The 112841-nt window shown below is 64.6% G+C and carries 104 protein-coding genes, 2 tRNA genes and 2 pseudogenes (2 of these 108 running past the window's edge); 47 read left to right on the forward strand and 61 right to left on the reverse strand.

Annotation, left to right across the window (positions count from 1 at the left end; genetic code table 11):
* A protein-coding gene (locus tag ACZ2HM_RS03475; protein WP_470426264.1) for a PIN domain-containing protein crosses the window boundary here: on the reverse strand, positions 1–615 show its 5' portion. 3333 nt of this gene lie to the left of the window's left edge; 615 of the gene's 3948 nt are visible here — the first part of the coding sequence; it begins with the start codon at positions 613–615; its stop codon lies off the left edge, out of view.
* Positions 616–1179: 564 nt separating this feature from the next.
* On the opposite strand from ACZ2HM_RS03475, the gene ACZ2HM_RS03480 reads away from it, so the two are divergent.
* From ACZ2HM_RS03480 to ACZ2HM_RS03535, 12 genes and pseudogenes are all read left to right on the forward strand, one after another.
* The gene (locus ACZ2HM_RS03480) at positions 1180–1650 is read left to right on the forward strand and encodes a DUF736 domain-containing protein (protein ID WP_169574576.1); all 471 of its coding nucleotides are present in this window, start codon (positions 1180–1182) and stop codon (positions 1648–1650) included.
* A 66-nt stretch (positions 1651–1716) separates the two neighbouring features.
* Positions 1717–2712, forward strand: a complete 996-nt coding sequence (locus ACZ2HM_RS03485; protein WP_470426265.1) for an SLOG family protein — start codon at positions 1717–1719, stop codon at positions 2710–2712.
* Positions 2713–2722: 10 nt separating this feature from the next.
* Positions 2723–2938: a DUF6117 family protein gene (locus tag ACZ2HM_RS03490; protein ID WP_096063471.1), complete on the forward strand. Its 216-nt coding sequence runs from the start codon at positions 2723–2725 to the stop codon at positions 2936–2938.
* Positions 2922–3266, forward strand: coding sequence for a DUF5983 family protein (locus tag ACZ2HM_RS03495; protein WP_470426788.1), 345 nt, complete (start codon positions 2922–2924; stop codon positions 3264–3266). The genes ACZ2HM_RS03490 and ACZ2HM_RS03495 overlap by 17 nt, the downstream gene beginning before the upstream one ends.
* Before the next feature lie 339 nt (positions 3267–3605).
* On the forward strand, positions 3606–4583 hold the full coding sequence (locus ACZ2HM_RS03500; RefSeq protein WP_169574572.1) for a DUF2493 domain-containing protein: 978 nt from the start codon (positions 3606–3608) through the stop codon (positions 4581–4583).
* Positions 4584–4749: 166 nt separating this feature from the next.
* On the forward strand, positions 4750–5304 hold the full coding sequence (locus ACZ2HM_RS03505; protein ID WP_470426266.1) for a hypothetical protein: 555 nt from the start codon (positions 4750–4752) through the stop codon (positions 5302–5304).
* Between the two features lie 198 nt (positions 5305–5502).
* Positions 5503–5805: a hypothetical protein gene (locus tag ACZ2HM_RS03510; RefSeq protein ID WP_313924019.1), complete on the forward strand. Its 303-nt coding sequence runs from the start codon at positions 5503–5505 to the stop codon at positions 5803–5805.
* The gene (locus ACZ2HM_RS03515; protein ID WP_313924020.1) at positions 5802–7796 is read left to right on the forward strand and encodes a type IV secretion system DNA-binding domain-containing protein; all 1995 of its coding nucleotides are present in this window, start codon (positions 5802–5804) and stop codon (positions 7794–7796) included. Before ACZ2HM_RS03510 ends, ACZ2HM_RS03515 begins: the two co-directional genes overlap by 4 nt.
* A complete protein-coding gene (gene mobF, locus ACZ2HM_RS03520) occupies positions 7793–10726 on the forward strand; it encodes a MobF family relaxase (RefSeq protein ID WP_470426267.1) in 2934 nt (977 codons plus the stop codon). Before ACZ2HM_RS03515 ends, mobF begins: the two co-directional genes overlap by 4 nt.
* Positions 10710–11249: a lytic transglycosylase domain-containing protein gene (locus tag ACZ2HM_RS03525; protein WP_470426268.1), complete on the forward strand. Its 540-nt coding sequence runs from the start codon at positions 10710–10712 to the stop codon at positions 11247–11249. The genes mobF and ACZ2HM_RS03525 overlap by 17 nt, the downstream gene beginning before the upstream one ends.
* 115 nt (positions 11250–11364) lie before the next feature.
* Positions 11365–11517 (forward strand): annotated as a pseudogene (locus ACZ2HM_RS03530) (helix-turn-helix domain-containing protein); the annotation flags it as partial.
* A gap of 110 nt (positions 11518–11627) precedes the next feature.
* Positions 11628–12719, forward strand: a complete 1092-nt coding sequence (locus ACZ2HM_RS03535; protein WP_470426269.1) for a tyrosine-type recombinase/integrase — start codon at positions 11628–11630, stop codon at positions 12717–12719.
* A gap of 17 nt (positions 12720–12736) precedes the next feature.
* Here the strand turns inward: ACZ2HM_RS03535 and ACZ2HM_RS03540 are convergent.
* The 6 genes from ACZ2HM_RS03540 to ACZ2HM_RS03565 all read right to left on the reverse strand — a co-directional run bounded on the left by ACZ2HM_RS03540 (position 12737) and on the right by ACZ2HM_RS03565 (position 18611).
* Positions 12737–12812, reverse strand: a tRNA-Lys gene (locus ACZ2HM_RS03540).
* A gap of 134 nt (positions 12813–12946) precedes the next feature.
* Positions 12947–14059 (reverse strand): rod shape-determining protein RodA, encoded by a 1113-nt coding sequence (gene rodA, locus ACZ2HM_RS03545; protein WP_470426270.1) that lies wholly within the window; start codon positions 14057–14059, stop codon positions 12947–12949.
* Positions 14056–16095: a penicillin-binding protein 2 gene (mrdA, locus tag ACZ2HM_RS03550; RefSeq protein WP_470426271.1), complete on the reverse strand. Its 2040-nt coding sequence runs from the start codon at positions 16093–16095 to the stop codon at positions 14056–14058. The genes rodA and mrdA overlap by 4 nt, the downstream gene beginning before the upstream one ends.
* On the reverse strand, positions 16092–16619 hold the full coding sequence (mreD, locus tag ACZ2HM_RS03555; protein ID WP_069064815.1) for a rod shape-determining protein MreD: 528 nt from the start codon (positions 16617–16619) through the stop codon (positions 16092–16094). The genes mrdA and mreD overlap by 4 nt, the downstream gene beginning before the upstream one ends.
* On the reverse strand, positions 16616–17533 hold the full coding sequence (gene mreC, locus ACZ2HM_RS03560; protein WP_069064814.1) for a rod shape-determining protein MreC: 918 nt from the start codon (positions 17531–17533) through the stop codon (positions 16616–16618). Before mreC ends, mreD begins: the two co-directional genes overlap by 4 nt.
* A 31-nt stretch (positions 17534–17564) precedes the next feature.
* A complete protein-coding gene (locus ACZ2HM_RS03565; protein WP_037472083.1) occupies positions 17565–18611 on the reverse strand; it encodes a rod shape-determining protein in 1047 nt (348 codons plus the stop codon).
* 173 nt (positions 18612–18784) lie between these two features.
* On the opposite strand from ACZ2HM_RS03565, the gene mutL reads away from it, so the two are divergent.
* A complete protein-coding gene (gene mutL / locus ACZ2HM_RS03570; protein WP_470426272.1) occupies positions 18785–20569 on the forward strand; it encodes a DNA mismatch repair endonuclease MutL in 1785 nt (594 codons plus the stop codon).
* A 32-nt stretch (positions 20570–20601) separates the two neighbouring features.
* Here the strand turns inward: mutL and ACZ2HM_RS03575 are convergent, their stop codons facing one another.
* The 4 genes from ACZ2HM_RS03575 to ychF all read right to left on the reverse strand — a co-directional run bounded on the left by ACZ2HM_RS03575 (position 20602) and on the right by ychF (position 24392).
* Positions 20602–21066: a MaoC family dehydratase gene (locus tag ACZ2HM_RS03575; protein WP_470426273.1), complete on the reverse strand. Its 465-nt coding sequence runs from the start codon at positions 21064–21066 to the stop codon at positions 20602–20604.
* 60 nt (positions 21067–21126) lie between these two features.
* Positions 21127–22677: an alkaline phosphatase D family protein gene (locus ACZ2HM_RS03580; protein ID WP_470426274.1), complete on the reverse strand. Its 1551-nt coding sequence runs from the start codon at positions 22675–22677 to the stop codon at positions 21127–21129.
* An 89-nt stretch (positions 22678–22766) separates the two neighbouring features.
* A complete protein-coding gene (locus ACZ2HM_RS03585) occupies positions 22767–23288 on the reverse strand; it encodes a DNA-deoxyinosine glycosylase (protein ID WP_470426275.1) in 522 nt (173 codons plus the stop codon).
* A gap of 3 nt (positions 23289–23291) precedes the next feature.
* Complete coding sequence (ychF, locus tag ACZ2HM_RS03590) at positions 23292–24392, reverse strand: redox-regulated ATPase YchF (protein ID WP_470426276.1); 1101 nt, start codon at positions 24390–24392, stop codon at positions 23292–23294.
* A gap of 132 nt (positions 24393–24524) precedes the next feature.
* Here ychF and ACZ2HM_RS03595 point away from each other — a divergent pair, with 132 nt between their 5' ends.
* Positions 24525–24974 carry a DUF983 domain-containing protein gene (locus ACZ2HM_RS03595; RefSeq protein WP_470426277.1) on the forward strand — a complete coding sequence of 150 codons (450 nt, stop codon included), beginning with the start codon at positions 24525–24527 and terminating at the stop codon, positions 24972–24974.
* Between the two features lie 9 nt (positions 24975–24983).
* On the opposite strand, the gene ACZ2HM_RS03600 is transcribed toward ACZ2HM_RS03595, so the two are convergent.
* Positions 24984–26399, reverse strand: coding sequence for a helix-turn-helix domain-containing protein (locus ACZ2HM_RS03600; RefSeq protein WP_470426278.1), 1416 nt, complete (start codon positions 26397–26399; stop codon positions 24984–24986).
* Positions 26400–26628: 229 nt separating this feature from the next.
* On the opposite strand from ACZ2HM_RS03600, the gene ACZ2HM_RS03605 reads away from it, so the two are divergent.
* The 6 genes from ACZ2HM_RS03605 to ACZ2HM_RS03630 all read left to right on the forward strand — a co-directional run bounded on the left by ACZ2HM_RS03605 (position 26629) and on the right by ACZ2HM_RS03630 (position 34761).
* On the forward strand, positions 26629–28161 hold the full coding sequence (locus ACZ2HM_RS03605) for an acyl-CoA carboxylase subunit beta (protein WP_333970346.1): 1533 nt from the start codon (positions 26629–26631) through the stop codon (positions 28159–28161).
* A gap of 114 nt (positions 28162–28275) precedes the next feature.
* Positions 28276–28713 carry a methylmalonyl-CoA epimerase gene (gene mce / locus ACZ2HM_RS03610; protein ID WP_470426279.1) on the forward strand — a complete coding sequence of 146 codons (438 nt, stop codon included), beginning with the start codon at positions 28276–28278 and terminating at the stop codon, positions 28711–28713.
* A gap of 182 nt (positions 28714–28895) precedes the next feature.
* On the forward strand, positions 28896–31049 hold the full coding sequence (scpA, locus tag ACZ2HM_RS03615) for a methylmalonyl-CoA mutase (RefSeq protein WP_470426280.1): 2154 nt from the start codon (positions 28896–28898) through the stop codon (positions 31047–31049).
* Between the two features lie 121 nt (positions 31050–31170).
* Positions 31171–32175 carry a biotin synthase BioB gene (gene bioB, locus ACZ2HM_RS03620; protein ID WP_037476793.1) on the forward strand — a complete coding sequence of 335 codons (1005 nt, stop codon included), beginning with the start codon at positions 31171–31173 and terminating at the stop codon, positions 32173–32175.
* Positions 32176–32254: 79 nt separating this feature from the next.
* Positions 32255–32638: a hypothetical protein gene (locus tag ACZ2HM_RS03625; RefSeq protein ID WP_037476795.1), complete on the forward strand. Its 384-nt coding sequence runs from the start codon at positions 32255–32257 to the stop codon at positions 32636–32638.
* Between the two features lie 122 nt (positions 32639–32760).
* Positions 32761–34761 carry an acetyl-CoA carboxylase biotin carboxylase subunit gene (locus ACZ2HM_RS03630; protein WP_037476797.1) on the forward strand — a complete coding sequence of 667 codons (2001 nt, stop codon included), beginning with the start codon at positions 32761–32763 and terminating at the stop codon, positions 34759–34761.
* A 108-nt stretch (positions 34762–34869) separates the two neighbouring features.
* Here ACZ2HM_RS03630 and ACZ2HM_RS03635 read toward each other — a convergent pair whose 3' ends face one another.
* Entirely contained in the window at positions 34870–36042 is a 1173-nt protein-coding gene (locus tag ACZ2HM_RS03635) for an acetyl-CoA C-acetyltransferase (protein ID WP_470426281.1), read from the reverse strand.
* A gap of 49 nt (positions 36043–36091) precedes the next feature.
* A complete protein-coding gene (locus tag ACZ2HM_RS03640; RefSeq protein ID WP_470426282.1) occupies positions 36092–37180 on the reverse strand; it encodes an alpha/beta hydrolase in 1089 nt (362 codons plus the stop codon).
* Here ACZ2HM_RS03640 and phaR point away from each other — a divergent pair.
* The 3 genes from phaR (at position 37179) to proS (ending at position 39740) form a co-directional block, all read left to right on the forward strand.
* Positions 37179–37760, forward strand: coding sequence for a polyhydroxyalkanoate synthesis repressor PhaR (gene phaR, locus ACZ2HM_RS03645; protein ID WP_037476801.1), 582 nt, complete (start codon positions 37179–37181; stop codon positions 37758–37760). The two genes, ACZ2HM_RS03640 and phaR, sit on opposite strands and share 2 nt — an antisense overlap.
* A gap of 21 nt (positions 37761–37781) precedes the next feature.
* Complete coding sequence (locus ACZ2HM_RS03650; RefSeq protein ID WP_037476803.1) at positions 37782–38123, forward strand: hypothetical protein; 342 nt, start codon at positions 37782–37784, stop codon at positions 38121–38123.
* Positions 38124–38213: 90 nt separating this feature from the next.
* Complete coding sequence (proS, locus tag ACZ2HM_RS03655; protein WP_037476804.1) at positions 38214–39740, forward strand: proline--tRNA ligase; 1527 nt, start codon at positions 38214–38216, stop codon at positions 39738–39740.
* A 9-nt stretch (positions 39741–39749) separates the two neighbouring features.
* Here the strand turns inward: proS and ACZ2HM_RS03660 are convergent, their stop codons facing one another.
* The 3 genes from ACZ2HM_RS03660 to ACZ2HM_RS03670 are packed head-to-tail and all read right to left on the reverse strand — an operon-like array spanning position 39750 to position 43105.
* Positions 39750–40139 (reverse strand): DUF4440 domain-containing protein, encoded by a 390-nt coding sequence (locus ACZ2HM_RS03660; protein ID WP_470426283.1) that lies wholly within the window; start codon positions 40137–40139, stop codon positions 39750–39752.
* 51 nt (positions 40140–40190) lie between these two features.
* Entirely contained in the window at positions 40191–42476 is a 2286-nt protein-coding gene (locus tag ACZ2HM_RS03665) for a bifunctional diguanylate cyclase/phosphodiesterase (RefSeq protein WP_470426284.1), read from the reverse strand.
* A gap of 14 nt (positions 42477–42490) precedes the next feature.
* Complete coding sequence (locus ACZ2HM_RS03670; protein ID WP_470426285.1) at positions 42491–43105, reverse strand: cupredoxin domain-containing protein; 615 nt, start codon at positions 43103–43105, stop codon at positions 42491–42493.
* Positions 43106–43229: 124 nt separating this feature from the next.
* Between ACZ2HM_RS03670 and ACZ2HM_RS03675 the strand changes: the two genes are divergently transcribed.
* The 6 genes from ACZ2HM_RS03675 to ACZ2HM_RS03700 all read left to right on the forward strand — a co-directional run bounded on the left by ACZ2HM_RS03675 (position 43230) and on the right by ACZ2HM_RS03700 (position 48250).
* Positions 43230–44102: a DUF3034 family protein gene (locus ACZ2HM_RS03675; RefSeq protein ID WP_470426286.1), complete on the forward strand. Its 873-nt coding sequence runs from the start codon at positions 43230–43232 to the stop codon at positions 44100–44102.
* Between the two features lie 10 nt (positions 44103–44112).
* Positions 44113–44586, forward strand: a complete 474-nt coding sequence (locus ACZ2HM_RS03680; RefSeq protein ID WP_470426287.1) for a group I truncated hemoglobin — start codon at positions 44113–44115, stop codon at positions 44584–44586.
* Positions 44587–44853: 267 nt separating this feature from the next.
* Positions 44854–46194, forward strand: coding sequence for a site-specific integrase (locus tag ACZ2HM_RS03685; RefSeq protein ID WP_231726378.1), 1341 nt, complete (start codon positions 44854–44856; stop codon positions 46192–46194).
* A 180-nt stretch (positions 46195–46374) separates the two neighbouring features.
* Complete coding sequence (locus tag ACZ2HM_RS03690) at positions 46375–47400, forward strand: cation diffusion facilitator family transporter (RefSeq protein WP_017502060.1); 1026 nt, start codon at positions 46375–46377, stop codon at positions 47398–47400.
* A 62-nt stretch (positions 47401–47462) separates the two neighbouring features.
* Entirely contained in the window at positions 47463–47825 is a 363-nt protein-coding gene (locus ACZ2HM_RS03695) for a hypothetical protein (protein WP_228220262.1), read from the forward strand.
* Between the two features lie 74 nt (positions 47826–47899).
* A complete protein-coding gene (locus tag ACZ2HM_RS03700) occupies positions 47900–48250 on the forward strand; it encodes an ArsR/SmtB family transcription factor (protein WP_017502062.1) in 351 nt (116 codons plus the stop codon).
* 83 nt (positions 48251–48333) lie between these two features.
* On the opposite strand, the gene ACZ2HM_RS03705 is transcribed toward ACZ2HM_RS03700, so the two are convergent.
* From ACZ2HM_RS03705 to ACZ2HM_RS03715, 3 genes are all read right to left on the reverse strand, one after another.
* A complete protein-coding gene (locus ACZ2HM_RS03705) occupies positions 48334–49359 on the reverse strand; it encodes a copper resistance protein B (RefSeq protein WP_151885000.1) in 1026 nt (341 codons plus the stop codon).
* On the reverse strand, positions 49356–51185 hold the full coding sequence (locus ACZ2HM_RS03710) for a copper resistance system multicopper oxidase (RefSeq protein WP_026109362.1): 1830 nt from the start codon (positions 51183–51185) through the stop codon (positions 49356–49358). Before ACZ2HM_RS03710 ends, ACZ2HM_RS03705 begins: the two co-directional genes overlap by 4 nt.
* 114 nt (positions 51186–51299) lie before the next feature.
* Positions 51300–51503: a heavy-metal-associated domain-containing protein gene (locus ACZ2HM_RS03715; RefSeq protein WP_017502065.1), complete on the reverse strand. Its 204-nt coding sequence runs from the start codon at positions 51501–51503 to the stop codon at positions 51300–51302.
* Between the two features lie 238 nt (positions 51504–51741).
* Between ACZ2HM_RS03715 and ACZ2HM_RS03720 the strand changes: the two genes are divergently transcribed.
* Both ACZ2HM_RS03720 and cueR read left to right on the forward strand, forming a co-directional pair.
* On the forward strand, positions 51742–54261 hold the full coding sequence (locus ACZ2HM_RS03720) for a heavy metal translocating P-type ATPase (RefSeq protein ID WP_017502066.1): 2520 nt from the start codon (positions 51742–51744) through the stop codon (positions 54259–54261).
* Complete coding sequence (gene cueR / locus ACZ2HM_RS03725) at positions 54258–54701, forward strand: Cu(I)-responsive transcriptional regulator (protein ID WP_017502067.1); 444 nt, start codon at positions 54258–54260, stop codon at positions 54699–54701. Before ACZ2HM_RS03720 ends, cueR begins: the two co-directional genes overlap by 4 nt.
* 194 nt (positions 54702–54895) lie before the next feature.
* Here the strand turns inward: cueR and ACZ2HM_RS03730 are convergent, their stop codons facing one another.
* From ACZ2HM_RS03730 to ACZ2HM_RS03740, 3 genes are read right to left on the reverse strand one after another with little or no spacing between them, the layout of a single operon-like run.
* A complete protein-coding gene (locus ACZ2HM_RS03730; RefSeq protein WP_017502068.1) occupies positions 54896–56299 on the reverse strand; it encodes an efflux transporter outer membrane subunit in 1404 nt (467 codons plus the stop codon).
* Complete coding sequence (locus tag ACZ2HM_RS03735) at positions 56286–57449, reverse strand: efflux RND transporter periplasmic adaptor subunit (RefSeq protein ID WP_151884999.1); 1164 nt, start codon at positions 57447–57449, stop codon at positions 56286–56288. Before ACZ2HM_RS03735 ends, ACZ2HM_RS03730 begins: the two co-directional genes overlap by 14 nt.
* Positions 57442–60624 carry an efflux RND transporter permease subunit gene (locus ACZ2HM_RS03740; RefSeq protein WP_151884998.1) on the reverse strand — a complete coding sequence of 1061 codons (3183 nt, stop codon included), beginning with the start codon at positions 60622–60624 and terminating at the stop codon, positions 57442–57444. The genes ACZ2HM_RS03735 and ACZ2HM_RS03740 overlap by 8 nt, the downstream gene beginning before the upstream one ends.
* Positions 60625–61026: 402 nt before the next feature.
* Here ACZ2HM_RS03740 and ACZ2HM_RS03745 point away from each other — a divergent pair.
* The 4 genes and pseudogenes from ACZ2HM_RS03745 to ACZ2HM_RS03760 all read left to right on the forward strand — a co-directional run.
* Positions 61027–61221 (forward strand): annotated as a pseudogene (locus ACZ2HM_RS03745) (P-type conjugative transfer ATPase TrbB); the annotation flags it as partial.
* A 185-nt stretch (positions 61222–61406) separates the two neighbouring features.
* Positions 61407–62573: an efflux RND transporter periplasmic adaptor subunit gene (locus ACZ2HM_RS03750; protein WP_079390201.1), complete on the forward strand. Its 1167-nt coding sequence runs from the start codon at positions 61407–61409 to the stop codon at positions 62571–62573.
* Positions 62570–63511 (forward strand): LysR family transcriptional regulator, encoded by a 942-nt coding sequence (locus tag ACZ2HM_RS03755; protein WP_017502073.1) that lies wholly within the window; start codon positions 62570–62572, stop codon positions 63509–63511. Before ACZ2HM_RS03750 ends, ACZ2HM_RS03755 begins: the two co-directional genes overlap by 4 nt.
* 2 nt (positions 63512–63513) lie before the next feature.
* On the forward strand, positions 63514–63822 hold the full coding sequence (locus tag ACZ2HM_RS03760; RefSeq protein WP_017502074.1) for a hypothetical protein: 309 nt from the start codon (positions 63514–63516) through the stop codon (positions 63820–63822).
* A 17-nt stretch (positions 63823–63839) separates the two neighbouring features.
* On the opposite strand, the gene ACZ2HM_RS03765 is transcribed toward ACZ2HM_RS03760, so the two are convergent.
* The 13 genes from ACZ2HM_RS03765 to ACZ2HM_RS03825 all read right to left on the reverse strand — a co-directional run bounded on the left by ACZ2HM_RS03765 (position 63840) and on the right by ACZ2HM_RS03825 (position 76053).
* A complete protein-coding gene (locus ACZ2HM_RS03765) occupies positions 63840–64061 on the reverse strand; it encodes a DUF2274 domain-containing protein (RefSeq protein WP_017502075.1) in 222 nt (73 codons plus the stop codon).
* On the reverse strand, positions 64058–65278 hold the full coding sequence (locus tag ACZ2HM_RS03770; protein WP_017502076.1) for a TraB/TrbI/VirB10 family type IV secretion system protein: 1221 nt from the start codon (positions 65276–65278) through the stop codon (positions 64058–64060). The genes ACZ2HM_RS03765 and ACZ2HM_RS03770 overlap by 4 nt, the downstream gene beginning before the upstream one ends.
* Positions 65275–66291: a P-type conjugative transfer protein TrbG gene (gene trbG, locus ACZ2HM_RS03775; RefSeq protein ID WP_151884997.1), complete on the reverse strand. Its 1017-nt coding sequence runs from the start codon at positions 66289–66291 to the stop codon at positions 65275–65277. Before trbG ends, ACZ2HM_RS03770 begins: the two co-directional genes overlap by 4 nt.
* Entirely contained in the window at positions 66288–66971 is a 684-nt protein-coding gene (gene trbF, locus ACZ2HM_RS03780; protein WP_012049883.1) for a conjugal transfer protein TrbF, read from the reverse strand. Before trbF ends, trbG begins: the two co-directional genes overlap by 4 nt.
* 6 nt (positions 66972–66977) lie before the next feature.
* Positions 66978–68363, reverse strand: coding sequence for a P-type conjugative transfer protein TrbL (gene trbL / locus ACZ2HM_RS03785; RefSeq protein ID WP_048938181.1), 1386 nt, complete (start codon positions 68361–68363; stop codon positions 66978–66980).
* Complete coding sequence (trbK-alt, locus tag ACZ2HM_RS03790; protein WP_017503599.1) at positions 68360–68662, reverse strand: putative entry exclusion protein TrbK-alt; 303 nt, start codon at positions 68660–68662, stop codon at positions 68360–68362. Before trbK-alt ends, trbL begins: the two co-directional genes overlap by 4 nt.
* Positions 68663–68670: 8 nt before the next feature.
* Positions 68671–69387, reverse strand: coding sequence for a P-type conjugative transfer protein TrbJ (gene trbJ / locus ACZ2HM_RS03795; RefSeq protein WP_017503598.1), 717 nt, complete (start codon positions 69385–69387; stop codon positions 68671–68673).
* Positions 69384–71873: a conjugal transfer protein TrbE gene (trbE, locus tag ACZ2HM_RS03800; protein ID WP_470426288.1), complete on the reverse strand. Its 2490-nt coding sequence runs from the start codon at positions 71871–71873 to the stop codon at positions 69384–69386. The genes trbJ and trbE overlap by 4 nt, the downstream gene beginning before the upstream one ends.
* Positions 71870–72151 carry a VirB3 family type IV secretion system protein gene (locus tag ACZ2HM_RS03805; protein WP_017503596.1) on the reverse strand — a complete coding sequence of 94 codons (282 nt, stop codon included), beginning with the start codon at positions 72149–72151 and terminating at the stop codon, positions 71870–71872. The genes trbE and ACZ2HM_RS03805 overlap by 4 nt, the downstream gene beginning before the upstream one ends.
* Positions 72148–72483, reverse strand: coding sequence for a TrbC/VirB2 family type IV secretion system protein (locus ACZ2HM_RS03810; protein WP_007406001.1), 336 nt, complete (start codon positions 72481–72483; stop codon positions 72148–72150). The genes ACZ2HM_RS03805 and ACZ2HM_RS03810 overlap by 4 nt, the downstream gene beginning before the upstream one ends.
* Positions 72480–73466, reverse strand: coding sequence for a P-type conjugative transfer ATPase TrbB (gene trbB / locus ACZ2HM_RS03815; protein ID WP_048938180.1), 987 nt, complete (start codon positions 73464–73466; stop codon positions 72480–72482). Before trbB ends, ACZ2HM_RS03810 begins: the two co-directional genes overlap by 4 nt.
* Positions 73467–73606: 140 nt before the next feature.
* Positions 73607–74026, reverse strand: coding sequence for a CopG family ribbon-helix-helix protein (locus ACZ2HM_RS03820; protein ID WP_017502704.1), 420 nt, complete (start codon positions 74024–74026; stop codon positions 73607–73609).
* Positions 74023–76053 carry a conjugal transfer protein TraG gene (locus ACZ2HM_RS03825; RefSeq protein ID WP_017502705.1) on the reverse strand — a complete coding sequence of 677 codons (2031 nt, stop codon included), beginning with the start codon at positions 76051–76053 and terminating at the stop codon, positions 74023–74025. Before ACZ2HM_RS03825 ends, ACZ2HM_RS03820 begins: the two co-directional genes overlap by 4 nt.
* A 241-nt stretch (positions 76054–76294) precedes the next feature.
* On the opposite strand from ACZ2HM_RS03825, the gene ACZ2HM_RS03830 reads away from it, so the two are divergent.
* From ACZ2HM_RS03830 to ACZ2HM_RS03840, 3 genes are read left to right on the forward strand one after another with little or no spacing between them, the layout of a single operon-like run.
* The gene (locus ACZ2HM_RS03830; RefSeq protein ID WP_017502706.1) at positions 76295–76819 is read left to right on the forward strand and encodes a MerR family transcriptional regulator; all 525 of its coding nucleotides are present in this window, start codon (positions 76295–76297) and stop codon (positions 76817–76819) included.
* Positions 76816–79323 carry an HsdM family class I SAM-dependent methyltransferase gene (locus ACZ2HM_RS03835; RefSeq protein WP_017502707.1) on the forward strand — a complete coding sequence of 836 codons (2508 nt, stop codon included), beginning with the start codon at positions 76816–76818 and terminating at the stop codon, positions 79321–79323. The genes ACZ2HM_RS03830 and ACZ2HM_RS03835 overlap by 4 nt, the downstream gene beginning before the upstream one ends.
* Positions 79324–79326: 3 nt before the next feature.
* Positions 79327–79824 (forward strand): PIN domain-containing protein, encoded by a 498-nt coding sequence (locus ACZ2HM_RS03840; protein ID WP_017502708.1) that lies wholly within the window; start codon positions 79327–79329, stop codon positions 79822–79824.
* A gap of 48 nt (positions 79825–79872) precedes the next feature.
* Here ACZ2HM_RS03840 and ACZ2HM_RS03845 read toward each other — a convergent pair whose 3' ends face one another.
* The 16 genes from ACZ2HM_RS03845 to ACZ2HM_RS03920 form a co-directional block, all read right to left on the reverse strand.
* Positions 79873–81603 (reverse strand): relaxase/mobilization nuclease domain-containing protein, encoded by a 1731-nt coding sequence (locus ACZ2HM_RS03845; RefSeq protein WP_026109512.1) that lies wholly within the window; start codon positions 81601–81603, stop codon positions 79873–79875.
* Positions 81604–81862: 259 nt separating this feature from the next.
* Complete coding sequence (locus tag ACZ2HM_RS03850) at positions 81863–82765, reverse strand: lytic transglycosylase domain-containing protein (RefSeq protein ID WP_026109513.1); 903 nt, start codon at positions 82763–82765, stop codon at positions 81863–81865.
* Positions 82766–82768: 3 nt separating this feature from the next.
* Entirely contained in the window at positions 82769–83101 is a 333-nt protein-coding gene (locus ACZ2HM_RS03855; RefSeq protein WP_017502711.1) for a DUF736 domain-containing protein, read from the reverse strand.
* Complete coding sequence (locus ACZ2HM_RS03860) at positions 83082–83660, reverse strand: S26 family signal peptidase (RefSeq protein WP_017502712.1); 579 nt, start codon at positions 83658–83660, stop codon at positions 83082–83084. The genes ACZ2HM_RS03855 and ACZ2HM_RS03860 overlap by 20 nt, the downstream gene beginning before the upstream one ends.
* Positions 83657–84178 carry a DUF2840 domain-containing protein gene (locus ACZ2HM_RS03865; RefSeq protein WP_017502713.1) on the reverse strand — a complete coding sequence of 174 codons (522 nt, stop codon included), beginning with the start codon at positions 84176–84178 and terminating at the stop codon, positions 83657–83659. The genes ACZ2HM_RS03860 and ACZ2HM_RS03865 overlap by 4 nt, the downstream gene beginning before the upstream one ends.
* Positions 84179–84449: 271 nt before the next feature.
* On the reverse strand, positions 84450–85343 hold the full coding sequence (locus tag ACZ2HM_RS03870; RefSeq protein WP_017502714.1) for a replication initiator protein A: 894 nt from the start codon (positions 85341–85343) through the stop codon (positions 84450–84452).
* 6 nt (positions 85344–85349) lie between these two features.
* On the reverse strand, positions 85350–85616 hold the full coding sequence (locus ACZ2HM_RS03875) for a helix-turn-helix transcriptional regulator (RefSeq protein ID WP_017502715.1): 267 nt from the start codon (positions 85614–85616) through the stop codon (positions 85350–85352).
* A 120-nt stretch (positions 85617–85736) separates the two neighbouring features.
* Positions 85737–86513: a DUF2285 domain-containing protein gene (locus tag ACZ2HM_RS03880; protein ID WP_017502716.1), complete on the reverse strand. Its 777-nt coding sequence runs from the start codon at positions 86511–86513 to the stop codon at positions 85737–85739.
* A 158-nt stretch (positions 86514–86671) separates the two neighbouring features.
* Positions 86672–86935 (reverse strand): hypothetical protein, encoded by a 264-nt coding sequence (locus tag ACZ2HM_RS03885; RefSeq protein WP_017502717.1) that lies wholly within the window; start codon positions 86933–86935, stop codon positions 86672–86674.
* A gap of 139 nt (positions 86936–87074) precedes the next feature.
* Complete coding sequence (locus tag ACZ2HM_RS03890; RefSeq protein WP_017502718.1) at positions 87075–87326, reverse strand: helix-turn-helix domain-containing protein; 252 nt, start codon at positions 87324–87326, stop codon at positions 87075–87077.
* 245 nt (positions 87327–87571) lie between these two features.
* Entirely contained in the window at positions 87572–88417 is an 846-nt protein-coding gene (locus ACZ2HM_RS03895; RefSeq protein WP_017502719.1) for a DUF932 domain-containing protein, read from the reverse strand.
* 461 nt (positions 88418–88878) lie between these two features.
* Complete coding sequence (locus ACZ2HM_RS03900) at positions 88879–89985, reverse strand: IS110 family RNA-guided transposase (protein WP_151884995.1); 1107 nt, start codon at positions 89983–89985, stop codon at positions 88879–88881.
* A 315-nt stretch (positions 89986–90300) separates the two neighbouring features.
* Positions 90301–90600 (reverse strand): DUF736 domain-containing protein, encoded by a 300-nt coding sequence (locus tag ACZ2HM_RS03905; protein ID WP_017502721.1) that lies wholly within the window; start codon positions 90598–90600, stop codon positions 90301–90303.
* Between the two features lie 321 nt (positions 90601–90921).
* Entirely contained in the window at positions 90922–91065 is a 144-nt protein-coding gene (locus tag ACZ2HM_RS03910; RefSeq protein WP_156440760.1) for a magnesium transporter, read from the reverse strand.
* Between the two features lie 26 nt (positions 91066–91091).
* Entirely contained in the window at positions 91092–91571 is a 480-nt protein-coding gene (locus ACZ2HM_RS03915) for an SRPBCC family protein (protein WP_017502723.1), read from the reverse strand.
* Positions 91572–91750: 179 nt separating this feature from the next.
* Positions 91751–93880, reverse strand: coding sequence for a ParB/RepB/Spo0J family partition protein (locus tag ACZ2HM_RS03920; RefSeq protein WP_470426289.1), 2130 nt, complete (start codon positions 93878–93880; stop codon positions 91751–91753).
* Positions 93881–94631: 751 nt separating this feature from the next.
* Between ACZ2HM_RS03920 and ACZ2HM_RS03925 the strand changes: the two genes are divergently transcribed.
* Positions 94632–95387: a nucleotidyltransferase domain-containing protein gene (locus tag ACZ2HM_RS03925; RefSeq protein WP_026109030.1), complete on the forward strand. Its 756-nt coding sequence runs from the start codon at positions 94632–94634 to the stop codon at positions 95385–95387.
* Positions 95384–96103: a DUF6602 domain-containing protein gene (locus tag ACZ2HM_RS03930; RefSeq protein ID WP_017500488.1), complete on the forward strand. Its 720-nt coding sequence runs from the start codon at positions 95384–95386 to the stop codon at positions 96101–96103. The genes ACZ2HM_RS03925 and ACZ2HM_RS03930 overlap by 4 nt, the downstream gene beginning before the upstream one ends.
* 3 nt (positions 96104–96106) lie before the next feature.
* Here the strand turns inward: ACZ2HM_RS03930 and ACZ2HM_RS03935 are convergent, their stop codons facing one another.
* From ACZ2HM_RS03935 to ACZ2HM_RS03975, 9 genes are all read right to left on the reverse strand, one after another.
* Positions 96107–98569 (reverse strand): S8 family peptidase, encoded by a 2463-nt coding sequence (locus ACZ2HM_RS03935; protein WP_026109029.1) that lies wholly within the window; start codon positions 98567–98569, stop codon positions 96107–96109.
* 13 nt (positions 98570–98582) lie between these two features.
* Positions 98583–99566, reverse strand: coding sequence for an AAA family ATPase (locus tag ACZ2HM_RS03940; protein WP_017500486.1), 984 nt, complete (start codon positions 99564–99566; stop codon positions 98583–98585).
* 398 nt (positions 99567–99964) lie between these two features.
* A tRNA-Arg gene (locus ACZ2HM_RS03945) sits at positions 99965–100041 on the reverse strand.
* Between the two features lie 282 nt (positions 100042–100323).
* On the reverse strand, positions 100324–100710 hold the full coding sequence (locus ACZ2HM_RS03950; RefSeq protein ID WP_037473884.1) for a hypothetical protein: 387 nt from the start codon (positions 100708–100710) through the stop codon (positions 100324–100326).
* A 57-nt stretch (positions 100711–100767) separates the two neighbouring features.
* A complete protein-coding gene (nth, locus tag ACZ2HM_RS03955; protein WP_470426290.1) occupies positions 100768–101457 on the reverse strand; it encodes an endonuclease III in 690 nt (229 codons plus the stop codon).
* Positions 101458–101462: 5 nt separating this feature from the next.
* Positions 101463–102227 carry a 4-hydroxy-tetrahydrodipicolinate reductase gene (dapB, locus tag ACZ2HM_RS03960; protein ID WP_470426291.1) on the reverse strand — a complete coding sequence of 255 codons (765 nt, stop codon included), beginning with the start codon at positions 102225–102227 and terminating at the stop codon, positions 101463–101465.
* 85 nt (positions 102228–102312) lie between these two features.
* A complete protein-coding gene (gene moaB / locus ACZ2HM_RS03965) occupies positions 102313–102840 on the reverse strand; it encodes a molybdenum cofactor biosynthesis protein B (protein WP_037476968.1) in 528 nt (175 codons plus the stop codon).
* Complete coding sequence (locus ACZ2HM_RS03970; protein ID WP_037476969.1) at positions 102840–104627, reverse strand: lytic transglycosylase domain-containing protein; 1788 nt, start codon at positions 104625–104627, stop codon at positions 102840–102842. The genes moaB and ACZ2HM_RS03970 overlap by 1 nt, the downstream gene beginning before the upstream one ends.
* Entirely contained in the window at positions 104620–105354 is a 735-nt protein-coding gene (locus ACZ2HM_RS03975) for a uracil-DNA glycosylase family protein (protein ID WP_237748919.1), read from the reverse strand. The genes ACZ2HM_RS03970 and ACZ2HM_RS03975 overlap by 8 nt, the downstream gene beginning before the upstream one ends.
* Before the next feature lie 128 nt (positions 105355–105482).
* On the opposite strand from ACZ2HM_RS03975, the gene ACZ2HM_RS03980 reads away from it, so the two are divergent.
* The 7 genes in view from ACZ2HM_RS03980 to ACZ2HM_RS04010 are tightly spaced (at most 25 nt apart) and all read left to right on the forward strand, a layout consistent with a single transcriptional unit that may run on beyond the window.
* A complete protein-coding gene (locus tag ACZ2HM_RS03980) occupies positions 105483–107135 on the forward strand; it encodes an electron transfer flavoprotein-ubiquinone oxidoreductase (RefSeq protein WP_470426292.1) in 1653 nt (550 codons plus the stop codon).
* A 25-nt stretch (positions 107136–107160) separates the two neighbouring features.
* Positions 107161–108765 (forward strand): tetratricopeptide repeat protein, encoded by a 1605-nt coding sequence (locus ACZ2HM_RS03985; RefSeq protein ID WP_037476975.1) that lies wholly within the window; start codon positions 107161–107163, stop codon positions 108763–108765.
* A complete protein-coding gene (locus ACZ2HM_RS03990) occupies positions 108752–109633 on the forward strand; it encodes a 4-(cytidine 5'-diphospho)-2-C-methyl-D-erythritol kinase (protein ID WP_037476978.1) in 882 nt (293 codons plus the stop codon). The genes ACZ2HM_RS03985 and ACZ2HM_RS03990 overlap by 14 nt, the downstream gene beginning before the upstream one ends.
* Complete coding sequence (locus ACZ2HM_RS03995; protein WP_470426293.1) at positions 109630–110343, forward strand: N-formylglutamate amidohydrolase; 714 nt, start codon at positions 109630–109632, stop codon at positions 110341–110343. Before ACZ2HM_RS03990 ends, ACZ2HM_RS03995 begins: the two co-directional genes overlap by 4 nt.
* Positions 110340–110702: a hypothetical protein gene (locus ACZ2HM_RS04000; RefSeq protein WP_037476984.1), complete on the forward strand. Its 363-nt coding sequence runs from the start codon at positions 110340–110342 to the stop codon at positions 110700–110702. Before ACZ2HM_RS03995 ends, ACZ2HM_RS04000 begins: the two co-directional genes overlap by 4 nt.
* Entirely contained in the window at positions 110699–112081 is a 1383-nt protein-coding gene (locus ACZ2HM_RS04005; RefSeq protein ID WP_470426294.1) for an NAD(P)H-hydrate dehydratase, read from the forward strand. Before ACZ2HM_RS04000 ends, ACZ2HM_RS04005 begins: the two co-directional genes overlap by 4 nt.
* A protein-coding gene (locus ACZ2HM_RS04010) for a class I SAM-dependent RNA methyltransferase (protein ID WP_470426295.1) crosses the window boundary here: on the forward strand, positions 112078–112841 show its 5' portion. It continues 442 nt past the right edge of the window; only the first 764 of its 1206 coding nucleotides appear in the window; it begins with the start codon at positions 112078–112080; the stop codon falls past the right edge of the window. The genes ACZ2HM_RS04005 and ACZ2HM_RS04010 overlap by 4 nt, the downstream gene beginning before the upstream one ends.

Below are 112841 nucleotides of genomic sequence, written 5' to 3' on the forward strand. Positions count from 1 at the left end.
GACATGCGCGGCGAGGGGATCGTCAGGGCTGGTCGCTTCCCGGGATTGCGTGAGCATCCGCGTAGCGCTGCGTATCAGCATGTCCATCTGTGCGAAGCCCGCGGCATTCTGCTCGGCGCCTGCGGCGATCTGGCCAATCACGTCGACGGGCGCGAGATCCCGATAATATTTGAGCAGCACTTCTTGATCGTCGGCGACAAAGCTGCGCAGCGTCGTCCAGCCCGTGACCCTGACCTCGAACAGGCCAAGTCTGGCATGAGCTTGGCTAATCTCACGCGCGATTCTCTGGATCGCCTGGTCATTGGGCGCGGTGGTCGCCAGGATGAAGACGTCGAGCGGCGGCTGGAACGTCCGCGCCTTTGCAACCTCGTCCCGCAGCTCGGTTGCCGTGACCGCCGCGCGCAGGTCGCCATCCTTCCCCTTGCACTGGACACCGGTATATTTCTGCTCAACCCTGTCGGTGCCATAGACATCGACGCCCGCCTGCGGCTGCCCCTGGCGCCCATGCAACTCGGCATCGTTGGTCTTCCACAATCTTCGATAGACGTCGAAGGCCAGATTCTCAAAATCCTGCCAGCTTTTAGGCGCTGGCAATTCTCGCGATATGACGGACATCGGCCGAGCCTATATGTTCGCGCTTTGATCTGGAAGCGCGGATTGCCGTCGCATGCCTCAGCAATGCGGAAAGGGCGTGGCGAACAGGCCATGTGCTGGCGTGGGAGAAGGGCAATGGGTGGCGGCTGCCCGCTGCCCGCTGCGCGGGCACCGCGGCTCTTATCTCCGCTGCGCTCCGACCGAGCGCCGGCTTCGCCGGATCTCGGCCCTGCCGGGTTGCGATCCGCTGCCGGAAAGGCAGGGCGCGGGCGAGAAAGGAGAGATGAGTCAGCGCGGGCGTGCGAACGGCTTTGGGTGCGTCGGCGCTTGCATCGAGGTCGGCCTCCCGTGCGCTGCGCGCCGGCGCTGGCGCGCGTGGGCGGCGATCGTCCTGACTGTATCGCGTTCATGGCCGCTCGAACTGCCTGCAAAATAGCTTGTGACCGGCGGTATTTACTGGAGGCCAAGACCGTCCTGTCGATGCGGCAGCGTGTCTGGAACAGGCTGAGCGCAGGAGAGTGGAGGGGGCCTTTGGCGGGTGTCGTTTCGGATTGGCCGAGCGACATAGTGTCGAAGGAAAGTCTCATGAACATCGGTGAATTCAAGATCGTCAACGGCCGCATCATCGGCTGGATCGCCACGCGGACGATCGACCTCCCCAAGCTTGGTCTCCGCAAGGTCGACAGCGCCCACGCCATGGCGCCCGTCTTCGAGATACTCGCGCTCAATGTCGGCAACCGCTGGGTACAGATCGGCGCGCTCTGGGAGGCGGTCGCCAAGAACACGACCGGCGAACTGTTCCTCCAGGGATCGATCGACGATCCGAGCCTGGGCGAGCCGCTCCCGATCGCGCTCTTTGGCAATGAGGAGGAAGGCTATCGCGTCGCCTGGCGGCGCAAGCAGCCGCGCGATGCCTTCGGTCCGAGCCGGAGCGCGGACAGCGGCCGTGACTATGCGCCGCGGGGCGAGGGCGGCTTTGGCGGCAGCACCGCGGGCGATGACGGCGGCCTGATGGAGGCGGGCACCTCCCTCGATCAGGAAATCCCGTTCGCCTGATGGCGTGTCCCCGGGGAGGCCCAGGCCTCCCCGGGGCCTTTCTTCTCATGCCCATGGAGCATCGTCATGACCAGTATCGCAGCGCAGAGCGTGCACCGCTTCGCTGACTTGAGCCAGCTATATTCAGAGATGACCGCCAGCCCGGAGTTCCAGGCCGTGTTCGGTGAGCCGCTTGGCCTCACTGTCTCCCGGCCGGGCGAAGCGCCCGCCGAACTCGACATGCCCGAACCGCTCGCGGTCCAGGCCGATTGCGGGGGCGTCATTGCCTGTCTATTTGATCTTCTTGGCGACACCCGGCTCGAAGCGCTCGCGCCCGAGATCGCCTGGGGGTTCGTCAACTCCTTCCACTTTGTTGCCAGCAAGCTCGAGCGGCGCGAAGACGGCCTTGCGCGGGAACTGGGCGACCTTGCCCGTTCCTATGATCCAAGCGAGGTCTATGCGCGCGAGCTCGAGGAAAAGCAGCTGCTGTGCCAGACCGTGGCCGAGCAGCGCGCCGCAGTCGAGACGATGCGCGATTTCGCTGCGGAAACCTATCGCGCGCTCTCGGGCTGGCCCTGGTCACCGTCCCGTGGCAGCAAGCCCACGGCGCGCGGCGCAAGCCAGATCGACGCGCTCGATTTCCTGCGCGCCCGGCAGCTTGCGGCCCGTGAACGGCACATGCCCCAGGGCCCCATCGTGGTCTTTTCAGGACCCGCGCTCTGGCATGATTTCCAGCAGATCTGGGACAGGCTCGATGCAATCCACGCGCGCGTGCCGAACATGACGCTCGTCACGACAGGGCAGCGCAAAGGAGCTGACGCGATCGCCGCGGCCTGGGCAGCGCGGCCCGAAAAGCGGGTTCCGCTAGTGACCTACGGGCTCTACGGCACTGGTTCCAAGGTCGCCTTTGCGCGCAACCGCAAGCTGGTCGATCTCGCGCCCGTCGAGGCGCTCCTGTGCGAGGGATCGGGGCTTCAGGCCAATCTCTACCAGCTCCTGCGCGAGGCGGGCGTCCCGATCCACGCCTTCAGGCGCGAGGGCCAGGCACCCGACATAAAGCTGCGCCGGCGCAACGCGGCATAAGGAGGCGGATATGGCTATTCCCGAAGGATATAGGCGCAATTTCGAGACCCTGCTCCGCGCGGCGGAGCAGGGCGATCTGGCGCTGCTCGAATGCAGGGACGCTGCAACAGGCGTCCCGCGCTATGTGATCTGTGCGGTCGGACGAGAGGAAAGGGATTATGTGATGACGCCCTTCGGGCATCTTCACGACGGCAATCCCTACGATGCCTATGTACCGCCCGCCTGAGCCGCCCTCAAGCAGGCCTCAGGACCCGGGCAAAGCGCCGCTTGAATTTGGAAGGCATCTTGTCCTTAGCACCGCTCATGTGAGCCTTGCAACCTCACAGCTTCTGGCGAACTGGGCCAGTCTGCCGGTCGAATTCCAACCCCTCACGGTCGCCGCCACCTGGTATGGATGGTTCGTCTCGACCTTTGTGGTCGAGGGCGATGATGCTGCGCGCATACCGTCAGAGCTTGCCGAGGTTCAGCGGTTCGCCCGGTCGCTGGACTGTGCCTACATCCTGTTCGACTGCGATGCTGATGAGGTGGACGGGTTGCAGAGGTTCAACTGGTAAGCTCGGCCATTCTCTGGGACGACAGGAGAAGGCCAGAGGCGCCCGGGGCGAGCGCGGTGCCCTCCACATTACCCTGCGGGGGGCATCGAGCCCCCCGCAGGGTAGCTCTTCCTCTCTCTCAAGACGTCCGATTGTGGCACGGGACCGCGTCGGCCTCAAGGACGGCGGGGCCCCACCATTTTCCCTGGCGGAGCGGACGTCGGCGTTTCCTTCCTTGCTCCGCGGCCGCCAGAGAAAATCGTTGCCCCCACCGCCGCGGAGCGGCCGCTTCGCGGTCCTTGACCCCGCCGCTCGGAGCCCGTGCAGGGGGACAAACCTCTTCAGAAAAAGGAGGTTTTCATGACGACCGATACCACCACCGCCGCCCGCTTTGCCGATATCGCCGGGTTCTTCGCCGAAGAGACGAGGCAAGCATCAGACCGCTTCGCCGCCGCCTTTGCCCAAACCGCCGACGCGGTGCGGCTGGGGAGCAGCGACGAGGCTATCACAGCCGACATGCCTGACCCGCTGGCGATGCAACTTGGGGTCGAGTTGATGGTGACGACGCTGTTCGATCTGCTGCGGGACACGCGGCTCGAAGCCCTGTCCGAACGGCTCGCCTGGGGTTTGGTGCACAGCTTCCACAGGCTCGCCGATCAGCTGGATGGCGAGGCCGACAGGGCCGCGCGACAGGTGGGCCAGCTCATCCGCGAAAGCGACGGCGGCGAGATTGCCACGGCCAATCTGGAGGAGGCGCAGGCGCTCTGCCACGGACTCGACGAGGCGCGCGAGGCTATCGCCTGCATGCGCGACCATGGCGCCGATCTCTTCCGGGTCGAGACCGGACGGCCCTGGTCGGCACCACGCGGCACGCTGGTCTCGAGCAAACGCACCGCTTCGGTGATCGCCGCCACCGACTTCCTGGCCGCACGCCGCAACAGGCGCAACGAAGCGCTGGCGCCGCAAGGTCCGGTTGTCATATTCTCCGGGGGACAGCAATGGGAGGATCACGCCCAGCTCTGGGAGCGGCTCGACCAGATCAAGGCACGGGTCCCCTCGATGCTTCTTGCGACGACGGCCCAGGCCAAGGGCTGCGACGCGATCGCCGCTGCGTGGGCCGCGAGCCGGAAGGTGAAGCTCATCGCCTTCACGCTCAATCACCGGCTGGGACAGCGGGCCGGGTTCGCGCGCAACGAGGCGCTGCTACGGTTGAAGCCGGTCGAAGCGATCGTCTGCGAGGGATCGGGAATACAGTCGAACCTCGCGCGGATGGTGCGGGAGGCTGGGGTGCCGGCGCATTTCTTCACGTTGGCAGGCCAGCAACGCCGGGCAGGTTGACGAACGGGGCAGTGGCGCTGGTGGAAGGGTTCGGCCCTCCGCCAGCGCCCTTTTTTTGTGCCTGGGGAGAGTATCGCCGGGCTCAGGGAGCCGGCCTGCTGCCGGCCCCGTCGCCCGGCGATCCGGCGCTTGGAGGAAGCGCTGGCCTCCTGCGCGCGGCTCCGCCGTGCTCGTCGCTGGGACGCCGTTCCGGCGACGTCTGGGTTATGGCGGCGGTGATGGGCAACGCCTTGAGGGCCGTGATAGCGGCCGCGCCGCCGACCCGGATTGCATGTGTGAGCAGGTCCTTGAACTCGCGCTCGCTCAACTGTTCGACGGCAATCTGGGATATGTGCGCGGCATATTGGGCGCGAAGGGATTGCCGCACGGTGTCGGCTTCCTCGTCGAGTTTGCGGCGACCGGCTTCGATCTTCGCGAGCCGCTCGCGATCGGTCATTTTGGGCATGATGTTTATCCTTCAGCTGAAGGTCTGCCCGCCACGCTCCACTATTCACATCGGGAGGATATCTGCAATGCAATTTTGGGGCCGGCTGGTGCCGGCGAAGAAAAAGAGCCCCCTGCCGGGGGCAGCCCGCCCTTGCCTGGACGCGGCTGCGCAGCGCGCAAGGCGCTGCGAAGAAAAGACGCACGGCTCGTGGCCGTTTGTAATGCACCGTACGCACGGGTGCTGCGGGTGCGAATCGCCAGCCTTTCTGCTGTTTTTCATAAATTTCCGGTATGACGAGCGGTGGCACAACTGGGTGCCACCGGCACGCTCTGGCTGACCACAAAGGTCGGCGTCCAGCCAAGCGCCTGATCTTCTTTGGCAACCTTTGGCTGCCGTAGACATGACGCATATTGTCTTGAGATCAGGGCGAAATAGCTTTATTTACGGACCCGCTTCATCACCCCGATCAGGCGTCGAACAGGAGTTCGGCGTGTGGCAAGGGTTACCATCAGATTCAAAGATGCGCTCTATGAGCGTCTCGTTCTCGGCGCACGTGCCACCGATACCAGCGTTGCCGACTATGTTCGCGGCATTCTCGATCGCTATGAAGGCATGGACGCGGGCGGCTATCATGGCCGTTTCGATGAACTGCATGCGACAAACATCCAGGTGTTCGCGATCCTTGCTGCCTATGTGAGCGCCCGTCATCCCGACCTCCTGGCCCGCGGTACGGCCGACGCCCGCAAACTCCTCCTCGAGCGGGGCCTTATCGATCCCGTGGAGATAAGCTCATGAGCATCTTCCGCAACGACACGCTCGGGTCCTGGACAAGGGGCGGACAGGCCATCGTCCATAATGTGCGCATGACGACCCAGGTGTTTATTCAGACCGTGGCGGCAGGGCTCGTCCTGTGGGTCGGCGGCACGCTCTGGTATGTTCTGGAGAAAGCGAACGACTATCAGCGCTATGTCGCGTTCAAGATCGTTGAAGCGACCCTTAAAAGTGACGTGCCTGGTGGAGCGCCGCTCCTGTTCAGGGGACCGGAGGGGCCGGAATATTGGACCAACTCCGATACGCTGCTGGAGTCTGGCGTCGCCAAGCAGGCGCTTCGGGCGATGGAGCATCATCTCCTTGTCGGGGCGGCGCTGGTCGGCTGCTTCTCGCTTCTCATGCTATTTTGGGCATGGTTTTATTTTACGAGGACTGGGCGTGGGCTTGGATCCAACCAGTTCCTACGCGGTGCCCGTTTCGGGACCCCTCGACAGCTACGGCGCCTGCTTTGGCGAAGCCGAAAGGGTAGCTTTGAGATCGGCGGCGTGCCGGTTCCTGACGCGTTCGAGCCCGAACATATTCTGATTTGCGGCGCGCCCGGGACGGGCAAGACTAACATCATCGTCAAGATGCTGGCCGGCATCCGCAAGCAGGGCCGCAGGGCGATCGTCTATGACGCCGCCGGAACGTTCGTCGAGAAATTCTACAGGCCCGGGCACGACATTCTGCTGAACCCGCTTGATGCCAGGGCCGACAGCTGGTCGCCCTGGGTCGATGTGCCGCGCGACTATCATTATGACCAAATCGCCGAGTCGACCATTCCCGACAAGTCCGGCGATCCCTTCTGGGCGAAGGCCGCCAGAGGCACGCTCGTAGCTGTCTTCCGGAAACTCGCGCGCGACAATAGTATGCTCGTTTCGGTGTTGCTCGATACGATCTTGCGTTCCCCCTTGAAGGACCTCGCGACTTTTGCGGAGGGGACCGATGCTGCCGCTTTCATCTCGACGGAGGGCGATCGGACGTCGGCCGGCATCCGCGCCGAGCTGGCGTCGGTCATGCGCAGTTTCTCCTATCTCGATGACACGCTCGACGGCTTCTCGATCCGCGACTGGGTCGCCAATGAGGAGGATGACAGCTGGCTTTTCATCACTGTGAAAGCCGATCAGTTGCCCTCGCTTCGACCACTGATCACGGTCTGGCTCGACATCGCCATCAGCGCGATCATGAGCCTCGCGCCCGATCGCGCCCGGCGTCTCTATTGCGTGATCGACGAACTGCCGACCCTTCAGAAGCTGCCTTCGCTTTCAGACTTTCTTGCTCGTGCCCGCAAATATGGTGGGTGCGGCATATTGGGGTTTCAGAGCTACCCGCAGCTCGAGGCGACCTACGGCATTCAGGATGCAGCCGCGATCACCGGATATTGCTCGACATGGGTCGCACTGCGGGCGAACGACACGCCGACAGCCAAGCATGTCTCGGAAAATCTGGGACAGGTCGAACAGGTCGAGGCCAATGAAGGCATGTCCTACGGCGTGAACGATATGCGCGACGGGGTGAACCTTTCGCGCATGCAGGTGACTCGCCCGCTCGTCATGCACACGGAGGTGACCAATCTTCCCAACCTGACCGGCTTCCTGCGCTTTGGTCGCGACCTTCCGGTTGCCCGCTTCAAGGACAGTTACAACCGATCTCCTACCTGCTTTCCAGCGTTCGAGGAGCGGACCGCCCCCGCCGTGCGATTGTCGCCAGTCTTGGCGGCTCAAGCGCGGGACGCCCCCAAAGACGCGAAGAAGAAGCTGCGACCTCCCAGCAAGGCCGTCGCGTCGCCCGAACTTCCTCTCGATGCCGAGATACCGCTGCGCGCAGAGGTTCCGCCTGCATCTGCACCAGGGGCCGCATCGCAGGAACATCTGCCATCCACATCGGGACCGGAGCTTTTGGGGCGTTCCTCCGGCTTTGGCCTCTCCCAGCATGGCCGCAGGGGCGGCATGCGTAGCGCGTCGAGGCCGGCATGATGCATCCCAGGCGTTTGACCGGAACGGCCGGCAACATAGCGCGCTATTATGCGATCGGCGATTATTACACCAAGGGCGGGACGGAAGGCTCCCAATGGGGCGGCGTCCTCGCAGAGGAGCTTGGGCTTTCCGGCGAGGTCGATCCGAATACCTTCGAGAGTCTCCTTCGCGGTGCGGTTGCGGGCCAGCAACTGGGCCGACACCGCGAGGGCGGGATCGAGCATCACCCGGGTTGGGACTTCGCTCTGAGCGCGCCAAAATCGGTATCGGTGATGGCCCTTGCGGTAGGGGATTCGCGGATCGCCGATGCCCACGAACAGGCGGTCAGCGTCGCGCTCTCCTGGCTTGAGGAGCAGGCGCAACTTCGTCGGCGAGAGGATGGCCGCGTGCTGCACGAAACGACCGGTCGGCTCCTGTGGGCGCGCTTTACCGAACATGCGAGCCGGGAGCTCGATCCGCATCTCCATACCCATGTGGTGGTCCTCAACATGACCAACCGGCAGCGCGACGCCCCCATGGCGAGCCTGGAAACGCGGGCCATGTATAGCGAGCAGATGAGCGCAGGGCAGATCTACCGTAACGAGCTCGCCCAGGGCCTGCGAACGCTCGGCTACGAAATCGCCGCCGACCCCCGCCGGGGCCTGTTCGAGATCCGGGGTGTACGCCCAGAGTTGATCGTGGACATGTCGCAGCGTGCCGAACAGATCGATGCCCATGCCCGTGAGCACGGTCTGGAAGGACAGGCTGCGCGGCGAAAGTCCTTCTATGCGACACGCGGGCCAAAGGAGAAGATCGGCCTTGAGACGCTGCATCTCCAGTGGCGAACGCGGCTGGGCGAACATGCGCCCGCGCTCGACAGCCTGCGGGCGGAAGCGGAAAAGGGTGGCGAACGCATCCTCCTTCTCGCACCTGCAGAAGCGGCACGCGCGGCCCTGTTCGGTGTCCGACAGACCGAAGGTCGAGAGGCGGTCAATCCGCTTGGCCGGTTGATCACAAAGGCTCTTGCGCCTCATGTCGGCGAGGTCCGCTTTGGCGACGTTCGCCCGCTCCTCGAAGGGCATGAGGCGCGCCGCAAATTGCTCGCGACCCGGGAGCAGACCGGCGATCAGATCCTGAATCGCGGACGGACGACGCGCCGCTCAGTCCGCTTCGAGCAGGCCCTGGCGCAGCATCTCGCTCTCTCGATCGAAGATGGCCGACCAATCGCATCTTCCGATCGCCTGCTGGGCGTGCTGGAAACGGCCGGACTGTCGCCCCTTCAGGAGCGAGCGCTCGTGGACCTGGCGTTGAGCCGCGACCGGGTCACAGGCCTTCACGGCGTAGCGGGTGCGGGTAAATCGATGCTGATTGCCACACTGCATCGGGCTGCCGAACCGGGGGCAACGCTCCATGCCCTGGCGCCCACCTCATCAGCTGCGGCGAACCTTGGCGACACGGCCGGCATCAAATCCCGGACCGTTGCGAGCCTTCTAGCCGAGGGCGGCTATGGCCTGTCTGGGCGCGACGTCCTGGTGCTGGACGAAGCGGGGCAGCTCGGTAACCGACAGGCGCTGCGGGTTCTGGAGATCAGCCGCAGAACTGGCGCCCGGCTCATCCTCCTGGGTGACAACAAACAGACCGGCGCCATCGAGCAGGGCAAAGCTTTCTGGTTGATGCAGCAGCTCGGCATGCCAACGGCGCAGCTCACCGAATCGCGGCGTCAGGAAACGGCGCGGATGAAAGATGCCGTCACAAGAGCACGGGCGGGCGACTATGCTGGCTCGCTCGAACAGCTCGACAAAATAGTGTCTGGCGGAGACGCGGAATCGCTCGCTAAAGGCTTGGTGGCCGAGTGGACGCGCCTGCGGCCAGAGACCCGAGCCAGCACCAACATCCTCGTTCTGGACAATGCGACCAGGCTGATCGTCAATACGCAGGTACGGGAGACGTTGCAGCGTGAGGGGGTGGTGGCTGCGCAGGATGCCCGGCTCAATATCCTTTCGCCTGCCGGCCTCACCGAGCAGGAGAAGCATCTCGCCCGCTTCTACACATCCGGTCAGGTTGTCACATTCGGTCGCGATCAGGCCGAGGCCGGGCTCGCCCGCGACACCGAATATCGGGTGCTGGGCATCGTGCGCGATGAGCGCGGCCGACCGCAGGTCCGTCTCGTCGATGAACAGGGTCGCATCGTTCGCTGGGATCCGCGGCTCACCAAGGGCGGACAGGCCAACATCTTCGTCTCCGAAACGCGAAGCCTTGCCGAAGGCGATCGCATTCAATGGCGGCTTGTCTCCCATGAATTGGGCATCAAGAACGCCCAACGCGGTACGGTCGAAGCACTGGATGGAAGTTTTGCCACCATTCAATGGGACAAAGGTGATCGCGCCCAAACGATCGATCTCTCGCGGCACAAGAGTTGGGATCATGGTTACGCCGAAACAATCTATGCGGCGCAGTCCAGAACCTATGCGCGGGTCTATGTTCTGGCCCCGCTCGGATCACCACTGGTTACCGGCCAGAACTATTATACGGCAATCACCCGTGCGCGGCTGGGCGTCAAATTGTGGACCCAGGACAAGGACAGGCTCGTTGAAAAACTCGAGCGGTCCTCTGGCGAGAAGACCTCTGCGCTGGAAGGACTGGGCCGGATTGATCGCGACAGGGCGGACCGGTTCACTGAACGGGAACCGGCGCGGATCGAGGAGATGCGACAGGCGCAACAGCAAGAGCGACAGCAGAATAGCGATCGCTTGCTGAGCGCGAGGCTGCACAGGCGAGCGAGCGGCAGGAGCGGGCTTGGGGTTCGGCTCGCCACAAACGCCAGAAGCCTGGCGGAGGCGCTGGACCGGCACCTTAACAGCTTGCTGGATCGCACGGGGCCTGCCGAACGGCAAGCGGATCGCAGCGAGGCCAAGCTGCCTCAGGGAGGTCGTCATGGGATCGATCGCTAGAAACTGGCTCAACTCTGCGGGCCTGCTGTTTACGATTTTAGCTACCGTCGCGCCCGCCCATTCACGATCCCACTTTCCCGACGAAGCCGTCCGGATTGGCGCTTGCATCAAATCAGCATCGCGAGGCGCTCAGTGGCTTGAACGCACTTTGTGGGCCCTGCGCGATCAGGAAGGCGGCTGGATCGGAGCCGCGGTCGCAAATACCAATGGAACCCATGATCTGGGACCACTACAGATCAATAGCTGGTGGGTGCCCAGGATTGCCAAAGCGATCGGCCGCCATGATGCGCAGGTTCGTATCTGGTTGCAATTCGATGCCTGTTTCAATGTCGAGGCGGCGCGCTGGATATTCTTGTCCGGGCTGACCGTCACCGGCAATTACTGGAAGGCCGTCGGCATCTATCATAGCCCGATCGACTGGCGGCAGCGCCGTTATGCGCTTAGTGTGTCAGAGCATCTGCGTCGACGTTTTGGCGAAAATTGTTTTGCACGGCAGGCGTCAAAGATCCAGCAAGTGCCGTGACGCAAAAGGGGCATCAACGGGGCGCCGAGTGGAGGGAGCTCTTTTCTCCGACGCAAATTAGGGTATCTTGAGAGAGCTTCATCACGCGCCGAGTTCGATTCGGGAACATCGGTGCATGCAATATCCTCACGACAGCCCTGGCGCGGCCAGCGGTGCCCCAGATGCCGCTCCGGCTCGCATCCTGAGCCTTCAGGAAGCCGCCGCTTTCCTGGGAATTCACGCAAATACGCTGCGCAGTTACGCGAAAGCCGGGGTCGTTCCTGGCGCGAAATTCGGTCGTGACTGGCGCTTTTTGGAAGCGGACCTTGTCGCCTCCCTGCGCGCTCGATATTCTGGGCGCGCACGGATGCAGTCGAGTGCCGACGAAAGGCAGGCAACATGGCACTCTACAAGCGTGCAAGCACCTATTATGTCAAATGCACAGCACCTGACGGAACGACAGTTAGACGCTCTACTGGAACCTCCGACAGGAAAAAGGCGCAAGAATATCACGACAAGTTGAAGGCCCAGCTGTGGGATCTTGCCAGGTTGAAGCAGAAGCCGAAGCGCACATGGGACGAGGCGGCTTTGCGGTGGCTGAAGGAAATGACGCACAAGAAGTCCTATAGGGACGATGTGAGCCGGATCCGATGGTTTACCAAGCACCTGCGTGGCAAGACAATGGAACAGGTGAGCAGGGACATGATCGACGCGATCATCACCCGACACCATGTCCGATCGAGCAATCGCACGAAGGATCTCTATGTGGCGCTTATCCGCGCCATCTTCCGGAAGGCGCAGCGCGAGTGGGAATGGATCGACCAGATACCGGCGTTCAAGACCTATGAGAAGAGCGGCAAGGTCAGGGTGCGATGCCTCACACACGATCAGGCCAGGGCGCTCATGGATAAGCTACCTGCTCATCAGCGCGAGGTTGTCCTGTTCGCTTTGTCGACGGGCCTTCGCCAGGGAAACATACTCAACCTGACCTGGGACCGGGTCGATATGAACCGGGCCATAGCGACGATTGAGCATGGCGATACGAAGAATGGTGCAGCGCTCGGTGTACCGCTCAACGCGATCGCTCTTGGCGTTTTGGGACGGCAGCAAGGCAAGCATGATACCCATGTGTTTACCTATCGCGGCAATCCGCTGCGGTGCGCGAACAACAGGGCCTGGCGCGCCGCCTTGAAGGCCTGCGGGATCGAGAATTTCCGCTGGCACGATCTGCGGCACACCTGGGCCAGCTGGCTCCGGCAGAATGACGTGCCCACCTGGGTGCTCCAGGAACTCGGGGGCTGGAAGTCGGAATCGATGGTGCGGCGCTACGCCCACATGTCGGTGAAGCATCTGGCACCCTATGCTGACCAGCTGATTTTTCCGGACACATCCGGGAAGATCGAAAAGCCTAGGGAAAGCGTGACCGACACTGGACACAAAAATGGACACAGTCAGAACCGACCACGGCTCTATCTTGTCTCAAATGAGTGATAAGTTGTTGAAAAATATGGTGGACGCACTTGGGCTCGAACCAAGGACCCGCTGATTAAGAGTCAGCTGCTCTACCAACTGAGCTATGCGTCCACACCGGCATCGGACTGTCTGGAAGAGCCAGTGTCCGTTGGCGTGGGCGGGCAATTAGCAGCGTCGGCCGGATTCGCAAACCCTAAATTGCGTTGCGGCGCAAAAAGTTTCAGCGCCATGACATCGCACCGGCCTCACGCCCAGTTTCTATGCCCGCTGCTGCGGCGGTTGCTGCGGTCGATGGCCATGATGATGCCCACGCACAGCATGACCGTCAGCATCGACGACCCGCCATAGGACATGAAGGGCAGGGGGATACCGACGACCGGTGCCAGGCCCATCACCATCATCAGGTTGATCGCGACATAGAAGAAAATGGTGGTGGTCAGCCCCGCCGCGACCAGGCGCGCGAACTTGTCGGGGGTCCGCATCGCCACGCGCAGGCCCCAGCGGAACAGCAGCATGAAGGCACCGATCATGACGATGCCGCCAACCAGGCCCCATTCTTCCGCCATGGTGGCGAAAACGAAATCGGTATGGCCTTCGGGCAGATAGTCGAGATGGCTTTGTGAGCCCTGCAGGAAGCCCTTGCCCCAGATGCCGCCGGAACCGATCGCGATCTTCGACTGGCTGATATGATAGCCGGCACCCAAAGGATCGCTTTCAGGGTCCAGGAAGATCAGGACGCGCTTTTGCTGATAGTCGTGCAGGAAGCTGAAGGCGATCGGGACGATGGCGGCCACTACCAGCCCAGAGCCGACGAACAGGCGTAGCGGCAGTCCGGCGAGGAACATGACCGTCACGCCGCCTGCCAGGATCATCGTGGCGGTGCCGAGATCCGGCTGGATCAGTACCAGCGACCATGGCAGGCCGATCAACAGCAGGGCGGGCCAGATGGCGTTCCAGCGGCGAATCTCTCCCACAGGCAGCCTGGCGTAGAATTGTGCGACGGCCAGCACGATGATCGGCTTCATGAACTCCGACGGCTGGAGCAGCATGAAGCCAAGGTTGATCCAGCGCTGGCTGCCGCCCCTGACCCCGCCGATCAACTCGACCAGGATCAAGGCGACGAGCACGCTGCCATAGGCGGGAAAGGCGAAGCGCGAGAATAGCTCGATCGGAATGCGGCTTAGAACTAGCGCCATGGCCGAGAAGATGCAGAAGCGCACAGACTGGTTGACGGCCCAGGGGAAGATATTGCCGTCTGCAGCGCTGTAGAGCACCAGGGTGCCGAAGGTCGCGATCGCGAGCAGCAAAGCCATGACGCGCCAGGGAAATTGGGTCAGCGGCTGCGGCACGAGGCTCATGGTGCATCGCTCTCATTGCTGACGGGTGAGGGTGCGGCGACGGCACCATTATCCGCATCGGCAGCATTGCTGCCATTGTCGGCGACCGGCGGGGGCACTTCGCCGCGTTCGATCGCGCGCGCCAAGCGAAAAGCCGCCATCTGCCGCGCCTGCCGTTCGGTCGGCGTCCCGCCCCAGCCTTTTTCCAGCGTTTCCAGCTTCTCCGTCGCCTTCTTGGGGTCGAACAAATAAGAGAGGGTGTCGCTGGCGATCATCGGCGCATCCTCGTTGCGGATCATATGGCCGCCATGTTCGATGATGCAGGCCACGGCATAGCGCGGATTATCGAACGGCGCGAAGCCCTGGAACAGGGCATGGTCGCGCAGTTTGAAGGCGAGCGACGCGTCGCGCCGCACACCGCCCGCGCGCTCGGCCATGGTGATGCGGCGGACCTGCGCGGTGCCGGTCTTGCCCGCGATCAGTACGTCGGGAATCGCCATCCGCGCCGCGCCGCCTGTACCGCCGCCATTGACCACCGCGCTCATCGCGTCGCGGATCACGGCCAGATGCTCTTCGGATGCGCCCACGGAGGCGGGCGCGGGGCGCTTCGCGCCATGCAGGAAGTTGGGCATCAACTGCTTGCCCGTCGCCAGTCGTGCTGCCATCACCGCCATCTGGAGCGGGTTGATAAGCATATAACCCTGGCCGATGGTGGCATTTACCGTGTCATAGACCTGCCATTTCTGGTCATATTTCTTTTCCTTCCACGCCGGGTCCGGCACGGTGCCATAGCTCTGGCTGGGGAAGGGCAGGTCGAAGCGCTGGCCCATGCCGCACCGCCGCGCCATTTCGGCAATGCGGTTCATGCCGATACGCTGGGCCATCTGGTAAAAATAGATGTCGCAGCTTTGGGCGATCGCCGTGCGCATGTTGACGGCGCCATGACCGCGCCGCTTGTGGCAGTGGAACAGCGTGTTGCCGACCCGGATGGCACCGGAACAGCCCACAGTCTCCTGCGGGCCCACGCCGGCCTCCAGCAGCGCCAGCGCCACCATAGGCTTGACGGTCGATCCTGGGGGATAGAGACCCTGCAACGTCTTGTTGCGCAGCGGCACATGGTCGTCCTGCGACAGCATCGCCCATTCCAACTGGCTGATGCCGTCGGAAAAGCTGTTGGGATCGAAACTGGGCATCGATGCCATCGCCAGCACGTCGCCATTGGCGCAGTCGATCACGACCACCGACCCGCTTTGGGTCGCGAGACGACGGCCCGCATATTCCTGCAAGCCTGCATCGATCGTCAGTTTGATCGGATTGCCCGGCATGTCGGGGCGGGTGGTCAGTTCTCGCACGATCTTGCCACGCGCGGTCACTTCCACCCGCTTGGCACCGGGCTTACCGGTCAGATGCTGGTCGAACGCCTTTTCCAGCCCGTCTTTGCCGACCTTGAATCCCGGTGTGATCAGCAGCGGATCGCGCCGTTCCTTATAATCCTCCGCCGTCGCGGGACCGACATAGCCCAGCAGATGACCGACAGTGGAGCCGGCCGGATAATAGCGCGAAAAACCCTGGCTGGGCGCGACGCCGGGCAAGTCGGGCAGGCGGACGCTGACCGCGGCATATTGCTCGTAGGTCAACTTGTCGGATACCTGGACGGGGCGGAAACGCGCCGACTTGTCCAGTTCCTCGCGAATACGCTCGACCTCGTCCGATTCCAGGCTGAGCAATTGGGCCAGGTGGCGGATCGTGCCTTCGGCATCGACCACCCGTTGCGGGATGAGATCGACACGAAAATCGGTGCGGTTGTTGGCAAGCGGGCGACCGTTGCGGTCTATGATCCAGCCCCGACGCGGCGGAATGAGCGTCAGATTGACGCGATTGCTTTCCGACAGCATCGCATATTTTTCATTTTCCGCGACGCTGATCCAGGCCATGCGCGCCGCCAGCATCGCGCCGATGCCACCCTGGATCGCCCCCAGCACCATCGTCCGTCGCGAAAAGGTGAAGGTCTGGCTGGCTTCGGTGACGCTCTTGGGCTTGAGCAGGGGAAATTTCATGCCATCACGCGCCAGCGGTCGATCCGGGCGCATTGCCGGACGACGAAGGGAAATAACAATATCGTCCAGAGCATCTGCGGCGCGACCAACAGCAACCTCACTTCGCCGCCACCTGTAATCCGCGCGAAAAACAGACCGGTGGCGATGCAGAAGATAATGGCGATGGCCGCAATTAACCAGTCCTGCCGATAACTGCGCCACACCATGCGATGTTCGACCGCATCGATCATCAGCAGCGTCACCGTCCACAGGAACATAGCCGACCCGATCGGCTGGCCGCTGACCATGTCGTCGAACAAGCCAAGCGGCAGGCCGATCCAGGCGCGCCACAGTTCAGGGCGCAGCAAGCGCCAGGACAGGAGCAGCAACAGGCCAAAGGGCGGCATGACCGGCGACTGCGCGATCAGCGGCAGCGCGGCCGCCAGCGACCCGATCATCACCGTTATCACCGGCGTCCCGGCCAAGCGGAAACGCGAGGGATGTTTGCCCAGGCGCGACACATGGCGAAGATGGCGGTCGATCATGGCGCGGCCGTGCTGCTGGGTGCGGCGTCCTCCGGCGGCAATGCTTCGGCGGCAGGATCGGGCCGGGTCACAACATCCTCGAACGGGCGTTCGACCACCACCGCATCGACGCGCGAGGGGTTGGCGAGCGGGAAGCCCCAAGCGATCTCACCCTGGACCCGCACGACCACGGCGACCGGGATATTGGGCTGATAGATGCCACCGATGCCGGATGTGACCAGCAGGTCGCCCGGCTTGAACGGATTGCGTCCCGCGGACAGTGCGCGGATCTCCACCGATCCGTCACCCGCACCAGTGGAAATGGCGGGCACGCTGTCATTTGCGCGGCGGACTGGTACGATATTGCCGGTGTCGGTCAGCAACAAGACTTCGGCGGTGTTGGGCGTGGTGCTGTGGACACGGCCGATCAACCCTTCGGCGGCGCGCACCGGCATGCCAGGCCGCACGCTTTGCCAACGCCCGGCGTTGAGCCGCGCGAAACGACGCGCGCTGCTGGACGAGGAACTGATGAGCCGTGCGGTCAATAGGCTGCTCTGGTCGGCATCGACCAGACGCAGCAACTTCTTGAGCCGGGCATTTTCCTGGGCGATCGCCTTTGCTTCGATGATGCGATTGCGATCGGCTTCCACCTGCCGCCGCAGCGCGACATTCTGCGATCCCGCCCGCCAATAGGAGGCCAGCACCTCGTCCACCGAGCTGACGCCGCTGACCATATTGCGCAGGCCCGATGAGAGCGGTCGGGTCAGTTCCGCCGTCGCGGTGCGCAGGCCAGCAAAGCCGGTGGGATCGAATATGGCGACCACGACCAGCAGCAGGGCGGCCGCAGCGCCGCCGACCGCCACGACATAGCCGAAGAACAGGCTATATTGCGCCCTTCGGTTGATGCCGGGGCGTAGGCTGGGTGGCCGCGCCATCTACGCGTCCCTTTCGAAAAAGCCCGTCGGATCAGGCGGTTTGCAAGACGCCTCGGAACATCGGATCTTCCATAGCGCGGCCAGTGCCGATCGCGACGCAGGTCAGCGGATCTTCGGCAATCGTCACCGGCAGGCCGGTTTCGTCGCGCAATTCATCGTCCAGCCCCTTGAGCAGCGCGCCGCCGCCAGTCAGGACGATACCCTGATCGACAATATCAGCCGCCAGTTCGGGCGCGGTGTTTTCCAGCGCGATCCGCACGCCTTCAACGATCGTGCTGATCGGCTCGGCCAGCGCGTCGGCGATCTGACCCTGGTTGATCGAGATTTCCTTGGGCACGCCATTCACCAGGTCGCGACCCTTGATATGGATCGTCTCACCAACGCCATCGGCGGGCGACTGGGCGATGCCATATTGCTTCTTGATGCGCTCGGCGGTGGCTTCGCCGATCAGCAAATTATGATGACGACGCACGAAGGAGACGATCGCTTCGTCCATCTTGTCACCACCCACGCGGACGCTGGTGGTGTAAGCGAGGCCACGCAGAGATAGCACCGCGACTTCGGTCGTACCACCACCAATATCGACGACCATCGAACCGATCGGCTCGGTCACCGGCATGTCGGCGCCGATTGCGGCGGCCATCGGCTCCTCGATCAGGAACACCTGGCGCGCGCCGGCATTGCTGGCCGCGTCACGGATGGCGCGGCGCTCGACGCTGGTCGAACCCGAAGGCACGCAGATCACGATCTCCGGCGCGCGCCAAGGGCTATGCTTGCCGCCATGGACCTTGGTGATGAAATGCTTGATCATCTGTTCGGCGACGTCGATGTCGGCGATCACGCCATCGCGTAAGGGGCGGATGGCCTCGATCGAATCCGGGGTCTTGCCCATCATCAGCTTGGCGTCTACGCCCACGGCTTTCACCCGCTTGACGCCGTTCAGCGTCTCGACCGCCACCACCGACGGTTCGTTCAGCACGATGCCGCGACCGCGAACATAGACCACCGTATTGGCGGTGCCGAGGTCGATGGCCATATCCTGCGAGGTGAATTTGAAGAGACGCGAGAAGATCGACATGCCTTATCCTGTATCGCCCGCCGTCCCCGCGACGCGACAGGGGACCGGTCGGAAAGCTGTTCCGCTCGTCCGCTGCGCCGCATGGCTTTTGCCCTGTTCAGTCATCCTGTGCAGTGCAAAATATTTGGCGTCGCGGGTCGCGGAAAGCGACCGATTGGGCTAGTCCCTAATCAATGTCAATACGCCGCCTGCCCGAACATCTGGTCAATCGTATCGCTGCCGGTGAAGTGGTCGAAAGACCCGCCAGCGCGCTCAAGGAAATCGTCGAAAACGCTTTGGACGCGGGCGCGACTCGGCTCTCCATCCGCCTGTCGGGCGGGGGGCTGGACCGGATCGAGGTGAGCGACGATGGCTGCGGCATGGATTCGGCGGACATGGCGCTGGCGCTGGAACGCCATGCCACGTCGAAGATGCCCGACGACGATGCCATTGAAAATGTGGCGACTCTCGGTTTCCGGGGGGAGGCGCTGCCTTCCATTGCGAGCGTCGCGCGGCTGACCATCGACAGCCGGGTTGCGGGTGCGGACGGGTGGAGCCGCACCGTCGATAATGGCCAGCTAGTCGCCGAAGGGCCGGCGGCGCTGCCCCCCGGCACTCGCGTCACCGTCGAGCAACTCTTCGCCAAAGTGCCCGCCCGGCGCAAATTCCTGCGCTCGGCCAAGGCGGAATATGCCGCCTGTCTCGACATCGTCCGCCGTCTCGCAATGGCACATCCCGCGGTTGCGTTCGCACTCGAACATGATGGTCGCCGCACGCTGGGCGTGCAGGCGGGTGAGGCGCGGGAGGAACGGGTGGCCGCGCTGACCGATCGAGCCTTGGCCGACAATCATGTGATCGTCAGCCTGGAACGCGAAGGCGTGCGCCTGTCCGGCGTTGCCTCAATCCCCACCTACAATCGGGGGGTGGGTGATCATCAATATCTGTTCGTCAATGGACGCCCGGTAAAGGATCGGCTGTTGATCGGCGCGCTGCGCGGGGCCTATGCCGACATGCTGGCGCGGGACCGGCATCCCGTGGTCGCGCTATTCCTCGACGTGCCGCCGCTCGACGTGGACGTCAATGTTCATCCCGCCAAGACCGAGGTGCGCTTCCGCGATCCGACGATGATCCGGGGCATGATCGTATCCGGCCTGCGCCGCGCGCTCGATGCGGAGGGTTTTCGCGCGGTCCAGAATGCCGATCCGGCCGCCCTGTCCGCCTGGCGCGCCGAGCCGGTCTCGCCAACGCCGATCGGCGCGATGCCGATTTTCGACGCCGTATCGGTCAGCTATAATCCTTTGGCCTCGTCGTCTTTCGGCGATCGCCGGTCGAGTTTCCTGACGCCGCCACCCCAGGCTCGCGCCGAACCCGCCGCTGCTCCGGCACCGGAGGGCCAGAGCTTCCCGCTCGGCGTCGCGCGCGGGCAGGTCGCCCGCACCTATATCGTTGCGGAGGCGGAGGACGGCCTCGTCATCGTCGATCAGCATGCCGCGCATGAACGGCTGACGCTGGAACGGATGCGCCGGGAGATGGAAGGGCAGGGGGTTGCCAGCCAAGCGCTGTTGTTGCCCGAAGTCGTCGAACTGGAAGAGCCCGCCTGCGACCGTCTGGAGGCTCGCGCGGCGGAACTGCGCGACTTCGGGCTGGAATTGGAACGCTTTGGGTCATCGGCCATGCTGGTGCGTGCGGTTCCTGCGATGCTCGGCCAGTCAGACGTGCAGGGATTGGTCACGGACCTTGCCGATGATCTCGCTGCCTATGACAGCGCCTTGTCATTGAAAGAACGGCTCGACCTCGTCGCCGCGACCATGGCCTGTCACGGATCGGTCCGCGCAGGCCGCGTGCTGAGCGTCGCGGAAATGAACGCACTACTCAGAGAGATGGAAGTGACGCCGCGATCGGGCCAGTGCAACCATGGGCGACCGACTTGGGTGAAACTGGGCCATGGGGATATCGAGAAGCTTTTTGGTAGGAAGTGATCCGAACCCGACTGTCCCTTATCGAGCCGTAATCACACCGGGCGCGTGCGCCACATCGCGATCGGTATCATGGTTAGAACTGGCTGATCGTCCTGGTTGAGGATCGTCACCTTGCTGCGCACGATCCCCATTTCCGGGCGGCTTTTCGAGGCTTTCTTGTCGATCACTTCGCTGGTGCCGCGCACGGTGTCGCCGGGACGCAGCGGGCGGAGCCAGCGCAGTTCATCGACGCCGATCGCGCCCAGGCTCGCGGCCTGACGCGCAGGATTTTTTTGCATCTCGGTCACGAACATCTTCATGAACAGGGCGGTGGTGTGCCACCCGCTGGCCGACAAGGTGCCGAAATGGGTGGTCGCCGCTGCCTCGTCGGACAGGTGGAAGGGCTGGGCGTCGAACTCGGTAGCGAAGGCAATCGTTTCCTCGCGCGTGACCGTCAGTGGTCCGAAGGCGAAGCTGTCGCCGACCTCTATGTCCTCGAAATAGAGAATGTCATCCATCGCCATGCCTATCCTTTTGCAATAGATGCCGTTCTATCACCGCTTACGTTTACGTCAATGTCAGCTGATTTGCAGCGAAGGCTGGCCGCGCGGGACGGTCATGGTCGCGCGCGTGCTGATCGCGCCGCCCGGCGTCGACACCTGATCCATCACGCGCGCCTGCGTCGTCCAGGCGTCGGGTGTGACTTCGCAGACCAGATAGCCGCGCTGATCGTTGATGAATTTCAGCTCCGCATTATTCTTCAACATGACATCGCTGCCGGTGCGCAGGTTCGACCCATCGCCGCCCGACGAGATGGAGGTGGACACGAACTCAACCGCCACGGTCTTGTCGCCATTGTCGAGCAGCCCCGCGAAATTCTGATGCTCGTCGCCGGTCAGCACCACGACATTATCGAGGCCACGCATCTTGGCCAGCAACCGGCTGCGCTGCGCCGTATAGGCGGCCCAAGTGTCAATATTATAGATTTTCTGGGTCTCATCCGCATAGCGGCGGCGGTCGAGCGACATCATCATCACCTGCTGCGCCACGCAGTTCCATTGGGTCTGGCCGCGCTTCAAATTCTGGACCAGCCAGCTTTCCTCTTCTGGGGAAATGACCTGAGCCTTGCTGTCGTCGATGCCGGGGCAATAGGGTTTGAAGCCGTCGTCGCAGGGCTGTTTCGACCGGAAAGAGCGGGTGTCGAGAAAATCGATTGAGAGCAGATCGCCATAGCGAGCCTCGCGATACATGTTGGTGATGATCCCGTTGCGCGGCAGCATGGCAGCACGCACGGGCATATATTCATACCAGGCGTGTAGACCGGCCTGACGGCGCAGGCGGAAAATCTCCGGCGGCACCGCTTTCCAGTTTTCATCCTGCACCCAATTATTCTCCACCTCATGATCGTCGAAGGTGGGGAACCATGTATGCTTGGCGCGTGCAGCCTGCAGGTCATAATCGCTCAGATATTGGGCGTAGCGCAGCCGATAGTCCGCGACGTCGAGACAATCCTGGCCGATATGGTTGCGCACATGGGGTACGGGCAGTCCATCCTTGTCATAATCCGGTCCGCGCTGCTTATACTCATAGATGAAGTCGCCATAATGATAGACGAAGGCGAGGTCATCCTCGCGTGCGAGATGGCGGAAAGCGGTGAAGAACCCATCTTCATAATTCTGGCACCCGGCCACACCGAATTTCAGCGCCTTGGGGCTGGCCGAGGCCAGCGGCAACGTCCGTGCCCGGCCGCGCGGCGACTGGTCGCCTGCCAGCGCGAAGCGATACCAATAAGGACGATCAGCCTGCAACCCCGCGACCTCGACATGGACGCTGTGCGCCAGTTCAGGCCGCGCGGTCGCTTCGCCTGACGCCACGATCGTCTTGAAACGTTCGTCGCTGGCCACTTCCCATTTCACCGGCAGTGGGACCGTCGGCATGCCGCCATGCGGCTCGAACGGCTTGGGCGCCAGCTTGGTCCAGATGACAAAGCCGTCCGCCGCCGGATCGCCCGACGTCACCCCCAGCGAAAAGGGATAGCCCGCATACCAGCTTTGAGCCTTTACTATAGCAGGCGCGCCGATCAAGGGCGCGGCGGTGGCAACGGTCAGCAATTGACGGCGGGTGAACATGGCGGCGACCTTTATGGATGCGATGATTTTATGGCTGTCTCTTAGCGCTTCGCCCTAGCCGCGCAATATGACACACAGATGCAATACGGTCAGACCACCCACGACCGCAGGGCGGCCCAGCGCTCCGCCTTTTGCGCGCGCGACAGGCTGGCATAGGCGCCGCTGGAGGAGGGGAGGTCGATCAGCGTCAGGCCCGGCCGGTCACCTAACTGCCGCCGCCCGTGCATCGCGGAGGTCTTGCCATTGAAGCCGATCGCCACCAATTTCGGCAGCCGGGCGACGAACGCCCCCAGATCGCGCAGTTCGGCCGCGCGAATGGCCCCGTCGAGGCTCCCCTCACGCTGCGCGCTTTCGATCACATCCCATAGGCCGACGCCCCGTGCTCGTAACCGCTTGAGCCGCATGGCATAGGGGTGGCCGCGTAAATCCTCGCCCAGCACATCGCCCATCAGCATCCAGAAGGCATTGCCGCGATGGGCATAATATTCCCCCTGCCGGATCGACGCATCGCCGGGCAGGCTGCCCAGGATCAGCAGCCTTGTGTCCGCATCGATGCTGGGCGGGAAGGCGGCCTTGCGCTGCGCAGGCGATGGGCCGGGACGCAGCGCCAAGGGTTAGACGTTGAAGCGGAACAGCATGATGTCGCCGTCCTGCGTCACATATTCCTTGCCTTCCGACCGCCACTTGCCCGCTTCCTTGGCTCCGGCTTCGCCGTTGAACTGGACATAATCGCCAAAGGCCATGGTTTCGGCGCGGATGAAGCCTTTTTCGAAATCGGTATGGATCGCGCCAGCCGCCTGCGGCGCCTTTGATCCGCGCGCCACGGTCCAGGCGCGTGCTTCCTTGGGGCCGACGGTGAAGAAGGTGATGAGGCCGAGCAGTTCATAGCCTGCCTGGATGATCCGAGCGAGACCGGCTTCGGCAAGACACAGCGCGTCGAGATATTCCGCCCGTTCCTCGACCGGCATGGTGACGAGTTCGGCCTCGATCGCGGCGGAGACGATAACGGCCTTAGCATTTTCCGCCGCTGCCTTCTCGAACACGCGTGCCGAATGGGCGTTGCCGCTGGACGCGCTGTCCTCCTCGACATTGCAGACATAGAGGACGGGCTTGGCGGTCAGCAATTGCGCCTGCGCGAACAGCCTTGCTTCTTCCTCGTCGCGCGGCACCGTCAATCGTGCGGGCTTGCCGTCGCGCAGCAGGTCTAGCGCCTGGCCCAGAACGGCGGCGGCCGCCTTGGCTTCCTTGTCGCCCTGCGCGCCTTTTTTCAACAGGTTGGGAACGCGCTTTTCCAGGCTTTCGAGGTCGGCCAGCATCAATTCCGTCTCGACCGTTTCGGCGTCGGCGATCGGATCGACTTTATTTTCGACATGGGTGATGTCGTCATCTTCGAAACAGCGCAGCACATGGACAATCGCGTCGGTCTCGCGGATATTGGCCAGGAACTGGTTGCCCAGCCCTTCACCCTTGGACGCGCCACGCACCAGACCCGCAATGTCCACGAAGGCCAATTGCGTTTCGATGATCTTGGCCGACCCGCCGATCTTCGCGATCGTCTCCAGCCGGGGATCGGGCACGGCCACGCGCCCCTCGTTCGGTTCGATCGTGCAGAAGGGATAGTTCGCCGCCTGCGCCGCCTGCGTCTCGGTCAACGCGTTGAACAGGGTGGACTTGCCCACATTGGGAAGACCGACGATACCACAACGAAAACCCATTTGACTGCCTTTGAAGATCGGAAGGATTGGCGCGCGCGATAGCGCCTTGTGCGCCCCTTGGCCAGTGGCGCGCAAAGGGGTAGGACAAAAGGGCCAATTGCAATGCGCTTCGCACGCGCCACATGGAGTGTCATGACAGACACGCAAAGCCAGGCCCATTGGGTTGACGAGATCGGCCGCCAATGGCCCAAGCGCCCGGCGCATGAGACGGGTGTACTCGGTCGCTGTCCCCGCTGCGGCGAAGGGCATATTTTCAACGGCTTCCTGACCATGCGCGATCGTTGCGAAGTCTGTGGCCTTGATTACAGCTTTGCCGACCCTGCCGATGGCCCCGCCGTGTTCGTGCAATTATTCGCCTGCGTGCCCGGCGTCATTTTCATCATCATGCTCGAAATCATGGCGCGGCCGGGCGTTTGGGTCCATCTGGCCGTTGGCGTGCCGGTGCTGATCCTGACCACCATTTTGCCCATGCGCCCGATCAAGGGCTGGCTGGTCGCCGCGCAGTTCACGATGAAGGCGCAGGAAGCGGGCACGGCGGGCTTGTGGGCGAAACTACATGACGGCCAAGGGACCAAGCCCTAACCCTATCGCTTACCCAATCCAGTAAGGGACGATCTGCCGATTGTCCGGGTCGACATGGATCGGCCGATCGGCCGGCGGAAAGGCGCGCTGGTCGCAGCTTTGGCGCGAACAGAGGCGACAGGTGATGCCGATCGGCGTCGCTGCGCCTTCGACGTCCAGTTGCAGCCCGTCGGCATAGACGAAGTTCGCCGCATGCGCCGTCTCGCACCCCAGTACCACGGCAAAGCGGCGCGGCGTCCGGCTGTAGCTGCCCGATGGCTTTACCAGCCCCTTGGCCATGGAGACGTAGCGCACGCCGTCGGGCGTTTCGCCCAGTTGCACGTTGATCCGGTCGGGAATCGCGACTGCCTCATGCACGTTCCATAAAGGGCAAGCGCCGCCAAACCGCGCGAACTGCAAGCGGGTGGCGCTGTGCCGCTTGGTGATATTGCCCGCCATGTCGACGCGGCAGAAGAAGAAGGGGATGCCGCGCAGCCCCGGTCGCTGAAGCGTCGAAAGCCGGTGGCAGGCCTGCTCGAAACTCACGCCGAAGGTGCGGGCGAGCCGGTCGATGTCGTGGCGCATCGTGCGGGCGGCTTCGCGGAAGGCGGCATAGGGCATCAGCAGCGCGCCTGCCGCATAATTGCCAAGGCCGATTGCCAAAAGCCGATCCGCGCCGGCGACGGGCAGCCCCGCCTTGCTCACCACATCGGCGATAACGGCCTGCCCCTCCAGCATCATGAGCTGGTGCGCCAGCATGAATTTGCGGCTCTCGGTCGGCAGCGCCGCGTTGACGAACAGCCGCTTGGTGCTGCTGGTATAGGATCGCAGCGCGCTGTCGGGCGTGTCGGCGATCAGCGTTTCGATGCCATGCCGCCGCGCCAGCGCTTCGACCAGCATGCCTTCGTCCAGTGTCTGTCCGGCGGTAAAGCTCGCGGCCATATCTTCGGCCAGGCAATCGATGCTGTGGACATAATTGCCCGCCTCATGAAACCAGTCGCGCGCCGCCTCCCATGGCAGCCGCGCCTGCACCGTGCTGTCGTTGGCGATCGCTTCCTCGATCATGTTGATGCGCTCGTTCGCCCGCAGATGCGCGTTATAAAGGTCGAGATAGCGCGCTGCGAATTCAGGGAATTGCAGATGCAATTTCTCGATCCGCTCCGGCTCCAGCGCGACACCGGGCAATTCGGGATGGCTAAGCGCGAAGGTGAAGGCGCCGAGCATCTGCTCATCCTCGCGCGCATCGAAGCTGGCCCAATCGGTCGGAAAGGCATTGGCGAGTGCGGCCTTGACCTTGGCGGTCAGGGGACGGTCGTCATTCTCCATCTGGGAGAGGTAGGACACGGAAATGCCCAACGCCTGCGCCATCGTCGCCTGGTCCATGCGATGGTCGAGGCGCAACTGGCGCAGCCTTGGTCCTGCAAAGATACGGTTGCCGCGTGCCATGTCTGCGTTCCCTCCTCAGTAGCTCCCAACCGCCGTTCGTTTCGAGCGAAGTCGAGAAACCTGTACGCCCGTTTCTCGACTTCGCTCGAAACGAACGGATGGTGGGGTGTTCGACACTAATTTGCGAAGTCGTGATTTGCAAATTAGCAAATTTACATTTGCGAAAAGTCGCAAAGCTTGGGACAGAGCCGCTATAAGACGTCCGCGCAATGACCGGAGAGATATGCCTATGTCGAAGCTCGCCATTATCGAACAGCTTGAAGCCAAGCGCGAAGGTGCGCGCATGGGCGGCGGCCAACGCCGCATTGATGCCCAGCATGGTAAGGGCAAGCTGACCGCGCGCGAGCGGATCGAGGTGTTGCTGGACGAGGACAGCTTTGAAGAGCTGGACATGTATGTCGAGCATAATTGCGTCGATTTCGGCATGGACGAAGCGCATATCCCCGGCGACGGCGTGGTCACCGGATCGGGTACGATCAACGGGCGGCTGGTGTTCGTCTTTAGCCAGGACTTCACCGTCTATGGCGGCGCGGTGTCCGAACGGCACGCGATGAAAATCTGCAAGATCATGGACATGGCGCTGAAGGTCGGCGCGCCGGTGATCGGGCTGAACGACAGCGGCGGGGCGCGGATTCAGGAGGGCGTTGCATCGCTCGCGGGCTATGCCGAGATTTTCCAGCGCAATGTGCTGGCGTCGGGCGTGGTGCCGCAGATCAGCGTCATCATGGGGCCATGCGCGGGCGGCGCGGTTTATTCGCCGGCCATGACCGACTTCATCTTCATGGTGAAGGATAGCAGTTTCATGTTCGTGACTGGGCCGGACGTGGTCAAGACGGTGACGAACGAGGTGGTGACGCAGGAGGAACTGGGCGGCGCGGTGACGCACACGACCAAGTCGGGCGTCGCGGACGTGGCGTTTGAGAATGATATCGAAGCGCTGCTGGCGGTGCGCGATTTCGTCGATTTCCTGCCCGCGTCGAACAAGGAGCCGGTGCCGGAGCGTCCGAGCGCGGACCCGTGGGACCGGATCGAGCCGAGCCTCGACACGCTGATCCCCGCCAACGCGAACCAGCCCTATGACATGCACGAACTGATCAAGAAGATCGTGGATGAAGGCGATTTCTTCGAGGTGCAGCCCGCTCATGCGGGCAACATCATCTGCGGCTTTGGCCGGGTGGAGGGCCGCACGGTCGGCATTGTAGCCAACCAGCCCTTCGTGCTGGCAGGGGTGCTCGATATCAACTCATCCAAAAAGGCCGGGCGTTTCGTGCGCTTCTGCGATGCGTTCGAAATTCCGATCGTGACGTTGGTGGACGTGCCGGGCTTCCTGCCGGGAACCGCGCAAGAGCATAACGGCATCATCAAACATGGCGCGAAACTGCTATTCGCTTATGCCGAAGCGACGGTGCCCAAGATCACCATCATCACGCGCAAGGCCTATGGCGGCGCCTATGACGTGATGGCGTCCAAGCATCTGCGTGGCGATCTGAACTACGCCTGGCCGACGGCCGAAATCGCGGTGATGGGGGCCAAGGGCGCGGTGGAGATCATCTTCCGGGGTAAGACGGCAGACGAGATTGCCGAGCGGACGGCGGAATATGAAGCGCGCTTCGCCAACCCGTTCGTGGCCGCGTCAAAGGGCTTCATCGACGAGGTGATCCAGCCGCATTCGACGCGCAAGCGGATCGCGCTGGGCCTGCGGAAACTGCGCAACAAGGCGCTGGAGAATCCGTGGAAGAAGCATGACAATATTCCGCTTTAACTAAGACCCGTCATCCCCGCGAAGGCGGGGAGCCATCTCCGGGCCTCGCGCCTTGGGATGGGGTGGGAGATGGGTTCCCGCCTGCGCGGCAATGACGAAGTTTAGGAACGCATGATGAAACTCGGCCGTCTCAACCATATCGGTGTCGCTACGCCCAGCTTGGAAAAGAGCATCGCATATTATCGCGATGTTATGGGCGCGACGAAGATCCACGACCCGTTCGACCTGCCTGCGCAGGGAGTGAAGGTGTGTTTTATCGATACGCCGGAGGAGAATGGCACGGCCGGGACGCAGATCGAGTTGATCGAGCCGTTCGATGAAAGCTCGCCGATCACGGCGTTCATCGCCAAGAACCCGGCCGGGGGGCAGCATCATATGTGCTACGAAGTACCCGACATTCTCGAAGCCAAGGCTTGGTTCGAGGCGAAGGGCGCGCGGGTGCTGGGTGAGCCGCGCATCGGGGCGCATGGGACGCCGATCTTCTTCGTGCATCCCAAGGATATGAACGGGGTGCTGACCGAGATCATGGAGACGCCGAAGGAGGCGCATTGATATTAAGTCCTCTCCCGCAAGCGGGAGAGGATACGGAGCCTTGGCGGCTTGTCCGCCTAGGCGAAGTTGGTGAGGGCATGCGACGCGCGATACCCTCACCACTGCGACTAAGGCCCGCTACGCGGACCTAAGTCTCGTTGCCTCTCCCGCTTGCGGGAGAGGGGTAGAAGGTAAGGTGAAAAATGACCGACAAGCCGACGCTGGATCAATGGGCCGCCGCTGCCGCCAAGGAAGTGAAGGGCAAGGATTTGACCTGGGCGACCCCGGAAGGGATCGCGGTCAAGCCGCTCTACACGGCTGAGGACGTGACCGTCGATCCGGGCCTGCCGGGCTTTGCGCCGTTCACGCGGGGGGTACGCGCGTCCATGTATGCCGGGCGACCCTGGACCATCCGCCAATATGCGGGCTTCTCCACCGCCGAGGAATCCAACGCCTTCTACCGCCGCAACCTCGCCGCTGGGCAGAAAGGATTGTCGGTCGCCTTCGATCTCGCCACCCATCGCGGTTATGACAGCGACCATCCGCGCGTCACCGGCGACGTCGGCAAGGCGGGCGTGGCGATCGATACGATCGAGGACATGAAGATCCTGTTCGACGGCATCCCGCTCGACCAGATGTCGGTTTCCATGACCATGAACGGCGCGGTGATCCCGATCTTGGCCTTCTTCATCGTCGCGGGCGAGGAGCAGGGCGTCGATCGCAAATTGCTCGACGGGACCATCCAGAACGACATCCTCAAGGAGTTCATGGTCCGCAACACGTACATCTACCCGCCCGAACCCTCGATGCGGATCATCAGCGACATTTTCGGCTATACGTCGCGTGAGATGCCCAAATTCAACAGCATCTCCATTTCCGGCTATCATATGCAGGAAGCCGGCGCGACGCAGGTGCAGGAACTGGCCTTCACCATCGCCGACGGCATGGAATATGTGAAATATGGCGTCGCGTCGGGCCTCGATATCGACAAGTTCGCGGGACGGCTGAGCTTCTTTTTCGCCATCGGCATGAACTTCTTCATGGAGATCGCCAAGCTGCGGGCCGCGCGGGTGTTGTGGCACCGGGCGATGACGGAACTGGGCGCGAAGGACGAGCGGTCCAAGATGCTGCGGACGCATTGCCAGACCAGCGGCGTGTCGCTGACCGAACAAGACCCTTATAACAACGTCATGCGCACCACGATCGAGGCGATGGCCGCGATGCTGGGCGGCACCCAGTCGCTTCACACCAATGCGCTGGACGAGGCCATTGCGCTCCCCACTGACTTTTCCGCCCGGATCGCGCGCAATACGCAGATCGTGATCCAGGAAGAGACGGGGATGACCAAGGTGGTCGATCCGCTGGGCGGCTCCTATTATGTCGAAGCGCTGACGCAGCAACTGGTCGATGAAGCCTGGGCCATCATCGAGAAGGTGCAGGCCGATGGCGGCATGGCCAAGGCCGTGGCGGCAGGCTGGCCCAAGGCGATGATCGAGACGGCCGCCGCCGCGCGGCAGGCGCGGGTCGATCGCGGCGACGACGTGATTGTGGGCGTGAACAAATATCGGCTGGCGAGCGAGGATTTCCTCGAAACGCTCGACATCGACAATGCCAAGGTGCGCGAAGGCCAGATCGCACGCATCAACCGGGTGAAAGCGGAGCGTGATGGCGCCGCATGTGAAGCCGCTTTGCAGGCGCTGCGCGACGGTGCTGCGAAGCCCTCCAGTCTCGACAATAATCTTCTCGCCCTTGCCGTCGAGGCGGCCCGCGCCCGCGCGACGCTGGGCGAAATCTCCTCCGCCATGGAGGAAAGCTTTGATCGCTACGGCACGCAGCCGACGCCGGTAAAGGGCGTCTACAGCGCGCCTTATGCGGGTGACAGCCGCTGGCAACAGGTTCTTGACGGCGTGCAGGCCGTCGAGCGGCGCCTCGGTCGCAAACCCAAACTCCTCGTCGCCAAAATGGGGCAGGATGGGCATGATCGAGGCGCCAACGTGATCGCGTCGGCATTCGGCGACATGGGCTTCGACGTGGTGTCGGGACCGTTGTTCCAGACGCCCGAAGAAACCGTCGTGCTGGCGCTGGAAAGCGACGTGGATGTGGTGGGTGCGTCGTCGCTGGCGGCGGGTCACAAGACGCTGATCCCCGATCTCATCGCCAAGTTGCGTGAAGCAGGCCGCAACGACATCAAGGTGATCGCGGGTGGTGTCATCCCGCCGCAGGATTATGACTTCCTCCGTGACGCGGGCGTTCAGGGCATTTATGGACCGGGTTCCAATGTCGTGGAATGCGCCGCCGACGTGCTGCGCCTCCTCGGCCACAACATGCCCCCCGCTGGGCTGGAGGACGCCGCTTGACTACCCTCTTCATCCTGACCCGCACCCAACAGCCGTTCGTTTCGAGCGTAGTCGAGAAACGTTGGCACCGTCCTTGCCGCTTCTCGACTTCGCTCGAAGCGAACGGAGGTGGTAAGTGACCATGACCGATACCACCGCCCGCACCGACTGGACCCGTGCCGAAATCGCCGCGCTGTTCGACCTGCCGTTCGCCGACCTGATGTTCGAGGCGCAGACCATCCACCGCGCCAATTTTCCGCGCAACGAAGTGCAACTCTCCACCCTGCTGTCGATCAAGACCGGCGGTTGTCCGGAGGATTGCGGCTATTGCAACCAGTCGGCCTCGGCGGAAAGCGGTCTCAAGGCCGAAAAGCTGATGAGCGTGCAGGCCGTGATGCAGGCGGCGGCGCAGGCGAAGGACGCGGGGTCATCGCGCTTCTGCATGGGCGCGGCGTGGCGCAATCCTAAGGAGCGCGACATGCCCGCCATCGTCCAGATGGTGCAGGGCGTGCGCCAGATGGGCATGGAAACCTGCATGACGCTGGGGATGCTCAACGAAAGCCAGGCCAAGGTTCTGGCCGATGCGGGCCTCGACTATTACAACCATAATATCGATACCTCGCCTGAACATTATGAGAAGGTGATCACCACCCGTACTTTTGATGACCGGCTGGAAACGCTGGAGAATGTCCGCAATTCGGGGATCAATGTCTGCTCCGGCGGGATCGTCGGCATGGGTGAGACGCGCGAAGATCGCGTCGGCTTCCTGCACGCGCTGGCCGTGCTGCCACAGCATCCGCAGAGCGTGCCGATCAATGCGCTCGTGCCAGTCAAGGGCACCGTGCTGGGCAATATGCTGGCCGACACGCCGCTCGCGAAGATCGACGAGATCGAGTTTGTGCGGACGGTGGCGGTGGCGCGGATCGTGATGCCGGAGAGCATGGTGCGGCTGAGTGCGGGGCGCGAAAGCATGTCGGATGCGTGCCAGGCTTTGTGTTTCATGGCGGGCGCGAACAGCATCTTCACCGGCGACAAGTTGCTGACCACGGCCAATGCGGGCGACAATGCCGATGCAGCGCTGTTCGCCAAGCTGGGCGTGGTGCCGATGCAGGCCGAGGTGAAGGTTGCGATGGAGGCGGCGGAGTGAGTTTCGCACTCACCTCCGTCACCCCGGACTTGATCCGGGGTCTCGCTTTTTCTCCGGCGATACGCGTGAAGAAAGCGGGATGCCGGATCAAGTCCGGCATGACGGATTATTGCGTGGAGGCAATGGGTTGATCCAAGATTGGGAAACTTGGCTGGTCGAGGATGCCGGTCATTCGATCATCGAGAAGAAGGCGTCTGTTGGTTTGGATTCGTTGTCGCCTGCTGAGCGGCTCACATACTGCCTCTGGGTAACGGATTACAGCATGAGAAATGCTGGTGATCTGCAAACGGCATCTGACCTTTATCCAGCGTTTCAGGTTGAGGCTGCCAACCTTGCCAGAAATCTTCACCTGCAGATGACATCTGAGATTTTTCAGATGGAAACGGCAGAATTGGAAAGTTCGTATTTTAATCGCTTTGATGCCGTCTGTGCTGAAGTTTCGAGAGCACTCACAGCAACTTAACACCACTACTTCCGTTCGCCCTGAGCTTGTCGAAGGGCTGCTTTTCTCCTTGAGAGGAAGAACGGGGCTTCGACAGGCTCAGCCCGAACGGCTGATAGGATAGGACTGGGACAGGGAATAATATGGCAATCACCAAGATCCTGATCGCGAACCGTGGCGAAATTGCGTGTCGTGTCATGCGCACGGCCAAGAAGATGGGCATCAAGACCGTCGCGGTCTATTCCGATGCCGATGCGCGCGCGCCGCATGTCCTCATGGCGGATGAAGCCGTGCACATCGGCCCGTCGCCCGCCGCCCAATCCTATCTGATTGCCGACAAGATCATCGAAGCGTGCAAACAGACCGGTGCCGACGCCGTCCACCCCGGCTACGGCTTCCTCTCCGAACGCGAGAGCTTCCGTACGGCGCTGGACGCGGAAGGCATCATCTTCGTCGGCCCGCCCGCCAATGCCATCGCGGCGATGGGTGACAAGATCGAGTCCAAGAAGCTCGCGCTGGAAGCGGGCGTCAATGTCGTACCGGGCTTCGTCGGCGTCATTGACGACACCGAACATGCCGTAAAAATCTCCAACGAGATCGGCTATCCGGTCATGATGAAGGCATCTGCCGGTGGCGGTGGCAAGGGGATGCGCCTCGCTTATAATGAGCAGGATGTCCGCGAAGGCTTTGAAGCGACCAAGCGCGAAGGCCTGGCCAGCTTCGGCGACGATCGCGTCTTCATCGAGAAGTTCATCGAAAGCCCGCGCCATATCGAAATCCAGATATTGGGCGATCAGCATGGCAATATCGTCTATTTGAACGAGCGCGAATGTTCGATCCAGCGCCGGCACCAGAAGGTGGTCGAGGAAGCGCCGTCGCCCTTCGTCACGCCCAAGATGCGCAAGGCGATGGGCGAGCAATGTGTCGCGCTCGCCCGCGCGGTCGGCTATTTCAGCGCCGGGACCGTCGAACTGATCGTCAGCGGCGCGGACACGACCGGGGAGGGTTTCTATTTCCTCGAAATGAACACCCGGTTGCAGGTCGAACATCCTGTGACCGAAGAAATCACCGGCGTCGATCTGGTCGAGCAGATGATCCGCGTCGCCAATGGCGAGGCGCTGGCGTTCACGCAGGATGACGTCAAAATCAACGGCTGGGCGATCGAGAACCGCGTCTATGCCGAAGACCCTTATCGTGGTTTCCTGCCGTCGACCGGTCGGCTCGTCCGCTACAATCCGCCCGAAACCGGCACCGACGAAAGCGGCGCGCTCATCCGCGTCGATGACGGCGTGGTCGAAGGCGGTGAAGTCTCCATGTTCTACGACCCGATGATTGCCAAGCTGATCACCTGGGCCCCCACGCGGCTGGAAGCGATCGACAAGCAGATCGAGGCACTCGACAAGTTCGAGATCGAGGGACCGGGCCATAATATCGATTTCGTGTCTGCCCTGATGCAGCATGAGCGCTTCCGCTCCGGCAACATTACGACCGGCTTCATCGCGGAGGAATATCCCGATGGTTTCCAGGGCGCGCCTGCTTCGCCCGAATTGCTGCAGCGGCTCGCCGCGATCGGTGCCTTTGCCGCCATGGCCCAGGCCGACCGCGCCCGCCGCATCGACGGCCAGTTGGGCAAACGCTTGCCGCCGCCCACTGGCTGGCAGGTCAAGATCGGCGACAGCGTCCATGATGTGGAAATCGACGGCGACGATGTCACCGTCGATGGCGTGGGCGTAGACATGGCGCTCGAATATACGCCCGGCGATCGGCTGATCGAAGCGGAGTTCGGCGACGAGGAATTGGCGGTGAAGATCGCCCCGACCCGCGCCGGCTTCGTCCTGACCGCCCATGGTGCCAGCCACAAGCTGCGTATCCTGCCCGCCCATGCTGCCCCCTATGCTGCGCACATGATCGAAAAAATCCCCCCAGACCTGTCGCGCTACCTGATCTGCCCGATGCCGGGCTTGCTGGTCGCGTTGCATGTGGCTGCGGGCGACAACGTCGAGGCCGGGCAGCCGCTCGCGGTGATCGAGGCGATGAAGATGGAAAATATCCTGCGCGCGCAAAAGGCGGGCGTAGTGAAAAGCGTCTCCGCGGCGCAAGGCGACAGCCTGGCCGTCGACGCGGTCATATTGGAGATGGAGTGACGCGCTTGATAGCGCTGTCGCTTACGAGGCCGACCTGAACCAGATATAATAAAAAAGGGCCGCCGCTCCGGTTTGGAGCGGCTGCCCTTTTTTACACCTACACCGACATCAGCGCTCGATACACATCGCCACGCCCATGCCGCCGCCGATGCACAGGGTCGCCAGACCCTTTTTCGCATCGCGCTTGGCCATCTCGTACAGCAACGTCGTCAGGACGCGCGCGCCCGAAGCACCGATCGGATGGCCGATGGCGATCGCGCCGCCATTGACGTTGACCTTCTCCGCATCCCAGCCCAGTTCCTGGCCGACCGACAGCGCCTGCGCCGCGAAGGCTTCATTGGCTTCGATCAGGTCGAGATCGGCAACGGACCAGCCCGCTTTCTCCAGCGCCTTGCGGCTTGCTGGGGCCGGGCCGATGCCCATGATCGAGGGATCGACGCCGCAGGTCGCGAAACCGGCGATCCGCCCCAGGATCGTCGCACCGCGCTTGGCGGCGGCATCGGCGGTCATCAGGACGAGCGCGGCGGCACCATCGTTCAGGCCGCTCGCATTGCCGGCGGTCACGCTGCCATCCTTCTTGAAGGCCGGACGCAGCGCCTGCATGCCTTCAATCGTGGCACCCGCGCGGATATATTCGTCGGCATCGACGATGGTGTCGCCCTTGCGGCCCTTGATCGTGATCGGCACGATTTCGTCGGCAAAGCGACCCGAAGCGCGCGCCGCTTCCGCCTTGTTCTGGCTGGCGACGGCGAAAGCGTCCTGCGCTTCCCGGCTGATCTGATATTTTTCCGCCAGATTTTCGGCGGTGATGCCCATATGGTAATTGTTGAAAGCGTCGGTCAGGCCGTCGTGAATCATCGTGTCGATCAGGCTGACATTGCCCATCTTGCTACCGCCACGCAGATATTGCGCATGGGGGGCGAGCGACATGCTTTCCTGCCCACCCGCGACCATGATGTTGGCGTCACCCGCACGGATCGCCTGAGCCGCCAAGGCGACAGCGCGCAGGCCTGAACCGCACAACTGATTGATGCCGATCGCGGTGCGCTCAACCGGAATGCCCGCATTGACGGCCGCCTGGCGCGCCGGGTTCTGGCCCTGGCCTGCGCTCAGCACCTGGCCCAGGATCACTTCGTCCACTTCGTCCGGCGCGACGCCAGCTTGCGCCAATGCAGCGAGGATCGCCTGACGACCCAGTTCATGCGCAGGGGTCGATCCGAACGCGCCCATGAAGCTGCCGACGGCGGTGCGCTTGGCGGCGGTAATCACGATGTCTGACAAAGGCCTGATCCTCTAATGACAGGGGTTGTTTTCGCCCGCGCCCATAGCATCATCCGCCATGGCTGGAAACCCAATCGGACAGCGGATCCCATAGTAGCGTGCGTGCCCGGCCGCCCACGACCATGCCGACATGGCCAAGCGCCAGGCTGCGTTGCTCGGCAAGATCAGGAGCAGCCGCGGCGGGCACGATGCGGTCGGTTGTCGATCGGATCGAAAGACTGGGGCAGTGCAGGGCTTTGGGATCGATCAACTGGCCGCCTACCGACCACCGCCCTTCGCCGGTTGCATCGCCCGCATAGAGATCATCGAACAAGTCGCGGGCCGCAGCGTAGGTCAGCGGTGCGCCTTCATTCGCCCAATCCTCGACCGCCAGGAACGCGCGGGCAGCATCCGATCCTTTTTCCATATCGGCGAAGGCGGCATATTTCTGGATCGTGCGCTTGGGGTCCATCGCCCAGAAGCCTGATTGCAGCACTTCCATCGGCACATAACCCAGCCGTTCGCAGATCGCCTTGGCGTCGCGCCACAGCACGCTGATTTCCTGTCGATCGGCATCGGCGAAACCGTCGAAGGTCCAGGGCGACGCGATCGCGACGACGGCCGTTACCTCGCGCAGCATGGCCGCAGCAATCGCGAACGTGCCGCCAAGGCAATAGCCCGCCAGAATGGGCGGGCGCGGTAGATCGGCGAGCAATGGCAGTAATCGCTCCGTTATATGCGCATCCAGGCCCATCGCTGCATCGCGGTGCGTCGGGGCGCCCCAATCGACCAGATAAGCGTCATGCCCCGCTGCGCACATGTGGCGCAGCATCGATCGGCTCTCCGACAGGTCCAATACTTGCGGCGGATTGATCAGCGAGGGGATGAACACCACCGGCGCCCGCCCATTTTCAACGCCATAGCGCAGCAGTCGAGCGCTGCCCGCCACGGCCACGCAATCGGGGGCAGGGGGAGCAGGCGGGCGCTGCGCCTCCTGATAGCGGCGCAGGCCTGTGAACGCGCGGCGGCGCAGTTCAGGATCGCCCTGCGTCTCGCGCCATAAAATATTGAGAAAAAGGGGTAATGGGCGCGGTCCATGTTGCGGTGCGACATGGCCTTGTGCTAGTGCAGAATGAGGTTCTGAGGGAGAGGCTTTCATGTCCAAATCTAAAGTGGTCAACGAATCCGATCCGGTCGTTATCAAGAAGTACGCCAACCGGCGTCTCTATAATACCGAAACTTCCAGCTACATCACGCTCGACCTGTTGTCGCAGATGACCCGCGAAGGACGCGAGTTCACCGTGGTCGATGCCAAGTCCGGCGAGGACATCACGCACAACGTCCTGACCCAGATCATCATGGAGGAAGAACAGCGCGGCACTAACATGCTGCCCGTCAACTTCCTGCGTCAGCTGATTTCCATGTATGGCGATTCGATGCAATCGATGGTGCCGCAATATCTGGAATCGTCGATGGACGCGTTCCGCAAGAACCAGCAGCAATTTCAGGAAGCCATGAAGGGCGCTTTTGGCGGCGGCCCGCTGGCCGAGATCGCCAAGCGCAACCTGCAGATGTTCGAAGCGGCGGCCAGCGCCTTTGGCAATGGCGTGCCGGGGATGCCAGGCGTTCCGGGTGCAGCACCTGCACCCGCTGCAACGGACGGCAGCAAGGATGACGAGATCGCGGCGCTCAAGGCGCAACTGGCGGCGTTGAACGCAAAGATCGACAAGCTGAGCTGAATAACAGGATCGGACGGGACCATGGCGAAGGCGGATCGGTTAGAGCGGCTCGACGTTCACCGCGAGGAACTGGAACTCGCCTATCGCGAGGCGCTGATCGCGGCGCTCCAGACGACCGCCAGTGGCAAATGGGGCCTGTTCGATCATCAGAAGGACAAGGCGGCGCGGGCCAAGGCTGCGCCGATCGTCGCCGACCTGTGCGACACAGCCAACGAGATTGACGATCTGCGCGCCACTTTGGGCCTGGAGCCGTTCGCCCTGCATCAGGATTTCATGGCCGCGCGCGGGCCGGTATCGTCCGACGCTGTCGGCGAACCCAAACAGGCGCGCGCCTGGCTCGATCGGCTGGGCGTTCCGGCCTGACTTCATTGCCATGCTCAGGGGTCGACAGGCGTAGCGCGCTTGCCCTATGGCGCGCCATTCCTTTCCGTTTCTAGCCTAAGGCCCGACCCCGTGAAGCACGCCCTTTCCGTCACCCGCGAACAGGATTTTTCCGCCTGGTATCAGGCCGTCATTACCGAGGCCGACCTGGCCGAGGAAAGCGGCGTGCGCGGCTGCATGGTCATCCGGCCATGGGGCTATGGCATCTGGGAACGTATCCAGAAACTGCTGGACGAACGGATCAAGGCGACCGGCCATGAAAATTGCTATTTTCCGCTGTTCATCCCGCTGTCCTATTTCGAGAAGGAAGCCGAGCATGTCGACGGTTTCGCCAAGGAAATGGCGGTCGTCACCCATCACCGGCTGATCCAGAAGGATGGCAAGCTGGTGCCCGATCCTGACGCGAAGCTGGAAGAGCCGCTGGTCGTGCGTCCCACATCGGAAACGGTGATTGGCGCGGCGTTCAGCCGTTGGGTCCAGTCGTGGCGCGACCTGCCTGTCCTCATCAACCAGTGGGCCAATGTCGTGCGCTGGGAAATGCGCACCCGCATGTTCCTGCGCACCACCGAATTTCTCTGGCAGGAAGGGCATACGGCCCATGCCAGCGTGGACGAGGCGCTGGAAGAAACGATGAAGATGCTCGAAGTCTATCGCAGCTTCGCCGAAGAATGCGTCGCCATGCCGGTGATCGCGGGCGAAAAGCCCGAAAATGAGCGTTTCCCCGGTGCCGTTGCCACCTATTCGATCGAAGCGATGATGCAGGATGGCAAGGCGCTGCAGGCCGGCACCTCGCATTTTCTGGGCACGACCTTTTCTGCGGCGCAGAATATCAAGTTCCAAAATGCCGAAGGGCAGCAGGAACTGGCCCAGACCACCAGCTGGGGCATGTCGACGCGGATGATCGGTGGCCTTATCATGGTCCATGGCGACGATGACGGCCTGCGCGTGCCGCCGCGTGTCGCGCCCTATCAGATCGTGGTCGTGCCCATGTTGCGCGACAATGACGAAGATGCCGCGATCGTCGATTATTGCACCGATCTGGTCAGCCAGTTGAATGCGCTCGACCTGTTCCGCGAGCCAGTTCGCGCGCTGCTCGACAAGCGCCCGGCCAAGGCCGCTACCAAGCGCTGGGGCTGGGTAAAGAAGGGCGCGCCGATCGTGATCGAGGTTGGTGGCCGCGATGTGGCGGGCGGTAATGTCTCGGTCATCCGCCGCGACCGGCTCTATCGCGAGGATGGCAAGCTCGACAGCCAGATCGTGGCGAAGGGGGACTTCGTCGCGGGGGCCACGTCGATCCTGACCGATATTCAGCAAGCGCTGTTCGCCGATGCCAAGGGACGGCTCGACAGCAATATCGAAAGCTCGATCAGTTCGTTGGATGCGCTCAAGGCCTATTTCGATGCCAGCGCCAAGCCGGGCTGGGCGCTGGTGCAGTGGAGCAAGCCAACCGGCGATGCGCTCGACAAGGTCGTGCAATGGCTCAAGGGCGAGAAGCTGACACTCCGCAACATACCGAGCGACGCGGCGGCGGCGGATGGCGCGTGTATCTTCACGGGCGACACCGCTGTGGAACGGGTGCTGGTCGGCCGCTCCTACTGAGCGGCCGCTTCAGGCGAGGGTGAGGTAAATCTCCGCCTCGATCAGCCAGTTTTCGCCGCTTTGCCGCCATTTGGCGGTATAGATGCCTGATGCCTGCGGCTCGCCTGTCGAGGCAAGGACGCCCTGCCATTGGCCATGCTCCATCGCGATCGGCTCGACGGCCGACGCGATAATCGTGCCCGGCGTCCGGGTGTAGATCAGCCGCTCAGCTGCGGCGAACTCGCGCCGCCACGCCAACATCTGCGCCTTGCGCCCGGCCAGCACCGCACTGTCCGTCCCCGCGACGAGAATGGCGTCTCGCGCCAGCAGCGTTTCGATCATGCGCAGGTCGGCTTGCGCCAGCGCCCGGTTGAAGCTGGCGCGGCGCAGGCGGATGGCAAGGTCGGGGGTGGTGGTCATGGAAAGCGGTCGTAGGTCGTGCCACCCGCCGATGCAATTGGCAGACCGACGTCAGGCGGCCAGGCGGTCGCCCGACAGCTTCTCCAGCAACGCCGCCACCCGACCCGCCGGGATCGGACGACTGAAGAAATAGCCCTGGATCTGGTTGCACCCTTCGGCGCGCAATATTTCCAGTTGCTCGCTACTTTCCACACCTTCGGCGGTGGTTTCGATGCCGAGCGCGTCAGCCAGCGTGGTGATGGCGCGGATGATGGCGGTCGCGCCATCATGTTCCAGCAGATCGATGATGAAACTGCGATCGATCTTCAATTTGTCGAAGGGGAAGCTGCGCAAATAGCTGAGCGACGAATAGCCCGTGCCGAAATCATCGAGCGCGATCCGCACGCCCAAGGCGCGCAGCGAATGGAGCGAGCCGAGCGTCGCTTCGACATTGTCGATGAACAGGCTTTCAGTGATTTCCAGTTCCAGCCGGTTCGGTGCCAGGCCCGACCGCGCGAGCGCCTGCAACACGATGCTGTTGAGCGTCGAACTGCGGAACTGCACCGGCGAGATGTTGACCGCGATGCGGATGTCGTCGGTCCATGTCGCGGCAATGCGGCAGGCTTCGTGCAGCGCCCATTCGCCGATCGGGACGATCAGGCCAGTTTCCTCCGCCAGCGGGATGAACTGCACGGGCGACACCATGCCATGTTCCGGGTGGTTCCAGCGCAGCAGCGCCTCGAACGCGGTCACACGGTTCTGCGACAGGCCAAACAGGGGTTGGAAATAGAGTTCCAACTCGCCTTTGCGCAGCGCATCATGCAGATCGATCTCCATCGCGCGCCGGGCCTGTGCTTCAGCATCCATCGCGCTTTCGAAAAAGCGATGGCTGCCCTTGCCGTCATCCTTGGCGCGGTGCAGCGCGAGGTCGGCATTTTTGAGCAGTTCCGTCGCGTCCCGGCCATCCTGTGGCGCGAAGACGATACCGATGCTGGTACCGGTCACAATCCGATGGCCATTGACGTCGAACGGTTGCGCCAGCGCCTTGACGAGCGCGCGACCAGTCTGGTCGGCGCTGCCGCTGCCATCGGGCAGGATCACCGCAAATTCATCGCCGCCCAGCCGCGCCACAAAGCCCTGCGGACAGGTTTCGCCCAGCCGCGTTGCCACTTCGCATAGCAGGGCGTCGCCGGTCGGGTGGCCCAGCGTATCGTTCACAGACTTGAAATTGTCGAGGTCGAGGCAGAAAATCGCGAAGTTGGCACCGCCATGACGGCTGAGCGCGAGCGCAATCTGTTCGCGCAACAGGGTACGGTTGGGCAAGCCCGTCAGCGAATCGTGAAAGGCCATATGGGCGATCTGCCGCTCGCGTTCCTCGACAGCATTGACCATGCGATTGAAGCTACGTGCCAGTTGGCCGATTTCGTCGCGTGTTTCCACCGCCACCTCGGCATGCTGGCCTGCACTGACCTTGCGCGCGGCGGCCTCCAGCGCCACGATCGGGCGGGCCAATCGGCGCGATGCGACGAAGGTACCGGCGATCGCCAACACCGCGCCCAACGCGCCAAATCCGAGCAGCGCCCACAGGATCGGCGCATAGTCCCGCAACGCGCGCGTGAGGCTATATTCCAGGACGAGTATCTGCGGCGCCGATTCGACCAGGGTCGGCACGCTGCGGGCTTGCATCAGGATGCGTTCGCCATTGCGTGCGACTTCCTTGACGGTGCCTGCGCCGATGTCCGATCCGGTCTGCGGCAGGATGCGGGGATGCAGGTCGATGGAGGACAGGCGCGCAATCTGCCTGAGGTCGGCCGGACCCATCGTCCGCGCAAAGATCACCCATCCCGTGAGGATCGGGGCACGCACCGGAGAGGCGGCGACCATGTAATTTTCCCCGCCCCAATGGGCGACGCCGCGCTCCCGGCCCATGTCCAGTGCGTCGAACAACTGATTCTTCTCACCGACCGACATGCCCGGCACATGGCCGACGACAGTGCCATCGACGCCCACGAACAAGGCGTGCTGCAGGTCGAAGCGACCTTGGAGACTTTCGAGCGCAGATATGATGGTCGGCGCATCGCTCGTGCCGACGGCCTCGCGGAACCCGAAGTCGCTTGCCAGCACATTGCCGGCCTGCGCCATCTGGCTGACCTGCATTGCGGCAATGCGATCGAACAGCGCGCTGCCGACGGCCATTTCGCGCCGGATCGACTTTTCGGCATAGGTTTCGATCGCCATGCGTGTGCCATAGAGCGCCAGCATCGACACACCCACGAACAGCGTCCCGTAGAAGAGGGTCATCCGCAGAGTCAGCGTCGATTGCAGCCGCCAGACCCACCGCTGCCATAGCCCCGTCAAGGCAGTTGCGCCCTTCACCGCGCGGCGCGCAGCGTCAGCGGCACCGTCTTGCTGGCGGCACCGCTACCGGGAATGGGGATGTTCATCACCAGTTCGTTATCCTTGGCGCGCAGCAGCGGATGCCAGATCGTCACCTGTGCCGTGCCGGTCGCCATGCCGGTGATCCGCGCCGTGCCTGCCGCGTCGCTCTTGGCGGCAAAGGGCGTCTCGACGACTTTGATGAAGCCCGTCATCTGATCGTGGATATTGCATCCCACCGCGACGGCACCCGGCGTCTTGAAAGTATAGCTGCGGGTTTCATCCTGGCCGAATAACTTGATCTCGAACTTGGCCGGACGCGAAAAGGAATAGACGTGGTGGCGCACCTTATCCTTGTTGGGAAAGCGCACTGTAGCCCCTACCGGCACGATCAGGACATGCGGCACGAAGGCGACATTCTGCTGGATCATGGTGGTGGGCCAGGGAAAGCGGATGGGGCCTTCGGGGATGCCGCCAGCGGGCCGGACGGAAACGACGGCATCGCTCACCGGGCGCCCCGCCGCATCGACCAGTTTGAGATTGAGATCCCCGGCCACGACTGGGCTGGCCGTGCAGGACAACAGAATGAGCGCAAGGCGTAAGTTAGGCATGCCGCTGTGTTTAGCGGTAAATATTGAACAATTGCTTATGATCCGCGTGGATCGCCAGAACCCGCTCTCTTCCCCGGCATCACGCTGAATATTTTTTTAACCAGGTCCGTCTATGTCGCTGAACATGACTCGACTTCTCCTCGCCGCCATTATGGCGCTCTTCGCTACCCTATCCCTGTCTCCCACGGCGAGCGCCCGACCGCTTCGCCATGGTGGCAAGCTCCTGCTTACCAATGGCATTGCTTCGCTTGAGGGCGCGAGTGGCGGCGGCCTTACGCCCTGGGCGGTGATTGCGGGCAACGAAACGGACGAAGGTATCGGCCTGTCCGGCCATGGCACGATGGTCGAGGTGAAGGATTATGATTATTGGAGCGCGGGCGTAGCCGTCGGCTTTCGCGATCGCCTCGAACTCAGCTACGCCCATCAGAATTTCAACACCAACAACATCGGCACCGTGCTGGGCCTGGGCAAGGACTATGCTTTTTCGCAGGACATCATAGGGGCGAAGCTGCGGGTCGCGGGCGATCTCGTCTATGACCGGCTGCCCGCTATCGCGATCGGCGCGCAATATAAGAAGAACGGGCAGGGCGCTGTCGTCCGCGCAATTGGCGCGCAGGATGACGAGGGCGTGGACTATTACGCCTCGGTCAGCAAATTATTCCTGTCGCGCTCGATCCTGCTGTCCGGCACCGCCCGGCTGACCAAGGCGAACCAGATGGGCCTGCTCGGTTTCGGCGGCGATAAAAAGGATAGCTATGGCCTGCAGTTCGAAGGGTCGGCCGCGTGGCAATTGTCGCGCCGCGTCGCGATCGGCGGCGAATTTCGCAGCAAGCCCGACAATCTGGGGATCGCGCGAGAGGATGACTGGTTCGACCTCTTCGCGGCGGTCGCGGTGCATCGCAACCTGACTGCCACGGTCGCCTATGCCGACCTCGGCTCCATCGCCACCGTCAAGGGCCAGCGCGGCCTGCTCCTGTCACTCCAGGCCGCTTTCTAAGGACGTCATCATGTCTCTGCTCCTCTCGCTGCTCCTGCTGCAAGCCGCACCCCATACCATGCCCGGCGAAGACGCGGTCGATCCCTATGTGCCCAATGCGGCCCATGCCGGCGGCGAACCCTTCACAGGGGATGCCATGGCACGGGCATTTCACGGCCAGGACGGCATCAGGCGTGTGGTCGATGGCATGGTTGTCCGCGCTTATGCCGATCCCGTCATTGGCGAGATTTTCGTGGGACATGACAAGGTGCGCCTGACCCGGACGCTGTTCGAGCAATTTTGCTACCTGCTAAACGCTGGCTGTTCCTACAGCGGTCGCGACATGGCGAGCGCGCATAAGGATCTGGGGGTGCAGCGCAAGGACATGAACCGCTTGGTCGAGCTGCTTCAGGAAGCGATGCGCGCGGAAAAGATCGATTTCCAGACGCAAAACCGCTTCCTGTCGAAACTCGCGCCGATGCATCATGATGTGGTGAAGCAATAAGCCAGCCGCCGTCGGCGGTAGTGGTGCACCCAACTGGATTCGAACCAGTGGCCTTTGCCTTCGGAGCTAGAACCACAACGCTACGACAGGCTTACCAATCCAACGCTAGAGTACGATAACACGCTGTTTATACAGCATTTTATTGATCGTAAGGGTTCTCTGTGCTACGCCAACGACACCCACAGTTTTCGATACGGTGGTGAGATTTTGGTGAGTTTTTGAGCCCGCACTAGCGAGGTACTTATGTCGAAACTTACGAAAACCGTCGTGGACAAGTCCGAACCACGCGACCGTCAATACACCGTTTGGTGCGGCGAGCTGAAGGGCTTTGGCGTCTTCGTCCTGCCCTCCGGCACCCGGACCTACTTCGTCGATTATCGAAACGCCAACAATGTGCGGCGGCGGATGAAGCTGGGCCGGCACGGACAGATCACCGCCGAGCAAGCGCGCACGCTGGCCATTCAAGCCCTGGCCGAAGTCTCCAAGGGGAACGATCCCCTCGAAAACCGGAACAGCGCGCGCAAGGCGATCTCGGTAAAGGAGCTTTGCGAGCTGTATATCGCGGAACTCGAAGCCGGCCGCATCCTCGGCAAGGGCGGGCGGCCGAAGAAGGCCAGCACCAAGATCACCGACCTCGGCCGGATCAACCGCCACATCATCCCACTCCTGGGCAAGAAGCGCGTCACCCACGTCACCAAGGCCGACGTGACGACCATGATGAAGGACATCATGGCGGGCAAGACGCGCGGGATCGAGAAGACGGAGAAACTGCGCGGTAAGTCGATCGTACGGGGCGGCATCGGCGTCGCTAGCCGCACCGTCGGTCTCCTGGGTGGCATCTTCACCTATGCACGGGATGACCTGGGCATCATCGAGGTCAATCCGGCGCATGGCATCCGCAAGCCCAAGGACGCCGTGCGCCAGCGCCGTCTGAACGAGGACGAGTATCGCGCCCTCGGGCGCATCCTTGCCAATGCCGCCGAGGATGAACGCTACACGCGCACCGTGGAGATGATCCGTCAGATCGCCATGTCGGGTTGCCGGCGCAGTGAGGTCATCAAGCTGCGCAAAACGGAACTCGACACCGTGGGGAGTTGCTTCCGGTTCGAGGATACGAAGGAAGGTCAGTCCGTGCGGCCGATGGGCTTGCCGGTGCTGGAGTATTTCGACGAGCGGGACATGAGCGGCGACAGCCCCTATGTGTTTCCCGGCGAGCGGAACCTGGCCAAGCCGTTCGGCAGCTTCCCTCGGCATTGGGAAAAGATCTTCGCCGGGACGGAGCTGGCGGACATCACCGCTCATGTACTGCGCCACAGCTTCGCCAGCCTGGCGAACGACCTTGGTTTCACCGAGATCACCATCGCGGCGCTTCTCGGCCATGCCACCGGCTCTATCACCAGCCGTTATGTGCATACGCTCGATGCAGCCCTCGTCATGGCGGCCGATACGGTGTCCGGCTACATCCATGCGCTGCTCAATGGTGCTGAGCTGACACATACACATTATGCGCTTGATCGGGGCTCGCGTAAGGCTGCGTTGGTTCGGTTTCTGACGCCCCATCAAGACTCAACAGCACAAGCTGAAACGTCACAACGGCTGGCCGCCTGACAATTGCACACGATGGTATGGGATGCAGGCCGCTCCTAGACCGATGCGGCTTTCATCCCCAAAACTGTCTAAAGAACAAGAGGTCGGCCGGGTCATTATCCATCGGCACATAGGCATATTGACATACATTATATGAACACATATTGATGTGTTTAATGTATATGTCATGAAAGCTCGATAATGGCCCACTCGCACGCCGACCATGGTCATGGCCACGATCACGACCACGATCATTCGCACACGCCGACCATCACCAGCGACAATGAGCGCAAGGTGCTGCTGTCGTTCGGCCTGATCTTCACCTTCATGGCGGTCGAGGTCGTGGGCGGTCTGCTTTCAGGGTCGCTGGCGCTGCTGGCGGACGCCGGCCATATGATGACCGACGCGGCGGCGCTGGCGCTCGCCTATGCCGCCTTCCGTTTCGGCCAGCGCGCGGCTGATTCCAAACGCACCTTCGGCTATCTGCGTTTCGAGGTGATCGCCGGCTTCGTCAACGCCGTCACCCTGTTCGCGATCGTCGGCTGGATCGTCTATGAAGCCTGGCAGCGCTTTCAGGAGCCGCAGCCGATCCTTGCCGGCCCGATGTTCGGGGTCGCGATCGCGGGGCTGCTGGTCAATATCCTCGTCTTCTGGATTCTGACGCGCGGCGACAGCGAGCATGTCAACATCAAGGGCGCGGCGCTCCACGTCATGGGCGACCTGCTCGGCTCGGTCGGCGCCGTGGGCGCGGCGATCGTGATCTACCTGACGGGCTGGACGCCGATCGACCCCATCCTGTCGGTGGTCGTCTCCCTGCTGGTACTGCGTAGCGCATGGAAACTGGCGGGCAAGTCGCTGCACATCCTGCTCGAAGGCGCGCCCGACGGCGCGGCGCCGGAGAAGATCGAGCGCCATATTCTGGAGCATGTGCCGGGCGTGGCTGCGGTCGGCCATATCCATGTCTGGTCGATCACGTCGGGCCGCACGCTGGCGACGATGCACGTCCGACCGGCGAACGACACCGAGGCCCGCGTAGTGGTGCGTGCAGTGGAACGCGAGTTGGAGAGCCATTTCGAGATCGAGCACGCCACTGTAGCGGTGGATTGGAACGAGGAAGGCGAGACGTGCAGCCTCGCTCCCGGCAGCAAGCGGGATGAGGGACGCGGACCTGGGCACGACCATCCCAGCCACAGCCACGGCGGCGTGAAACACGCTTGCTCCCACTGATAGGCGGACGTTGGTGCAGCCTATCTGAAATGCTCTGTCAGACTGCCTCCCGGTGCCTGAAGGTGGCTCTTGGCAATGAACGGGAACCAAACGCCCGCAGGAACATCGCTGTTCTCACTGCCGCGCAAGCCTTGGGCGGCGCCAGCCCGCCGATCGTGATGTCGCTCGGCGGGCTGGTCGGTCAGCAACTCTCGCCCGATCCCGCCTGGGTTACCTTCCCCGTCAGCCTGTTCGGACTCGGCCTTCGCGACCACAGCGGCTGTTTCCTTTCTTGCCGGCACGATCTTGCACAGCTCGGGTTGGATGGCGATCAATTGGCTGATTTTCCCGGTAATCGCGACGAGCCTCATTCCGCTGCTGCTCCGGCAAGCCGGTTCCACAAGTGCAAGGGGATGATCGAGGAAAACCGGCAATTGGTTGGCTAGCGGGTGGTCAAGGCTGGCCCTAGAAGGATCATAAATCTACACATCGTCATATATTCACGTATAAGAGGCTCCTGATGTCCGACACCACCAACTCTGACGATCATGGCAATCCTAAGCATTCTCAGGGACTGTCGAGCCACGACGTAACGATCCTGGCCGAAACTTTCCGCTTGCTGGGCGATCCCTCCCGCCTGCGTATTCTGCTCTATTGCCTGCAAACGCCGCGATCGGTGGGCGACATCGCCGAAAGCCTCGATCTGTCGCAAACGCTGGTCAGCCACCATCTGCGCCTCCTGCGCGGCGCGCGCCTCGTCCGTAGCGAGCGACACGGCAAGCAGATATTCTATGAAGTGGCGGATGCCCATGTGAGCACCATGCTCATCGACATGGCCAGCCATATGGATGAGGATCACGACGACGAATGATCGCGCCCAGTAATATTTGTTCACAGAAAGACAGGAGGACCGGCGCACCTCGATCAGGCCCGCCGGTCCGATAACCATATCCCTCAGAACCAGGACCGGATTCCGATCAGGAAATTCCACCCACCTCTGCTTTCAGCGCGGGCGCGGCGAAAATCCGCCGTGTCGCCAAAGGCGCGTTCATATTTCACGCCGATATAGGGCGCGAACTCCGGCACGAACTGGTAGCGCAGACGCAACCCCAACTCGGCGGTGGACAGCCCGGAACCGATGCCCAGCTCGGGAACGTCCTGCGCGGAGAAGTTCAGTTCGGCGGTTGGCTGGAGGATCAGCTTCTGGGTCAGGCGCTGGTCATATTCCGCTTCGATTCGCGCGGTGACGTCACCCTTGTCGGACAGGAACAGCGCACTGTCGATCTCGAACCAGTAAGGGGCAAGGCCCTGAACGCCGATGACAGCGTAGGTGCGGTCCGGTCCGGACCGAAAATCGTGGCGTATGCCGGCCTGGAGGTTCCACCACGGATCGAGCGCGTGGCTCCAGAGCGCCTGCGCCTCGACACTTTCCGGGCTGTCGTCGAAGTGGCTTTCGCCTTCGGTCTTGAGCCAGAGCTTGTCGATATCGCCGCCATACCAGCCCTGCACGTCCCAGGCATAGCCGTCCTTGCCCTTGCCGATCACGGCTTCGAGCTGATCGATCAGGATATTGTGGCTTTTGATATCGCCATGTTCGCGGCGCACGATTTCGCGCGCCGGAGCCATGGCCGCCGCGCCGAATATGGCATCGGCGGCGTGATCGGGGCCGCCCATGGCCGCCGCCGATGGCCCGCGCACCGGCGGGTCGGGAATGCCCGGTTCATGGCCTGCATGGGCCTGGTGCGCTTCCATCGGCGCGGCTGAAGGCATGGCGTGGCCGGCATGAGGATCGGGCGCTGCGGAGGGTTCCGGCGGCATGTCGTGCCCCGCATGGGGATTGCCTTCGGCACCGTCCATACGATGCCCCGCATGGGAATCGGCCGGGTCCTGCTGTGAGGCGCCAGCATGACTCCGGTGATCGTGTTGCGCCCAAGCGGGAGTCGCGACGGCGAGGAGAGCGATGCCCACGAGCCGCATCATGCCGCGTCTCCGTCGAGCGGACGGACGGTGACGACGCGAAACATCCCGGCGTGCATGTGGAGCAGCAGATGGCAGTGAAACGCCCAGTCGCCGGGCGCATCGGCGGTCAGGTCGAAGCTGACCTTGCCGCCCGGCAGCACATTGACGGTGTGCTTGCGCGGATAGCTGCCGGTATGACCGTTCACCAGTTCGAAGAAATGGCCGTGCAGGTGGATGGGATGGGTCATCATCGTGTCGTTGATGAGGGTAACGCGGGCGCGTTCATTGCGCTCGAAGCGGATCGGTTCCACGCCCTCGCTGAACTTCTCGCCATCGAACGACCACATGAACCGTTCCATGTTGCCGGTGAGGTGGACCTCGACCGTGCGCTGCGGCGGGCGCGTGTCGGGATTGGGCGTCAAGGACATCAGATCGCGATAGGTCAGCACCTTATGGCCGACATCTTCGAGGCCCAGCCCCGGATCGCCGGTGCGATCGACCGGCGCCATGGCGATGGCGTCCACGCCCACACCGACCTTGACGCTGTCGGGAACCAAAGACTTGTCACGCATGTTCATGCCGCCCATCGAATGGGAACCGCCATGATCCATGCCGCTGTGATCCATCCCGCCATGGTCTGCTGTCACCGCGTCTGCCCCGGCCGCCATCGCGCCATGGCCCATGGCACTATGGTCCATTCCCGCCATTGATCCGTGGTCCATGCCGCCCATGCCCATGTCCTTCATGGTGAGCGTGGGACGCGGGCGCAGCGGCGGAATCGGCGCCGTCATCCCCATACGGGATGCGAGCGTGGCGCTCGCCATGCCGGAACGATCGATCGATTCCGCCACCAGCGTGAACGCCTTGTCCTCGGCGGGTTCGATGATGGCGTCATAAGTTTCGGCATTGCCGATCTGGAACTCGTCGACCGTTACGGGTCGGACATTCTGGCCATCGGCGCTGACCACCGTCATCGGCAGGCCGGGGATACGGATATTGAAGATCGTCATGGTGGCGGCATTGATGAAGCGCAGCCGCACCCGCTCGCCGGGACGGAACAGGCCGGTCCAGTTCTCCTGCGGGCCATGACCGTTGATGAGATAGGTGTAGGTGACGGCCGTCACGTCGGAAATGTCGGTGGGGTCCATCCGCATCTGCGCCCACATGGCGCGGTCCGATGCCGACATTTCCTCCTCGGGGCCGCCCTTCATCATGCCGAACAATGTCTGTTTCTGGCGATTGAAGTAGCCGCCTTCCGCCTTGAGCTTGGTGATGAGAGCGTGCGGATGCAGGAACGTCCAGTCGCTCAGCACGATCACATGCTCGCGATCATAAGCGATCGGATCGGGCTCGGCGGGATCGATCACGATCGGACCATAATGGCCCTGTTGTTCCTGAAGGCCGCTATGGCTGTGATACCAATAGGTGCCGCTTTGCAGCAACGGAAAGTCATAGACGAAGGTCGAACGCGGCTTGATCCCCGGAAAGCTGAGGCCGGGCACGCCGTCCATCTGGAATGGCACGAGCAGCCCGTGCCAGTGGATCGAGCTGTCCTCGTCGAGCGTGTTCTCGACGTGCAACCGCACATTCTGCCCCTCGCGCAGCCGGATCAGCGGCGCGGGCAATACACCATTCATAGTCACGGCGTGACCGGTCCGCCCGCCTACGGTGAAAGGCGTATTGGCAATCCTGAGGTGAATATCCTCGCCCGAGAGTGTGGGCAGGGTCGGTACAAGCCCGGTCGAGCCGGTTCTGGCCCAGGCGGGAACAAGCCCCGTGATGCCGAGTCCGGCTATGCCGATGGCTCCCGCTCGTAAAAACGACCTGCGCTCAATGAATGGTGTCATGTCTCTATGTCCTGCAGGTGCCCGATTTTCGGAAACGGGAACAAGGGCCGGAAATGCCGGACGGACGACAGCCGTCATCCGCCCGGTCGGACCTGGTGGTATGGCTACGCCTCCCTATGCCACTTCAATAGCGCGCGCGGGATAGCCGTCCTCGGCGAGCGCGACTTCGATAGCTTGCGCGCTAGCCACGGTATCGACCGTGACCTTCTTGTCCGCGATACTCACCTCGACCTTCGCATTGGCGTCGATCGCGGTGATCGCTTGCGCGATGTGCTTGATGCATGAACCGCAGCTCATGTTTTCGACGTGGAATTGCATGGGAAATCTCCATTGTTCCTGACAACGGATCACAAGCTAATCTTTCCCATCGTTGGAGGGTCAAGGCCGTTTTTCGCGGTCGCTATCGGAAAGGAGATCACGGCCCTACCGTTGAGCCATGTGCTTGCGAGGGCGGCTTGCTCTCATCAGGTCAGGATATATTTTGCCCTTGACCTTCCCATCATTGGAACCTGCATCTTGCGACAAATTCCAATCGTGAAGTGTGGAGTATCGAGCCATGATAGCCGCAGAAACCCTGAGAGATTCGGACGAATCCATCGATTCGGCGATCAGCTTGCCGATTGAGGGCATGACCTGCGCGTCCTGTGTGGCCCGCATCGAACGGTCGCTGAGCAAGGTCGAGGGCGTACAGTCCGTCAGCGTCAATCTGGCGACCGAACGCGCCGACATTCGAGCAAACGCCGACATTCGAGCAAACGCCGCCGTCGACCGAAAGGCGCTGGTGCGGGCCGTCGAGGCCGCCGGCTACAGCGTGCCATCTGTCGCCGGCATCGAACTGGCGGTGGAGGGAATGACCTGCGCATCCTGCGTCGGTCGCGTGGAGCGGGCGCTCAAAGCTGTCCCCGGCGTCACCGAGGCGATAGTCAACCTAGCGACCGAACGCGCGAGCGTGCGCGGCGCGGCCGATGTTGAGGCGCTCATCGCAGCGATCGCGGGCGCGGGCTATACAGCGCGCCCAATTGAGGCCAGCGTTTCTGGCGACGAGGAAGCGGCCGAGCGGAAGGACGCCGAGCGCCGGGCGCTGAAGCGCGATCTCACCCTTGCGACCGTACTGGCGCTGCCGGTGTTCCTGCTCGAAATGGGCAGCCACGTCATTCCCGGCGTCCATGGCTTGATCGACCGCACGATCGGCATGCAGGCAAGCTGGTATCTCCAGTTCGTCCTGACGACGCTGGTGCTCGCCTTCCCCGGCATCCGTTTCTACAAGGCGGGCCTGCCCGCGCTGGCGCGGCTGGCGCCGGACATGAACTCGCTGGTTGCCGTCGGCACGCTGGCCGCCTACGGCTATTCGCTGGTCGCGACTTTCGCGCCCGGTCTGCTGCCCGCCGGGACGGTCAACGTCTATTATGAAGCGGCGGCGGTCATCGTTGCGCTGATCCTGTTGGGCCGTTACCTCGAAGCCCGTGCCAAGGGCCGCACCTCCGAAGCGATCAAGCGGCTGGTGGGATTGCAGGCCAAGACCGCCCGCGTGCGCCGCGACAGCGCGGTGTTCGAGGTTTCCATTAGCGAGGTCATCACCGGCGACATTATCGAAGTGCGTCCCGGCGAGCGCATCCCCGTCGATGGCGAAGTGACCGAGGGCGAGAGCTATGTCGACGAGTCGATGATCACCGGCGAACCCATCCCGGTCGCCAAGGCTGAGGGCGCCACGCTGGTCGGCGGCACCGTCAATCAGCAGGGCGCGCTGGCGTTCCGCGCCACCGCCGTTGGCGGCGCGACGATGCTGGCGCAGATCATCCGCATGGTCGAGCAGGCGCAGGGATCGAAGCTGCCGATTCAGGCGCTGGTCGACAAGGTGACGATGTGGTTCGTCCCCGCCGTGTTCGGTGTGGCGGCGCTGACTTTCGCAGCCTGGCTGTGGTTCGGCCCGTCGCCCGCACTGACCTTTGCACTGGTGAATGCGGTCGCCGTGCTCATCATCGCCTGCCCCTGCGCTATGGGGCTGGCGACGCCGACCGCCATCATGGTCGGCACCGGGCGCGGAGCGGAACTGGGTATCTTGTTCCGCAAGGGCGAGGCGCTGCAACTGCTGAAGGACGCCAGGGTTGTCGCGGTCGACAAGACCGGCACGCTGACCGAAGGTCGTCCCGCGCTCACCGACCTGCAAGTGACGGACGGCTTCGACCGGGCGGCGGTGCTGGGTCTGGTCGCCGCTGTCGAGGACAAGTCGGAGCATCCGATCGCCCGCGCAATCGTCGACGCGGCCAAGGCGGAAGGTATTGCGCTGCCCGCGATTACCGACTTCGACTCTATCACCGGCTTCGGTGTCAAGGCGGTGGCGGGTGGCGAGCTGGTCCAGATCGGTGCCGATCGCTACATGCGCGAGCTTGGGCTGGACGTGGCCGCCTTTGCGGAGACAGCACAGCGGTTGGGGCAGGAAGGCAAGTCGCCGCTCTATGCCGCCATTGGCGGGCGGCTTGCCGCGATCATCGCGGTGGCCGATCCGATCAAGGCGACCACGCCGGCAGCCATCGCGGCGCTGCACGCGCTCGGCCTCAAGGTTGCGATGCTGACCGGCGACAACCGCATGACGGCCGAGGCTATCGCCCGCCAGCTCGGTATCGACGAAGTGGTCGCCGAAGTCCTGCCCGAAGGGAAGGTGGAGGCGATAGCCCGGCTCAAGGCCGAGCATGGCCGCGTCGCCTTCGTCGGGGATGGCATCAACGATGCGCCCGCGCTGGCGGCTGCCGATATCGGCCTAGCGGTCGGCACCGGCACGGATATCGCGATCGAGGCGGCCGATGTCGTGCTGATGTCGGGCCATCTGAACGGTGTGGCGACGGCCATCGCCCTGTCGCGCGCGACGATTGGCAATATCCGCCAGAACCTGTTCTGGGCGTTCGCCTACAACACGGCGCTGATCCCGGTCGCGGCAGGCGTGCTCTATCCGAGCCTGGGCATCCTGTTCTCGCCGGTGTTCGCGGCGGGTGCTATGGCGATGTCGAGCATCTTCGTCTTGGGTAATTCGTTGCGCCTGCGCGGTTTTCAGCCACGCGAGACAGGAGGAACGGCATGAACATCGGACAAGCCTCCAAGGCGTCGGGCGTCTCCGCCAAGATGATCCGCTATTACGAGCAGACCGGCCTCATTCCGAAAGCCGATCGCAAGGACTCCGGCTATCGCGATTACTCGCCATCGGATGTTCATATGCTGCGGTTCATCCGGCGGGCGCGTGATCTCGGTTTCTCGGTCGCGGAGATCAACGATCTTCTGAGCCTCTGGCGGGACAAGGCCCGCCAGAGCGCCGATGTGAAGCGGATCGCGCAGGCCCATATCGCCCAGCTTCAGGAGCGGATCGAAAATCTGAACCAGATGGCCGCGACGCTCGGAACGCTGGTGGATTGCTGCGCGGGCGATGATCGGCCTGACTGCCCGATCCTTGCCGATCTGGAGGAACCCGGCGCCGCGCCAGCATCCGTGCCGGCGGCAACGGGCCGCCTTCGGCACCGACCGTAAACGAATCAGATATTCGACACCGCTCCACGATGCGGCGCCGCTCCCGCTAAGCCGTGGTCAACAAGTCCGACAACAAGCGGACGCGTTGATCCCGAGTGGTGCGGTCGCCTTCAGAAAAACGCTGACGCCATAACCTATGGCGACCACCCCGCCGATTTGCAGTAGGTCTCGTCGTGAAGGGCGGCGCTTCTCCGTCATGTGTCGTCCGGGGTCGCGCCTCCCAGCGCCCGGATCAAGGCGATTGCCGTTCGGGCGCGATCATATTCGACCGTGATGCTGGCGCGTTGCGCGGCGAGCGCGGCGGTTTGGGCCGTCGTCACCTCCAGATAGTCGGCCGCGCCGTCGCGATAGCGATCAAGCGCCAGGCTCTCAGCCCGCGCCGCCGCTTGGGCGGCTATGCGCTGCTCGCGATCCTGACCCGTCAAGGCATCCATGCGAGACAGGGCATCCTCCACCTCCCGGAACGCATCCAGCACGGTCTGGCGGTAGCCCGCGGCGAGTTCTTCATAGTCCGTCCGGCTGATGGCCAGCCGCGCTCGCCGTCCGCCACCGTCGAACAGATTGAAGATCGTGGTGATCGGCCCGAGCGCCCAGAAACCAGTATCCGCGCTGACGATCGGCGCCTCGACCGCCTGATACCCCGCGCCGAGCCCGAGGCTGATGCGCGGATAGAAGGCGGCCCGCGCGACGCCGATCCGCGCATTGGCGGCGACCAGGCGGCGCTGCGCCTCGGCGATGTCGGGACGGCGCTGAAGAAGTTCGGAGGGCAGGGACGGCGGCAGGTCAGGCAGCGCAAGGCTTCGTTGCGCGGGATCGATGGCGAAAACAGAGGCGCTCTCGCCAACCAGCGCCGCGATCCGGTTCTCGATCCCCGCGCGCTGCGCCCGTAGCGCCTCCAGACGGGCGCGGGCATCGGCGAGCTGGGCCGTCGATCGGCTACGGTCCACGCCAGAGGCAATGCCGCCTTCGTGGCGGGTGCGGATCAAATCATCGGCGCGCGCATAGGCGGCCACGGTCCTGGTCAGCAGGACCTGCTCGGCATCGACGGCGCGAAGTTGGACATAGAGATCGGCGACCGAAGCCTGAAGGCTGAGCCGCGCCGAGCGCAAGGCGGCCTCCTGCGCTTCGGCATCCGCCGTAGCGGCGCGCACGCTGTTGCGGACCCGGCCCCAAAGGTCCAACTCATAATCGAGACCAACACCGAAGAGGATCTGGTTCGCGATTACGGGCTCGCCAGCTCCGATCGATCGTCCGGCTGAAAGCCGCTCGCGCGAAGCCCCGCCGGTCAGATCGACATTCGGCAACTGGTTGGAGCGGTCGAGCCGTGCCGCCGCCAACGCCCGGTCGTAACGGGCAAGCGCGGCCGCGAGCGTCGGGGTCCGCTCGTCCAGCCGCGCCATCAGCTCGTCGAGCACCGGGTCCGCGAATCCGCGCCACCACTCGCCACGGTCTAGATGATCGCCGGGCGCGGCCGTCGTCCATCCTTCCACATGGCGGAAGCTTGCCGGGGTCTCGATTGCCGGCGTTTGCATCGGCGGCAGGGTGGCGCAGCCGCCGAGGCCGATCGCGGCGACGAATGCTATCCTAGCGCTGCGCATTCGGAGCCGCCGGTTGCCGTGCGGGAACTACCCGGACCTTGTCGCCGGTGGCCAGCGCGTCGGGAGGGGTCTGAACGATGCGGTCGGTTGGACGTAGCCCCGAGATAATCTCGATGGTCGCGCCCTGGTCGCGACCCACCGCAACCTCCCGAAGCGCGACCTGACCCTGGCCATCGACCACGGCGACCCGCGCGCCGTCGGAACCGAGGATCAGGGCGCTCGCCGGCACCTGGACCGTTTCGGCGCCGCCAGGCACGGACACCCGCACCTCCGCGTAGCTGCCGGGTCTCAGGCGTCGAGCGCCGTTATCGACCAGAAATTCCACCAGCATTGCGCCGGATTGGCGGTCCACCGCCTCGGAGAGACGGGACAGTGTGGCCTCGAACACCTCGCCCGGTCTGTCAGGCACGGTGAACATCGCTTGCGTGCCGCGCACCAGCCTTCCCGAAAAAGCTTGCGGTACGCGCACATAGAGGCGCAGGCGGCTGACGTCGGCAACGGTGAACAAGGGTTCCACCCCCGGCGCGCCCGTCTGGACCAAGGCGCCGAGCTGGGCCGAGCGGCTGGTGACGACGCCATCGAACGGCGCCGTCAGCCGCGTAAATCCGGTCAGCGCCCTCAGCCGGCCGACGTCCGCCTGAGCGGCCCGTGCGCGCGCATCGGCAGCGGCAAACTGCCCCTGCCGCTCATCGGCTTCCTGCCGGGACACGGCGTCCTTTTCGAGCAGATTGTTCCAGCGCGCCGCCGTGGTTTCGGCCAGCCCGCGATCAGCGGCCGCGGTCTGATAGGCCGCCTGGGCCTGCGCGAGCTGCTGGTCGATCTCGGGCGCATCGAGGATGGCGAGCGTTTGCCCGCGCCGCACCCGGTCCCCGATGTCCGCGCGCCATTCGCGCACATAGCCGCTCACCCGCGCGTTGATCGCGGCGCGATTATAGGGATCGAGACTGCCCGGCAGCACGATCTCGCCTCCCTCGGACACGCGGGGCTGAACCAGGCTGACGGTGGGCAGCGCGTTCTCGGCCGCGATGGCTGCCTGTTCGCGTTCGGCCATGCCGCGCGAAACGAGGCCGCCTCCGACCAGTGCGGCAATCACGAGACCGGCCGCGCCGAGATAAAGGCCGGTGCGCTTCTTTGGGGTTGGATCAGACATGCTGGAGTTCAAGCTCCCTTGCGGGTGAGGAAGGCGCGCCCTTGCGATGGGCGATGCTGAACAGCGCCGGCACGAGCAGCAGTGTCGCCACGGTTGCGAAGATCAGGCCGCCGATCACCGCGCGGCCGAGCGGAGCGTTCTGCTCGGCGCCCTCGCCGATACCGAGCGCGATGGGGGTCATGCCGATGATGATCGCGAGCGCGGTCATCAGCACGGGGCGGAAGCGGACCACCGCCGCCTCGATCGCGGCGCGGGTGGCGTCGCCGGTCTCGGCTAGACGCTCGCGCGCGAAGCTGACCACCAGGATGGAGTTGGCGGTGGCGACGCCCATGCACATGATCGCGCCGGTGAGCGCGGGCACGGAGATGGTCGTGCCGGTCACGAAGAGCATCCAGACGATGCCGGCGAAGGCGGCCGGCAGCGCGCCGATGATGACTAGAGGGTCGATCCAGCTCTGGAAGGTCACGACGATGACGAGGTAGATGAGGATGATCGCGCCGATCAGCCCGAAAGCGAGACCGGAGAAGGCGTGATTCATCGTCTCATATTGTCCCGCCAGCGTGACGGTCACGCCGGCCGGGCGCTCGGCATCCATCTCGGCAATGATGCGCTGGATGTCACCGGCCACGGCGCCCAGGTCACGAGCTTGCGGCGTGGCGTAGATGTTTATGACCGGCTGGATGTCTGCTCGGCTCGCCACGTTGATGGTCGTATCGCGAGTCACGGCTCCCAGACCGCCCAGCGTCTGGGCATTCCCGGCGCCCGTCGCCGAAACCGGCAGCGCTTCCAGCGCAGCGATCGTGTCGACCTCCAGTTCGGGGACTTGCGCCACGACAGGATAGGACACCCCGTTTTCGGGATTGAGCCAGTAAACCGGCGCAGACTGCTGCGTGCCGGCTAGGGCGGTCGCGACGCTGGTGGTTACGTCACGCTGGTTGAGCCCGTATTGCGCGATCCGCGAGCGATCGATGTCGATGTTGAGCTGCGGCGCGCGCGAGGATTGCTGGAGTCGGGCGTCGGCGAGGCCGGGCACGGTCCGAACGCGTTTGAGGATCGCTTGCGCATAAGCTTCGTTCGCCGCGAGATTCCGGCCGCGCACCTGGATATCGATCGGCGCTGGCGAGCCGAAGTTCAGGATTTGGCTGGTGATGTCGGCAGGCAGGAAGGAGAAATCAACGCCCGGAAAGCTCACGGGCAGCTCGCGCCGCAAAGTGGCGACATGCGTGTCCGTCGCGGTTCGGTTCCGCCCGAGCGAGATGAGGATATCGCCCTCGTTCAGTCCCACCGTCCCCGTATTGTTGTAGATGACGTTGAGCAGCGCGGAGGACATTCCGACATTGGCGACGACCGATTCAACCTGCTCGGCGGGGATCAATTCGCGCACCCGCGTCTGCACCCGCGAGATCAGCGCCGTGCTGTCCTCGATGCGCGTGCCTGCCGGCGCGCGCACATGCAGGGTGATTTGCCCAGCATCCACAGTGGGAAAGAAGTCGCGGCCAAGTGTGGGAATGAGCAGCAGCGACGCCACCATCGCGCCGAGGAACGCCGGGATGAAGATGCGCCGTGCGGACATCACGCGGGAAAGCACCCGCCCGAAGCGGTCCTTCTGCCTGTCGAACCCGGTCGAAAAGCGATGCTGGAACCGGACGAGTGGATTGCGCGAGCGGGCGCGCTCGGCCTCTTCGCCCTCCCGATGCGGGCGTAGCAGATACATCGCCATCGTCGGGATGAGCGTGCGCGACAGGATGAACGAGGCGATCATCGAGAAGATCACCGCCAGTGCCAGCGGCACGAACAGATAGCCTGCGACGCCCGGCAGGAAGAACATCGGCACGAAGACGATGCAGATGCACGTCACGATCACGAAGGCGGGCGTCACGATCTGCGCCGCGCCGTCCATGATCGAGCGTAGAACCGGCTTCCCTTTCTCAAGGTGCCAGTTGATGTTCTCGATCGTGACCATCGCGTCGTCGACCAATATGCCGATGGCCAGAGCCAAGCCGCTCAGCGTCATGATGTTGATCGTCTGGCCGGTCGCGCTCAGCGCCAACAACGCGGCGAGGATCGCCAAGGGTATCGTGGTCACGATGATGATCGTCGATCGCCACGATCCCAGAAACAGCAGGATCATCAGCGAGGTCAGCACGGCGGCCAACACACCCTCATAGGCCACGGTGGAGACGGCCGCCTTCACCAGCACCGACTGGTCGCCGATAAGCTGGACGCGCAGCGTTTCCGGGAGGCCCTCGGTGATCTGTGGGATACGCTCGCGAACCGTATTGACGATATCGATGGTTGAGGCCGCACCGCTCTTGAGCACGGTCATCAGGACTGACCGCTGGCCTTCGACTTGGACGATGTTCATTTGCGGCGGCGCGCCGTCGCGGACTTGGGCGATGTCGCGCATGGTGATCGTCGCGCCGTCGACCACGCGAACTGGCAGATTGTTCAACTGCTCGACCGAGCCCGGCGCATTGTTGAGCCTGACGGTGTATTGCAGGCCGCCGACCTTGGCGAAGCCCGCCGGGATGATTTGGGTTTGCGCGGCAATCGCCGCCGCGACGTCGCCGGCGGACAGGCCGCGAGCGCGCAGCGCCTCAGGGTCGATGTCGATCTGTATCTGACGCTGCTTGCCGCCGGATGGGAAGGGCATGGCGACGCCCGGCACGGTGATGAGCTGCGGGCGGATTTGATTGACGCCGAGATCGTAGAGCTGCTGTTCGCTCAGCCCTTCGCCGGAGAGGGCGAGCTGGACGATCGGCACGGTCGAGGCGTCATAGTTGACGATGAACGGCGGAGAGATGCCCGGCGGAAGCTGACGCAAAATGAACTGCGAGATCGACGTGACCTGCGCGGTCGCGGTGCGAATGTCCGCGCCTGGCTGGAAGTAAATCCGCACGACGCCAACGCCGTTCATCGACTGGCTCTCGATCCGGTCGATGTCGTTGACGGTCGTGGTCAGCACGCGTTCGAACGGATTGATGATCCGTCCGGCCATGTCCTCGGGCGACAGCCCATTATAGGTCCAGGCGGTCGCGATCACCGGCACGCCGATGCGCGGGAAGATGTCGACCGGCATCCTCAGAACGGACAGGATGCCGAGGCCAAAGATCAGCACGGCCATCACGATGAAGGTCAGCGGTCGCGTTAGCGCGACCCGCACGAGCGCCATCATCGTGGCTGGTTCCGAAACATAGGTGACTTGCTAGGCATCGCACGTCCTCCCGCGAGATCGCGAAAATGGGCATGCTCCCGTCTTGCGTGATCGTGATCGTGGTGGCTGTGGGAATGGGGCATGTCGATCTCAAACGGAGCCATAAGATGTGCACATGAATATGTGTTCATTTGTTTGATGTCAACTCGATGCAGTCAAGCACCACCATGAGCTGGCCGTGGCGATGACGAGCAAATGGCAGCGTCATTTTTGCGCTCGGAGAAGCCGATGACGGCGTCGGCGGTTGAGGGACGGCTTCAGGAATCCGGGAATTCCTGACTTTCCGCATTGATTCGTTTGTTGCCGCAGACCGATGCTTCTTCCAACGTTTGGAAGGTCAAGGGATGAATCACTTCGGGCTCACGTCGGACCTACGCCGCCGGTACGTTGCTCGATGACTATGTGCAGTCGGGCACCATGGCCGCCGACCAAGCGGCGCTTCTAGCCGAAGTCGCCAAGGGTCCCGACCGCGTCGTCATCATTGAGGACACGCGCGAGCTTCAATGCGCCGCGCCTAATCTCGTCGCGATGCGCACCAAGGATGGCATTGCGACGCTCGACGCGCCATGCCGGCGTGCCCCTTCGACCTATCGCCTATCCTTTCATATTTATCTATATTCATATGAATGATTGTTGAAAATAATCCTTGACCTTGCCAACGCTGGAAGCCGCAAAGCGAACAGGAATCGATCAGACGCCGCGGAACGGATGAACAAGGCGCGGCACAGTTGAAAGGCAATATCATGCCGACAAAAAGCGCACTTCTCCTGGCTTCCATAGCCTTGGCTATTGGCGGCCTTACGTCAGCTTGTAGCAAATCGGGCGGCGATCAGGGCGCACAAGCGGCGGCAGCGCCGCAAGTGCCAGTAGCGCAAGTTGTCGTGCGCGAGCTTGCCCCCTCGGCCGAGTTCAACGGTTCGCTATCGGCGCCCCAGAGCGTCGAGTTGCGGCCCCGCGTCAGCGGCGCAATCGTCTCCGTCCATGTCCCCGAAGGCGTGCTCGTCAGGAAGGGGCAGCTTCTGTTCCGCATTGATCCGCGACCATTCCAGGTCGCGCTCGATCAGGCGCAGGCGCAGCTTCGTCAGGCGCAAGCCTCCGCAACGCTCGCCGAAAGCAATTTCACCCGCTCGGAACAACTCGTCGCGACCGGCGCAATCTCGCGCAAGACTTATGACGACGCGCTGGCGCAGCGGAACGCCGCACGCGCACAGGTGCAGGCCGGTAGCGCGGCCGTAGCCGCCGCACGGCTCGACCTTTCCTTTACGCAGGTCACGGCGCCGGTCGGCGGCCGGGTCGATCGCGTGCCCTCGGACCTTCTGGCGCGCCGACCCGACATCCGCGCGGTCGAACATACGCTGCGCGCCGCCAACGCGAATATCGGCGCTGCCCGCTCAGCGTTCTTCCCGACGATCAGTCTGACCGGCTCGGCGGGAACGGCGAGCGCGAGCCTCGACGATCTGTTCTCATCGGGGTCGGGCGCATGGAGCTTCATGCCGCGCATCACCCTGCCGCTTCCAATCTTCGGCGGCAGCGCGCTGAGAGCCAACCTCGATCGCGCGGACGTGCAGAAACGGATCGAAATCGCCAACTATGAGAAGGCGATCCAATCCGCCTTCCGCGACGTGGCTGACGGGCTCGCCGGCAAAGGAACCTTGGACGCCCAAATCCGATCGGAAACGCAGCGGGTCGATGCCAGCCGCAATGCCTACAGGCTCGCGGAACAGCGGCTCAACTCAGGCGAGGATGACAACCTCGCCCTGCTCGACGCGCAGCGCACGCTTTACGGGTCACAGCAAGCCTTGGTCCGCTCCAAGCTGGTGCGGCTCAGTAATCTCATCAATCTCTACAAGGCGCTGGGTGGCGGCTGGACGGAGTTCACGACACCGCCTGATGATCCGTTAGCCCGGTGATTGAGCTGCGCCAGCTCCGCTACCTGATTGCGGCGGCCGAGGCCGGTAGCTTCAGTCGCGCGGCGCGCAGCATAAATATCAAGCAAGCAACGCTCAGCCGACACGTCCTCGAAATCGAGAAGCGGCTAGGCATGGCGCTGTTCGACCGCAAGACCCGCGGTGCCACTCTGACTCCGAATGGCAGAACCTATCTGCGAACGGCACAGCGCATCGTGAAGGAGTTCGAGGAACTGAACAACTGGGTCCGCGCCACGAACAACGGCCACGTCGGCAAGCTGGCCGTAGGCTTCTATACGTCCTTCTCCGCCGGCAACTTGCGGGCAACGCTCAGCGAGTTCGGCGAACGCCACCCCGAGGTCAAAGTATCCGGCTTTGAACGCGATCGGGATATGCTGTTGGCCGGGATCGAGAATGGCCTGCTCGATATCGCGATCATGATTGGGGAGGCCTCCTATCGGGGTCTGATGAGCCGTTCTTTCTGGAGTGAGCGCATATTTGTAGCAATGCCGGCAGGCCATCCACTCACCCAATGCGAACGCATCCATTGGCCCGACCTGACCGGCGAACACTTTTTGCTGACCGAACGAGATCCCGGCCCAGAGACCCGAAACATCCTCATGGGCAAACTTGGGGTCCCCGGTTGCATGCCAGAGATCGACATGCAGGATATCGGACGCGAGACAATGTTGAGCGCCATTGCGCTCGGTGGGCGTCTCTCGATTGTCGCCGAATCCGCCTTGGGTATCCAAGTGCCAGGCGTAACGTTCAGCGAAATCCACGACAGTCATGGACATATGCGGATCGGCTTCTCGGGCTATTGGCGTGAAGACAATGACAACCCCGTCTTGCTGCGCTTCCTTGATCTCGTGGCCGGTCGCTATTCGCTGCCGCCCATTCTGATGCCGCAGCCATCACATCACCAACCGGAAAAGAAATAGCCATGACACGAAGCAAGACACTCTTCATCGTGCTGGTCGCGCTGGTCATCGGATTCGGCGTGGGCTTCGTGCTGCGCCCGGTGATCATGCCCGTCGAGCGTGCGCCGGCCCTCGCGAGTCCGGCCCCCGCCGCACCGGAGCCGGCCGAACCGCGCGGGACGCAGTATTTCGCGGCGCATCTCGATGAAGCACGGGAGATCGTGGGGCAATGCGCGGAAGGCTCGGTGCGGGGCAGCGAGTGCGCCAATGCCGAGCAGGCCGTGATCGAGGCGGAAGGCCGCGACCGCTTCAAGAAGTTCATGGGCAACTGACGGCAGGCGGCGCGCTCTCACTTCCCCTGCGCGCGGTGCCGGCGAAAGGCGCGGTCGGTTTCCATGAACCGGGCGAGCATCGGCGCGACCAGCTTGTCGGGCGGGACCGGCGCTCCCCCGGTCTCGGCTGCGAGCGCGGCGGCATAGGCGACGAGATCGCGATGCACGGCGGCGGGCAGCTCCACGGAGAGCTTGACCGGCCGATCGTCGGCCAGCGGCCCCAACTTCAATTTCGTCATCGTGTCGCTCCGATCGGTTCAAGCACCAGGTCGCGCGTGATGACCACGCGCAACGGATGCCCCGGCCGGATGGTGAGCGTCGGCTGCACATTGAGCTGCCGACGCACGATCTGCTGGCCGGTCTGGTTGATGGTGTCCTGCGAGCCGCGACGCAGTGCGCGAGTAAGTTCGTCCTCGCTATCCGCGCCCAATTCGGCGCCGACGCCGAGCAGTGTCGAAACGGCGGCGGCTTTCAGCAGATTGCCCCAATGCTGGTTTACGCGATCCTGTAGGCCAGCATATCCGGCCGCATCAGCGCCGGGCTGGCGCTCGAGAACGATCGAGCGGCCGTCCGGCAATATCAGCCGATCCCATGCCAGCAGCACGCGCGCCTGCCCGGCGGCGATCTCGCTGTCATATTCGCCGATCAGCCGCGTGCCCTGCGGGATGAGCAGGATGCGGCCCGTAGGGCTGTCATAGACGTTTGCCGTTACCTGGGCGGTGATCTGGCCGGGAAGGTCCGAACGGATGCCGGTGATGAGCGCGGCAGGGATGATGCTGCCGGCCTGCACGATGTTGGGCGAGGCCGGCGCCACGAGGCGTTCGACGCTGACCGTCCGCTGATTAGACGCCTGCGCCAAGAAGGCTCGCTTGGCGGCCTGGTCGCCCTGCGCCGTCTCGGCAGGTTGCGGTGAGGCAGGAGCACCAGGCGCTGCCGTCGCGAGGTTCGGCAAAGACGGCATCGCAGCGGCCCCGGCGCTGCTGCCACCCAAGAACACGCCGCTCATGCGGGCGGCGTCGCGCTCCTGCTGCGCGCGCTGGCGGGCGGCTTCCTCAGCCTGCGCGCGCGGATCGGGCTGGGCGCCGACCGGCGGGACCTGGACATTCTCCCCGCGCTGCTGGGCCGAGACGATCGGGCCGCCGAGGTCGCCGGGAAGCGGCGGGCCGAGTTTCGGCGCTTGGCTATAGTCGCGCGGTCCCGACGTGATGGTCTCGGACGTGGCGCGGCTGTCGGTGTTGTAAAGCTCCTTGGCCTCCTTCTCGCCGGCCGGCTTGAGCGCATAGATCAGTGAGCCGCCGATCCCGAGGCCGGCGACGACGCCGAGGGCGGCCAGCGCCTTGCGCGACAGGCGCATGACGCGCGGCGGGTTGCCGCGAAGCTGGAAGGCTTGCGGATCGGGGCGCGGCGCTTGCGGTGCGGCCGCCTCGGGCGGGGAATTGTCGGCGGGATCGGTCACGGCCGCCCCCTGCGCCCATTGTCGCGCACGATGCGGACGCGCTGCTCGCCGCGCCGGTCGCCCAGGCGCAGCTCGGCGGCGGCGAACAGCCGGTCCACCACCATGTAGCGGCCCTGCACGCGGTAATTAACTAACTCGGCATCGCCGGCCGCGCCGGTCACGAACAGCGGCGGCATCTCGCCCTGCGAGATCCCGGCCGGAAACTCGATGAACACCTGGGCGGAATCGTCGAAGGCGCGAACGGGCTTCCACGGCACGCGGTCGCCCTCGATCCGGTAACGGAAGTTGAGCGCCGCGAGGTCGAGGCCGGTCGCGACGGGGGCCGAGGCGGCGGCTTCGGCATTGGCGCCGCGCAGCGCGATGAGCTGGTCCTGCGGATAGGTCCACGAGACCGACGCCATGTAGGTCGAAGCCGTCGCGCGCAGCTCCAGATGATAGGTGCGCCGGGAAGTGTTGATGATGAGGTTCGTGGAAAGGTCGGGCCGCGTCGGCTTCACGAGGATATGCACGCGCGCCGTCGCGCCGCTGCCGCTCACCGTGTCGCCAATGATCCACCTGACCGTATCGCCGGCCGCGACCGGCCCCGACCCCACGAGCTGCTCGCCTTCCTGCAAGGCGATGTCCGTTACCTGTCCGGGCGCGGTATAGACCTGATAGAGCGCGCCGTCCGTCCAGGGATATTGCTGGATGGCGTTGAGGAAACCGTCACGCACCGGCTGCACGCGGGCGGCGGCGTTGGCGGCCCCGACGCGGCGGCGCGGATCGGCGGGCTCGGAAGTCGCCGCTCCGGCCGCGACCGGCTTCAATTGGCCGGGGAGCGGCAGGGGTTCGGGGATCGTCACCACCTCGACGGGGCGCGGCGGTTCCGCAGCCGGCGTCGCCGCGATCTCGCGCGGCGGATCGTCGTAGGCGATGGCGGGCGGCTTCGCCGAGGTGGTGGCGCAGCCGGCGAGCGCGGTGGCGGAGACAAGCAGGACCGCCGAGGCGGAACGGCGAAATGGCGTGTGCGTCATTGCGACAGCTCCCTTGACCAATTCAAAGCGTTGACGAAGACGCCGAGCGGGTTCTTGCGCAGGGCGTCGGGCGTGCGCGGCGGCTGCACGACGATGGTGAGGATCGCGGACCAGCGTTCGGTGGCGGCGAGGCTACCGTCCTGATAGCGCCGCTCGGTCCATGCGACGCGGAAGCTGTCGGGCGATGCCCGGATCACGCTCGACACGTCCACCGCGACCTGCACCCGGCCGACATTGGCGAAGGGGTCGTTGGCGCGGGCGTAGTCGTTGAGCGCCACCGCGCCCCGATCGGTCGTGAAGTCGTAGGCGCGCAGCCAGTTCTGGCGGACGATCACCGGATCGGCCGGGATCGCCCTGACCTGCTCGATGAAGCGGGCGAGATGGAACGCAATTTGCGGATCGGTCGGGCGATAGCCCGCCTCGGCGGGGGCGACGGCCTGGGCCTCGCCGAGCCGATCGACCTGCACCACCCAGGGCACGATATGCCCACGCGCCGATTGCCAGACGAGACCGGCGGAAAGGCCGCCCGAGAGCGCCAGCGCGCCGAAGAAGGCGAGGCGCCAGTTCTTCGCCTGCACGCGCGCGGAGCCGATGCGGTCGTCCCATTGCTGGGCTGCGCGCTGATAGGGTGTCGTGGGTTCGGGCGTCTGGCCGTAGCGGATGGTGGGGCGTCGGAACATGGGAGGTCAGTCCTTCTCTTTGATGTCGGGACCGGCGCCGCCGCCGTGGCTGTCGCCAGCCTTCATGGTGTGGGCGAGGACGGTCGCGCCGTGGCTGACGGCCTGGCGGCGTTTCATCGCGGCGGCCCATTCAGGCTGGGCGGATGCGCCGGCCGACGCGGAACCGCCAGCGGTTGCAGCCGCCGGGGCGGCGGATGCCGGCCCGCCGGTGATCGTGCCGCCGGTTGCGGTGAATCCGGCACGGGCGCCGGAGCGGAAATTGGACTTGATCGCCTCGCCGCCCTTGGCGGCCGCCTTGCGCAAGGGCGAAAGGACGGCGTTCGCCGCGCTTCCCGCCGCCGCTTGGCCGACAGCGGCCATGCCGCCCGCAACAGCGCCTGCACCGCTCTTGCCGAACGAGCCGAGGCTGTAGGCGCTGGTGGCACCGCCTGCCATCTGAGCGCCACCACGCGCGGCGGCGCCGGTCATCCGGCCGGCCGCACCGACTGCGGACCCGGCCGCGCCCACGCCAAGGCGTGCGGCGGCGGCGCCTCCGATCAGCGCGCCGCCTGCCGCCAGCGCGGTCCCGGCCGCCGTACCCGCGCCGAGCTGCGGGCCGCCCGAGACGATGCCGTTCGCAATGCTGGGGCCGAAGATCGACAGGCCCAGCAGCGACAGCGCGGCAAGCGCGATGGCCATGACCTGATTGATGTCGGGCGCGGGGCCGAGGGCAGCGCCGGTGAACTGGCTGAACAAGGTGGTGCCGATGCCGGTGATGACGGCGAGCACCAGCACCTTGATGCCGGTCGAGACGACATGGCCCAGCACCTTCTCGGCCATGAAGGCGGTCTTGTTGAAGAAGGCGAAGGGCAGCAGGACGAAGCCGGCCAGCGTCACCAGCTTGAACTCGATCAGCGTGATGAAGACCTGCACGGCGATGATGAAGAAGGCGAGCACCACGATCACCCAGGCGAGCAGCAGCACGAGGATCAGCGCGAGGTTGGAGAACACGGCCCAAAGGCTGGAGAACTGGCCCGCCGCATCGAGCAGCGGCTTGGCGGCTTCGAGCCCCTTCGCCGCGATCGTGCCGGGCTTCATGAACTCGTCGATCGTCATCGCCCCGCCGCTGGCCTGGAGGCCGAGCCCGGCGAAGCTCTCGAACACGATGGTCGCGAGCAGCGAGAAATTGCCGATGATGAAAGCGAAGGTGCCGATGTAGAGCGTCTTCTTGACGAGGCGCTGAAGCACGTCCTCGTCCGCGCCCCAGGCCCAGAACAGGCCGGCGAGCGTTACGTCGATGGCGATCAGCGTGGTCGAGAGGAACGCGACCTCGCCGCCGAGCAGGCCGAAGCCTGAGTCGATGTAGCCGGTGAAGATGTTGAGGAAATTGTCGATAACGCCGGTGTCGTTCATGGCCGGGTGCCTTCATCCGGCGCCGTGTCGCTGCCGCGCTCGATCTCGGGCGGGGGCTCGTCCTGGCGGAAGAAGCGGCGGCGGTTGACGGCCCAGGCCGCCTCGCAGCCACTATCCGGCTTGGTGAGCGAGGCGCAGCGATCCAGCTCGCGGGCGAGCCTGGCCTGGCCTTCGTCCGCCGGCAGGAAGAGCGGGGGCGCGGGCGCAGGCTCATCGGGCTGGACGGCGGCGACGATCGCCACCGTCATCATCAGCCCGGCCAGCGCCGCCACCCCTGCGATCTTCGCCGTGCGCGACATCGGGCGTCTCAGTTGCCCATGAAGCGGCGGAACCGCTCGCGCCCTTCGGCCTCCTCGGCCGCCTGGCGGGCGGATTGCAGCGCCTGCGCCCGGCCCTGCGCCGCGACCGCGGCGGTGAGGTCGGCGAGCTGCTGCGATTGCAGCGCGAGGAGCTCGTTGCCCGCCTGCGTCGCCTGGAGCGCGCCGGTCGCCGACTGGCTGGCCGAGACCAGGCTGTACATCGTCGTGCGGGCGCCTTCGATGTTGCCGACGACGCCGGCCTGCACCTGCAAGGCATCCTGAAAGGCGCCGACGCTATCCTCCCAGCGGGCATTGGCGTTGGCGACCATCTGCGCGTGGGTGCCGGTGAGCGCCGCGCCCTTGTAGCGGCCGTTGAACACCTGCTGGACGTTCTGCACGTCATAAGCGATGCGCTGCGCCTCGCCGAGAAGCTGCTGGGTGCGCTGCACCTGCTGCTGCAACTGCTGGAGCGAGCTGAACGGCAGCGAAGCCAGGTTGCGCGCCTCGTTGACGAGACTGGTCGCCTGCTGCTGGATTTGCTGAATCTGGTTGTTGACCTGCTGGAGCGACCGCGCGGCCGTCAGCACGTTCTGCGCATAATTGGTCGGGTCATAGACGATCCCGCCGAACTGAGCGTGCGCCGGCGTGGCGGCGGTGATGCCGATCATGCTCGATGTGGCGATGGCGCCGGCCAGCATGGCGCGGCGCAGGATATTGGGTTTCATGGGGTCGTGTCCTTCAAGGCAAGGGGGAGCTGGCCGGCATCTTCCCGGCGACCGGCCAGCGGATCGAGTTGGGGTTCGGGAAGAAGATCGACCGCCCAGGCCAGGCCGCGATGGCGCAGCCATTCGGCGGCGAAGCGCTCGCGGCCGTGGGTCTCGACCAGTTCGGCGATGCGGAGCTGATCGGTCTTGGAAGACGCGGCGGCGAAGGCCAACGCGACCTCGCCTAGCCCCAGCTCGAACAGCCGGTTGCCGCGCCGCGACTGGCAGTAATAGTCGCGCTTGGGCGTGGCCCGGCTGAGGATTTCGATCTGGCGAGCGTTGAGGCCGAACCGTTCGTAGATGGCGGCGATCTGCGGCTCGGCGGCGCGCTCGTTCGGCAGGAAGATGCGCGTCGGGCAGCTCTCGATGATGGCCGGCGCGATGTTAGAGGTTTCGATGTCGGCCAGGCTCTGCGTGGCGAAAACGACGCTGGCGTTCTTCTTCCGCAAGGTCTTAAGCCATTCGCGGAGCTGGGCTGCGAAGTCGGGGGTGTCGAGAACCAGCCAGCCCTCGTCGATGATGATGAGCGTCGGCGAGCCGTCCAGCCGGCCTTCGATCCGGTGGAACAGGTAGGACAGGACGGAGGCGGCTGATCCGCCGCCAACCAGGCCCTCCGTCTCGAACGCCTGCACCGACGCTTCGCCGAGCCGTTCGACCTCGGCATCGAGCAGCCGGCCCCACGGTCCACCAAGGCAATAGGGGGCGAGCGCCTGCTTGAGCTGCTGGCTCTGGAGCAGAACCGCGAGCCCGGTCAGCGTGCGTTCCGGCACGGGCGCACTGGCAAGGGAGCCGAGCGCCGACCACAGATGCTCCTTGGCCTGCGGATCGACGGGGACGCCTTCGCTGGCGAGGATCGCCGCCAGCCATTCGGCCGCCCATGCGCGCTCGGCCGGATCGTCGATACGGGCGAGCGGCTGTAGCTGGACGCTGCCGTCGCCGTCGTCGGACAGCCCGAGATCCTGCCAGTCTCCGCCCGCCGCCAGCGTGGCGGCGCGGATCGAGCCACCGAAGTCGAACGCGAAGACCTGGGCGTTCTCGTAGCGGCGGAACTGCATCGCCATTAGCGCGAGCAGCACCGACTTGCCCGCGCCGGTCGGGCCGACGATCAGCGTGTGGCCGACATCGCTGCCATCGGGGTGAAGGGAAAACCGGAACGGGGTCGAGCCTTCGGTCCTGCCATAGAGCAAGGGGGGTTCACCGAAATGCTCGTCCCGTTCCGGCCCCGCCCATACTGCTGACAGGGGGATCAGATGGGCGAGATTGATGGTGGAGATCGGCGGTTGCCGGACGTTGGCGTAGGTGTGGCCGGGCAGGCTCCCCAGCCATGCCTCGATCGCGTTCATCCCCTCGGGGATCACGGTGAAGTCGCGGCCCTGGATGACCTTCTCGACCAGCCGCAGCTTCTCGGCCGCAATGGCGGGATCGCCGTCCCACACCGTCACCGTCGCGGTGACATAGGCCATGCCGGCATAGTCGGAGCCCAGCTCTTGCAAGGCGGTGTCGGCGTCGGCGGCCTTGTTCGAGGCGTCGCTGTCGAGCAGCGTGGACGCCTCGTTGGTCATGACTTCCTTGAGGATGGCCGCGACCGATTTGCGCTTGGCGAACCATTGCCGCCTGATCCTGGTCAGCAGCTTGGTCGCGTCGGTCTTGTCGAGCATCAGCGCGCGGGTGGACCAGCGATACTCGAAGGCGAGCCGGTTCAGCTCGTCGAGCAGGCCGGGGAAGGTCACGCTCGGGAAGCCGACGATGGTGAGCGTGCGCAGATGGTGCTCGCCGAGCTTCGGTTCGAGCCCGCCGGTCAGCGGCTCGTCGGCGAGTAGCGCGTCGAGGTGCATCGGAGTTTCCGGCACGCGCACGCGCTGGCGGCGGGTTGAGGTGGTGCTGTGCAGGTAGGTCAGCGTCTCGCCGTCATCGAGCCAGCGGACCTCGGGCACGAAGCCCTCGACCAGATTGAGAACGCGGTCGCTGCGGTCGGCGAAGCCCTTGAGCAGTTCCCACGGATCGACGCCGCTGGTGGACCGGCCCTCGTAGAGCCACCCTTCCGCGCGCGCCGCTTCCTCGGCCGGCGGCATCCACAGCAGGGTGAGATAATAGGCGCTCTCGAAATGCGCGCCTTCCTCGCGGAACTGTTCGCGGCGCTCCATGTCCACGAGCGCCGAGACCGAATCGGGAAAATCGGAATCGGGGTAGTCGAGCGCGGGACTGCGCTGCGCCTCGACAAAGATCGCCCAGCCCGAGCCGAGACGCCGGAGCGCGTTGTTGAGCCGCGCGGTGGTGGCGACCAGCTCGGCGGGTGTGGCGCTGTCGAGATCGGGGCCACGGAAACGCGCCGTGCGCTGAAAGCTGCCGTCCTTGTTGAGAACGACGCCCTCGCCGACCAGCGCGGCCCAGGGCAGGAAGTCGGCCAGGTGGGCGGCGCGATTCCTGTATTCGCGCAGGCCCATCATGGCCGCATCCACGCCGGATAGCGGAGGTGCCGCCGGGCCACGTCCACGAACTGCGGATCACGGCGCGCGGCCCAAACCGACAACGCATGACCGATTGCCCAAATCGCCAGCCCGGCGATCCAGAGGCGAAGGCCGAGGCCGATCGCGCCGGCGAGCGTGCCGTTGACGATGGCGAGCGAGCGCGGGGCGCCGCCGAGCAGGATCGGCTCGGTCAGCGCCCGATGGACCGGCGCATAGAAGCCGGCGATCGGCTCGACGGGATCGGCCGCGCCCGTCATGCGATCAGCGCCCCGCCGCCGAACGAGAAGAACGACAAAAAGAAGCTCGACGCGGCGAAGGCGATCGACAGGCCGAAGACGATCTGGATCAGCCGGCGAAAGCCGCCCGAGGTGTCGCCGAAGGCCAAGGTGAGGCCGGTCACGATGATGATGATGACCGCGATGATCTTCGCGACCGGCCCCTCGATGCTTTCGAGGATGGATTGCAGCGGGGCTTCCCACGGCATCGACGACCCGCCCGCGTGGGCGGGCGCCGAGATGGTGAGCGCGATGACGCTGGCGGTGGCGGCGAGCATGGCGCGGCGTGCGCCATGCCGAAGGGCATGGATCATGGTGCGTCTCCGAGGTTGGGGGGTGCGAGGGGGGTCAGGCGGTAATCGCCGGTCTCGGCGTCGATCCCCTCGACGCGAGCCAGCTCGGCGAGGCGGCGACCGTGCCCGTCGCGAACCAGCACGGCGATCAGGTCGATGGTCTCGGCGAGCAGCGCGCGGGGAACCGTGACGACGGCCTCCTGAATGAGCTGCTCCATGCGGCGCAGCGCCCCGAGCGCGGTCCCGGCGTGGATGGTGCCGATGCCGCCGGGGTGGCCAGTGCCCCAGGCTTTGAGGAGGTCGAGCGCCTCGGCGCCGCGCACCTCGCCGATGGGGATGCGGTCGGGGCGCAGCCGCAGGCTGGACCGCACGAGATCGGACAGCGTGACGACGCCATCCTTGGTCCGCATGGCGACGAGGTTCGGCGCGGCGCACTGAAGCTCGCGCGTGTCTTCGATCAGGACGATGCGGTCGGTGGTCTTGGCGACTTCGGCCAGGAGCGCATTGACCAGCGTGGTCTTGCCGCTGCCGGTCCCGCCTGCCACGAGGATGTTGGCGCGGGCGGCGACGCCATCACGCAGCGCCGCGGCCTCGGCCGGCGACATGATCCCGGCCGCCGCGTATTCATCGAGCGTGAAGACGGCGACGGCGGGCTTGCGGATCGCGAAGGCGGGCGCGACGACGACGGGGGGCAGCAACCCCTCGAACCGCTCCCCTCCTTCGGGCAGCTCGGCCGAGACGCGCGGGGACCGGGCATGAACCTCGACGCCGACATGGTGCGCGACCAAGCGAACGATGCGCTCGCCGTCCGCGGCGGCCAGCTTCATGCCGGTGTCGCTGATGCCTTCGCCGAGCCGATCGACCCACAGCCGGCCGTCCGGGTTCAGCATCACCTCGATGACGGCGGCATCGTCGAGCCAGGCCGCGATCGACGGGCCGAGCGCCGTGCGCAGCATCCGCGCGCCGCGTGTCTTCGCCTCGGAACGGATCGGATGGACGGTCAAAAAAAAGCCCCTGATGAGGGCCGGGCGAGCCGCCGCCCGGCGTCAGGGGCACATCAAGAGAGGCAGAAAAGACCGTGCTTCAATAAGTAAATGTGGTCGTCGTAGTCTGGCGTAGAGATACAAGAACTGGCGTAGTCAGCTCATTCTTCTTGGAGCGGAAAGTCCTCGCCAATTTCTTGCCTGACCTTCGAACCCTTCGCGAGTCGGCGGCCGAGCGCATCCATGAAGGCGTCGTAGCGGTCGCCGCCCTGGCGACGCATCGCGGCCCGCTCGCTCTCGGGCGGCGGCGGAGTGTTCGACAGCCAGAAGCGCACGAACAGCGCGATCATCTCGACACCGATCCCCGTGTCGCGCTCCAGCCGGGTGATGCGGCGGTCCAGCTTGTCGAGACGCTTGGCGATGGCGGCCTCGCGCTGCTCGTCGGCGTCGGGCGACAGGAAGGATGCGATGGCCGCCTCGGCGATCAGCGACCGGGACTTGTCCCTGCGGTCGGCATAGGCGGCGAGCGCGCGCATCAGCTCGGGGTCAAGATAGACCGACAGCGGCGTCTTGGTGCTCATAGCTCGATGCCGTCCTCGGGATCGAGCGACGCCTGCCGGGCCACGCGCTGCATCTGGCGGCGCACCGTCGCCTGCCGCGCCGCATCGCTATCGGGGTCCGGCTCGTCCAGCTCGAACTCGTTGGCGGGCGCGGGCCGGGGCGTCGGCGCGATGTCGATGTGGGGCTCCAGCGCCGGCTCGCGGCGCAGGTCCCCGTTCGCGGCATCGTCCTCAGCACCCGCCTTCTTGGCGGCCTTTTTCTTCATCGGCTTCTTGGGCGATTCATGCTCGATCGGCTCGGGCATCGGCGGCGCCTCGATCGGCGCCAGGCCGCTCCAGTCGTCGGGGCGCGGCGGGCCGCCTCCGACATTCATGTCAGGCGGCGACATCACCCGCTGCGTGAACCGCCGGTCCTTGAAGTAGCGGGCCTTCTTTGCCCGGATCGGCGGGATGCCCGCGACCATGACGATCTCGTCGTCGGGCGGTAGCTGCATGATCTCGCCGGGGGTGAGGAGTTGGCGGGCGGTCTCAGAGCGCGACACCATCAAATGCCCGAGCCAGGGCGAAAGCCGGTGGCCGGCGTAGTTCTTCATCGCCCGCATCTCGGTCGCGGTGCCGAGCGCGTCCGAGATGCGCTTGGCGGTGCGCTCGTCGTTGGTGGCGAAGCTCACGCGCACATGGCAATTGTCGAGGATCGCGTTGTTCGGCCCGTAAGCCTTCTCGATCTGGTTGAGGCTCTGGGCGATGAGGAAGCTCTGGATGCCGTAGCCGGCCATGAACGCCAGCGCGCTCTCGAAGAAGTCGAGTCGGCCGAGCGCCGGAAACTCGTCGAGCATCAACAGCAGCCGGTGGCGCGATTGCCGCGCCTTCAGGTCCTCAGTGAGCCGGCGCCCGATCTGGTTGAGGATGAGGCGAATGAGCGGCTTGGTGCGTGAGATGTCGCTGGGCGGCACGACGAGGTAGAGCGTGACCGGCAGCTCGCCCTCGACCAGATCCTTGATGCGCCATTCGCAGGTGCGCGTGACCTGCGCGACGACGGGATCGCGATAGAGGCCGAGGAACGACATGGCGGTCGAGAGCACGCCCGATCGCTCGTTGGCCGATTTGTTGAGCAGCTCGCGCGCGGCCGAGGCGACGACGGGATGGACGCCGGCCTCCCCCAAATGCGGCGTCGTCATCATCGCCCATAGCGTGCTCTCGATCGGGCGGCGGGGATCGGACAGGAAGGCGGCGACGCCCGCCAGCGTCTTGTCGGCCTCGGCGTAGAGGACATGGAGGATCGTGCCGACCAGTAGGGCATGGGAGGTCTTCTCCCAGTGGTTGCGCTTCTCCAGCGAACCTTCCGGGTCCACCAGCACGTCGGCGACGTTCTGCACGTCGCGCACTTCCCAGGCGCCCTTGCGGATTTCGAGCAGGGGGTTGTAGGCGGCCGACGCGCCGTTGGTCGGATCGAACAGCAGCACCCGCGCGTGCCGGGCGCGAAAGCCGGCGGTGAGCTGCCAATTCTCGCCCTTGATGTCATGCACGATCGCCGAGCCCGGCCAGGTGAGCAGCGTCGGCACGACCAGGCCGACGCCCTTGCCGCTCCGGGTCGGCGCGAAGCACAGCACATGCTCGGGGCCGTCGTGGCGCAGGTAGTCGCGCCCGAGCCGACCGAGCATGACGCCGCTGTCGCCCAGCAGCCCAGCGGCGGCGATCTCCCCGCGCGTCGCCCAGCGCGCCGAGCCATAGGTCTCGGCGTTCTTCAGCTCGCGCGCACGCCAGACCGACATGCCGATGGCGACGACGATCGCGGCGAACCCGCCCGACACAGCGATGAACGCGCCGGTCTGGAATATCTCCGGCGCGTAGGCGTCAAACGAAAACCACCACCAGAAGAAGGCCGGCGGCGGATAGATCGGCCAGTCGCCGAGCATGAACCAGGGCGCCCCAAGCTGGGGCTGATAGGCGAGCGCTGCGGCCGTCCATTGCGTCGCGGCCCAAATGGCTGCGAGCACGATCAGGAAGACCGTGAAGACCTGACCCCAAAGGATTTTGGTTGCCGACATGGCACCGAGGTCGATGCGTACCGGACATCAAATCAAGTCACTGTTATTGTTGAGGGAAGTCTAGCGTAGAAATACAGGGAGTAGCGTAGTTTAGTCTGCTATGTTTTCGACGGTGATCGATTGAACGGTCCCGTATGTCGCGCGCTATCAGAGCGGACAGATCGAGAACAAGGTGCTTTACCAACCAGAATGGGTATGATACCCGATCCAAGTTCGGGCATCATACCCGAACCGGAGAAAAATGGTGCGTCTAATCGGATCGCGGGATGTCCTGAAGCTGACCGGGCTTTCGGCTGATCAGCTGCGCGAATGGACCGTGCGGCGCAGGCTCATTCATCCGGACGTCCCGGCATCACGCCAGGGTCAGCAGGCTCAATTCGGCTGGCAGACAGTGCTGTTGCTCCGGCTCGCCGTCGTTATGCGCAGCCGGTTCCATGTCGAACTCCAAGTCCATCGCGACCTGCTGCTTCGCGCACGCGAGCTATTGAACGGCCGGTCCTTTCCGGGCCTGTGGAACCACCGGCTCGTTATCTTTGGACTCGATAGCTGTGCGCTGCTCGGTGGTAGCGATCCGTTGCCGGCCGACCAGGATGCAATCCTGCTTCGGCTCAACGCCCATCTTGAGGCGCTGTCGCAGGGCTTCGGCGTCTCCGAGCCGATCGCGCAACTCCCTCTCTTTCCGGCGGTGGGATTGCGCCGAAGCGAAGCGCCGGCTGACGCAGAGGGCGGCATCATGCTGCGCACTGCCGAAGGTGACGCGGCGTGACCGCGCTCGCCAGAATCGAAGCGGGACTGCGTGCGATCGGCTATCGACCGGAATCGCTCATCCACGACTATAGCTTCGCCGATGTGCTGTCGGAGGCGGGCGAGGAACAGTGCGTCGCACTTGCCGCGTTCACACAAGTTCCCGAATCCTATCGCTCGGCCGCCTTTGGCGTGATTACCGGCACGCACGATGCGGACGCCGTGCTACGCCGCCGGGCGCTCGGTGCGCCGATCTTGTTCTCGATCAGCCCTGAAGATGTCGGGGTCTGGCGGGTCGGCGCGGAAGGCAAGCCACGTCTGAGCGAACGGGTTCCGCTCGACCAGCTGGACGCGCTGTTCGAGCGCAATGCCGACAATTGGAACCCACACGCGGTTCACCGCGCCAAGTCGCTGGCCCAGACCCAGACGGCCTATCAGCTCGACTTCGTCGATCTGGGACTGATGCCGGCGATCGAACATGAGATCGAAGTGAAGCTCGATCGGCTGCTCGGCGAAGTCATTGCCCAACTGCTGTCCGGGATCGACGATCCGCAACGCGAAGAAGCGGTTTTCCGCACCACCTTCAGGCTCCTTGCCGCCAAAATCCTGATCGATCGCCAGCATCCTGACGCGACATCATGGACCCATGCGCCGGTGCGCGATGTGCTCGCCGGCATCGAGACCTATTATCATCTCGATCATATGCTGCGGCCCGCGGTCGATGCCCTTCCGTCGTCGGCCGTGGAGACTGCATGGACGACGCTTCGCGGCGCCATCACCTTCCGGAACATTTCGTCGGACAGTTTGGCATTCGTTTACGAAAACACGCTGGTGACGGCTGACACGCGCAAACGCTTCGGCACGCACTCTACCCCCAGACAAGTGGCTGAATATGTCGTTGGCCAACTCGATCTCGGCCGCTTCGATCTTGAGGACATAACGATCTACGAGCCGTTCGCTGGCGCGGGTATGTTCCTCGTCGCGGCACTGCGGCACCTGCGCGATCAGCTTCCCGATACGCTCACCGGCGAGGAGCGGCACGCTTTTCTCGTCAAGCGGATCAGCGGTGCGGAACTCGACAGCTTCGCCTGTGAAGTCGCGACGCTATCGCTGATCCTTGCTGATTACCCCAACGCAAATGGCTGGAAAATCGCATCCAAGGACTTGTTCGAGAAAGACGCGCTTCGAGCAGATGCCGCTGGCAAGCGCATCGTCCTGTGCAACCCACCCTGGGAGGACTTCGACAGCGAAGAGCGCCAGCGCTATCCCGAGATGGCGGCAAAGTCGTTCTCGAAGCCGATGGCGGTGCTGCGGACGCTCATCGAAGCCAAGCCCCAAGCGCTGGGTTTCGTTTTGCCGCAAGGCTTTCTCCGCCAGAAGCAATATGGCGAACTGCGCCAGCTGCTCGCTGACACATATGACCGGATCGAGCTGACATCGCTTCCTGACCGCATCTTTCAGCGTGCCGGGCTGGAGGCGGCCGTGATCATCGCCACCGGCCAGCGCGACGCTGATGCGAAGAATCTTCCGAGCCAGTTGCGCTCCGTCGAAGTCACCGACCGAGGCCGTCCGGATTTTCTCATGACGGGTAAGGTCACCACCGAGCGCCGCCGCACCAAGCTGGTATGTTCGGGGGACCTTTGGATTGGTGCGCTCGACGAGGTCTGGGAATATCTGGCGGACTATCCCGTGCTTGGTGGTCAAGCCGAAGTTCATCGCGGCCTTCAGTGGATCAGCCAGTCTGCCGGCTGGAGCGCAGTTCCTCGGGAGGGCTTTGCCAGAGGAATTTTCAAGCCCGCGGACTCGCTTCTTCAATTTAGTATCACCACGACCGGCTTCGTCGATATGCGCGAGGAATCCGCATATCGGTTCGGTCCACTCACGCGCGCCTGGGACAAACCCAAAATACTGGTCAACGTGGCGCGCCGGTCGCGTGGCCCCTGGCGGCTGGATGGCGCGCTAGACGCGAGCGGGCTCGTGCCGTCGCAGGCGTTCTTTGGCATCTGGCCGACCACATCAGACCTGCCAGTGGAAGCGATCGAAGCGCTGATCAACAGCCCGCTGGCGAGCGCCTTCGTCCTCGAGCGGGCCTCGAACCAGCATCTCACCAATGTTGTTATGAAGCAGCTGCCGTTGCCAAAGCGGGGCGCGCTTGGTGACGTGGTCGCCGCAGTGTGGCGCTACCGCGACGCGCTTGGCGCCGCCGCAGCCCATGCGCTACGCACGCCCGAGATCGACGAGCGGTTGGAAGGGTTGCTGATCGATATCGACGCGCAGCTCTTGAAGGCCTTCGATCTGCCTCCTCGTCTGGAGCGACGATTGCTCGAAGCGTTTCGTGGACATGAAGCTGAACGGCGTGTCGCACATACCTTCAAGGGCTGGTTCCCAGAGGACTTTACCGCCTACCTCCCGCTGCACGAATATGTCGGCCCGCTGCTACGCGAAAACACTGGCGCCTGGGCGCTCGAAGTCTTCACGCCGGCACCGGAGCACGAGGTTGAGCGGCTCAGGCGCTACGTCCAGTAGCGGATGGACACCTATCTGCTCGATACGAACCTTGTGTCCGTGCTCTATGACGCGCGGAGGCCCAATCATATCGCCGTCCGCCAGGCAGTCGCCGACTTACCGGCGCAAGCCGCGCAGCTCGTATCGGTAGTAACGGTCGGCGAGCTCAGGTTCGGGTTAGCGCTCGCGCGCGCCGCAAGCCAGCCGCTCACGCACATTGAAGCGTGCCTCGTCAGCACCGAGGCACACCCGTTGGCCGAAGTCACACGGCACACGGCAGATGCCTTCGCGACCGTTAAATCGAGCGTCGCGCTGGCGCGGATCGACATCAGGCGCCGTATTCCACGCTGGGTCGAGGCCTGGACCGATCGTGTGAGCGGCCAGCTTCTGCAGATCGATGAGAATGATCTCTGGATTGCGGCACAAGCGCTTGAACGAAACTATGTCGTCGTCACCTCCGACCGGGATTTCACTCAAGTGATTGCGCCGGTGGTTCCGGACCTTCGCGTTCTTCTCGTCTGAGCGACTCCTTCTTTTGCTTCAGCTCGCTCTCGGCCCCAAACCCTTCCGCTAAAGGCCCAGCCCTCGGCCGCGCCCGAACGACCAATCTACCCCGCCGCCCGTACGCATGACGCCGGAGATGTGCTTGCCGATCTGGCGGTCGAGCGAGGGCGACCAGGGCACGAGCTGGAAGCTCAGGCCATTGTCGATCATGGCGAAGCGCCCCGAGGCGAGCGTGATCCGCTGGCGCACCGTGCCCGCGACATACTCCCCGGCCTTGGACGGCGCGTGCGGCTGGCCGATCTCGGCCGACAAGTCCTTGGCGGCCGCGTCCAGCTCGCGGCGGCGGAGCGTGTCGAGCAGGTTGCGCGCGAAGATGATCCGCTGTCCCTGCCGCCGCGCGAGCCCCTCGTCGGCGAGATGCTCGGCGCGGGCCTCCATCGCGGCGCGCACTTCGGTCCCGAACCCGCCGCCGAGATCATGGCCGTCGCCTGACAGGTTGCGCCGGTCGAGCCAGGTCGCACCCGGCGCGCGGACCTGCGCCTCAAGGTCCATGTCGGAGCGCACGGCCAGCGCCACCCGCTGCCGGCCTTTCCGGTCCTCGAAGCGGCGCAGCTCGACGATCGCGCCGGGCCGGCAATCGCCGGTCGCCTCGATGTCGGGAAGCTGGACATGGTGGGTGCGGCCGTCGATCCCGTCCACGATCGCATAGGCTTTGCCGGTCAGCTCGTCATGCAGGCCGCGATCGACCAGCCGGCCGATAACGGGCTGAGCGGGATCGGCGTCGAGGACATAGCTGCCGGCGCCCCGGTCGATGCCGCGGTCGCTCATCGCCTTGTGCATTCGCTTGATGATGTCGTCGCGCTCGCCGAGTTCGCGCAGCGCCGCCTGGGCATCGCCGGCCAACGTCCACTGGCCGGGCGCGATCTCGCTGGCGAGGCCGAGCCGCTCCAGCTTGCGCAGCCGTCCCATCCTCAGCACATGGTCGCCGTCCGGCCGGACGCTGGGCTCGGGCGCCATGTCGATCAGGCCGTTGCGCTGCATGGTCCGCGACAGGTCGCGGTCGATCTCGGTCCAGCGCTCGGCTTCGATCTGCCGCTCCAGCGATTGCCGGATTTCAAGGTCGGTGCGCGGGCCGAGTTCTTGGGTGACGATCTCGCGCGCCTGCGCCCGCATCCCTTCGCGGATATAGTCGCGCGAGATGATGAGGTTCTGCCCGTCCTCGCCGACGCCCCGCACTATGATGTGGATGTGGGGATTGTCGGTGTTCCAGTGCTCGACGGCCCGCCAGTCCAGGCGGGTGCCGAGATCCTTTTCCATGCGGGTCATCAGCTCGCGGGTGAAACCCTTGAGGTCGCGCATCTGCTCGGCATCCTCGGGCGAGACGATGAACCGGAAATGATGCCGGTCGTCCTCGCAGCGGGCGGCGAACTCGTTGCGGTCGAGGCCGTCTGCGTCGGCGCCGAACAGCACGCCCCGCTCGCCGTCGCGGGTGACGCCATCGCGTTGCAGGTAGTTGAGATGAGCCGCGAGCGAGGCGCGGCCGCCATGCCGGACCACGCGCGCCTTGACGATGACCTGGCGCGATCGGTGGCCGAGCCGATGGGTCGCGCGGACGCTCGCCACGCGGCCCCGACCGAAGGTCGAGCGGCCCGGCGCGACGATCTGGCCGCGGCGCGAGACATGGCCGCCGGCCCGCTGCGCGGCGGCGAGCGCTTGGACGATGATCGGCAGCGCCCGCTGGCTACCGCGCGAGCGGATACGGCCTGGCCGGAGGCGGAAATCGTCGTCGCGGCTCATGCCGGGACAGGCCGCAATGTGCGGCAAACCCTGCGCGCTGCTGGTTTCCAGCCAGCGCCGCACAGTGCGGGATTTCCGCACACATTGCGCAGCAATGCCCGAAAGCCTTGAGAATCAAGGCCACAACCGAGGCGCAGGGGCTCCGCACATTGCCGCCCTTTATCTTGCCCTCGACCTTCCCCCTTCAGAAAGACAGCCCTGCTCCCTTCCGGCGCTGCGAAAGCCTGCGCCGAAACCCGCCAGAGCGCGCGAAAGCCGCTCACGGCGGAGGCCGCCCGGAAAGCGGGACGAACAGGCCGTTGGAGGGAGACGCGGCATCGGCCATGACAAGCCCGGCGCGGTCGTCGGCCGGCCCTTCCGGCGGCACCTGGGATACCGTGCGATCGGCGGATCGCGGCGCAGGCGAAACCGCGCCCGGCCGCACCGCGAACAGCGCAGCGCGGCGCCAAGCGAAGGGATCGGGCAGCGGCGCGGCGGCAAGCCGAGTGTCGTCCGAACCACCGGTGATCGACGCCAGCTTTGCGAGATAGGCGCGGGTCTCGACGGGCAGCGGACGACCGCGCGACAGATATTCGTCGTAGCGGCCCGGCCCCGCGTTATAGGCTGCCAGCATCGCCGTCGCGTTGCCGTAGCGGTCGTGCATCGCGCGCAGATAGGCCGCGCCCGCCATGATGTTGTCGCGCACGTCGTAGGGGTCAGCCCCAAGCCCATAGCGTGCGCGCAGGCTGGCCCATGTCGCGGGCATGATCTGCATCAGGCCCATCGCTCCGGCCGACGAAACGGCGCGGACATCGCCGTTGCTCTCGACGCGCATGACCGCCCATATCCAGCGTTCGGGGATTCCGAAGCGCCCTGCTGCGTCGGCGACATGGGCGGCATAGGGATGGCGCGCGGCCGCTCTCTCGGCGGGCGCGTCCTGCGCCCGCGCGGCGACGGGCGCAGCGCTCGGTGCGAGCAGCAGCAGGACCGCGAGCAAGGCGGCCGACACGCCCCGGCTCCGCCGCCAGCCTGCCAGCGTGCTCGCTCCGGTAAAGGGTGCGCGCGAAGCGCCGGCCGAGGGCCGCCCTTGACCTTCGCTGCGCGCGCCGGCCGGCCTGCGACCGAGCGGGACGGAGGGATGAGGCGGTCTTTCCGCGAACAGAGGGATGATCGGGGAAGGCACTGATCAGCTCCGATCGTCGCGGGGCCGGGGGCGTTTCCACGACAGCCTGAACGTCCGTCCATCATCATCGGCACGGAACAGCACCGGCCGGAACGCCGCCGGGAACAGCGGGCTGTCGATCTCCAACGCGATATAGTCGCCGGCACGTTCGCCGACCCGTTTCCACGCGCCGCCGACCTCGGGGCCATCCTCGTCGTCGAGGTGGACGCGGTAGTCGGGCGCATTTTCGGCGTCGCTCGGATCGAGCGCGACAAGCACGATCGCCTCGTTGATACCGAATAGTCGGACGCGGCCGGCATAGCCGTCGGCGGTGGATTCAAAGATATTGGTTTGCATGGCCGATCTCCTTGGCTTCGGGGGTGGAAGGCGATGGGGACGGCGCGCGCAGATAGAGCGGCGTCGCGCGTCCGATGACGGCGGAAGCCGGCAGCGGGCCGAAGTAGCGGCCGTCCAGACTGTCGGGATGGGCGGGATTGAGCAGCAGCAGCTCGCCCGATCGCAGCGTGCGGCACCCCTGCCAGACCGGAAGCGGACGGCCCTGGCCATCACGCGCGCGGGCGATGGCGACGCGCCGGCCATCGACGCTCACCGCATCGCCGATCCGGCATGTCCGCTGCCCGGCTTTAGCCGCGACATGCTTCAAGAGCGGCACACCCTCGGGCAGATAGCCGCGCGTCGAAAGCCAATGCGCCAGCCGTTCGGGCGGCGCGACGGCGACCAGCGCGCCGATGGCGGGATCGCGGTCGGGATGGATGCGGTAGAGGCCGATGGGCGCGCTGGCGCTGGCGTTCCAGATGGCGCGCGGGAGCGGATTGGCGACGGCGATAGCGACGAACGCCGCGGCGAAGGCGGATGCGGCGATGGCCGTCGCCATGACGTAGCGGCGGCGTGTCATCCCTCGATCTCCCGGCGCTTGAGCCAGGCGTGATGGCGCTCGATCGTGTAGAGGCGCGACGGCTGGCCGACGGCGATGCGGTTGTGGACGTGGCGCCAATGGTCGGCCGCCGCGTCGCAGGGATCGACGCCGGCCGCCTCCACCGCGTCGATCGCCGCGAGCACTTGTTGGACCTTGGGCCAGCCTTCGATCTTGAGCAGGATGTCCCCGCCCGGCCGCACGAACGGCAACGTCGTGTAGGCTTCGTTGGCCGCGACCGCGCGCACCACGTCGATGCGCGAGACGATCGTGCCGAAGTCGTTCGACGCCCAGCGGACGAAGGCGAAGACGGCGCCCGGTCGGAAGCCGACCACGCGGGTTCGGCGGGTCAGGATGCGGTCCTGGGCGACGCGGCCGAAGCGTATCCAGTGCTCCAGCTTCTTCTCGATCCAGGTCAGCTCGACATGGGTGAGGCCGTCGCGGGCGAGCGCGCTGAACGCGCCGCCGCCGCGCACGGCGGGGGGCTGATCGTCGATCATGGGAGGTCTCCGGGGATGAGGCTCGCGACGGGGGCGGTGCGAGGGCGGCGACCTGGCCGCTGCGCGAGCGTCGAGCCGGCGAGCAAGGCCGCGCTGTCCACAGCCGCGCGCGCCGTTAGCAAGAATCCGAAGGATTCTTTTCTATTAGCACCGTTAGAAGTGGTGCGATTCCGCGAGGATTTCTGCGGGTTTGCGAGGCCCGCGCGTTCTCGAAAGTCCGTGTCCGGCGTTCTTGATCGTCCGAATCCGGCTGTTCCCGATAGTCCGAACCTCATGGCCAGTTCTCCACAGGCTTGAGGCCGACGCGGCGCATGGCGGCGTCGAACGGATCGACGGGGACGGGAGCGAAGTTCAGCCGGTCGCGGCCGAGCGCATGTTCGAGCGTGAGGACGTAGCCGGGGAGCGGCTGGCGCGCGACGATGGCGCGCAGCTCGAACGCGAACCGGCGCAGCGGCGAGAGCACGCCGGATTTGAGGTAAAGGTGCGGAACGTCGAAGCTCCAGCCGCCGCTCTGCCGTCCGCCATGCTTGCGCACGATGCGGTAGAGCCAGCGTTCGAGGCCGCCCGTCAGGTCGAAATAGGCGCGGTCGATGGTCAGCACGAGCGCGCGGTCGAGCACGCCGGCATAGAACCAATCGGGCAGGATCAGCTCGATCCCGAGCGCACGGCCGTTGCCGTCCGCCAGCTCGCGCCATTCGTTGATCCACGAGAAACGATGGCGGCGGCGCTGGTGCTGCTGCCGGATCGAGGTGGCGACGGTGGTGGATTGCAGGCGGTCGAGCGCGGCCTTCAGCCGCTCGTAGCTCGCCTTGCCGGTGCCGCGCCGGGTGAACGCCAGTATCTCGTGCGGCGTCGTCACCATAAGGCGCGAGGTCGGCCGTCCGGCGTCGCGCGCCTCGATGAGCTGGCTCGCCGCCCATATCAGCACGTCGGCGTCCCAAATAGTCGCCATGCCATGCTCGGGCACGGCCTCGACCGAGATCCACGTCGCGCCCATGCGGAAGTCGATGGGCGCGGTGCGGCGGGATTTGGCGAGGCTGAAGAACGGCCAGGCCATCAAGTCCTGCGCGTCGCGGGCCGCAAGGTCGCCGGGGACCGAGCGGAACAGCTCAAGCTGCGTGCGCTCGGCGCTGGACCGGCCGGAGAGGGAGCGTGCAGTGGGCATCGGCGCTCAGCGGCGCACGCAATCGGTGGGGAGGCGCTTGGCGGGATAGACGACGCCGTTGCCCGGATCGGAGGTCGAGCGGCGGGTGCCGAGCGCGGCCCAGGAGTCGAGGTCGTCGATCGCATAGACGATCCGGCCGCCGAGCCTGCGGAACACCGGGCCGGTGCCGTAGCAGCGGTGCTTCTCCAGCGTGCGGGCCGAGAGACCGAGATGGATCGCCGCGTCGGGCGTCTTGAGATAGCGTGGCGTTGTGGCGGCGACAGGCTCGGCCATGATGATCCTCCTGATGATGGCCGGCCCCGAAAAAGGGGTCCGGCGGACAGGAGGTGATCCTGGCGAAATGACCCCGGCGCGGAGAAGGGACAGCGCCGAGGGGAGCGGCAATGTCCCCTGTCAGCCGCCGCGCAGCAGGCGGAGATAGCCGCCGTCCCGCAGCTCGACGGCTTCGGCCAGCCAGCGGCGGACGCGCTTGCGCTCCTTGCTTTCAACCCATTCGGCGGCGCTGTAGCGGCGGACCCTGCGATGGATCAGCGAGGCGGCCAGCTCGCGTTGAGTGGCGCCTGCCTGGTGGCCGTCGAGCACTTGCAGCAAGGTGACGAGGTGCAGGCGCCGGAAGGGCGGCGGGCGCCACGCTGGCGGGCCGGCCGCCATGCCGTTGAGGCGGCGGCACAGGCGCTCGACCGACGCGAGGCGTGCGAAGGGGTTAGGTCCGATCGGCAGCATCACGGCCATCGGTCCGTGACACGGACCGCACATGCAAAGATGCTCGTCGCCATCGGGATCGGCGAGGATGATATGAAGGAAGTCGCCCATCCTGATCCGCGCGCGAACGTCGCCGAGCGCTCGCATGTCGAGAGGTTGCGCGCCGATTCCGGCAAGCGCGGGCGCGAGGACGATGCTGGCCGGCGACAGGTCTGGGCGCGCGACCGCCAGCTTGCGGTCGAAGGCCGAGCCGGGGGCGGCGTGGTAGCTGATGCCCCAGCGCTGCACGAGGTTGGCGGTCGCATTGTCGGCGGAGATCGTGCCGCGTTTCACGCGGCCGAGCGCACGGCGGTAGTCGGAGCGATAGCGCACGTTGCGGCTGAGATAGCCGATGGCGATATCCGAATATTGCAGCGCGTCGTCCCCGGCCTCGTCCGGGGGCGCGCGCCAGTCCTTCTCAGGCGGCATCGAGACCCTCCCAAGCATGGCCCTCTGCGGAGCGCGTTGGAAGATTTTCTCAGTCGCGGGGGCATGGAGAAGCCCTGCCGAATGGGTGGGCGCATAGCCGATTCAAGTCAGCGATTTGGCCTGATTTCTGCGCTTTTGCGATGCTGACAGAATGGTCGTTATGAGCCAGATGGACGTAGATAATGGCGATATCCGGTCTCAGACATCCATCTCGCGCGCGCAAGATGGGAGTCGTAGACCAACTGGGCGCGTTCGGGTTCCCTCTCCGGGTCAATCCCGAAAATGATCCGCACGGCCTCGCGCCAATCGGCTTTTTCCGCTGCCGCGTCTAACAGTCGCCAGTAGGTGCGGTGATGGCGTTCGTCATACTCGGTGACGTGCGGCGCATCAGGCGCGCTGTCCTCGAAAGCAGTTATGGCCATTGCCTCGCTTCGCTTTCAGCAATTGCTCCCTGCGCCCGCAGATTGGCAGGCTATACACCATAATGGACCGAAGCAATTACACTGTCTTCGCTATGGCGGCACGATGCTGAGAGCATAATAAAGCGAACATCGACGCCCATTACTTCCTCGATTTCTCTGCCGCGCCGCGCACCAGCATGACGCCTTCGCCGCGTTCCGAATCAAGGAAGACGATGCCTGCGTCCTCCAGCGCCTTGACCACCTGATGGCGGGTATCTTCGCGCACGGGCAGGTTATTCTCGGATTCGAGACGTTTGAGCGCAGTCAACGCAACAAGGGCCTCGTCGGCAAGCATCTCCTGGGTCCAATTGAGAAGCGCGCGAGCGGCCCGCACCTGGCGGGAAGTGATCATACGCGATCACGTTCACGAGGCCGGGCCTATGCGCCATGAAAACGACTATTATAGTCGCCTTGGTATAAGGGGAACCGACAAACGCGAGCCGAGCGAACGTCCGGCGAGCGCGCCTTTTCCAGCGGCCGCGCGGACCATCGGGCCGCGCGGCCGCTGCCGATACGGGCATCCGAGTCGGCGGCGTTATGCCGGCGACAGGAAGCGAAGCCGCAGGGCCGGACGGTCCAGCCCTGCGGCAATGGGCGTCAACCTGTCTTGAGGCGTTGCATCCCTTCGGCCAGCGTCCAGAGCGCGCGGTTGAGCGTCACATTCTGGTCGATGCCGTTGATCGGTCGCGAACGGCTGCGACGGATATGGCCTTCGGCATTGCGCTTGCTGCCATGCAGCCCGCCCCGAATGATGTTCTCCTGTATCACGTTGAAGGTGGTCCACAGGCTGCTGTCCCGATCCTCGTGACGGCGCGGCTCGATGATCTGCTCGGGGGTAAGCGGGCTTTCATCATCGCCATAGCGGGCGACAAGGCTGACCTCGCCAAGCAAGCGCTGCTCATCTTCGGAAAGCCGAACCTCCTTCATCGTCTCGCTGGCGTCGATCAGCCGGGGGAAGTCCTCCGCCACGGTGTAAACGCCTTCGATGATGTCGTGCTGGATATTGCCCTTATGCGGCACGCGGACTTCCTCGAACCGCTCGCCCGCGATCATGCTGTTGGTGCAGACAAACCGCAGCATCCCGGCGAACATCTGATAGGCGCTAGTCCCGTCATGGCTGTTGACGATGATGACCTCGGCGGCCTCGGGCTTGCCGATGCCTCCGTCCCGGCGCAGCCGCAGCATATGCTTGGCGTGGCCGTGGCGGCTGCCGTCACGCGGGACCGACTGGACGGCGAAGAACGGGAACCATCCCTCTCGGCGCAGCCCCTCCACGATGTCGATGGTCGGGACATAGACATAGCGCTCCGAACGGCTGTCGTGCGCCTCGTTGGCGAAGATGGATGGGACGTGGCGATAGAGCGCCTCGTTGTCGAGCGGCTCGCGCCCGCTGATCTGATGGGCGTTGCGGCCGAACCGGGTGGCGAGGTGGTGGATGCTCATGGTCTTTCCTTCCGTGGGCTTGGGTTTCCGCGCAGCGGAGCGCCGCGCTGAAACCCTGCCCGTCGGCGAGACCGGGGGTGCAACCGGAGTGGGCGGCTTCGCGGGGAACCGGCTGCACGGAACGCGAAGCGTGGAGGAAGCTGGGCGGAAGCCGCTCCGAAGGGCGCTGGGGGCAGAGCCCCTCCATGTCCTTTTGCAAGTGCTTAGACGTGAGAAAACATCTCCGCGCCGCAGGCGCGGAGATGGGCTGTCTGGTCTTGCTGTTGGGTCGAAGGCGGGATGGCGAAGGCGACGGTCGATCAGACTTCCATACGCGGGTTGGGTACCGCATGAACGTGTGTCGTCGCGGGCTGCCTCTCACTAAGCACGGGCGTCAGCCAAAGGCTGGCCCAAGGGGCTCTCGAGGATCACCCTGACCTCCATCCCGCCCCCGGCCGAACAGCCCGGTGGGCGTGGGCGCCTCAGGGCGCGGCCGGCTTGACCTGCTGTCCGATCGCCCAGGCAAAGCCTGCCAGTTCACGGGCAATGGCAGTGACCACCACCGTGGGCTTCTTCCCCGCATGGGTGAGCTTCCGATAGCGGTCGCAGAGCCGGACCTGGGCCTTCCAGGCGATGTCACGCACGGGCTTGGGCAGGCGCACCAGCACCTCCACCTTCTCCTGCGCCACGCGCGGCGGGTAGCGATAGCTCCAGGCCGCTTCCACCAACATCCGCCGCGCCTCGCCGTTGCCGGTCTTGGTGATGCCGCCGCGACGGACGTGATCGCCGCTGGAGCGCTCCGAGGGGACCAAGCCGAGATAGGCCATGAGCTGGCTGGGACTATCGAACCGGCTGAGGTCGCCAATGCCGGCGACGAAGGTGACGGCCGAGATCGTATCCAGGCCGCGAAGCCCACGCAGCGCCTCGACCACGGCGCCCATCGACCAAGTCGGGATGAGCGAGGTGATCCGCGCCACCAGCTGGTCGCGCCGATCCTGAGCGGTGAAGATCGCCTCGACATAGTCCTGGAAGACGATCTGGTGGACGGGCTGGTCGAACACCTGGCCCGCCAGCCACACGCGATGGCGCTGAGTCCAATTCTTGCCCTTCTCGTAGGTGCGCCCATGGCGCAGGAGGAACGCCAAGAGCTGCTGGCGGGCCCGCATCAACGCCATCACGGCGTCAAGCCGGGCTCGCACGAGATCCCGCATGGCTTCATGCACAGGATCGGGCACCCACACCCGCGTGAGATCTCCCGACCGATGGAGCACCGCTAGCTTCTGGGCGTCGCGACGGTCGGTCTTCACCCTATCCCCCGGCTTCCGCGGGATCAGCGTCGGCGCGACGACCGTGCAGCCATGACCAAGCTCGGTCAGCTGCCGATAGATTCCGTAGCCGCAGCAGCCGGCCTCGTAACAGAACTCCAACCGGCTCCCGTCCTTCGCCAGCCGCTTGGCCAGCTTGGCGACGTCTGTTGGCGTGTTGGGAATCTCACCCAAGAACCGGACGGCGCCGTCCCGGCCATCCTCTGCAATACTGACCGAGATGCTGACCTTGTGAACGTCCAGGCCGATATAGAGCGTGCCCATGCCTTCCTCCGATGGTGCTGCATCGACTGAAGATGCAGCATCCTGCGGCCGACGGCGCAGCGCCGGCGGAAAAGGACATACGGACTAAGCAACCGCGCCGCCCCGGCGACGCATGACGGGCCTGCGGCTCGCGGCGTTCGGGGGCGCGAGCGCGCAACGTCGCGCCGAGGAATGAACGGCGGCAGCCGTCGACTGCGAGGTTCTCAGCGCCATCCGCCGGAAGCCGGCCGGGCTATACGATCACGCATGGCCCCCGGTCGCTTTTTCGGAGGCTGGAGAAGGTGCGCCCCGCCGTGTGGCGGGGCGCCGGTGGGATCAGTCGGACACCAGCTCGTAGTCGCCAGTGGTCTCGTTCTCGAACAGCCGGAGATAGACCGGCGTGCCGCCGGGAAGGGTCAGCTTGAACGAGACGTAATCGCGCTGCTCCTTGCTGGTCTTCTTCCAGGCGGCGCCGAACTCGATGCGCTCGTCGTCGGCCGCCACGATGCGGAAGTCGGGAGCCTTGTCATTGTCCTTGCCGTCGATCGGGCGAAGCTCGACCTGCTCGCGCGTGCCGAAGAAGCGGATTTCGCCGGTGTAGCCGCGATTGGTGGTGGTGAAGATGCCGCGGATCATATCGTCAGTCCTTTCTTGCCTCGGGACCACGCCATTGCGGCCTCGATGGCTGTCGACCGGACGGGGGACGACTGACCTGCACCCGAAGGGCGGAACGAAGTGGCTGGCGGTGGCGGACGGCTTTTTTGCTTCGCGATGCAAAGCCGGCAGGGCCGGCGGCGGAAAAAAGCCGTGCGACGCCGTTGCGGGGAGGCAGGCGGACCTCGGCCAGACAAGCCTTTTCAGAGGCCGTGTGGCGGCGTGCCGAGAGCAGATGCGGGGAAGACGACGTTGCGGCATCCCTGACGCCACCTCATGTCGCGCCAAGGCGAACCGATCACATCAGAGAAGCGTGCTTTGGAGAATGAGCAGGACGACGCAGTAATAAATGACGATCCCGGTGACATCGACCAGCGTGGCGACGAACGGCGCGGTCGCGCTCGCCGGATCGAAGCCCAAGCGCGTCTGGAGCATCCGATCAGCCACCGTCGGACTGGCCCATTCGGCCAGCGCTATTCGATGAAGGCGGCGAGGTTGCGCAGCGTCGATGCCATTCCGGCCTGGTGGTCGTCGGCGCTGATACCCGGCGGCACGTTCGCGCAGAGGATGGTGACGCGGGTGCCATCGGCAACGGGCGTCAGCGTCGTCGTCACCCGCATCGTTCCGGCGAAGGCAGGATCGTCGGAAGCGAACACCACATCTTCCACGATGCGCTCGTAGGGGAGCAGCTCGACGAACTGGCCGGCGAAGCGGTCCTCCCGTTCGGAGGACTTTCCGACCACGCCGGGCGCGGGATCGTCATAGATGAAGGCCATGCGATAGCCGCCGCCAGCGCGTGCGTCGAACGACTCGATGCGCGCGTGCATCCCCTTTGGCGGCCGCCAGGACGCCACCGATTCGGCGTCGGTCATGGCCCGGAAGATGTCGCGCGGCGGAGCCAGGATCGTGCGTGAGGCCGTGTCGATTCGCGCGCTGTCCGATGCTATCGCCATGCCGGATGATTAGCGGGAAGCGGGGCCAGCCGCCAACGCATCGCGAGCCGGGCCACGCCCGGCGAGCGCATTTTTCCTGAACGCCAGAGCGGCCGCGCCCGGACAAGAGCGCGGCCGCGAATTATCCGGCCTTCACGAAGGGAAAGGCCGGAACCGCTCGCGCGGTCCCGGCCCGTCACCTATTCGGCCGCAACCGCATAATGCGGCTGACCCTCGTCCTCCGGTTCCGGCGCGATGGCGTCCGCCTCGATCCCGGTCGGCTGCGCCACGGCGTCCGCGCCGTCCTGCGCTTCGGTGTCGGGGGCCTCCGCTTCGGACGGCTGCGCGTCCGCTGCGAAATCCTCCGCCTCCACCGCCTCGGGTTCACCCTCCGGCGCGCGCAACAGGACGGGAAGCCAGCCCGTCCCGGCGACAAGCTGCTCCGCCGCGTCGGCCATGTCCGCCTTCTTCATCGGCAGGATGCGCTCGGCTGCCTCGACCGAAACGGCCTCGCTGACGGCCTGCCCGATATGGGCCTTGGTGACGCGCCCGAAATAGCTGCGGGCGGTCGCGGTCCACGTCGCGGTCATGTCGAGGTCAACGGCCTTGGCCAGTCCGTCCGCCGCCTCGATGCGGGCGGTGGAACGCTCCCAAGGCACCTTCACCGCATTGACGGTGAGCGACACGCAATGCGCCAGAAGCTCGGTGCGGCTGTCGCCGTCCAGCGCCGCGAGAAACGGCCACAGGTCCGCCGTATCGTCGGGAAGCTGCGCGCCCCATTGATCGTGCCGCGCCGCGAGCGCTTCGCCCGCGCCGCTGTCCGCGATGCCCTCGGCATGGCTGGCGATGTCTTCGCTCTTGGCGGTGATGGCGAGGCAGGACTTGCCGAACCCATGATAGAACAGGTCCAGCACCAGCGCGTGGGTGAGGGCCACCATCGCCATGTCGGGCTGCGCGCCCAACGCGAGACGGAGGCCGAGCGTCCGGTGGGCCGTGAGGTCACGAACGAGGCTGTCCGAAATGGGCTTGCCCGCGTCGGCCTCGTCCACCTCTTCTTCCTCGTCGGCGTCCTCGTCGTCCTCCACGGCTTCGCCGTCCTCCGCGATGTCATCGCCCTCGTCCTCGGTGGCAACCTCGGGCTGCGGCTCGTCCTCGGCGCGGACATAGCCGCGCTCGATCTTCACCTCGCCATTGGAGCCGAGGGAGACGAACACGCCGCCACGCTCGATGATGGCGGGATCGTAGGCCGAGCGCTTGGCGCTGATCGCGTCGATCTCGTTGCTCAACGCCTGCGCCTTCACCGCCACGTCCTCGGGCATGTCCTCGTAGGAGTCATAGCCTTCGATCAGGGCGTCGTGTGCCGCCGCCGCCTCGGACAGCCGCGCCTCGTCCTCGTCGGACAGGCCAACAGGTTGCGGATAGTAGCGCCGCATCCCATGACCGTGCGGATAGTCGATACTCGCCTCGGCCCATTTCCAGCCCTCGGCCAATATCTCCCCGGCGATCTCGCGCAACCGCTCCACGGCAAGCGTGTCGAGCAAGCCCGCATCCCCGAAGAAACCGCCGTCATCCTCGGTGAACAGGTCGCGAATGACATTGCCCCCGGCCTCGGCGTAGGCATCGGCGCCGATGAACACGGCCCGCCGGTCGCTCGCGGGCACGTTGCTCGCGGTGAGGTCGCGCCGGATGATCCACGGCTCCTTGTTCCACGACAGGTTATCGAAAACCTGCTCCTGACGGGCATGGTCGTCGGTGATGACGAACGCCGCCAACTGGTCGAGCGTCAACCCGTCCTGCCGATAGACGTCCATCAGCTTCGGGCTGACCGCGCCGAGCCGCAGCCGCCGCTTGACGATCTCGGGCGACACGCCGAACCGCGCGCCGATTTCCTCCGCGCCCCATCCCTTGTCGCGGGAAAGCTCGTGGAAGCGCTCGAACTGATCGGCCGGATGAAGCTGCTCCCGATTGTAGTTCTCATCCAAGCTCACCTCGGCCGGATCGTTCTCGGTGTCGAGCCAGCAGCGGACAAGGTGGTTCTTCCTGATCTCCTTGCGCTTGGCGCGCAGCAGATAGGCGAGCCTGCGCCCTTCGCCAGCGGTGACGAGATAGCAGCCGGTCGGCTTGCCGTTCTTCACCTCCGGCTCGACGACGAGGTTCTGATAAAGCCCCTTGGCCGCGACGGACGCGGCGAGCGCTGCAATGAACTCGTCGGTATGCGGCACCTTGCGGACGTTCTTCGGGGACTTCTTGAGCTTGTTCAGGGGGACGAACACGGTCTGACCGTCTTGCGCGCTCTGCTCGGTCGCCACGGTTTCGATGGTATTGGTCATTTCCTTACTCCTTGGGCTTAGGTTTCCGCGCAGCGGAAGCGCCGCGCTGAAACCCTGCCCGTCGGCGAGACCGGGGGTGCAAACGGAGGGACGGCTTCGCGGGGAACCGGCTGCACGGAGCGAAGCGGAGGAAGCTGGGCGGAAGACGTTCCGAAGTGCGCCAGGGGCGGAGTCCCAAGCTCCGCGCCGCTCGCGGCGCCACAAACGACGCACCCTTGCGGCGGACGGCCGGCGCGGCGGCGTGCGCGCGGGCCTGGGGGCCAGCCGTCGCCGCGCCCTCCGGCCAGAGCAAGTGTGCAAACGCGGGCAGATAAAAACGCGCGACCCCTGCGCGGCTTCAGCCGCCAGTGTGCGCTCCCTAGATCCCCGCGTGCTATCTGGGGCGTTGCGGGGTGTCCCCGCTCGAAGGGGTCCGGCGAGACCTGTCAGGGACTCGACGGTAGGGGAAGGCTTTCCCCCTCAAACCGTTTGGGATGAAGACGGAAACAGCACGATCCGCACGCTGGAAGCGCGTTGCGAAGGCTTCAGGCTGTGGCTAGAAATAAAGTGCCCCGGCGGTATGCAAAGCAGGGACCACCGGGGGATACGGGCTCCATGTAGTCGATCCTGGCGGAAAAATCGAGGAGCACGCGGCCCGCGTCATGGGATTGCAGCCGATTGGCCGCGACGGACCCCGTCAAGCGACGCCATACCTATTCTTGCCGTTGCATCGGTGCTTCCGGGAGAAAGATTGCAGCGCTAGGCATATGTGATGAGCAGCGCCTACTTAAACGCGATTCTGGCTAGGGAGGCCGTTGATACCAGCGCGTTCTCACCTGTTCGGCAGGTCCAGACAATAATCGCGCCTGTGCTTCAGCAATGGGCAAACCGTTTCTTACTGTCGATTTCTCCGAGCGGCTCGTTTGCCAAAGGCACGGCCAACCGAAGCGGCACTGACATCGACCTTTTCATTTCGCTGCACGAAGACACGCCCGAGACTTTGAAGGATATTTACGGCTCGCTCTTCAACGCCATTGCAGGCGCCGGCTATGTGCCAAAGCGGCAGAATGCGTCGATCAACGCGACGATCGGCGGCTTCGATGTCGATCTCGTCCCCGGCAAGCGGCAGTCCGCCTGGACGACGGATCACAGCCTCTACCGGCGCACGGCCGATACCTGGACGAAGACAAATGTGACGACACATATCAACACCGTCGTCATGGCGGGCCATCAGCGCGAGTCGCGGCTCCTGAAACTGTGGCGCAACCAGAAGCGGCTCGAATTCCCATCTTTCTATCTTGAGCTGACCGTGATCGCAGCCTTGAGCGGGAGGACATCGCCTGACTTGGCGGAGAATGTCGTGACGGTGCTGGAGTATCTCAGGGACAAGTTCACTGCAGCACGGGTGATCGATCCCGCCAATGGAAACAATGTCATATCGGATGATCTCACCGGCACGGAGAAGCAAGCGGTGCGGCGGTTGGCGGAAGCTGCGCTGGGCGGCAATTGGAGCGGCTTCGTGCAATGACCGAATGGTCCCTCAAAACTTTGCTGCAAAGCCTGCACGACGAGATCGAAGCGAAGCTGGGCATCGCGCGCGGCAGCTTCGGTCACGGCGGAACGAAGGGTGACGCCAGCGAAGCTGTGTGGCTGGAGCTATTGCAGGGCTATTTGCCCGAACGGTATCGCGCTGCCGGCGCACATGTGGTCGACAGCAAGGGCGCCTTCAGCCACCAGATCGATATCGTCATCTTCGATCGCCAATATTCGCCCTTTATCTTCAATTTCAAAGATCAGTTCATCGTACCGGCAGAGAGCGTCTATGCTGTGTTCGAGACCAAGCAGGCGATCAATGCGCAGCATGTCGCCTATGCGGCGGACAAGGTGGCCAGCGTTCGCGCACTCCATCGGACGAGCCTGCCGATACCGCACGCGGGCGGCATCTACGATCCGCGACCATTGCCGGCCATTATCGGCGGACTGCTCACGTTCGAGAGCGAATGGAATCCACCGCTCGGCCAGCCGCTGACCGATGCGCTCGCAGCGCTCGATGGGCAGCACCGCCTCGATATCGGATGCGTCGCAGCGCACGGAGTGTTCGGCTGCGACACGGACGGTTGCTCGCAGGCGCAGGTCGGCGTGCGAGCGGCGACGCGGTTCCTGCTCGACCTCATCTCCCGCCTTCAGGCGAGCGCGACCGTCCCGATGATCGACGTGGGCGCTTATGCCGCTTGGCTCGACTGACCGCTAAGCCGCCGGGATCGGGACCGCGATCTGATTGGCGATGGCGGTATAGAGGTCGATGTCGGCCTCGGGCGCGCGGATCGACACACACAATGCGTAGCGGGCGGAACGATCCCAGCGCTGGAGCGAAGGCTTCTCCTTCCACCATCCGCTGACGGGGAAGACTCCGATCGCGTCGCGCTCGGCGAGGGCGGCCGCGCTGCCACGCCAAATGTCGCTATGGATCGAACCGCGGTCACGGATCGTACCCAGAACCCAGGAGTCACCGCCCGCGGCAGCGCCGACAGCGCCAGCCTCTTCGTCCTGAGCCGCCTTGTTGATCCGCTGCCGGAACGCTTCCAAGCCTTCGAGCGACCGCTTCACCGCAAAGCGGAGATTGTGCGAAGCGTAGCGGTGGCGCCGCGTCCAGCCCCGTTCACCGGGATTGGGCTCAACGAAATAGGACAGGGTGATCCGCAGCTCCACATCGAGATCGCCAAGCGCAGCCAGTTCGGCGCGCGGCCAGGGCAGTCGATGCAGATTCATATCGCGTGTTTTGATCGTCGAGCCGTCCTTGCGGAATGGCAACAGGGCGTCCTCGACCATCAAAGTCGCGTCGTTGGACGCGCTCATCAGCGCCCGGCCAAGGTCAGGCACGCCCCAGCCGTAGCGGCGTAGCATGGCCAGCTTCTGAGCTTGCGAGCCGGCCGCGTCGAAGCGCTGGCGCATCGCCGGCGTCCATTCGGCGGAATGGACAATGAGCGCGCGCACCGTTTCCGGCCAGAGTGTCGGACGGGCTGCGATAACGCCGGCGGCGAGGTTCGCGCCGAGCGCGGCAGCGCCGCTAGTGTCGCCGAACGCTTCGAACAGGCGCATGTTGGGACGATAGTGGGTCGTGAGGAGTTGGAGGTCGTCGATCGCCGAGGCCGGGTTGGCACCGTCATGCGCGAAGTTGCCGCCTTCGAACACGACATCCGGACGGATCGGCCATTGCCGATCCCAGATGGCCGACGTTCGGCTTGCCGGCGAGAGGTCGCCGGCCGGGGCGACGGGCGTCCATCCGTCATAGTCGGGATGGGTGATCGTGATCTTGTCGGTGCTGGCCCCGACGACGAGCGGATTCCAAGCCTGCGCCGGGCTTTCGACCTCTTCGAGGTCGTTGCGGTCAGGATAGTCGGCCGGATTGATGTCGCCGCGAAGATTGCCCGCCGCTAGGACCATCAGGCGTCGCCTGTCACCGCCGCCATAGCAGAGCTGATCCATTGACGAGGACCAGGAGGACGGCCGGCCCCGGCGCAAGCCGACGTCGCTGGTCACGGCCATGCAGAACACGCGCCGGCGACGGGGAGCATGGTCTTCGGCACGAGCGATACCGGTGGCCGTGATCGCTCCGTAAAGTCGCGGCTCGTTCTGCCCGGTTGGCGGCAGGATCTTCACCGTTTCGAGGCGATGACCAAGTGCGACCGGCTCGCCGTGGGAAAGCGCCGCTTCGAGATCGCCATAAAGCGCGACGCCAGCCATCGACGTGCCGTGACCATTCCAGAAGGCGCTGTCGCCGACGCCCCAGTCACCGTCGTAGCTATGCTGATCGGCAGGATCGAGGCCCGGCGCGAGCAGGGGGTGGGCCTGGGTCGCTCCGCTGTCCAGTATGCAGACTGCCGGTGCCAAGGGGGGCGGCGGTGCGATCCGATCAGCCAAGTCGTTCGCCCAAGCGGCCTGATCGACCGTGCGCATTTCGAGAAAGAGGGATGGAGTGTCCTTGGCGAGACGCAGTTCAGCCACGGCGTCGGAATTGCGTATCAGCCGATCCATCGTCGCTTCATCGGCGAGCGCCAACGCGACATCGCGCTCGGGAAAGCTGATGACGTGCTCCTTGATCGCGACATCGAGCTTGGCGGCGACAGACTGGAAGATCGCGAGACCGCCATCCCGAAGCCAGACTTCCCACCACACCTGACGGCCGTCGGCGGGAAAGTGCTGCGCTTCATCGGTAAATAGCGAGCGTGCGACCGCGACCCTGATGTCGTCGATCCGAGCGATCAGGGCCTCGTTCTTGGGCTTGCCGGTGCGCGTCTCCTCATCGCGATAGGCTTCGATCTTCTTGACGAAGAAATCGGCAGCAGCTTCCGGAACGAATACAGTGGCCGAGACCATCTCGTCGCCCTCCGCCGTAGGTCGAACCGCTACCAGCTCGATAGCCTTGGGCTTATTCTCCAAGGCTTCGACTGCGGCGCGCTCGGCTACGGGGATATCGAACTCCAGATAGAAGCCTGGCTTGCCCTCGGCGACGCCGTCTTCCCGCTCTGCGAGCCGTTGGCGGCCGGCGGCGAGCGCCGTTCCGATTGCCTGTTCCAACCGTGCAGCGTGCGCGGCACGCGCCCGCGCCGGAGGGAGGCCGCTGATGACCAGGCGGGGTGACGTGTACGCCTCGCTTTGGCCGCCGCCTTCGACGTGGAAATGGGGGCGGTCGCGGGGAGGTACAGCCATCGGGCCTCGTTGCTTAGAGGATGGCCGCGCGCCGCTCCGTCAGAGCGGTCAGCAGCGTCGCGGTCGTCACGCCATCGTGGCCATCCAGCACCGCGACTTTTGCCGCCTCGTCGGCAGCTCTGGCGACTTCGGCTTGGGAGAGATGGGCGGCGGATTCGAGAACAGGCGCCCATTCGATCGGCTTGAGATCGAAGGTCGCGAGCCGGGCTTCGAGGATGCCCTGCACAACCGAGGGATCAGGAAGATCGTAGCTGATGACATCGTCGAACCGTCGATAGAGCGCCTTGTCGAGCAATTCGGGGTGATTGGTCGCGGCAACGATGAGGCTCGGGCCATCGTCATTTTCGAGAAACTGGAGGAAGGAATTGAGCACCCGGCGAATTTCCCCAACGTCGTTCGGCCCGGCCCGTTGCGCGCCGATCGCGTCGAACTCGTCGAAGAAGTATACACCGCGCTGCATGGCAACGGCGTCGAAGACAAGCCGAAGCCGTGTGGCGGTCTCGCCCATGAGCTTGCCGATCAATCCATCGTAAAGAACCGTGAAAAGGGGCAGCTTCAACTCACCGGCCAAGGCGGCGGCGGTCATTGTCTTGCCTGCGCCAGGAGGGCCGACAAGCAAGAGCTTGCGGCGCGGGGCGAGCCCCCGCGCGCGGAGCCGCTCCTGCTGGCGCTGTTCCCGAAGGACGCGCGCAAGCCGCTCATCAAGTTCGGGCTTGAGCACCATGCTGGACAGCCGGACATCGGAATAGCGGGCTTCCAGAAGCCCTGCGAGTTCGCCCTTCGGCTGCGCCAACGGCACGGGGCCGGCTCCGCGCCGCGCCACCGTCGCGCTTTTGCCCTTGGCGGCATCGACCAACTCGCGCAGTTCCTGCGCGAGCTTCCCATGACCCTGCCTCGCCTCGTGCGCGGCTAGTTGCGTCGCCACGGAGAGGAAGCGGTCCTCATCCCCGTCTATATGGCTTTGCAGCAGTGCAACGATGTGGCGCGCGGTTGTCATAGGTCAGTTCAATGTTCCGGCCTCGGGTTGGAGAACTTTTCGGGAATCTAGCGTCGGTGATTCGCTGTGTAACGCGAATTCGTACAAGGGGTCGTTACTGCCCTCTCTGCCCTTCGCCAACACAGCATTTAGCCGGCGTCGATGGTCCGCTTGGCCGGCCGCAATCCGCGGGGTCTCGATTGCCGATGACCATGCGTTTCATCCAGCCCGGAATTAGGACGCCCCCATCGGATCATCACAGCCGCGAAAGGGCGTGGTGAGTTCGGTTCGACAAGTTTTCCGCGGAAATGCAGGGGCTTCGCGTCGCGCCGCCGCCAGCGTGGTGAGTTTTGGACTTCGAGAGGCGGCGCACCAAGGCTGCTGCGACAGTCTTAACTCACTGATTTCATTGGGAGTTTTGGCGCACCCAAGAGGATTCGAACCTCTGGCCTTCGCCTTCGGAGGGCGACGCTCTATCCAGCTGAGCTATGGGTGCGTATGGCTTGGAGCCGTAAGATTTGCGCCGGGGTAGGTCAATCCGCGATCGAATCCGACAGTCCGAGCGCGGTGAGAATTTGGTGAGTTTTTTCGTCCGTCCTTTCTTCCGTCTTCCTAAACCCTCGTAAATACTGTATAAAATCGCTGCTCTCGCGTTGGACGCGAGCCTTCGGAGGGCAACGCTCTATCCAGCTGAGCTATGGGTGCATGACGCTGGTCGGACATGGCGCTTAGCAAAGGCCATGGGCCTGCGCCAGCCTCAATTCACCCGCGCCCCATCTTATTTCGCCGCCTTTTCCATCGGCTGGAATTTGCCCAGGCCACAGCTTGCGCCCGGTTGCAGGCCTGGCCCAGCGTTCCACAACACCGTGATGATATCGACCGAACAAAGCTGCGAAATGCTGGTCTGGTAGGAGAATCGCTTTTCGAAGCCCAGGCTGGGGCAGCTGTTGGGCAGCGTGTTGCGGTAGAGTTTGCGGCCGTTCATAATGAAGTCGATGGTCCGATCGTCGCGCACATTGGTCGATCGGATCGACCGGATCGGGATGCAAGTGACCGCTTCGCCCTTTGCCACATAGGGGTCGGGCCTGTCCTTGGCGATGGCCGGTGTCGCGGCAGCCGCCAAAGCGAGGCCGAAGGCGAGGGGATAGGCTCGCGAAATGATCATGCTGTCTCTCCATGGCTTTTGCCGAATCGACGTTCTGGCAGGCGCTGTTCCGTCCCTTTATTCGCTGTCTGCTGAACTGGGCGATAACGGCAAGGCGGCAGGGGGTGGTTTTGGTGCGGGCGTCTTGGGCTTGAACCGGCACAGGTCGGCGACGATGCAGCGCCAGCATTCGGGGCGGCGCGCCTTGCACACATAGCGGCCATGCAGGATCAGCCAATGATGCGCGTCGCGCCGGAATGGTGCCGGCACGCGCTTTTCGAGTTTCAGCTCGACCGCCAGCACCGTCTTGCCGGGGGCGAGGCCAGTGCGGTTGCCGACGCGGAAGATATGGGTATCGACGGCGAAGGCTTCCTGCCCGAACGCGGTGTTGACCACGACATTGGCGGTTTTGCGCCCGACGCCGGGGAGGGTGGTCAACGTGTCGCGATCCTGCGGCACTTCTCCGCCGAAATCGCGGACCAGTATCTCCGACAGGGCGATGACATTCTTCGCCTTGCCGTTGAACAGGCCGATCGTCTTGATATGCTGCTTGAGCGCGTCTTCGCCTAGATCGACCATTTGCTGGGGCGTTTGGACGTCGCGGAACAGGGCACGGGTCGCCTTGTTGACGCCGACATCGGTGGCCTGCGCGGACAGCACGACGGCGACCAGCAACTGATAGTCGTTGCCATATTCCAGTTCGGTGACCGGCGCCGGATTGGCTTCGGCCAGGCGGCTGAAAAAGTCGAAGATCTGCGCCTTATTCATGGCGGTCAGAGGCCCAGCACGCCCTTCATGTCGTAACGCCCGGCGGGCTGATCGACGAGCCACTGCGCGCCCTTGATCGCGCCGCGCGCGAAGATGGAGCGGTTCTCGGCGCGGTGGCCGATTTCGATCCGCTCGCCTTCGCTGGCGAAAATGACCTGATGGTCGCCCGCCACCGATCCGCCGCGCAAGGCGGCAAAGCCGATCGCGCCCTTGGCCCGTGCGCCTGTAATGCCATCGCGGCCGCGTTCGCTATGGTCGGCAAGGTCGATACCGCGTCCGCGCGCTGCCGCCTCACCGAGCAGCAGGGCGGTGCCGGAAGGGGCATCGACTTTGTGCCGGTGGTGCATCTCCACGATTTCGATATCCCAGTCGTCCCCCAGCCCAGCGGCGGCTTGTTCCACGAGGGCGGCGAGCAGGTTGACGCCGAGCGATGTATTGCCGGTCTGGAGCACGGGAATGACCAGCGCCGCCTGATCGATCAGCGCGTGATGGACAGGCTCCAGCCCGGTCGTGCCGATCAGGATCGGCTTGTGGGCGGCGATGCAGGCATCGAGATGGGCGGACAGCGCGCCGGGGACGGAGAAATCGATAAGCACGTCGCTTGCCTGGGCCAGTGCTGCGACATCGGTCGTGATCGGGATACCCGGCGCGATCTCGCCGCTGCCTGCGCGGTCGGTGCCGCCCGCCAGGCCCAAGCCCGCTTCCGTCGCGACTGCGGCGATTGTCTGCCCCATGCGGCCTGCGGCCCCGAAAATTCCGATGCTGATCATGAAGACGCCGTCCCTGTTGTGCTGGGAAGCGCGGATGCCAGAGCGACGCGCTTTTGTCATCCCCGCACGGCAGGGAAGGGGCGTCTCAGCGCTCGTTGAGGCGCGGCATCAGTTCGACAAAATTGCAGGGACGAAACCGGCTGTCGAGTTGGGTGATCAATATGCCGTCCCAGGCATCCTTCACCGCGCCGGTGGAGCCGGGCAGGGCGAAGATATAGGTGCCGCGCGCGACGCAGGCGGTGGCGCGGGACTGGATCGTGGAGGTGCCGATCTTCTGGTAGCTGAGCCAACGGAACAGTTCGCCGAAACCCGGAATTTCCTTGTCCTGCACCTGCGCCACCGCTTCGGGGGTCACGTCGCGCCCGGTAACGCCGGTGCCGCCGGTGGTCAGGATCACGTCGACCTTCGGGTCGTCGATCCAGGTGTGCAGTCGTGCCACGATCGCCGCCTTGTCGTCGCGTTCGACATAGCGACCGGCGAGGATATGGCCCGCTTTTTCCAGCCGTTCGACCAGCGCGTCGCCGGAGCGATCATCGGCCAGTCCGCGCGTGTCCGACACTGTCAGTACAGCGATGCGTACAGGGATGAAGGCCCGGCTTTCATCGATCGGCATCAGTCCGAACCGCCACCCATGCTGCCACGCCCATCGGCCTTGCTCAGCCGCACCAGCTTCATGCCCTTGGAAGTCGGGAAGGTCGGCCACAAGCCCTGGGCCATGCCGGTCAGGCAATCGGCGCTGCCCTTGCCCTGGATCTGATACATCCAGTAATTGCGCATGACGATGTTCACATAGGCGCGGGTTTCATAATAGGGTAGCGATTCCATGAAGAGCAGCGGGTCGCCCTTGTCCTTCACTTCGCTGTTCCAGCGTTCGACAGGCATCGGCCCGGCATTATACGCCGCCATGACCTTGGGCAGCAGTCCGCCGGTCGCGCTCATGTCGCGCAGCGCTTCGAGATAGCGCTGGCCAAATTCCATGTTGGTCGACGGCACGAACAATTGGTCAGCCGAGGCGAGGCCCATGTCGCTGCCGGTGCCGGGCCGCACCTGCATCAGGCCGCGCGCGCCTGCGCTCGAAACGACCTGCGATCGGAAGCCCGATTCCTGCAAGGTGTGGGCGTAGATCAGCGCCGGGTCGACGCGCCAGCCGCCATCGGGCTGCCAGTTGGGGGCGGGGAAGCGGGCGAAACTTTCGGGCTGCTTGCCAGCGGGGCCGTTATGGGCGAGCCATAATTGGGTTTCGGGCAGGCTGAGCGCGCTGGCGAGGCGGATCAGTGCGTCATAATGGCCGGTGCCACCAATCTTCGCCTGATGGCGCAGCAATTCTTCGGCACGGGCGTTTTCGCCGATGGCGCTCAGCGCAATGGCGGCGCGGGCATTGGGGCTGTCCTTGAGCAATTGCCATTCGGACGCGCCGAACCGGTTGGTGACAGGCGCAGCGCCGAGTGGCAGGCCAAGCGATTCGCGGGCCAGCAGACCGTAAAAGGTCTCTTCCGACCGGCTGGCGAGCTTGAGATAATTTTGGACCTTGTCCGCTTCGCCGCACACCATATAGGCGCGCGACGCCCAATAGGCACCGGCCGCGCGCATGTCGTTGTTACCGGCCAGCGCCGCGACATTGGCGAAGGACGGGGCGGCGGCGCGACAGTCATTCTGACGCCAGGCGGCAAGGCCAGCGGTCCAGTGGGCCTGTACGCTCCAGTCGCCGCCAGCCCGCGCTTCCAACGCGCGCGCGGCCATGCGCCGGGCATTGCTATCGTCGCTTTCGATATAATAGGCCCAGGCAACCCGCTGGCGTACCTCAGTCAGGCCTTCAGGCGTCAGGCCCGCTTCGCCGCTTGCCAGCAGCGCTTCGGCGCCGATGGGGTTGTCCGCTTTGATGTACGTTTGAATTTGGCCCGCGAGCGCCTGGGCCAGCATGTCGGTCTTGACCGCGGCGACATATTCGCGGCGGGGGGCGGCGCCCAGCCAGACCATCTTCTGCACTTGCGGCAGGATCGGCAGGATGGTCGCGCCGCGCTTTTGCGCCAGGCGGGAAAGTTGGTCGGCCTTGGGGAGCCAGGCGGCTTTGTTCACCAGGTCGAGCAGGTCGAACAGTTCGACCCTGGGCGATCCCTTTGCGAGATAGAGTTCGGACAACGCCAGCGGCTGCATAGCATCCTTCGCGTCCAGCGCGTCGATCATCGCGCGGGCGTCGGACCATTTCTGATCGCGCAGGGCGACGAAGATGCTGCGATAGCGGGCCTTGTCCCCGTCCGACAGGACAAGCGGGGAGTTGCTGACCAAAGCCGCCGATGCCGGCGGCAAGGTGCCGGTCGTTTCCGCCGACACGGGCAGCGCGGCGGCAACACCCATTGCGAACAGGGCCAGGCAGGACAGGCGCGTCGCGGCTCTAGTCATGGTCGGTTTCCTCGATAAGGCTTTGCAAAGCGCGCCAGCATTGCGCCTTGGCCGCTGGTTGCGTGAGCAGCAGGCGGGGGTGAAATGTGGCGACGACGGGCACAATGCCGCCATCATGGTTAAAGCCGGGTAAAGCAGTAGACGCCTCGCCACCGCCCGTCTGCATCAGCGCACGGATCGTCCGATCGCCGAGCAGAAGCAGGCGGCGGGGCCGGGCGAGATGGACATGGGTGGCCATGCGCGTGGCGGCGCTCGCGATGTCGCTTGCCTCCACCATGCCGCCGGGCGGGCGGGCAAAAAACAGGGAGGCGATATAGCAATGTGCCCGGTCGAGGCCGATGGCGCGCAGCATCGAATCGAACAAGGCACCCGCCCGATCGGCCAATAGCATTCCTTGCTCGATATCGGCGGGATCGGGCATGTCGGTGACGATCATCAAGGGCGCATCGATCGGCCCGGTCGGCAGAATCGCGCGGCCCGCCCAGCGTTGTTCGGGCTGCCCCGCATCGCTTGCGAGCCACGTCTGAAACGCCTGCAAATCCTGCGGTTTGGCGACTGGGGGAGCAATCGGGACGCTCGATTGCGCCGCTGATGCCGTAGCGGCCAAGACCGGACGCAACCAGTTGACGGGCGTTTCCGCCACCGCGCCTTCCACGCCGGCAAGCTGCCACCACGCCAGATAGGCGTCGGCACCCAGCGCCGCATTGTCCTGCATTGATCCCCGCATATGCTCCTAAGGGCCAGAGGTTGACGAGGGGGTCAAGGTGCTTCATCGCCTGTGATGGTAGAGTGTTGGAGTAATAAGGCGATCGGAAGATCGGGGTGCAGCCCGCCGGACGCCGATATGGAGGGACTATGAGCGAACGGGAATCGATGCCCTATGACATCGTCATCGTCGGCGGTGGACCAGCTGGACTGTCTGCGGCGATCCGGCTGAAACAGCTTGCCACTGACGCGGGCCAGGAGCTGGCCGTATGCGTACTGGAAAAAGGCTCCGAAATCGGGGCGCATATCCTGTCGGGCGCGGTGATCGATCCCAAGGCGCTCGATGAGTTGCTGCCGCAATGGCGCGACATGGATTGTTCGCTGGCGCAGACGCCGGTGACCGACAACCAGCATTGGTTCCTGACCAAGTCCGGCAAAATGGCCATGCCGCACATCATGACGCCGGGCTGGATGCATAATAAGGGCACCTATACCGGATCGCTCGGCAATCTGTGCCGCTGGCTGGCCGAGCAGGCCGAGGGGCTGGGTGTCGAAATCTTCCCCGGCTTTGCCGCCGCCGAAATCCTCTATCATGAAGATGGCAGCGTGAAGGGTGTCGCCACCGGCGACATGGGCGTCGATCGCGAAGGCAAGCATAAGGGCGATTATCAGCCCGGCCTAGAACTCCACGCCAAATATACCTTCTTCGCCGAAGGTGCGCGCGGGCACCTCACTAAGATATTGAAGCGCCAGTTTGCGCTGGACGCGGACAGCGAGCCGCAGGTCTATGGCCTGGGCATGAAGGAATTGTGGGACATTGATCCGGCGCTGCATCAGCCCGGCCTGGTGATCCACAGTCAGGGCTGGCCGCTGACCGATGCCTATGGCGGCGGCTTCCTCTATCATCAGGCCAATGGCCAGGTGGCATTGGGCTTCGTTGTGGGACTGGGTTACCGCAACCCGCATCTCTACCCGTTCGAAGAATTTCAGCGCTGGAAACAGCATCCCGACATCCGCAAGTTTCTCGAAGGCGGTCGTCGTGTGTCCTATGGTGCGCGCGCAATCAACGAAGGCGGCTGGCAGTCAGTGCCCAAGCTGGACTTCCCCGGCGGCGCGCTGATCGGCTGTTCTGCTGGCTTTGTTAACGTGCCCCGCATCAAGGGCACGCATACGGCGATGAAGTCGGGCATGCTGGCGGCCGAAGCCGCCTTTGCCGCTGTGCAGGCGGGACGGACGAGTGACAGCCTTACCGACTATGACGCCGCCGTGCGGTCGAGCTGGATCGCCGACGAATTGAAGCTTGTCAAAAATGCCGAACCGCTGCTGTCCAAATTTGGCGGCACGACCGGCACGCTGCTGGCGGGCATCGACATGTGGATGCGGACGCTCAAGATCGGCCTGCCCTTCACGATGAAACACAAGCCCGACAATGAGAAGATCTGGCACAAGGACGCCTGCGCCAAGATCGCCTATCCCAAGCCCGATGGCGTGGTCAGCTTCGATCGCCTGTCCTCGGTGTTCCTGTCGAACACCAATCATGAGGAGGACCAGCCGGTCCATCTGCAGCTGAAGGACCCGGCGATCCCGATCAGCTATAATCTGCCCCTTTATGACGAACCGGCGCAGCGTTATTGTCCGGCAGGCGTCTATGAAGTGGTGGGTGAGGAAGAGGGCAATCCCCGTTTCCAGATCAACGCGCAGAATTGCGTCCACTGCAAGACGTGCGATATCAAGGACCCGACCCAGAATATCAATTGGGTCGTACCCGAAGGCGGCGGAGGACCGAATTATCCCAATATGTAAGCGCCTGATCCTGTCTCTCTCGCTGATGATCCCGGCCGCCGCCGGGGCATCGGTCGATCCGCAAAGCGCGCTGCACACTTACGCGCAGGCGCGGTTGGCGGATAGCGACGGCGCGCTGGCGCTCGCCGTCGCCCATTATGGCGAGGCGCTGGCACTCGACCCCGACCGGGTCGAGATCGCCGAACGCGCCTATGTTCAGGCGCTGGAGAGCGGGGACAAGGCGCTGGCGCTGCGATCAGCGGCTTTGCTGGACCAGGCGGGCTTGTTGCCGCGCGATGGCACCTTGTTGCGGATCGGCGAGGCGCTGGAGCAGCGCAACTGGGTTGCCGCCGCGACGCTGGCCGACCGGATGGAAGAGGAGGGCAATTTCGCCTTTCTCGGCCCGATTTTGCGGAGCTGGATCGCGATGGGCGAAGGTGGTTCCGTGCCGCTCGCCATTGATGCGAAGGATCGATTCGCGGCGTTAGCGCAGCGTTATGTCGATGAACATCAGGCGCTGCTGGCGTTGAACGCGGGGGACATCGAAGGCGCGAAGCCGCCGCTGCGTCGCGCGATCGCATTGCGGCCCGCCGATGCCGGGTTGCGCCTGTCCTTCGCCACCCAATTGGCGGGGCGCAAGGCCAAGGCGGAAGCGCTGCTGCTGTTGCCACCGGGCCAGGCGCATTTCAGACAGGCGCGGGCCGAGATCGAGCGACGCAGGATCAAGGCTGCGCCACTGACCCCGGCGCAGGGCTATGCGCGGTTGCTGGCGCGGTTGGCGGTGGATATCGGGTCGGATCGGGAGGGCGTTGGGCTGGCGCTGCGGCTGGCGCGGATCGCGACCTTTGCCGATCCTGATTCGCCGGAAAATCATATCATTGCCGCGCGGCTGTTGACGGTCGCGGGTTTTGCCAAAGCCGCGATCGCGCAAGTGGACAAGGTGCCGCCTGCCGGTTGGTATGGCGCGCTGGCGCAAGCGGAGCGGGTGGACGCGCTGGCGGCCGATGGCCAGATGGACGCGGCGCTGACGCTCGCGCGCACGCTGGCGGTGGAGCCTGACGCGGAGGCGGAGCGCCATGTGCGGCTGGGCCGCCTGCTCGCCGAGCAGAAGGATTTCGATGGCGCAGCAGGCGCGTTTCGCGCGGCGCAGGCGCGTTTTGGCGATGCGGCCCCGCCCTGGTCGCTGCTGCTGTTCGAAGGCAGTGCGCTGGAACAGGGCAAGCGCTGGGACGAAGCGCGCGCGGTGCTGGAACGGGCTGCGGCGCTGGCGCCCAATGAGCCGGTCATCCTCAATTATCTGGGCTATGCGCAGATCGAGCGGCGTCAGAATGTCGCGGCGGCGCTCGACATGCTCAAAAAGGCAAGTGCGCTCAAGCCGCAAGACCCGTCCATTACCGATTCGCTGGGATGGGCGCAGTTCGTCACGGGCGACGTCAAAGCCGCCGTCCCCGTGCTGGAACGGGCGGCAGCGGGCGCCCCGGCCGACGTGACCATCAACGAGCATCTGGGCGACGCGCTGTGGACCGCCGGGCGACGCTATGAAGCGCGCTATGCCTGGGCCGCGGCGTCGATCCATGCGGAGGGCGACGTGGCGACGCGGATTGCCGCCAAGACCAAGGAAGGATTGAAGCCCGAATATGCCGCACCCTGACGCGGAACTGGAGGCCGATAGCTTCGTCGAAACCGCTTATGCCAAGGTCAATGTCGCGCTGCATGTGCGGGCGCGGCGGGACGATGGCTATCATGCGCTGGAAAGCCTGTTCGTTTTTGCCGAGCATGGCGACCGGCTGATCGGCCAGGCGACGGATGATGGCGCGATCGACCTGATGATCGACGGGCCGTTCGGCGGCGCGCTGGATGCGGGGCCGGGCAATCTGGTGGTGAAGGCGGCGCGGGCGTTGCAATCCTATCTCGGTGAACAGCGGGGTGCGGCGATCCGGTTGACCAAGATCTTGCCGGTGGCGTCCGGAATTGGTGGCGGATCGGCCGATGCCGCCGCGACCTTGCGACTGCTGGTGTGGCTGTGGGATGTCCGCATCGAGGAGCGGGAACTGGCGGCGCTGGCGCTCGATCTGGGATCGGACGTGCCGGCTTGCATCGCCAGCGTGACGCAACTGGTCACGGGGCGGGGCGAGGGACTTGCTCGGCATGCGGTCGAGGGGCTGGCGGGCATGGCGATGCTGCTGGTCAATCCGGGCGTTGCCGTGCCAACGGGGCAGGTCTTTGCCGGGTGGGACAGGCAGGATCGTGGGCCGCTTGATGCCGGGAGCTTGGATGCGCTGACAGGTTCGGGCCGCAATGATCTGGAATCACCGGCGATTGCGGTGGCTCCGGTGATTGCGGAGGTGCTAGATTGTCTCAACGCGCAACCGGGGCTGGTCCTTGCCCGTATGTCGGGATCGGGCGCGACCTGCTTTGCCTTGTTCGCGGATGACGCCGCTTTGGCCGACGCAGCAATGGCGGTGCGCATCGCCCATCCCGATTGGTGGGTGATGGAAACACGGATCGGCGTGGCATGAGCGAGGCCTTTACCCTGGTCGAAGCGGGTGGGCTGGACCTGCTGATCGTTACCGATCATGCGTCGGCGCATGTGCCGAAGGATATCGATCTTGGCATCGACCCGGTGCTGCGTGCCAACCATATTGCGATCGACATTGGCGTGGCGGCGGTCAGTCGGCTGCTCGCTGCGCAATTGGGTGGCACGGCAATATTGGGCGGCGTGTCGCGGCTGGTGATCGACCTCAACCGCGAAGAGGATGCGCCCGGCCTGTTGCCGGTGATGAGCGATGGCCATGTGATATCAGGCAACCGCGCTGCTGACCTGTCCGACCGGATGCGGCGCTTTTATCATCCCTATCATCATGCGATCGGGCAGCGACTGGCCATGATGGCCTCGCCCTTCATCCTGTCCGTCCACAGTTTCACCCCCCGGCTGGCGAGCGACCCGGAGCAGCGGCCGTGGGAGATCGGCATCCTCTATGGCGAGGATGATCGCGCAGCGCGAATCGCCATTCCCTTGCTGGAGGCGGCAGGGCTGATCGTCGGCGACCAGCAGCCCTATTCGGGCAAGCTGCTCAATGCGACGATGAACCGCCATGCCGAAGCCAATGGCATCCCGTATCTGGGTATCGAGATGCGGCAGGATTTGGTCGCGGACCCGGCGGGGCAGCGACGCTTTGCCGATCTGCTGGGACCGGTGGTGCTGGCTTGCCGGAGTGCGCTGACATGAGGCGTCACGGCTATTGGGGGCTGTTGCTGAGCCTTTCGGCGTGCGGGGCCGACCCCTCGGTGTTGGGAAATGGGCCGGACGCGCGCGTTGATGACGGCATGGCGGAATGTGCGATCGGGCCTGATGCGGCCTGGGCGCGGGATTGTGCGGTGGAGCGGGCGGGCAGTAAGCTGACGATCCGGCATCCCGATGGCGGGTTTCGCCGCTTCACGGTGCTGGACGATGGCCGGGGGCTTGAGGCCGCTGACGGCGCCGAGGAAGCCAAGCTCCAGTTGATCGACAAGGATCAGATCGAAATCCGCATCGGCGGTGACCGCTACCGCATGCCGGTTCAAGTGGCGGGGGCCGCGCCCCGATGACGGGCACGCCGATCCTGACCGCTGCGCAGATGCGGGCGGCGGAGCAGGCGGTGTTTGCGTCGGGTGTCCCGGACTATGCGCTGATGGAGCGCGCAGGCGCGGCGGCTGCCGCGATCATCTGGCGGGCAGGTGGACTGCGCGACACGCTGGTCTTGTGCGGGCCGGGCAATAATGGCGGCGATGGCTATGTGATTGCGCGGTTGCTGCGCGAACGGGGCGTGGCGGTGCGGGTGGCGGCGCTGGGCGAGAGCCGCACGCCGTCGAGCCAGCGCGCCCGCGCCGAATGGGGCGGGCCGGTCGAGGAGTTGGCGATGGCCGCACCTGCGAGCCAGCTGGTGGATGCGCTGTTCGGCACCGGCCTGTCGCGCGGAATGGACGGGGCGGCTGTCGCGCGATTGGCTGAACTGACCAACGCGGCGAGCCATAGCTATGCCATCGACCTGCCGAGCGGGGTGGAGACGGATAGCGGTGCGCTTCTTTCCGCCGTGCCGCGCTTTGGGCTTTGCATCGCGTTAGGTGCGCTCAAGCCCGCGCATCTTCTCTATCCGGCGGCGGGCTGTTTCGAGCGGCTGATCACTGCGCCGATTGGCATTTCTGCGCCGGATCAGGTTCACCGGCTGGGGCCGCCCCGGCTCATGGCTCCGGGGGCGGATACGCATAAATATACACGCGGCCTGGTGGCGGTGGTCGGTGGATCCATGCCCGGCGCGGCGCGGCTGGCGGCGCGATCGGCGGCGATGTCGGGTGCTGGCATGATTCGACTGTTCGCCATGGATGGGGCGATGGCCGGGCCGGATGCCATCATTCATCAACAGGCGCAGACGGCGGCGGACGTAGCGAAGGCACTGAACGATGACCGAATCGCCGTCGTGCTGGTCGGGCCGGGGTTGGGACGCGATGCAGGTGCGCGCGACCGGCTGGCGGCAGCGGTGGGGGCCAGCCATCGGCTGGTGCTGGATGCCGATGCGCTGACGCTGTTGGCGGTCGATGCCATTCCGCACGGCTCAGTCCTGACGCCGCATGAAGGCGAGTTTCGACGGCTGTTCGGCGATCTGCCCGGCAGCAAGATCGATCGCGCGCGGGCAGCGGCAGCGCAATGCGGCGCGGTGGTGATCTACAAGGGCGCGGACAGCGTGATCGCCGCGCCGGACGGACGGGTGGCGGTGGCGGCGGGGGCTTCGAGCTGGCTGTCGACGGCGGGGACCGGCGATGTGTTGGCCGGGCTAGTCGCCGGGCGGCTGGCGGTGACGGGCGATCCGTTTCGTGCCGCAAGCGAGGCGGTGTGGCTGCATGGCGATGCTGCGCGGCGGTCGGGTGCGGCGTTTGTTGCCGATGATTTGCCTGATGCGCTGCCAGCGGCTATCGCCGCGCGATTGTGACAGACAGCGACCCAGACATCATCATCCGTATCGCCGCCAGGGGCGATGGCATCACCGCCGATGACCGCCACGCGGCGCTGACCGCACCGGGCGACCGGCTTCTGCCCGATGGCACCATCGAACGCGGACCCCATCATGTCGCGCCGCCCTGCGTCCATTTTCCGGCCTGTGGCGGTTGCGAGTTGCAGCATCTCGATGACACCAGTCTGTCCGATTTCGTGACTGGGCGGGTAGTCGGGGCGCTCGCCGGACAAGGGGTGGCGGCGCAGACGGTGCTGCCCGCCCATCTGTCGCCGCCGATGACGCGACGGCGCGCATCGCTGCGCGCGGCGCGATCGGGGCGCAAGATCACCATCGGCTTTGCCGAGGCGGGCAGCCACACGCTCATCGACCTCACCATGTGTACGGTTCTCGACCCGCGCCTGTTCGCTTTGCTGGCACCGTTGCGGGACTTGCTGGCGCTGATCCTGCCGGACAAGCGGGCCGCGCATGTCCGCATGTCGTTGATAGACCAAGGTGTCGATCTGCTGCTCGAAGGCGTGCGGGTAGAGGGGCTGGCGGCGGATGAAGGGCTTGGCGATTTCGCGCGGACGCATGAGCTTGCCCGTCTGACGATCGACGAAGGCGACGGGCCGCAAACACGCTGGGAGCCTGAAGCGGCCACGGTGACGTTCGGTGGCGTGGCGGTCGGCTTTCCGACTTTCTCCTTCCTGCAGGCGACGCCCGATGGCGAAGCGGCGCTGGTCGCGGCGGTGCGCGA

This window comes from Sphingobium sp. KKT206 (assembly GCF_055640555.1).

What these genes read in the sequence shown, in the direction of transcription:
- cueR (WP_017502067.1), top strand. Translation starts at nt 54,258, where the DNA reads ATGAACATCGGACAAGCCTCCAAGGCGTCGGGCGTCTCCGCCAAGATG.
- ACZ2HM_RS03880 (WP_017502716.1), bottom strand. Translation starts at nt 86,513, where the DNA reads ATGCCGCCTGAGAAGGACTGGCGCGCGCCCCCGGACGAGGCCGGGGAC.
- ACZ2HM_RS03935 (WP_026109029.1), bottom strand. Translation starts at nt 98,569, where the DNA reads ATGGCTGTACCTCCCCGCGACCGCCCCCATTTCCACGTCGAAGGCGGC.
- ACZ2HM_RS03975 (WP_237748919.1), bottom strand. Translation starts at nt 105,354, where the DNA reads ATGCGGGGATCAATGCAGGACAATGCGGCGCTGGGTGCCGACGCCTAT.
- ACZ2HM_RS03870 (WP_017502714.1), bottom strand. Translation starts at nt 85,343, where the DNA reads ATGCCCACTGCACGCTCCCTCTCCGGCCGGTCCAGCGCCGAGCGCACG.
- ACZ2HM_RS03660 (WP_470426283.1), bottom strand. Translation starts at nt 40,139, where the DNA reads ATGACCACCACCCCCGACCTTGCCATCCGCCTGCGCCGCGCCAGCTTC.
- ACZ2HM_RS03525 (WP_470426268.1), top strand. Translation starts at nt 10,710, where the DNA reads ATGGGATCGATCGCTAGAAACTGGCTCAACTCTGCGGGCCTGCTGTTT.
- mutL (WP_470426272.1), top strand. Translation starts at nt 18,785, where the DNA reads ATGTCAATACGCCGCCTGCCCGAACATCTGGTCAATCGTATCGCTGCC.
- ACZ2HM_RS03480 (WP_169574576.1), top strand. Translation starts at nt 1,180, where the DNA reads ATGAACATCGGTGAATTCAAGATCGTCAACGGCCGCATCATCGGCTGG.
- ACZ2HM_RS03640 (WP_470426282.1), bottom strand. Translation starts at nt 37,180, where the DNA reads ATGAAAGCCTCTCCCTCAGAACCTCATTCTGCACTAGCACAAGGCCAT.
- ACZ2HM_RS03995 (WP_470426293.1), top strand. Translation starts at nt 109,630, where the DNA reads ATGAGCGAGGCCTTTACCCTGGTCGAAGCGGGTGGGCTGGACCTGCTG.
- ACZ2HM_RS03885 (WP_017502717.1), bottom strand. Translation starts at nt 86,935, where the DNA reads ATGGCCATAACTGCTTTCGAGGACAGCGCGCCTGATGCGCCGCACGTC.
- ACZ2HM_RS03650 (WP_037476803.1), top strand. Translation starts at nt 37,782, where the DNA reads ATGGCGAAGGCGGATCGGTTAGAGCGGCTCGACGTTCACCGCGAGGAA.
- ACZ2HM_RS03595 (WP_470426277.1), top strand. Translation starts at nt 24,525, where the DNA reads ATGACAGACACGCAAAGCCAGGCCCATTGGGTTGACGAGATCGGCCGC.
- phaR (WP_037476801.1), top strand. Translation starts at nt 37,179, where the DNA reads ATGTCCAAATCTAAAGTGGTCAACGAATCCGATCCGGTCGTTATCAAG.
- ACZ2HM_RS03690 (WP_017502060.1), top strand. Translation starts at nt 46,375, where the DNA reads ATGGCCCACTCGCACGCCGACCATGGTCATGGCCACGATCACGACCAC.
- trbK-alt (WP_017503599.1), bottom strand. Translation starts at nt 68,662, where the DNA reads ATGTCGCGCACGGCGAAGATCGCAGGGGTGGCGGCGCTGGCCGGGCTG.
- ACZ2HM_RS03670 (WP_470426285.1), bottom strand. Translation starts at nt 43,105, where the DNA reads ATGCCTAACTTACGCCTTGCGCTCATTCTGTTGTCCTGCACGGCCAGC.
- ACZ2HM_RS03830 (WP_017502706.1), top strand. Translation starts at nt 76,295, where the DNA reads ATGGTGCGTCTAATCGGATCGCGGGATGTCCTGAAGCTGACCGGGCTT.
- ACZ2HM_RS03600 (WP_470426278.1), bottom strand. Translation starts at nt 26,399, where the DNA reads ATGGCACGCGGCAACCGTATCTTTGCAGGACCAAGGCTGCGCCAGTTG.
- ACZ2HM_RS03735 (WP_151884999.1), bottom strand. Translation starts at nt 57,449, where the DNA reads ATGTCTGATCCAACCCCAAAGAAGCGCACCGGCCTTTATCTCGGCGCG.
- ACZ2HM_RS03980 (WP_470426292.1), top strand. Translation starts at nt 105,483, where the DNA reads ATGAGCGAACGGGAATCGATGCCCTATGACATCGTCATCGTCGGCGGT.
- mce (WP_470426279.1), top strand. Translation starts at nt 28,276, where the DNA reads ATGAAACTCGGCCGTCTCAACCATATCGGTGTCGCTACGCCCAGCTTG.
- trbF (WP_012049883.1), bottom strand. Translation starts at nt 66,971, where the DNA reads ATGTTCCGACGCCCCACCATCCGCTACGGCCAGACGCCCGAACCCACG.
- trbE (WP_470426288.1), bottom strand. Translation starts at nt 71,873, where the DNA reads ATGATGGGCCTGCGCGAATACAGGAATCGCGCCGCCCACCTGGCCGAC.
- ACZ2HM_RS03940 (WP_017500486.1), bottom strand. Translation starts at nt 99,566, where the DNA reads ATGACAACCGCGCGCCACATCGTTGCACTGCTGCAAAGCCATATAGAC.
- ACZ2HM_RS03680 (WP_470426287.1), top strand. Translation starts at nt 44,113, where the DNA reads ATGTCTCTGCTCCTCTCGCTGCTCCTGCTGCAAGCCGCACCCCATACC.
- trbG (WP_151884997.1), bottom strand. Translation starts at nt 66,291, where the DNA reads ATGACGCACACGCCATTTCGCCGTTCCGCCTCGGCGGTCCTGCTTGTC.
- ACZ2HM_RS03920 (WP_470426289.1), bottom strand. Translation starts at nt 93,880, where the DNA reads ATGACCAATACCATCGAAACCGTGGCGACCGAGCAGAGCGCGCAAGAC.
- rodA (WP_470426270.1), bottom strand. Translation starts at nt 14,059, where the DNA reads ATGAGCCTCGTGCCGCAGCCGCTGACCCAATTTCCCTGGCGCGTCATG.
- ACZ2HM_RS03750 (WP_079390201.1), top strand. Translation starts at nt 61,407, where the DNA reads ATGCCGACAAAAAGCGCACTTCTCCTGGCTTCCATAGCCTTGGCTATT.
- ACZ2HM_RS03630 (WP_037476797.1), top strand. Translation starts at nt 32,761, where the DNA reads ATGGCAATCACCAAGATCCTGATCGCGAACCGTGGCGAAATTGCGTGT.
- ACZ2HM_RS03895 (WP_017502719.1), bottom strand. Translation starts at nt 88,417, where the DNA reads ATGAGCATCCACCACCTCGCCACCCGGTTCGGCCGCAACGCCCATCAG.
- ACZ2HM_RS03490 (WP_096063471.1), top strand. Translation starts at nt 2,723, where the DNA reads ATGGCTATTCCCGAAGGATATAGGCGCAATTTCGAGACCCTGCTCCGC.
- ACZ2HM_RS03675 (WP_470426286.1), top strand. Translation starts at nt 43,230, where the DNA reads ATGACTCGACTTCTCCTCGCCGCCATTATGGCGCTCTTCGCTACCCTA.
- ACZ2HM_RS03500 (WP_169574572.1), top strand. Translation starts at nt 3,606, where the DNA reads ATGACGACCGATACCACCACCGCCGCCCGCTTTGCCGATATCGCCGGG.
- ACZ2HM_RS03805 (WP_017503596.1), bottom strand. Translation starts at nt 72,151, where the DNA reads ATGACGGGCGCGGCCGATCCCGTCGAGCCGATCGCCGGCTTCTATGCG.
- ACZ2HM_RS03700 (WP_017502062.1), top strand. Translation starts at nt 47,900, where the DNA reads ATGTCCGACACCACCAACTCTGACGATCATGGCAATCCTAAGCATTCT.
- ACZ2HM_RS03705 (WP_151885000.1), bottom strand. Translation starts at nt 49,359, where the DNA reads ATGATGCGGCTCGTGGGCATCGCTCTCCTCGCCGTCGCGACTCCCGCT.
- scpA (WP_470426280.1), top strand. Translation starts at nt 28,896, where the DNA reads ATGACCGACAAGCCGACGCTGGATCAATGGGCCGCCGCTGCCGCCAAG.
- ACZ2HM_RS03890 (WP_017502718.1), bottom strand. Translation starts at nt 87,326, where the DNA reads ATGATCACTTCCCGCCAGGTGCGGGCCGCTCGCGCGCTTCTCAATTGG.
- ACZ2HM_RS03900 (WP_151884995.1), bottom strand. Translation starts at nt 89,985, where the DNA reads ATGGGCACGCTCTATATCGGCCTGGACGTTCACAAGGTCAGCATCTCG.
- ACZ2HM_RS04000 (WP_037476984.1), top strand. Translation starts at nt 110,340, where the DNA reads ATGAGGCGTCACGGCTATTGGGGGCTGTTGCTGAGCCTTTCGGCGTGC.
- ychF (WP_470426276.1), bottom strand. Translation starts at nt 24,392, where the DNA reads ATGGGTTTTCGTTGTGGTATCGTCGGTCTTCCCAATGTGGGCAAGTCC.
- mreD (WP_069064815.1), bottom strand. Translation starts at nt 16,619, where the DNA reads ATGATCGACCGCCATCTTCGCCATGTGTCGCGCCTGGGCAAACATCCC.
- nth (WP_470426290.1), bottom strand. Translation starts at nt 101,457, where the DNA reads ATGAATAAGGCGCAGATCTTCGACTTTTTCAGCCGCCTGGCCGAAGCC.
- ACZ2HM_RS03575 (WP_470426273.1), bottom strand. Translation starts at nt 21,066, where the DNA reads ATGGATGACATTCTCTATTTCGAGGACATAGAGGTCGGCGACAGCTTC.
- ACZ2HM_RS03840 (WP_017502708.1), top strand. Translation starts at nt 79,327, where the DNA reads ATGGACACCTATCTGCTCGATACGAACCTTGTGTCCGTGCTCTATGAC.
- ACZ2HM_RS03930 (WP_017500488.1), top strand. Translation starts at nt 95,384, where the DNA reads ATGACCGAATGGTCCCTCAAAACTTTGCTGCAAAGCCTGCACGACGAG.
- ACZ2HM_RS03990 (WP_037476978.1), top strand. Translation starts at nt 108,752, where the DNA reads ATGCCGCACCCTGACGCGGAACTGGAGGCCGATAGCTTCGTCGAAACC.
- ACZ2HM_RS03710 (WP_026109362.1), bottom strand. Translation starts at nt 51,185, where the DNA reads ATGACACCATTCATTGAGCGCAGGTCGTTTTTACGAGCGGGAGCCATC.
- trbJ (WP_017503598.1), bottom strand. Translation starts at nt 69,387, where the DNA reads ATGAAACCCAATATCCTGCGCCGCGCCATGCTGGCCGGCGCCATCGCC.
- ACZ2HM_RS03915 (WP_017502723.1), bottom strand. Translation starts at nt 91,571, where the DNA reads ATGGCGATAGCATCGGACAGCGCGCGAATCGACACGGCCTCACGCACG.
- ACZ2HM_RS03875 (WP_017502715.1), bottom strand. Translation starts at nt 85,616, where the DNA reads ATGGCCGAGCCTGTCGCCGCCACAACGCCACGCTATCTCAAGACGCCC.
- ACZ2HM_RS03825 (WP_017502705.1), bottom strand. Translation starts at nt 76,053, where the DNA reads ATGTCGGCAACCAAAATCCTTTGGGGTCAGGTCTTCACGGTCTTCCTG.
- ACZ2HM_RS03985 (WP_037476975.1), top strand. Translation starts at nt 107,161, where the DNA reads ATGATCCCGGCCGCCGCCGGGGCATCGGTCGATCCGCAAAGCGCGCTG.
- ACZ2HM_RS03820 (WP_017502704.1), bottom strand. Translation starts at nt 74,026, where the DNA reads ATGAGCACCAAGACGCCGCTGTCGGTCTATCTTGACCCCGAGCTGATG.
- ACZ2HM_RS03740 (WP_151884998.1), bottom strand. Translation starts at nt 60,624, where the DNA reads ATGATGGCGCTCGTGCGGGTCGCGCTAACGCGACCGCTGACCTTCATC.
- mrdA (WP_470426271.1), bottom strand. Translation starts at nt 16,095, where the DNA reads ATGAAATTTCCCCTGCTCAAGCCCAAGAGCGTCACCGAAGCCAGCCAG.
- moaB (WP_037476968.1), bottom strand. Translation starts at nt 102,840, where the DNA reads ATGCCGATCGATGAAAGCCGGGCCTTCATCCCTGTACGCATCGCTGTA.
- bioB (WP_037476793.1), top strand. Translation starts at nt 31,171, where the DNA reads ATGACCGATACCACCGCCCGCACCGACTGGACCCGTGCCGAAATCGCC.
- ACZ2HM_RS03925 (WP_026109030.1), top strand. Translation starts at nt 94,632, where the DNA reads ATGAGCAGCGCCTACTTAAACGCGATTCTGGCTAGGGAGGCCGTTGAT.
- ACZ2HM_RS03495 (WP_470426788.1), top strand. Translation starts at nt 2,922, where the DNA reads ATGTACCGCCCGCCTGAGCCGCCCTCAAGCAGGCCTCAGGACCCGGGC.
- ACZ2HM_RS03845 (WP_026109512.1), bottom strand. Translation starts at nt 81,603, where the DNA reads ATGAGCCGCGACGACGATTTCCGCCTCCGGCCAGGCCGTATCCGCTCG.
- ACZ2HM_RS03580 (WP_470426274.1), bottom strand. Translation starts at nt 22,677, where the DNA reads ATGTTCACCCGCCGTCAATTGCTGACCGTTGCCACCGCCGCGCCCTTG.
- trbL (WP_048938181.1), bottom strand. Translation starts at nt 68,363, where the DNA reads ATGAACGACACCGGCGTTATCGACAATTTCCTCAACATCTTCACCGGC.
- ACZ2HM_RS03515 (WP_313924020.1), top strand. Translation starts at nt 5,802, where the DNA reads ATGAGCATCTTCCGCAACGACACGCTCGGGTCCTGGACAAGGGGCGGA.
- ACZ2HM_RS03865 (WP_017502713.1), bottom strand. Translation starts at nt 84,178, where the DNA reads ATGATCGACGATCAGCCCCCCGCCGTGCGCGGCGGCGGCGCGTTCAGC.
- ACZ2HM_RS03565 (WP_037472083.1), bottom strand. Translation starts at nt 18,611, where the DNA reads ATGTCGATCTTCTCGCGTCTCTTCAAATTCACCTCGCAGGATATGGCC.
- ACZ2HM_RS03855 (WP_017502711.1), bottom strand. Translation starts at nt 83,101, where the DNA reads ATGCAAACCAATATCTTTGAATCCACCGCCGACGGCTATGCCGGCCGC.
- ACZ2HM_RS03950 (WP_037473884.1), bottom strand. Translation starts at nt 100,710, where the DNA reads ATGATCATTTCGCGAGCCTATCCCCTCGCCTTCGGCCTCGCTTTGGCG.
- ACZ2HM_RS03485 (WP_470426265.1), top strand. Translation starts at nt 1,717, where the DNA reads ATGACCAGTATCGCAGCGCAGAGCGTGCACCGCTTCGCTGACTTGAGC.
- ACZ2HM_RS03605 (WP_333970346.1), top strand. Translation starts at nt 26,629, where the DNA reads ATGTCGAAGCTCGCCATTATCGAACAGCTTGAAGCCAAGCGCGAAGGT.
- ACZ2HM_RS03715 (WP_017502065.1), bottom strand. Translation starts at nt 51,503, where the DNA reads ATGCAATTCCACGTCGAAAACATGAGCTGCGGTTCATGCATCAAGCAC.
- ACZ2HM_RS03905 (WP_017502721.1), bottom strand. Translation starts at nt 90,600, where the DNA reads ATGATCCGCGGCATCTTCACCACCACCAATCGCGGCTACACCGGCGAA.
- ACZ2HM_RS03625 (WP_037476795.1), top strand. Translation starts at nt 32,255, where the DNA reads ATGCCGGATCAAGTCCGGCATGACGGATTATTGCGTGGAGGCAATGGG.
- mreC (WP_069064814.1), bottom strand. Translation starts at nt 17,533, where the DNA reads ATGGCGCGGCCACCCAGCCTACGCCCCGGCATCAACCGAAGGGCGCAA.
- ACZ2HM_RS03720 (WP_017502066.1), top strand. Translation starts at nt 51,742, where the DNA reads ATGATAGCCGCAGAAACCCTGAGAGATTCGGACGAATCCATCGATTCG.
- ACZ2HM_RS03730 (WP_017502068.1), bottom strand. Translation starts at nt 56,299, where the DNA reads ATGCGCAGCGCTAGGATAGCATTCGTCGCCGCGATCGGCCTCGGCGGC.
- ACZ2HM_RS03535 (WP_470426269.1), top strand. Translation starts at nt 11,628, where the DNA reads ATGGCACTCTACAAGCGTGCAAGCACCTATTATGTCAAATGCACAGCA.
- ACZ2HM_RS04005 (WP_470426294.1), top strand. Translation starts at nt 110,699, where the DNA reads ATGACGGGCACGCCGATCCTGACCGCTGCGCAGATGCGGGCGGCGGAG.
- ACZ2HM_RS03860 (WP_017502712.1), bottom strand. Translation starts at nt 83,660, where the DNA reads ATGACACGCCGCCGCTACGTCATGGCGACGGCCATCGCCGCATCCGCC.
- dapB (WP_470426291.1), bottom strand. Translation starts at nt 102,227, where the DNA reads ATGATCAGCATCGGAATTTTCGGGGCCGCAGGCCGCATGGGGCAGACA.
- ACZ2HM_RS03970 (WP_037476969.1), bottom strand. Translation starts at nt 104,627, where the DNA reads ATGACTAGAGCCGCGACGCGCCTGTCCTGCCTGGCCCTGTTCGCAATG.
- ACZ2HM_RS03765 (WP_017502075.1), bottom strand. Translation starts at nt 64,061, where the DNA reads ATGACGAAATTGAAGTTGGGGCCGCTGGCCGACGATCGGCCGGTCAAG.
- ACZ2HM_RS03810 (WP_007406001.1), bottom strand. Translation starts at nt 72,483, where the DNA reads ATGATCCATGCCCTTCGGCATGGCGCACGCCGCGCCATGCTCGCCGCC.
- mobF (WP_470426267.1), top strand. Translation starts at nt 7,793, where the DNA reads ATGATGCATCCCAGGCGTTTGACCGGAACGGCCGGCAACATAGCGCGC.
- ACZ2HM_RS03760 (WP_017502074.1), top strand. Translation starts at nt 63,514, where the DNA reads ATGACACGAAGCAAGACACTCTTCATCGTGCTGGTCGCGCTGGTCATC.